The sequence below is a fragment of the Streptomyces sp. NPDC026062 genome, from assembly GCF_055568375.1.
In genome coordinates, this window is the sequence record NZ_JBVHOQ010000021.1 from 53,969 (window position 1) to 144,518 (window position 90,550).

Annotated in this window: 70 protein-coding genes and 1 pseudogene; 22 read left to right on the forward strand and 49 right to left on the reverse strand. The window is 68.7% G+C overall.

What is annotated here, in order from left to right; genetic code table 11:
- Nucleotides 1–143 precede the first annotated feature (143 nt).
- Entirely contained in the window at nt 144–821 is a 678-nt protein-coding gene (locus tag ACZ4LX_RS20350) for a potassium channel family protein (RefSeq protein ID WP_467641352.1), read from the reverse strand.
- A complete protein-coding gene (locus tag ACZ4LX_RS20355) occupies nt 821–1,489 on the reverse strand; it encodes a potassium channel family protein (RefSeq protein WP_350995919.1) in 669 nt (222 codons plus the stop codon). Before ACZ4LX_RS20355 ends, ACZ4LX_RS20350 begins: the two co-directional genes overlap by 1 nt.
- A gap of 468 nt (nt 1,490–1,957) precedes the next feature.
- Between ACZ4LX_RS20355 and ACZ4LX_RS20360 the strand changes: the two genes are divergently transcribed.
- From ACZ4LX_RS20360 to ACZ4LX_RS20375, 4 genes are all read left to right on the forward strand, one after another.
- Nucleotides 1,958–4,006 carry an APC family permease gene (locus ACZ4LX_RS20360; RefSeq protein WP_467641348.1) on the forward strand — a complete coding sequence of 683 codons (2,049 nt, stop codon included), beginning with the start codon at nt 1,958–1,960 and terminating at the stop codon, nt 4,004–4,006.
- A gap of 171 nt (nt 4,007–4,177) precedes the next feature.
- The gene (locus tag ACZ4LX_RS20365; protein WP_467641345.1) at nt 4,178–5,551 is read left to right on the forward strand and encodes a class I SAM-dependent RNA methyltransferase; all 1,374 of its coding nucleotides are present in this window, start codon (nt 4,178–4,180) and stop codon (nt 5,549–5,551) included.
- A 459-nt stretch (nt 5,552–6,010) separates the two neighbouring features.
- Nucleotides 6,011–6,850 (forward strand): endonuclease NucS domain-containing protein, encoded by an 840-nt coding sequence (locus ACZ4LX_RS20370; RefSeq protein ID WP_467641678.1) that lies wholly within the window; start codon nt 6,011–6,013, stop codon nt 6,848–6,850.
- Nucleotides 6,851–7,211: 361 nt separating this feature from the next.
- Nucleotides 7,212–7,757: a hypothetical protein gene (locus ACZ4LX_RS20375; RefSeq protein WP_467641342.1), complete on the forward strand. Its 546-nt coding sequence runs from the start codon at nt 7,212–7,214 to the stop codon at nt 7,755–7,757.
- On the opposite strand, the gene ACZ4LX_RS20380 is transcribed toward ACZ4LX_RS20375, so the two are convergent.
- Entirely contained in the window at nt 7,714–8,505 is a 792-nt protein-coding gene (locus ACZ4LX_RS20380; RefSeq protein ID WP_467641339.1) for an IS5 family transposase, read from the reverse strand. The two genes, ACZ4LX_RS20375 and ACZ4LX_RS20380, sit on opposite strands and share 44 nt — an antisense overlap.
- 206 nt (nt 8,506–8,711) lie before the next feature.
- On the reverse strand, nt 8,712–9,251 hold the full coding sequence (locus ACZ4LX_RS20385; protein ID WP_467641336.1) for a hypothetical protein: 540 nt from the start codon (nt 9,249–9,251) through the stop codon (nt 8,712–8,714).
- Between the two features lie 166 nt (nt 9,252–9,417).
- Between ACZ4LX_RS20385 and ACZ4LX_RS20390 the strand changes: the two genes are divergently transcribed.
- Nucleotides 9,418–10,257: a hypothetical protein gene (locus tag ACZ4LX_RS20390; RefSeq protein ID WP_467641333.1), complete on the forward strand. Its 840-nt coding sequence runs from the start codon at nt 9,418–9,420 to the stop codon at nt 10,255–10,257.
- Here the strand turns inward: ACZ4LX_RS20390 and ACZ4LX_RS20395 are convergent.
- From ACZ4LX_RS20395 to ACZ4LX_RS20425, 7 genes are all read right to left on the reverse strand, one after another.
- Nucleotides 10,245–10,964 carry an aldo/keto reductase gene (locus ACZ4LX_RS20395; RefSeq protein WP_467641330.1) on the reverse strand — a complete coding sequence of 240 codons (720 nt, stop codon included), beginning with the start codon at nt 10,962–10,964 and terminating at the stop codon, nt 10,245–10,247. The genes ACZ4LX_RS20390 and ACZ4LX_RS20395 overlap by 13 nt on opposite strands.
- Nucleotides 10,961–12,172, reverse strand: coding sequence for a JmjC domain-containing protein (locus ACZ4LX_RS20400; RefSeq protein WP_467641327.1), 1,212 nt, complete (start codon nt 12,170–12,172; stop codon nt 10,961–10,963). The genes ACZ4LX_RS20395 and ACZ4LX_RS20400 overlap by 4 nt, the downstream gene beginning before the upstream one ends.
- Before the next feature lie 9 nt (nt 12,173–12,181).
- Nucleotides 12,182–12,355: a hypothetical protein gene (locus ACZ4LX_RS20405; protein ID WP_467641324.1), complete on the reverse strand. Its 174-nt coding sequence runs from the start codon at nt 12,353–12,355 to the stop codon at nt 12,182–12,184.
- Between the two features lie 1,048 nt (nt 12,356–13,403).
- Nucleotides 13,404–14,231, reverse strand: coding sequence for an SDR family oxidoreductase (locus ACZ4LX_RS20410; RefSeq protein WP_467641321.1), 828 nt, complete (start codon nt 14,229–14,231; stop codon nt 13,404–13,406).
- A 39-nt stretch (nt 14,232–14,270) separates the two neighbouring features.
- A complete protein-coding gene (locus ACZ4LX_RS20415; RefSeq protein ID WP_467641675.1) occupies nt 14,271–14,831 on the reverse strand; it encodes an aldo/keto reductase in 561 nt (186 codons plus the stop codon).
- 406 nt (nt 14,832–15,237) lie between these two features.
- Nucleotides 15,238–15,693 (reverse strand): tellurite resistance TerB family protein, encoded by a 456-nt coding sequence (locus tag ACZ4LX_RS20420; RefSeq protein WP_467641318.1) that lies wholly within the window; start codon nt 15,691–15,693, stop codon nt 15,238–15,240.
- 275 nt (nt 15,694–15,968) lie between these two features.
- Nucleotides 15,969–16,544: a TerD family protein gene (locus ACZ4LX_RS20425; protein ID WP_467641315.1), complete on the reverse strand. Its 576-nt coding sequence runs from the start codon at nt 16,542–16,544 to the stop codon at nt 15,969–15,971.
- A 215-nt stretch (nt 16,545–16,759) separates the two neighbouring features.
- Here ACZ4LX_RS20425 and ACZ4LX_RS20430 point away from each other — a divergent pair, with 215 nt between their 5' ends.
- Nucleotides 16,760–17,191 carry a BlaI/MecI/CopY family transcriptional regulator gene (locus ACZ4LX_RS20430; protein ID WP_467641312.1) on the forward strand — a complete coding sequence of 144 codons (432 nt, stop codon included), beginning with the start codon at nt 16,760–16,762 and terminating at the stop codon, nt 17,189–17,191.
- 3 nt (nt 17,192–17,194) lie between these two features.
- Nucleotides 17,195–18,127 carry a M56 family metallopeptidase gene (locus tag ACZ4LX_RS20435; RefSeq protein ID WP_467641310.1) on the forward strand — a complete coding sequence of 311 codons (933 nt, stop codon included), beginning with the start codon at nt 17,195–17,197 and terminating at the stop codon, nt 18,125–18,127.
- 131 nt (nt 18,128–18,258) lie between these two features.
- Here ACZ4LX_RS20435 and ACZ4LX_RS20440 read toward each other — a convergent pair whose 3' ends face one another.
- The 4 genes from ACZ4LX_RS20440 to ACZ4LX_RS20455 form a co-directional block, all read right to left on the reverse strand.
- Nucleotides 18,259–18,483 carry a twin-arginine translocase TatA/TatE family subunit gene (locus ACZ4LX_RS20440; protein WP_467641308.1) on the reverse strand — a complete coding sequence of 75 codons (225 nt, stop codon included), beginning with the start codon at nt 18,481–18,483 and terminating at the stop codon, nt 18,259–18,261.
- 2 nt (nt 18,484–18,485) lie between these two features.
- Complete coding sequence (locus ACZ4LX_RS20445; RefSeq protein ID WP_467641305.1) at nt 18,486–19,511, reverse strand: sporulation protein; 1,026 nt, start codon at nt 19,509–19,511, stop codon at nt 18,486–18,488.
- Between the two features lie 542 nt (nt 19,512–20,053).
- The gene (locus tag ACZ4LX_RS20450) at nt 20,054–22,309 is read right to left on the reverse strand and encodes a UvrD-helicase domain-containing protein (protein WP_467641302.1); all 2,256 of its coding nucleotides are present in this window, start codon (nt 22,307–22,309) and stop codon (nt 20,054–20,056) included.
- Nucleotides 22,306–29,133: a DEAD/DEAH box helicase gene (locus tag ACZ4LX_RS20455; RefSeq protein WP_467641300.1), complete on the reverse strand. Its 6,828-nt coding sequence runs from the start codon at nt 29,131–29,133 to the stop codon at nt 22,306–22,308. Before ACZ4LX_RS20455 ends, ACZ4LX_RS20450 begins: the two co-directional genes overlap by 4 nt.
- 227 nt (nt 29,134–29,360) lie before the next feature.
- Between ACZ4LX_RS20455 and ACZ4LX_RS20460 the strand changes: the two genes are divergently transcribed.
- Nucleotides 29,361–32,660, forward strand: a complete 3,300-nt coding sequence (locus ACZ4LX_RS20460) for an AAA domain-containing protein (protein ID WP_467641297.1) — start codon at nt 29,361–29,363, stop codon at nt 32,658–32,660.
- Nucleotide 32,661: 1 nt separating this feature from the next.
- Here ACZ4LX_RS20460 and ACZ4LX_RS20465 read toward each other — a convergent pair whose 3' ends face one another.
- From ACZ4LX_RS20465 to ACZ4LX_RS20505, 9 genes are all read right to left on the reverse strand, one after another.
- Nucleotides 32,662–33,594: a hypothetical protein gene (locus tag ACZ4LX_RS20465; RefSeq protein WP_467641294.1), complete on the reverse strand. Its 933-nt coding sequence runs from the start codon at nt 33,592–33,594 to the stop codon at nt 32,662–32,664.
- A 42-nt stretch (nt 33,595–33,636) separates the two neighbouring features.
- A complete protein-coding gene (locus ACZ4LX_RS20470; RefSeq protein ID WP_467641291.1) occupies nt 33,637–34,785 on the reverse strand; it encodes an AAA family ATPase in 1,149 nt (382 codons plus the stop codon).
- Nucleotides 34,782–36,095 carry a GmrSD restriction endonuclease domain-containing protein gene (locus ACZ4LX_RS20475; protein ID WP_467641288.1) on the reverse strand — a complete coding sequence of 438 codons (1,314 nt, stop codon included), beginning with the start codon at nt 36,093–36,095 and terminating at the stop codon, nt 34,782–34,784. The genes ACZ4LX_RS20470 and ACZ4LX_RS20475 overlap by 4 nt, the downstream gene beginning before the upstream one ends.
- A 57-nt stretch (nt 36,096–36,152) precedes the next feature.
- Nucleotides 36,153–36,311, reverse strand: coding sequence for a hypothetical protein (locus ACZ4LX_RS20480; protein WP_467641285.1), 159 nt, complete (start codon nt 36,309–36,311; stop codon nt 36,153–36,155).
- Between the two features lie 6 nt (nt 36,312–36,317).
- Nucleotides 36,318–36,764: a hypothetical protein gene (locus ACZ4LX_RS20485; protein ID WP_467641283.1), complete on the reverse strand. Its 447-nt coding sequence runs from the start codon at nt 36,762–36,764 to the stop codon at nt 36,318–36,320.
- 67 nt (nt 36,765–36,831) lie between these two features.
- Complete coding sequence (locus ACZ4LX_RS20490; RefSeq protein WP_467641280.1) at nt 36,832–37,560, reverse strand: hypothetical protein; 729 nt, start codon at nt 37,558–37,560, stop codon at nt 36,832–36,834.
- Between the two features lie 216 nt (nt 37,561–37,776).
- Nucleotides 37,777–40,137 carry a proprotein convertase P-domain-containing protein gene (locus ACZ4LX_RS20495; RefSeq protein WP_467721243.1) on the reverse strand — a complete coding sequence of 787 codons (2,361 nt, stop codon included), beginning with the start codon at nt 40,135–40,137 and terminating at the stop codon, nt 37,777–37,779.
- 1,351 nt (nt 40,138–41,488) lie between these two features.
- The gene (locus ACZ4LX_RS20500) at nt 41,489–41,623 is read right to left on the reverse strand and encodes a hypothetical protein (RefSeq protein WP_467641274.1); all 135 of its coding nucleotides are present in this window, start codon (nt 41,621–41,623) and stop codon (nt 41,489–41,491) included.
- A 17-nt stretch (nt 41,624–41,640) separates the two neighbouring features.
- Complete coding sequence (locus tag ACZ4LX_RS20505; protein ID WP_467641271.1) at nt 41,641–42,135, reverse strand: ATP-binding protein; 495 nt, start codon at nt 42,133–42,135, stop codon at nt 41,641–41,643.
- Nucleotides 42,136–42,289: 154 nt separating this feature from the next.
- Between ACZ4LX_RS20505 and ACZ4LX_RS20510 the strand changes: the two genes are divergently transcribed.
- The 4 genes and pseudogenes from ACZ4LX_RS20510 (at nt 42,290) to ACZ4LX_RS20525 (ending at nt 43,834) form a co-directional block, all read left to right on the forward strand.
- Nucleotides 42,290–43,129 carry a helix-turn-helix domain-containing protein gene (locus tag ACZ4LX_RS20510; RefSeq protein ID WP_467641268.1) on the forward strand — a complete coding sequence of 280 codons (840 nt, stop codon included), beginning with the start codon at nt 42,290–42,292 and terminating at the stop codon, nt 43,127–43,129.
- Complete coding sequence (locus tag ACZ4LX_RS20515; RefSeq protein WP_467641265.1) at nt 43,126–43,329, forward strand: DUF397 domain-containing protein; 204 nt, start codon at nt 43,126–43,128, stop codon at nt 43,327–43,329. Before ACZ4LX_RS20510 ends, ACZ4LX_RS20515 begins: the two co-directional genes overlap by 4 nt.
- 40 nt (nt 43,330–43,369) lie before the next feature.
- Nucleotides 43,370–43,634, forward strand: a pseudogene (locus ACZ4LX_RS20520) (Scr1 family TA system antitoxin-like transcriptional regulator); the annotation flags it as partial.
- Nucleotides 43,631–43,834 carry a DUF397 domain-containing protein gene (locus tag ACZ4LX_RS20525; RefSeq protein ID WP_467641262.1) on the forward strand — a complete coding sequence of 68 codons (204 nt, stop codon included), beginning with the start codon at nt 43,631–43,633 and terminating at the stop codon, nt 43,832–43,834. The pseudogene ACZ4LX_RS20520 and the gene ACZ4LX_RS20525, both read left to right, overlap by 4 nt.
- A 55-nt stretch (nt 43,835–43,889) precedes the next feature.
- Here ACZ4LX_RS20525 and ACZ4LX_RS20530 read toward each other — a convergent pair whose 3' ends face one another.
- From ACZ4LX_RS20530 to ACZ4LX_RS20545, 4 genes are all read right to left on the reverse strand, one after another.
- A complete protein-coding gene (locus tag ACZ4LX_RS20530) occupies nt 43,890–45,992 on the reverse strand; it encodes a hypothetical protein (protein ID WP_467641259.1) in 2,103 nt (700 codons plus the stop codon).
- Nucleotides 45,989–48,976 (reverse strand): hypothetical protein, encoded by a 2,988-nt coding sequence (locus ACZ4LX_RS20535; RefSeq protein ID WP_467641256.1) that lies wholly within the window; start codon nt 48,974–48,976, stop codon nt 45,989–45,991. The genes ACZ4LX_RS20530 and ACZ4LX_RS20535 overlap by 4 nt, the downstream gene beginning before the upstream one ends.
- A gap of 10 nt (nt 48,977–48,986) precedes the next feature.
- The gene (locus tag ACZ4LX_RS20540) at nt 48,987–51,881 is read right to left on the reverse strand and encodes an SNF2-related protein (protein ID WP_467641253.1); all 2,895 of its coding nucleotides are present in this window, start codon (nt 51,879–51,881) and stop codon (nt 48,987–48,989) included.
- A 121-nt stretch (nt 51,882–52,002) separates the two neighbouring features.
- Nucleotides 52,003–53,226, reverse strand: a complete 1,224-nt coding sequence (locus ACZ4LX_RS20545) for a serine/threonine-protein kinase (protein ID WP_467641250.1) — start codon at nt 53,224–53,226, stop codon at nt 52,003–52,005.
- Between the two features lie 299 nt (nt 53,227–53,525).
- On the opposite strand from ACZ4LX_RS20545, the gene ACZ4LX_RS20550 reads away from it, so the two are divergent.
- A complete protein-coding gene (locus ACZ4LX_RS20550; RefSeq protein WP_467641247.1) occupies nt 53,526–53,816 on the forward strand; it encodes a DUF2399 domain-containing protein in 291 nt (96 codons plus the stop codon).
- Nucleotides 53,817–54,099: 283 nt separating this feature from the next.
- Here ACZ4LX_RS20550 and ACZ4LX_RS20555 read toward each other — a convergent pair whose 3' ends face one another.
- A complete protein-coding gene (locus ACZ4LX_RS20555; RefSeq protein WP_467641672.1) occupies nt 54,100–54,735 on the reverse strand; it encodes a ScbR family autoregulator-binding transcription factor in 636 nt (211 codons plus the stop codon).
- A gap of 572 nt (nt 54,736–55,307) precedes the next feature.
- Here ACZ4LX_RS20555 and ACZ4LX_RS20560 point away from each other — a divergent pair.
- A complete protein-coding gene (locus tag ACZ4LX_RS20560) occupies nt 55,308–55,988 on the forward strand; it encodes an HAD family hydrolase (RefSeq protein WP_467641245.1) in 681 nt (226 codons plus the stop codon).
- 33 nt (nt 55,989–56,021) lie between these two features.
- Here ACZ4LX_RS20560 and dhaL read toward each other — a convergent pair whose 3' ends face one another.
- Both dhaL and ACZ4LX_RS20570 read right to left on the reverse strand, forming a co-directional pair.
- Nucleotides 56,022–56,693, reverse strand: a complete 672-nt coding sequence (gene dhaL, locus ACZ4LX_RS20565; protein WP_467641243.1) for a dihydroxyacetone kinase subunit DhaL — start codon at nt 56,691–56,693, stop codon at nt 56,022–56,024.
- Nucleotides 56,694–56,766: 73 nt separating this feature from the next.
- Nucleotides 56,767–57,765 carry a dihydroxyacetone kinase subunit DhaK gene (locus ACZ4LX_RS20570; protein WP_467641240.1) on the reverse strand — a complete coding sequence of 333 codons (999 nt, stop codon included), beginning with the start codon at nt 57,763–57,765 and terminating at the stop codon, nt 56,767–56,769.
- A 438-nt stretch (nt 57,766–58,203) separates the two neighbouring features.
- Here ACZ4LX_RS20570 and ACZ4LX_RS20575 point away from each other — a divergent pair, with 438 nt between their 5' ends.
- Entirely contained in the window at nt 58,204–58,941 is a 738-nt protein-coding gene (locus ACZ4LX_RS20575; protein WP_467641236.1) for a TetR/AcrR family transcriptional regulator, read from the forward strand.
- A 40-nt stretch (nt 58,942–58,981) separates the two neighbouring features.
- Complete coding sequence (locus ACZ4LX_RS20580) at nt 58,982–60,196, forward strand: acyltransferase family protein (RefSeq protein ID WP_467641234.1); 1,215 nt, start codon at nt 58,982–58,984, stop codon at nt 60,194–60,196.
- 235 nt (nt 60,197–60,431) lie between these two features.
- Here ACZ4LX_RS20580 and ACZ4LX_RS20585 read toward each other — a convergent pair whose 3' ends face one another.
- Genes ACZ4LX_RS20585 through ACZ4LX_RS20595 form a run of 3 tightly spaced genes read right to left on the reverse strand, consistent with a single transcriptional unit; the run spans nt 60,432 to nt 63,731 of the window.
- Nucleotides 60,432–61,097, reverse strand: coding sequence for a hypothetical protein (locus ACZ4LX_RS20585; RefSeq protein WP_467641231.1), 666 nt, complete (start codon nt 61,095–61,097; stop codon nt 60,432–60,434).
- A 49-nt stretch (nt 61,098–61,146) separates the two neighbouring features.
- Nucleotides 61,147–62,064: a 5'-methylthioadenosine/S-adenosylhomocysteine nucleosidase family protein gene (locus ACZ4LX_RS20590; protein ID WP_467641228.1), complete on the reverse strand. Its 918-nt coding sequence runs from the start codon at nt 62,062–62,064 to the stop codon at nt 61,147–61,149.
- Nucleotides 62,061–63,731 (reverse strand): hypothetical protein, encoded by a 1,671-nt coding sequence (locus tag ACZ4LX_RS20595; protein WP_467721245.1) that lies wholly within the window; start codon nt 63,729–63,731, stop codon nt 62,061–62,063. The genes ACZ4LX_RS20590 and ACZ4LX_RS20595 overlap by 4 nt, the downstream gene beginning before the upstream one ends.
- Nucleotides 63,732–63,909: 178 nt before the next feature.
- Here ACZ4LX_RS20595 and ACZ4LX_RS20600 point away from each other — a divergent pair, with 178 nt between their 5' ends.
- Nucleotides 63,910–64,632: an NUDIX hydrolase gene (locus tag ACZ4LX_RS20600; protein WP_467641222.1), complete on the forward strand. Its 723-nt coding sequence runs from the start codon at nt 63,910–63,912 to the stop codon at nt 64,630–64,632.
- 680 nt (nt 64,633–65,312) lie between these two features.
- Here the strand turns inward: ACZ4LX_RS20600 and ACZ4LX_RS20605 are convergent.
- The 6 genes from ACZ4LX_RS20605 to ACZ4LX_RS20630 all read right to left on the reverse strand — a co-directional run bounded on the left by ACZ4LX_RS20605 (nt 65,313) and on the right by ACZ4LX_RS20630 (nt 71,848).
- Nucleotides 65,313–66,251: a hypothetical protein gene (locus tag ACZ4LX_RS20605; RefSeq protein ID WP_467641220.1), complete on the reverse strand. Its 939-nt coding sequence runs from the start codon at nt 66,249–66,251 to the stop codon at nt 65,313–65,315.
- A 16-nt stretch (nt 66,252–66,267) separates the two neighbouring features.
- Nucleotides 66,268–66,678, reverse strand: coding sequence for a peptidase inhibitor family I36 protein (locus ACZ4LX_RS20610; RefSeq protein ID WP_467641217.1), 411 nt, complete (start codon nt 66,676–66,678; stop codon nt 66,268–66,270).
- Nucleotides 66,679–67,102: 424 nt separating this feature from the next.
- Nucleotides 67,103–68,401: a BNR-4 repeat-containing protein gene (locus ACZ4LX_RS20615; RefSeq protein ID WP_467641215.1), complete on the reverse strand. Its 1,299-nt coding sequence runs from the start codon at nt 68,399–68,401 to the stop codon at nt 67,103–67,105.
- A 222-nt stretch (nt 68,402–68,623) separates the two neighbouring features.
- The gene (locus tag ACZ4LX_RS20620) at nt 68,624–69,931 is read right to left on the reverse strand and encodes a sugar ABC transporter substrate-binding protein (RefSeq protein ID WP_467641213.1); all 1,308 of its coding nucleotides are present in this window, start codon (nt 69,929–69,931) and stop codon (nt 68,624–68,626) included.
- Nucleotides 69,932–70,004: 73 nt separating this feature from the next.
- A complete protein-coding gene (locus ACZ4LX_RS20625) occupies nt 70,005–70,922 on the reverse strand; it encodes a carbohydrate ABC transporter permease (RefSeq protein WP_467641209.1) in 918 nt (305 codons plus the stop codon).
- Complete coding sequence (locus tag ACZ4LX_RS20630; protein WP_467641207.1) at nt 70,922–71,848, reverse strand: carbohydrate ABC transporter permease; 927 nt, start codon at nt 71,846–71,848, stop codon at nt 70,922–70,924. Before ACZ4LX_RS20630 ends, ACZ4LX_RS20625 begins: the two co-directional genes overlap by 1 nt.
- Before the next feature lie 432 nt (nt 71,849–72,280).
- Here ACZ4LX_RS20630 and ACZ4LX_RS20635 point away from each other — a divergent pair, with 432 nt between their 5' ends.
- Nucleotides 72,281–74,593, forward strand: a complete 2,313-nt coding sequence (locus ACZ4LX_RS20635; protein WP_467641204.1) for an FAD-dependent oxidoreductase — start codon at nt 72,281–72,283, stop codon at nt 74,591–74,593.
- A 202-nt stretch (nt 74,594–74,795) separates the two neighbouring features.
- Here the strand turns inward: ACZ4LX_RS20635 and ACZ4LX_RS20640 are convergent, their stop codons facing one another.
- Nucleotides 74,796–75,584, reverse strand: a complete 789-nt coding sequence (locus ACZ4LX_RS20640; protein WP_467641201.1) for an IclR family transcriptional regulator — start codon at nt 75,582–75,584, stop codon at nt 74,796–74,798.
- 211 nt (nt 75,585–75,795) lie between these two features.
- Here ACZ4LX_RS20640 and ACZ4LX_RS20645 point away from each other — a divergent pair, with 211 nt between their 5' ends.
- Nucleotides 75,796–76,506, forward strand: coding sequence for a hypothetical protein (locus ACZ4LX_RS20645; protein ID WP_467641198.1), 711 nt, complete (start codon nt 75,796–75,798; stop codon nt 76,504–76,506).
- 64 nt (nt 76,507–76,570) lie between these two features.
- Here the strand turns inward: ACZ4LX_RS20645 and ACZ4LX_RS20650 are convergent, their stop codons facing one another.
- The 7 genes from ACZ4LX_RS20650 to ACZ4LX_RS20680 all read right to left on the reverse strand — a co-directional run bounded on the left by ACZ4LX_RS20650 (nt 76,571) and on the right by ACZ4LX_RS20680 (nt 83,583).
- Entirely contained in the window at nt 76,571–78,100 is a 1,530-nt protein-coding gene (locus ACZ4LX_RS20650; protein ID WP_467641195.1) for a glycoside hydrolase family 43 protein, read from the reverse strand.
- A gap of 277 nt (nt 78,101–78,377) precedes the next feature.
- Nucleotides 78,378–79,610: a cytochrome P450 family protein gene (locus tag ACZ4LX_RS20655; protein ID WP_467641192.1), complete on the reverse strand. Its 1,233-nt coding sequence runs from the start codon at nt 79,608–79,610 to the stop codon at nt 78,378–78,380.
- A gap of 12 nt (nt 79,611–79,622) precedes the next feature.
- Nucleotides 79,623–80,831: a cytochrome P450 gene (locus ACZ4LX_RS20660; RefSeq protein ID WP_467641190.1), complete on the reverse strand. Its 1,209-nt coding sequence runs from the start codon at nt 80,829–80,831 to the stop codon at nt 79,623–79,625.
- Complete coding sequence (locus tag ACZ4LX_RS20665; RefSeq protein WP_467641187.1) at nt 80,828–81,454, reverse strand: GTP-binding protein; 627 nt, start codon at nt 81,452–81,454, stop codon at nt 80,828–80,830. Before ACZ4LX_RS20665 ends, ACZ4LX_RS20660 begins: the two co-directional genes overlap by 4 nt.
- Nucleotides 81,432–81,785: a DUF742 domain-containing protein gene (locus ACZ4LX_RS20670; RefSeq protein ID WP_467641184.1), complete on the reverse strand. Its 354-nt coding sequence runs from the start codon at nt 81,783–81,785 to the stop codon at nt 81,432–81,434. The genes ACZ4LX_RS20665 and ACZ4LX_RS20670 overlap by 23 nt, the downstream gene beginning before the upstream one ends.
- Nucleotides 81,782–82,210 (reverse strand): roadblock/LC7 domain-containing protein, encoded by a 429-nt coding sequence (locus tag ACZ4LX_RS20675; RefSeq protein WP_385288594.1) that lies wholly within the window; start codon nt 82,208–82,210, stop codon nt 81,782–81,784. The genes ACZ4LX_RS20670 and ACZ4LX_RS20675 overlap by 4 nt, the downstream gene beginning before the upstream one ends.
- Nucleotides 82,211–82,212: 2 nt before the next feature.
- Nucleotides 82,213–83,583, reverse strand: coding sequence for an ATP-binding protein (locus ACZ4LX_RS20680; protein WP_467641181.1), 1,371 nt, complete (start codon nt 83,581–83,583; stop codon nt 82,213–82,215).
- A gap of 1,012 nt (nt 83,584–84,595) precedes the next feature.
- Between ACZ4LX_RS20680 and ACZ4LX_RS20685 the strand changes: the two genes are divergently transcribed.
- From ACZ4LX_RS20685 to ACZ4LX_RS20695, 3 genes are all read left to right on the forward strand, one after another.
- Nucleotides 84,596–85,990, forward strand: coding sequence for a lipase family protein (locus ACZ4LX_RS20685; RefSeq protein WP_467641178.1), 1,395 nt, complete (start codon nt 84,596–84,598; stop codon nt 85,988–85,990).
- Between the two features lie 237 nt (nt 85,991–86,227).
- Nucleotides 86,228–86,869, forward strand: a complete 642-nt coding sequence (locus tag ACZ4LX_RS20690) for a CatB-related O-acetyltransferase (protein WP_467641175.1) — start codon at nt 86,228–86,230, stop codon at nt 86,867–86,869.
- Between the two features lie 229 nt (nt 86,870–87,098).
- Entirely contained in the window at nt 87,099–88,274 is a 1,176-nt protein-coding gene (locus ACZ4LX_RS20695; protein WP_467641172.1) for a macrolide family glycosyltransferase, read from the forward strand.
- A gap of 102 nt (nt 88,275–88,376) precedes the next feature.
- On the opposite strand, the gene ACZ4LX_RS20700 is transcribed toward ACZ4LX_RS20695, so the two are convergent.
- A complete protein-coding gene (locus ACZ4LX_RS20700; protein ID WP_467641169.1) occupies nt 88,377–90,281 on the reverse strand; it encodes an alkyl/aryl-sulfatase in 1,905 nt (634 codons plus the stop codon).
- Nucleotides 90,282–90,550 lie beyond the last annotated feature (269 nt).

Sequence of the window (90,550 nt, forward strand, 5' to 3'; positions counted from 1 at the left end):
GCGCCGCCCGACACGCCCCGAACGGCGGGGGCCGCCCCCGCGCCCCCCGCCCCGGCGCCTGCCCCCACAGCCCCCGCGAGGGGGGCGTGTCCCCCCCCCGGGCGGACACAGGCCCCTCTCGTCGTGTGCGGATGTGCGGCCGCTCAGCTCTCCGGGTCGCCCCGGCGCACCGACAGCAGGTCCTCCAGCTGTTCCTCACGCGCCTGGGCGGCCACGAACAGCAGCTCGTCCCCGGCCTCCAGGGTCTCCTCCGTGCTCGGCGTCAGGACCCGCTGCCCGCGGATGATCGTGACCAGTGAGGTGTCCTGCGGCCAGGCGACCTCCCCGACCTGGGTACCCGCCAGTGCCGACTCCGGCGGCAGCGTCAGCTCGACCAGGTTCGCGTCGCCGTGGCTGAAGCGCAGCAGCCGGACCAGATCGCCGACACTCACCGCCTCCTCGACCAGCGCCGACATCAGACGCGGTGTGGACACCGCCACATCGACGCCCCAGGACTCGTTGAACAGCCACTCGTTCTTCGGGTTGTTCACCCGGGCGACCACGCGCGGCACGCCGTACTCCGTCTTGGCGAGCAGCGAGACGACCAGGTTCACCTTGTCGTCACCGGTCGCCGCGATCACGACGTTGCAGCGCTGCAACGCAGCCTCGTCCAGCGAGGTGATCTCGCAGGCGTCCGCCAGCAGCCATTCGGCCATCGGCACCCGTTCGACCGAGATGGCGGTCGGCGCCTTGTCGACGAGCAGCACCTCGTGCCCGTTCTCCAGCAGCTCGCCCGCGATGGAACGTCCCACCGCGCCGGCCCCGGCAATCGCGACACGCATCAGTGACCGCCCTCCTCGGGGCCCTCGGCGAAGGCCGCCTCGACCTTCGCGATCTCGTCCGTACGCATCATCACGTGGACGAGGTCGCCCTCCTGCAGCACCGTCTGCGACGACGGCAGTATCGCTTCGCCCAACCGGGTGAGGAAGGCCACGCGCACGCCCGTCTCCTCCTGGAGGGTGCTGATCTTGTGACCGATCCAGGACGGCGTGGTGTGCACCTCGGCGAGCTGCACACCGCCGCTCGGATCGCGCCACAGCGGCTCGGCGCCCGAAGGCAGCAGCCGGCGCAGCATCTGGTCCGCGGTCCAGCGCACGGTGGCGACCGTGGGGATGCCGAGGCGCTGGTACACCTCAGCACGCCGGGGGTCGTAGATCCTGGCCGCGACGTTCTCGATGCCGAACATCTCGCGTGCCACACGGGCCGCGATGATGTTGGAGTTGTCACCGCTGCTCACCGCGGCGAACGCGCCGGCCTCTTCGATACCCGCCTCGCGCAGGGTGTCCTGGTCGAAACCGACCCCCGTGACGCGACGGCCGCCGAAGCCGGATCCGAGGCGCCGGAACGCCGTAGGGTCCTGGTCGATGACGGCGACCGTGTGCCCCTGCTGCTCCAGGTTCTGCGCGAGAGCGGCTCCCACTCGCCCGCAGCCCATGATGACGATGTGCACCTTGCGCCTACCTCGCAGTCCTGGTCGTCCGGCTGACCTGCGAAAACACCCTGCTCACACTCATTTCTCGGCTGGCCGGGCAAACAATGGGGCAACGGTTCGTCCCGTTGCCCAGGACGAGCTTAAGCCGCGCCGGGTGCGCCGCCTCATTCGAGTGTGCTCATCGCGGGGGCACTGTGGCAAAGGCGACGACCCCCGAACTGTTCGAACGACTTACCGAATGGTGTTCGGGGAGTGTTCGGAGGGCGGCCGGGGCTGCGTACGGAGGGATGTTCCGAGACGCGTTCGCGGGCGTGGTTCGGGGGTGTTCATGTGGGCGCCCGGAGAGGTGTTCGACCGGCTTCTGGGTGCCGCGGTGCAAGGATTCCGTTAAGGATTTCGTGGCCTTTCCTGGCGAGTGCAGGAGATTGCGGGGCCATGGGGGTGGTGTGTGGGCCGCCCCCATACGGAACCCTTACGATCCTCAGCGTGTCCAAACTGACCGACGTGCCCAAACGGATCCTGATCGGCCGGGCCCTGCGCAGCGACAAACTGGGGGAGACGCTCCTCCCGAAGCGCATCGCTCTCCCCGTCTTCGCGTCCGACCCGCTGTCCTCGGTGGCGTACGCACCCGGGGAAGTCCTCCTGGTGCTGTCCATCGCGGGCGTGTCGGCCTACCACTTCAGCCCGTGGATCGCGGTCGCCGTCGTGGTCCTGATGTTCACGGTCGTCGCCTCGTACCGGCAGAACGTGCACGCGTACCCGAGCGGCGGCGGCGACTACGAGGTCGCCACCACCAACCTCGGCCCGAAGGCCGGACTGACCGTGGCCAGCGCGCTGCTGGTCGACTACGTGCTGACCGTCGCGGTGTCCATCGCCTCCGGGGTGGAGAACCTCGGCTCGGCGATCCCGTTCGTCGTCGAGCACAAGACGGCCTGCGCCGTCGCCGCCATCGTGCTGCTGACGCTGATGAACCTGCGGGGCGTCAAGGAGTCCGGGAAGCTCTTCGCCATCCCGACGTACCTTTTCGTGGCCGGCGTGTTCATCATGATCATCTGGGGTGCCTTCCGCGGACTCGTCCTCGGCGACACCATGCACGCCCCCACCTCGGACTACACGATCAAGCCGGAACACCAGGGCCTGGCGGGCTTCGCCCTGGTCTTCCTGCTGCTGCGTGCCTTCTCCTCCGGCTGTGCGGCCCTCACCGGCGTCGAAGCGATCAGCAACGGCGTCCCGGCCTTCCGCAAGCCGAAGAGCAAGAACGCCGCCACCACCCTCGCGATGATGGGCCTGCTGGCCGTCACCATGTTCTGCGGCATCATCGGCCTGGCCATGGCCACCGACGTCAAGATGGCGGAGAACCCGGCGGAGGACCTGATCAACAACGGTTCCCCGGTCGGCTCGTCCTTCGTCCAGGACCCGGTGATCTCGCAGGTCGCGGCCGCGGTCTTCGGCGACGGCACGTTCTTCTTCGTGATCCTCGCCGCGGCGACGGCCCTCGTCCTCTTCCTGGCCGCCAACACCGCGTACAACGGCTTCCCGCTCCTCGGCTCGATCCTGGCCCAGGACCGCTATCTGCCGCGCCAGCTGCACACCCGCGGCGACCGGCTCGCCTTCTCCAACGGCATCGTGCTGCTGGCCGGTGCCGCGATCCTGCTGGTCGTCATCTACGGGGCCGACTCGACGCGGCTGATCCAGCTCTACATCGTCGGCGTGTTCGTCTCCTTCACGCTCAGCCAGACCGGCATGGTCCGGCACTGGAACCGGCACCTGCGCGCCGAGAAGGACCAGGCCAAGCGCCGCCACATGATCCGCTCCCGCGCGATCAACACCTTCGGCGCCTTCTTCACCGGCCTGGTGCTCGTCGTCGTCCTCGCCACCAAGTTCACCCACGGCGCCTGGGTCGCGCTGCTCGGCATGGTGATCTTCTACGGCACGATGACCGCCATCCGCAGGCACTACGACCGGGTCGCGGCGGAGATCGCCGCCGACGAGACGCCGAGCGACGAGAGCGTCCGTCCCTCCCGGGTCCACTCGATCGTCCTGGTCTCCAAGCTGCACCGCCCCACCCTGCGCGCACTCGCGTACGCGAAGCTGATCCGCTCGGACAACCTGGAGGCGCTCTCCATCAGCGTCGACCCGGCCGAGACGAAGGCGCTCAAGGAGGACTGGGAGCGGCGCGGCATCAACGTCCCGCTGAAGATCCTCGACTCCCCGTACCGCGAGGTGACCCGCCCGGTCATCGAGTACGTCAAGAGCCTGCGCCGGGAGAGCCCGCGCGACGTCGTGAGCGTCTACATCCCGGAGTACGTCGTCGGCCACTGGTACGAGCACCTGCTGCACAACCAGAGCGCCCTACGGCTCAAGGGCCGACTGCTCTTCACCCCGGGAGTCATGGTCACCTCCGTCCCGTACCAGCTGGAATCCTCCGAGGCGGCCAAGAAGCGGGCCCGCAAGCGCGCGGACTGGAGCGCCCCGGGTTCGGTGCGACGCGGCCCGGTGGAGCGCAGACAGAAGGAACCGACGAACAAGAGCTGACGCTCCGTAGCGGCTCTTGGCCACTGGTTCTTGGTCCGCTTTGGGCACCGGCTCGCGGCCGGCGGCTCTCGGTCACCGGCTCTTGGTCGGCGGCCGGACGACACCCACGTAGACTCGTAGGTTGTTGTCAGGCCGTTCGCGGTCCCCCTTGATCTCTGGAGTCCTCCCCTCATGCAGAACGAATCCACTTCGCCGCAGACCGGGGAATCGCAGTCCGGAGGATCACAGTCCGGGGAATCGCTCGTGGGGCAGGAGTACGAGGTCGAGGTCGGCCCGGTCGCCCACGGCGGCCACTGCATCGCCCGCACCGCCGAGGGCCAGGTCCTGTTCGTACGCCACACGCTGCCCGGCGAGAAGGTCGTCGCCAAAGTCACCGACGGCGCCACCGACTCCCGTTTCCTGCGCGCCGACGCGGTGCGGATCATCGAGGAGTCCAAGGACCGGGTGAAGGCCCCCTGCCCGTTCGCCGGCCCCGGCAAGTGCGGCGGCTGCGACTGGCAGCATGCCAAGCCGGGCGCCCAGCGGCGGCTCAAGGGTGAAGTGATCGCCGAGCAGCTCCTGCGCCTCGCGGGCCTCACCCCCGAGGAGGCGGGCTGGGACGGCACCGTCATGCCGGCCGAGGGCGACAAGCTCCCGGCGGGCGAGGTACCCGCCTGGCGCACCCGCGTCCAGTACGCGATCGACGAGGACGGCCGCGTCGGCCTGCGCAAGCACCGCTCGCACGACATCGAGATCATCGACCACTGCATGATCGCCGCGCCCGGGGTCACCGAGCTCGGCATCGAGAAGCAGGACTGGCCCCAGATGGCCACCGTCGAGGCCATCTCCGCCACCGGCTCCCACGACCGCCAGGTCATCCTCACCCCGCGTGAGGGCGGCCGCCTCCCGCTGGTCGAGCTGGACAAGCCCGTCTCCGTGCTCCGCGTCGAGGAGAAGGACGGCGGCGTCCACCGTGTCCACGGCCGCGCCTTCGTCCGCGAGCGCGCCGACGACCGCACCTACCGCGTTGGCTCGGGCGGCTTCTGGCAGGTCCACCCGCAGGCGGCCGACACCCTGGTCCGCGCCGTCATGCAGGGCCTGCTGCCCCGCAAGAACGACACCGCGCTCGACCTCTACTGCGGCGTCGGCCTCTTCGCCGGCGCCATCGGCCAGCGCATCGGCGAGAAGGGCGCGGTGCTCGGCATCGAGTCCGGCAAGCGCGCGGTCGAGGACGCCCGCCACAACCTCAAGGACCTCGACCGGGTCCGCATCGAGCACGGCAAGGTCGACCAGGTGCTGCCCCGTACCGGCATCACGGAGTGCGACCTGATCGTCCTGGACCCGCCGCGCGCGGGAGCCGGGAAGCAGGTCGTCAAGCGCCTCTCGACCCTTGGCGCGCGCCGTATCGCGTATGTGGCGTGCGACCCGGCAGCGCTGGCGCGGGACCTGGCGTACTTCGCCGAGGGCGGCTACAAGGTGCGGACGCTGCGGGCGTTCGACCTGTTTCCGATGACGCATCATGTGGAGTGCGTCGCGATCCTTGAGCCTGCTGAAAAGGGTGCCTGACCTGCCGTTTTTTCGAGTGTGCATTATGTGCGCTGTGGGCGTTACGGGCGATATCTTGACGCATATTCGACGCACGACGGGCCCTTCTGACGCACGTTTGACGCATGGGCTGACGGCTCGTCAGGCAATGGCCTCTACTTATGATGGCGTGTCAGGTGTGGTCGGTGGGCGCTCAATCTTGATCACCCACTGTGACGGAGTCGACGCCGTGTAGAGGCTTCGGAGGGGCGGGGTAGGGCTTGGTCGCCGTTGGTCAGCGTTTGCCCGTCGTGACGTGGTGGAGTGCCGCCCAGCGCGTCGGGCGAGCAGGGGCGGGACGTATCTACACGCTCTCTTCACGGCCCCGTGGTCTCGTGTGGAAACAAATCTGCCCCTGCTCGACGTTGTCGATTTCCTAGCCGAGGGGGGAAGTCGGGCGTGAAGCTGTTCCATACAACGAGAGGCGGCGTGACTGAGGTCATGCCGCTTCTTGCCGACGTTGAGGCGGATGTGCAGAGCCTTATCGAGGCGCACATGGAGGCGATGCTCGGGGTGCGATTCCTGGCGAGTGAGTACGTGATTGGATGCGCCGATGGCGGACGTATCGACTCGCTGGGTCTCGATGAGAACGGCGCACCCGTGATCGTTGAGTACAAGCGCGGCACAGACGCCGGCGTTATCAACCAGGGCCTCTACTACATGGCCTGGCTGGTGAATCATAAGGACGTCTTCCGGAACCTGGTTCGCGACCGGCTCGGGGTCACGGCCGCGTCCCAAATACTGTGGAGCGCACCTCGGCTGATCTGTGTGGCCGGCGACTTCACCCGCTATGACGCGCACGCCGTACGCGAGCACCGGCGCAGCATCGACCTGGTCCGTTACCGCTACTTCGGCAGTGACCACATCGGACTGGAGACCGTGGCGTCGGTCACTGGGCAGTCGACCGCTGTCCCACGGCGTCCACGGCGTGGGTCCGACCTGACGGCTGTCCGACGCCACGACGGTGCGATGACGGAGCTGGCCAGTGCGGTCGACGAGGCTCTGACCGGTCTCGGGGCTGGCGTCACCCGGGTGCAGCGCAAGCAATACGCGGCCTACCAGCGGCTGCGGAACTTCGCCTGCGTGCTCGCGCCGCAGCAGACCAAGATCCTCGTCTACCTCAAGGGCGACCTGAAGGAGGTCGACCTCGTTCCGGACTTCACCCGGGACGTGACGGGACTAGGTCACCACGGCACGGGTGACTTGGAGTTGCAGCTGCGGTCGGAGCGGGATCTGGAGCGTGCCCAGGACCTGTTCCGCCTCAGCTATGCCGCGGCATAGCAGACCGAGTGCCGGCGCGGTCGTACCCGCTCGGAGTGATGGTGCCGTGATGGTGCCTTTCGACGCAGCGGTCAGGGAGTGGCGGTGGAGGTACAAGTATTCGGCGGATCTCCGGTTTCGGTAGCCGGGGATCCGCGGCTATATTGCTGCGCACCTGTTGCCTGAGTGACTGCGGGCAGTGGCGATATCGACCGGGTCGCCAGCGGGTCAGGCGTCGGCAGCTTCCGGCGTTGCGATGGGCGCTTCTGAGACGCTGTTGTCTTTCCGAGTCTGACGACTGTGTTTTCGCTGGTCAGGGGTAGGGGCGGCGTCGGTGTGGGAGTGATGGGGTGCCGTTTCGTCGCTCTCGTGGAGGCCGTGGATGCCGTCGGTTGTCGGACTGCTGGAACAGCACGAGCTTGCCGCTCGTCGTCGTGTGGACGGGCTGCGTGAGGAAGCGGACCGCATCCAGGCCGAGCTCGCGGTGGCCGAGCAGGAGTGGTCGGAGTGGACGATCGCCCGCGAGCGTGTCGGTGCGGTGCTGTCCGCGCCGGGCGGTGACTCAGCCGGCGTGGTCACCGAGGTGCCAGAGGGTGTTGTGACGGGAACCGAGGTGGAGGCGGCTGCACCTCTGGTGGTGAAGGCGAGGTCGCAGGTTCCGATGTGGCGCGAGGGGCTGGCCGGGACGGCACTGTCGGTGGACTACCGGCGCATCCTGGCCGCGATCGAGGATCGGGGCCGTCTCGGTCAAGGGCCGCTGACCTGTCAGGAGATGGCCACTGCGTTCGGCCTGGACGTGGTGCCTGCCAAGGTGGAGGGGCTGCGGTCGAAGGCGAAACGCCTGGTCGCGCGGGGCTGGCTGGCCGAGCCGGCACCGGGCCGGTTCACCCTCGCGCGGAGCGTGAGCGGGCCAGGCGGCGGGTCATGATCATGGTCATCGACCAGTAGATCATCGCCTCGGCGCTGCTGGTGGATCGTTCGAAATCACGCACCAGACGGCGGCTTCGCATCAGGTGGGCGAAGAGCCGCTCGACGATCCACCGCTTGGGCAGCACCACGAAGCCGCGCATGTCGTTGCTCCGCTTGACGATCGCCAGGACCAGCGCGAGCGCGGCCAGGCAGTGCTTGACGAGGCTGCCGGTGTAGCCGCCGTCGGCCCAGACGAGTTCCAGCCGGTGGTGAGCGTCGGTCACCCGCTCAAGCAGCACCTTCGCGGCGGCGCGGTCGCCGATGTCCGCCGCGGTGACCATCACGCCCAGCAGCAGGCCGAGGGTGTCGACCACCACGTGCCGTTTGCGGCCGTTGATCAGCTTGCCGCCGTCGAAGCCGCGGCTGTCGGCGCCGACGACGGCGTCTGCCTTGACGGACTGCGAGTCGATCACGCCGGCCGTCGGTTCCGCATCTCGCCCCGACTCCTCGCGGACCCGGCCGCGCAGCCGGTCGTGGAACTCTCTGACCAGCGCGTGGTCGCGCCAGCGGCGGAAGAACGCATAGACCCGGTCCCACGGCGGGAAGTCGGCCGGCATGGCCCGCCAATTGATTCCGTTGTCGACCAGATAGCGGATCGCATCCAGTATCACCCGGTGGCAGTACGCCTCCGGCTGCCCGCCCCGGCCCCTCATCCAGCCCGGCACCGGCAGCAGCGGCCGGACCACCGACCACTCCGCGCCCGTCATGTCCGAGGGATACCGCCGAACACGCTCCGGATGATCGGCCGCATTCCCGAACCGGTGAGCGACACAATCACACGACAGAGCAGCCGAGTTGAACTCCACCGGCGCGAGCACGTACAACTGCGGCAACAGGGTCTCCTGGATCTCGGTTGGCTTCGCAACCCCGAGCTACCAAGAGGCCCTGCCTTCATGCCCGCAGCCGGCCACGGTCACCCGATCGAGACTCCCGTTCGACGCCCACCCCGCACGATCGGAACGACAACAGCTACTGAGGCTTCCATCGCCAACCGGACCAAGACTGCGGTGGGCGTGCCGTCGTCCTCCAACAGACGCTCGTCGTAGATCTGCGACCAGGACCCCGGACCGGGCAACAGTTCTCCGACCGGGGCGTGCCGTAGTCGATCCAGGAATCTGGGGAATGACACGGCGTCGCCGAAGTTCCCGCACGCACGCATATACCGGCCATGGCACTCCATCAACAGTCGCACGCGTGCGCGCACATCGCCCTCGGGAGCGCACCACGTCATGGCGGCGATGACACAGGCGTCCAGGGCTTCACGTTGCTCCTGATCCAATTTGTCGATCTCGCCAGAAACCACGTCGGCGGCAGCAAACACAGGAGAAGTCCTCGTCATCCATGGGGCCGTCAGATCGCCATCACGGCTGAGTATCACGAAGATGATCGCCCCGAAAGTTGGTGACGTGAGCGGTGAGTAGAGGGGGCATCCCATGACTTGTGTCTCGAACACGCGGAGGCGGGGCGTACTTGCCGGACTTCGCCCGAACGCAGCCTGCGCTGCGCGACTGAGGTAATTCACCCCCAGGGGTGAGGCTGTCAACGTACAGCTCGTTGACGCACTCCCACGGCATCTGACGGGCGCACTGCTGCGGCTGGGAGTTGGTACGTTCTGGCGTATGACGCTGCGTTCGGTGGATCTGCGCAAGGACCCTGTAGAGGCCGTACTAGATCGTGCGGAGCGAATGCTGGGGGTGCGACTCGATCACGAGACACTGGTGCGCAAGCGGCGGTCTGCGGGGGCGCGTACGGACCGCGGTACGTGGGTGCGCATCGAGCGGCGCGGACTTGACCGGATTGGAGTCCACGGCGGGGACGGCATCGCGTCTGCAGAGGCCCTGTACGGGATCGCTAAGCCGGAGTGGTTTGCGGGTGTCGCGTGGCGGGATGAGGTGGACCCGGTGATGTGGCGGGCGGATGAGACAGGACTCCTGCCGGGTGCGCCGGTGGGCAGCGCCGTCGCGGCCGAAGCGCCGAAGGCGTCCGAGGGGTGGTGGGCTTCGCTGAACGCCTCACTGGATGCCCTCGCCGCGCAGAATACGAATCGGATCGCGACACCGGATACCGAGACCCTTACGCAGGAACTGGTCACAGAGACGATCCACAGCGTCTTCCCCGGCGTCGATACGGCCGTGGCCGACTGGCGGCCGGCCCATGCGGACCTCAACTGGGCAAACATGACGGCCCCGGTGTTCTGCCTGTTCGACTGGGAGGACTGGGGTATGGCTCCGCGCGGCCTGGACGCGGCAAATCTGTGGGCGGCCTCCCTCGCCGTCTCGGCTCTGGCCGATCGCGTCCGCAGTGAACGGCGCGATGATCTGGCGAGCCGGGACGGCAAACTGATGACGCTCTTCGTCGCCGCGAAGATCCTTGGCCCCTACGCCGATCCCGGCGACCCCCGCCTCATCCCCGCGCGGAAGATGGCCGCGCAGATGGTGCAGGAACTTCAGGAGAGCTGACGGGCCTTGAGGAGTTGCCGGTACTCCCGGATTACCTGGTCGTCCACCTCGTACGTCAGCGTTTCGGTGAGCTCCCGCAAGTGGTCGACGTTGTCTGTGCCGACGGCGACCGCGTCGACCCGGGGCAGGCCGAAGGAGGAACGGAACGCGGCCTGGGTCTTCGTGATCGAGGTGGAATCGCGGAGGAAGATCCTGGGATCGAAGCGCTCCCACACCTCCTGGGCTGCATTTCCGCTGAATGGGCTCATGCCCCAGACCTGCGGCGGGTGCCACCTCCTCACCATGGCTTCTGTCGCTTCGAGGACATCGATCCCGACCAGCAGCCCCGCCCGGACCATGAGGACATCAGGGCACGGCGCGACGAGGCCCAGGAGCGGGCGTGGATCCCAGGTCGAGATGCCCCAGGAACGGCAGAGCCCCGCTCGGACCGTGTCGGCCAGGGTCGCGCACGCCTGCGTCAGCGTCTCGGCATCAGATGCCGAGTGCTCCGGATTGTGGAGGAACACCACATCCGGCTCCCGCCCGAGGTCCTTCATCGCCCGCTCGACGGCGGCGCGTAGCCGTGCGGGATCGAGGCTGTGCCCCTCGGGGAAGTATCCGACCTTGGTAGAGATCGAGAATTTCGGCAGCAGGTCGCCGGCCGTCGACTTAAGGACCTCGTGGGAGCGATGTCCAAGGTAGTTGGACGCAGTGTCGAGGCGTGTCACGCCGAAGTCGGCGGCTGCTTCGAGTAGGTCACGGGCGTGACCAGACCGGTGTAGCCCGAGGACGACATCTCCGTCAGCGGTTCGCACAGCCCCTCCGTGATCAGTAGGTCGGCCAGTGTGGTGATGTCCTCGGATGCCCCGTTGAGATGGACCGGGTGGCCTGACAGGAGTGTTCTGAGGCCCGGTTCTGCGCGTTCGTGGAAGGTCAGCCGCTTGCCGCCGCCGCAGACTTGGACTGCTTCCCCGGAGTGGACGATGGATGGCGCGAACTCGGTGACGGCCGCGACTCCATCTGGCTGGCCGAAGGCGGCCACGTATGGCATGTGGCGTGCGGGCGGGGTGCTGGACCTCAGTTCGTTCAGGTAGCGCTCGGGCCTGTAATCGGCGGCCAGGGCGCTCAGCTTGTCCGCCAGGACCTTGTGCGCGGTTCCTTCCGCGCTTTCTAGGTTCTGACGGAATGCCTCGTCGGTGCGGGCTGCGTCGGAGAGGAAGTTGGCCCATGTGACGCCGGTCCGTCGGGTGAACCCGAACGTCAGATGCAGCGAGTGGCCGCTGCTGCCAGAGCCGAGGCGGGTGGCGGTGTGCCAGAAACCGCGGGGGATGTGTATGACGTCTCCGGCCCGCATGGTGCCCTTCCACAGCACTTCGTCCGAGGGTGTGCGGTTGCGTTCGGCGTCGCGGTACATCGGTGCCGGCCGAGACGGGCCGCGCACCTCCCAGGACTTCTCGCCCGAGATCTGTAGGGCGATGACCTCGTGATCATCCCAGTGGAGATGGAATCCGTCGGTTTCGCCGACCGCGAGGTATGCGTTCGCGGAGGTCAGTTCGCCTGACCACCAGCCCAGGGCTCGGCAGGCGACTTCCAGTGTTGGGTCGAAGAAGTCAACATGGTCCAGGACGATGGTGCCGCCCGCGTTGAGGACCCGTCCGAGGGCCGCCATGTCGGCCTGACTTACGGCCTGCCTGCGCCGGTTGACGTTGGTCGACAGGAACGTGGACGGGTGTACTTCGTCGCCCTGGGCGTAGCAGCGCAGCTGTGGATTGGCCAAGTGGCGACGCTTGACCAGGTCTAGCAGCTTGTGTGGGGTTAACAGCCGTGCGGGTAGCTCCGGGTCCGTGAGACGGCCGCGTGCGAACGCGGCCCCCACGGAACCCGGCCCGTACCAGCCGAGGGCTTTCTCGATGTGGGTGACGAGCCGGTGCTCCATGGGTTCCTCCTACTCCTTCGGGAGGTTCAGGTCGCGGTTGTCGCCGTCATCGCCCGCACTATTCTGCGAGCTGGTCACGTCGGACCTCTCGGACTCACTGCGGTCGTGAGCAGTCGTCAGCTCCTCCACAGCGATGAGAAGCGCGGGACTGGTTCCCGCTTGCGAGGTTGTCCTGTCTGCCATCTGTGCTCTCCTCTCGCTTTCTCCCGGCCAGCTCCGGGCGAAAGGTCTGAGTAAACCCACGTCTGTGGCATGACAGTAGAGCGAGATTCGGACACGCGTGCGATTGCGTGTCTCTGTCTAGAGAGGTTGGCTTCCTGGACCGCTGCCCCACGGTTCGATTGCAGCAGGAGCGACCGGCAGGCCATCCCAGGACTGGACGTGCCAGGTGGCTTCTACGCTGCGGTGGGCGATCACGATGCCGGTGTTGTCCAATTCCCTTTGCTGTACGTCCTCGACGGTGACGCTGTTCTGCGGGGAGACGGTCGAGCACGTCCGGCGCGGGATGCGGTGAGGACCGGCATCCTGCGGTGGCAAGTAGCCGGAGTCGTCACGGTGCTGCGGTTCAAGGCCGGGGCGGTCACGGCGTTTGTGCTTCCGCCTCTGCGCATCAGGTCATTGTCAGTGGCTGCAAGTAGGTTGGCGGTCTGCAGGTTGTTTGCGGAAGCCCTGTCTGCTGTGAGGCATTGGGCAAAAATAGACTGACCAGCGCGATCATGACGGCCCTCGGACCGTCACCCATTGACGAGCAAGGACACCCCGACTGATGGCAGCGACCCACCATGTTGAGTGCGTCGCGATCCTTGAGCCTGCTGAAAAGGGCCTCTGACCTGCTGTTTTGGTGAGTGTGCGTTGTGTGCGTCACGGGCGATTCCTTGACGCACGTGACGCACGTTTGACGCATGAACTGATGGTGCGTCGGGTATTCGTGCGCATAGGTGACGATCCGTCAGGTGTGCTCTGAGGGGCTCTGACTGTGCTGACTTCCGGGCCGAGGTTGAGTTCGGTTCGCGGACGGCTTCACGGTGGCGAGGTGCGACTCAAGATCTGTGCGGCTGGGGTGCGGCAGCGTGGGTGGCTTCGGTGTCGGGGCGGCTCTGGCGAGTTGCTGAAGGTGGGCGTCTGCGAACGCGAGCTACTCCAGCATCAATCACGTAGCCGAGGCGATCGTGCCGGAGCAGAAGATTCTCTCCGCTCCTACCTCCGGTTGCGTACGGGGCTGACTCTCTTGTCAGCTCGTCCCCAGGAACTCTCGTGCTCCGCGCAGCCGGGTGCTCAGCCGCTGTTGAGTGGCGCAGCTGTCGAGACGCACGTCGAGGGCGCCGGGCAGGTGGCTGTCCGCCCGACGGCCAGCAGGCAGCAGTGCGGGGTCTATCCCGTCGCGTCGGGCGATGAGCACGCCCATGGCGTAGCGGCTGAGGGCATCCGCGCCGGCCACGTGGAAGATGCCGGCGGCGTTGGACTCCACGAGCTCCCAGAGGGCGGCTGCCAGATCGGCGACATACACAGGGCAGCGCACGGCATCGGTGAAGAGCGCACTCTTCCGTGCCCCGGCTGCCAGCGCGTGCACCATGCGTTCGTGTTCGGACTGTCCGTGTCCGATGATCAGTGAGGTGCGGACGACCGCCGCATCCGGGCAGAGGAGCCGGACAGCCGTCTCGGCGGCAGCTTTTGCGGCCCCGTAGGGTGTGAGCGGGTCCGGGGTGCAGGACTCGTCGTATTGGGCGCGGCCGATGCCGGAGAACACTGCATCGCTCGAGACGTGCACCAGGCTGATGCCCAGCTTCGCGGTGGCCATGGCGACATGGATTGAGCCGTCCGCGGTGACTGCCCAGTCGGACCCGCCGCTCGTCACATCGAGCACCGTCTGTGGGGCCACCGTGTTCAGCAGCGCCTCGATGCGTCCGGGGTCGCGAATGTCGAGCTGGTGCCAGGTAGTGACAGCAGGGTCGCCGGGGCGTGAGTGAAAGGTCGCGGCCGTGCTCCAGCCCTTCACGTGGGCCTGACGTAGCAGCTCCGTCCCCAAGAACCCGCTGCCACCGATGATCAAAGCAGTCATGCCGTAACACGCTAGGGCACGCCTGCCGTGGCCCGAGGGCTAATCGAGAGCATGGTGCGAGACCAGGCTGGTTCGGCGCGAGCATCCTTCTGAGAACGGAGCATCGGCTGTTCGCTCAGCCGGGTGCGGGCTGGGCGCGCTGAGGCAAGGGCTTGGTGAAATCCGTGGGTCGAACGTCTCCCACACCGCCTCGGTCGTGCTGCCGCCGAACGGGCTCATGCCCCACACCTGCGATGGCCGCCACCGTGTCACCAGGTCCTCGGCTGCTTCGAGGATGTCGACGCCGACCAGTAGCCCTGTCCGGACCATGAGGACGTCAGGGCGGGGCGCATCGAGGTCCACGAGTGGGCGTGGGTCCCAGGTCGATATGCCCCATCCCGTGCATAATCCCGCCCTCGTGGCGTCGGTCAAGACCGCGCACGCGCGCGTGAGCGTTTCGGAGTCGGGGAGGGAGCCCTCAGGGTTGTGGAGGAGTACGGTGTCCGGCTCCCGGCCCAGGTCTTTTGCGGCCCGCTGGACTGCGGCGCGCAGCCGGGCAGGGGCGAGGGAGTGCTCCCCGGGGAAGTATCCGACCTTGGTGGAGACGGAGAACCCCGGCAGGGTGTCCTCGGTGGCGCCGTCGAGGTAGACCTGGGTGACCCCGACAGGAGCGCACGGAGGCCCGGCTCCGCGCGCTCGTGGAACGGCAGCCGCTTGACTACTTGGACCGTGTCGCCGGAGCGGACGAGGGAGGGGCTAACTCGGTGGCGGGCGTGCCGCGTCTGCATGGCGCGCACCGCCCCTCTGGGAAACCGGTGCCGGGGCAGGCAACGCCTGCCCCGGCACGATGCCCGGCACGCCCCTCGCGTTACCGGCCGAAAGTCCGAGTACGTCCGGTGCGAGGACTTCCGGCCGGCACGCCGAGAGCACGCACCGGACGCCGCTCTTTCACGGGCTGACGCCGCTCCTTCACCGGCAAACGCTGCCCGCCCGGGGTACTGGCGGTACTACCGGGTTACTAGCGGTACTAAAGGTCGAATTCGTTCGGCGAGATGCCGACCGCGAAGCAGGCTTCGCGGACCACTGCGCGCTCGGTGTCGTCGAAGTTGCCGTCGGCGCCGCCGATGACGATGCCGATCTGGATGACCGCGCGGGCCTCGGTGGGCTTCTTGGCGACCTTGCCGATGGTCTGCAGCATGCCGACCTTCCCGAACTCGAAGTCGGACGTCAGCTGCTGGCAGTTGTCGTTGAACCGGCGCTGCAGATCGTCGGGGGGGAAGTTCTGCAGTACGTCGTTCCCCGCGATCAGTGAGGCGACCCGCTGCCGTTCGGCGGGATCGATGGAACCGTCGGCGGCGGCGACCAGGGCGCACATGGCCATGCTGGCGTCGCGGAAACCACCGCTCTTGAGGTCGTTCTTCTTGGCGTTGAGCTGCGTCTGCATCGTCGACGCCGATTCCTTGATGCGGTCCCACAGTGCCATGCGAATGCTCCAGGGTCGGTCGGAGGGTGAGTGCTGTGCGAGTGGTGTGAGAAGACAGGTCTGTAGGGGGGCCGGGACGCGCCGCGGGCCGGTCTCGCGGGCGGTCAGGCGGGCCGGGAAGCCTCGGCGAGACGTCGAATGCCGGTCAAGTCCCCTGTGTATGCCCGGCAGTTCGTCGCCCGCGGACCTGGTGAGGCTGATCTGCTGGCCTTTGGACAGGCCGGCGGTCATGGCTCCGCTCTCGGCGGGGTGCGGTACGGGGGAGGTGCGTCCCGTCAGAGGGTGATGCCGAAGTCCGCGACGATGCCGCTGAGTCCGGAGGCGTACCCCTGGCCGACAGCGCGGAACTTCCACTCGGCGCCGTTGCGGTACAGCTCGCCGAAGACCATGGCGGTCTCGGTGGAGGCGTCCTCGCTGAGGTCGTAGCGGGCGATCTCGGCTCCGCCGGCCTGGTTGACCACGCGGATGTAGGCATTGCGGACCTGGCCGAAGCTCTGGCCCCGGCTCTCCGCGTCGTGAATGGAGACCGGGAACACGATCTTGTCGACGTCGGCCGGCACGGCGGCTAGATCGACCTTGACGATCTCGTCGTCGCCCTCGCCCTCGCCCGTGAGGTTGTCGCCGGTGTGCTCGACCGAACCGTCGGGGCTCTTCAGGTTGTTGTAGAAGACGAAGTTCTCGTTGGACAGCGCCTTGCCCGCCGCGTCGCACAGCAGGGCGCTGGCGTCCAGGTCGTAGTCCGTACCGGTGGTCGTACGGACATCCCAGCCCAGGCCCACCAGAACTGCGGTCAGCCCGGGGGCCTCCTTGCTCAGCGAGACATTTCCGCCCTTGGCGAGGCTCACGCCCATGTTCCATCTCCTTCTACGTTCATCCGTGTGCCCGCGCGTGACCGTGCGGGCACCGAGCGACAGCAAGTGAAATCTACAGCACTGTAGAGTTCGTGTGCGCACGTGCGAGCAACAGGCCCGTCGAGTCCATGAGTCGCCCGCGAGGCTCGGTACTATGCCCCGGCGCTTGTCAGTTGAAGAGCGGAATCGGGCCGTCGTGCGAGAGGGGTGGCGTCGTGGGTGCGGAGGAAGAAGGCCGGCCCGGGCAACCGCGCCCGCGTCGGCGCGGGCAGGGTGAGTTGGAGGCCCAGGTGCTGTCCGTACTGGGAGAGGCGACCGAGCCCGTCCCCGCGACCTGGGTGCAGGATCGCCTCGACGCCGGCCTGTCGTACAGCACGGTGATCACGATCCTGACCCGTCTGCTCGACAAGAAGGCGGTCACGCGGTCCGGTTCGGGGCGTCCGGTTCTCTGGCAGCCGATGGCGAACGAGGCAAGTCTCACGGCCTTTCGCATGCGGCGCCTCCTCGACCAGCGGGACGACCGGGATGCCGTGCTGTCCAGCTTCGTCTCCGCGCTGTCGCCGGAGGACGAGGATCTGCTGCGGTCGCTGCTCAACGAGAGCGGCCCGGAATTCCGCGACTCGCCCACGGACGCATCGGAGAGCTGACCGATGGGCGTCTTCGTCTATCTGCCCCTCGTCCTTCCGCTCACGGCGCTGCCCATGGCGCGCCTGGCCGAACAGCACCTGCATCCGCGCAGCGCCGCCCGGCTGCTCACCGCCATAGCCGTGATCCTGGCGGGGTGCAGCACTCTCTGCCTCGGCCTGCTGGTCGTGGTCGGGACGGCCCAGCTCCCCGGGAACCCGCTTCCGGACGGCTGGTCCGACGACGAGGTCCGGGAGGCCGTCCCGCACGATCGGATCGCCGGCAAGGCGGCGATAGTCGCCCTTGCGGCCGTGGCCCTGGTCTGCACGTCGACGCTGTGGGCCCACTGTCGTTTTCGTTCCCGCGCGCACAGAACGCTCGCCTCGCTGTCCACGACGGGCGAGGTGGCTCTGCTGCCCGACGAGATGCCCTACGCCTACGCCTTACCCGGTTCGCCGGGAAGGATCATGGTCTCCTCCGCCATGCTCGCTTCTCTGACCGCGGCGGAGCAGCAGGCACTCCTTGCGCACGAGCGGGCGCACCTGGCCGGCCGACACCACCGCCTGCTGCTGGCCGCCCAGTTGGCCGGCAACGCGAATCCACTGCTGCGGCCTCTCCGCGCGGCCATCTCGTACAGCACCGAACGTTGGGCGGACGAGGAGGCCGCCCTCCACACCGGTGACCGGCGGCTCACTGCCCGCGCCGTCGGGAAGGCGGCACTCGTCTCGCACCGGGCCACCGCCCCGGCGTTCGCGGCCTTCGCCGCGGCCGGGCCCGTCCCGCGACGTGTGGCGGCGTTGCTGGGTCCGGTGCCTCCGGAGCGCGGCTGGCCCCCGGCGCTCACCCCGACGGGGGTCGCGGCACTCGTCGCCGCCATGGGAACGGCCGTGTCCACCCTCTCGTCGCTGAACGCGGCCTTCGCGCTCTTCGTCGTACTCGAAGCGGCGACACCGCTGTAGGGCGACGGGTTCGAGTCCTGGAACCCGACGGAAACCCGGTATCCGGCGCGGTGTGCCGGTGGCTCCGAAGCCGACGGGGCCCGGGGCGGCGGCAACACCACCCCGGGCGTGCGGTCGTCAGGAGGAAGGCGTCACTGGCGCCGGTCCCCCTGGTCGTCGTCCCGTGGCGGGGCCGTCTCTCCACGGATGACGCGGGGCGCCGGGGCGGCGGCGTCCTGATCTTTGAAGGCCCTGGATTCGGCCTTGAGGATGCGTGCCGACTTGCCCGCGCTGCGCACCAGTTCGGGCAGCTTCTTCACGCAGAGCACCGCAACGACCACGATCAGGATGACGCCGATCTCGCTGATCCCGAACATGGTCAGTCCTCGCCGCCCTCGTCGTCTCCGCCCTCGTCGTCCCCCTCGAAGAAGTCCCCGATCTCGTCGACGACTTCGGCGGCCACCATGCCGCCGACCACGCCGACGGCGATCCCGGCCGCACCCGCCGCGACGACCGTGCCCATGCCGGGCCCGGAGCGGTGTCCGCTGTCGTGGTGACGGTGATCCTCGTGGTGGCCGTAGTCGTGCCCCTGGCCGTGGTCCTGGCCGTACGCGGCGTGCGTGCCATACGCCGTCCGGTGCTCGACGAGCTGCCGCATCCAGCCGTCGACCAGGGAGTTCCAGTCCTGATGGTGGACGCCGCCCTGGCCGACGGTGAAGCGGGTGACCGTGTCGTGCCCTTCGGAGAACAGCCCGCCGCGCTTGTCGGCTTCCAGGATCACCTCCATCTCACCCGGCGTGGCGAGGAAGGTCACCTCGATCTCATTGACGCTGTGTGCGTACTGCGGCGACGGGGAAAGCTCGATCTCCTGGTAGAAGGGCAGCTGCTGGCCGGAGCCCGCGATGCGGCCGTATTCGAGGTCGGCGGACCGGAAGCCGAAGCCGAGCTGCCCGAAGGCTTCGAGAATCGCCTCCTGTACGGGGAGCGGGCCGACGACGAGCGGGTCGAGGTCGCCCTTGTCCTTGGCGCCGGCCACGGAGAGCTCGGTGCGCACGCCCAGGACGATGCCGAGACCTTGCCCGTACAGCTCGGTGACCGGAGTCTCCCAGGGCAGTGCCGCCGCGAACGGCACGGTGTGCTCCGCGCCCGCCGGCAGCCGGAAACCGCCACCGACCACGAATCGTTCGAAGACGACGGCGCCGTGGGTCTCGCCGTCCTCGTGTTCGGCCTCGACCCGGGCGACCAGCTCCAGCGTGATGTGTTCGATGTCGAAGTCAGCGGTTCCGCCCAGGAGATGGACCTGGCCGGACAGGGAACCACCGGGGGCGACGGCCCCCGGGGTGAGGACGGTATCGACGGTCGGGCCGCCCACGCCGAGTGAGCCGAGCAGTCGTTTGAACACCATCGAGGCGTTCACTCCCTTTGTGCGTACGAAAATCATGAGGGACCAGTGACGGCTTCCCTCGTTCTACGGGCGGGTAGAAGCATATGGGTGGCGGGGGAGTCACTGCGGGCTCCTGACGAGGTGGCGGCCTGAACGTCCGAAAAGGATCGGCCGACGGCCTGAGCAGGCGCTTGACGAGCAGGTTTTGCTGTGCCTTTACTGTTGCCGCAGATGCCCGAGGCGGCGGCGCGGCGGGCCGGCCGAGCGGCAGCGAGCGGGGCGCTGGTAGCCGGCCTGTGCCGGGCGTCGACGGCGGACTTGACCGCCCCGCCGCGGAGGAGAGGGAGTTGAAGCTGCTGCTGTCCGGTCTGACGTCGGGATCGTGACCGTCCGGCCGGGCAGGCGCAGTGGGGGAGAGAGCGCGTCCGCGTATCGCGGCGCCATCGACCTGGGGTGGATCAACTCGGCGAGCACGGCTGCCGACGTGATCGCTCCCGAACAGCTCGACGGCGGGCCGGAGCCGTGGCCCGCCTTATCGTCGACGGGCCACGGGACAAGGCCTCCTATGAAGCGGGCTCACGCATGAGCGGTTCGAGGAACGGGCTGGGCCGGCCGTGCCAGAAGATGGCGAGGCTGTCCCGGGAACGGGTGGCCGCGACGAAGAGCAGCGAGCGGGCCCGCTGCAGCTCACGCCGGTGGCGGACGGCATCGTCGCTCCGCAGGCGGGCGACGGCCTCCCTCGGTACGAGCCCGTCCCGCACGCCCGCGATGACCATGCGCTGGTACTCAAGTCCCTTGAAGCGGAACATCGTGCCGATGTGGACGCCTTCGTCTCCGCGGGGGCCCTCGGGACCGATCTCGACGGCCTTGATCCCCTTGTGGGCGAGCAGGGTGTAGGCAAGCTCGCTCGCCATGGCGTTGGTCGGAACGCAGACAGCGATCTGACCAGGGGGTGTCGGCAGGGCGATCCAGTCGGCGAGGAGTGCGGCGATCGACTTCCGCTCGGACTCCCAGTCGTCGCAACCGTGCAACTCCGGAAGACTTCCGGTCAGGACGGACCTGTACCCGGCCAGGTCCTCGGCGCTGCCGTCCAGGTCGTCGAAGCTCTCACCGCTGAGTACACCGAGAGCGGAGCCGAGGATCTGCCGGGTCGTCCGGTAGCTCAACGTCAGCTTGGCCGACCGCCCGCGGATATGGACCCCGAGGCTGCCCAGCGTGACCTGGTTGCCGTAGATGCGCTGGTGCGTGTCACCCACGAGGAAGATGTCGTTGGCGGCACGCGGCGCCATCGCCCGCAGCAGCTTCCAGTGCGCGGCCCGCAGGTCCTGCGCCTCGTCGACGACGATGTGCTGGAAGCGGTGGTGCAGCCAGCCCGCGGAGCCGGCCTGGAGATGGATGTTGTCGAGACCACCCGCCTCCTCCCGCTGACGCTCGACGGCCTGGATCCGCCGCTCGCGGTCCATCTCCAGCCGCGCCGCACGCTCCGCGACCTGTTCCCAGGTCTGCCGCCCGAGGCGGTCCAGCCGCTGGGTGAACCGCTCGGCGAGCTGCCAGATCTCGGCGCGCTCGGCCCGTGCGATGTTCTTGCCCCGGCCGGCTCGCCGCGCACGGAAGTACTCGGTCCGGGACACGACGGCCTGGCCCAGGATGACCTGCGACCACTCGTCGTGCAGGAACTGGGCGTCCCACCCGGTCTCGCCCAGCTCGTCGAGCATGGCACGCCACTCCCGGAGAGCCTGGCTCTCGTCGAGTGTCTGCTTGGCGCTCCCGGGCTCGGCCTCGCGTACGACGCGCAGCGCGAGCTGATCGACGTGGCTGATCTCCACGCGCGCCAGCAGCTCCTCGCCGCCCAGCTGGAGCAGCCGTGACCTGAGGTCGGCGGCGAGATTCTTGTTGTACGTGGTGAGGAGGACGGGCTTGTTGCGTCCGGGAGGGAGCCGGTCCACCAGGTGCTTGACCCGGTGCAGGGCCACGATGGTCTTGCCCGTGCCCGGCCCGCCACCCACCCGGGCGGGACCCGAGTACTCGCGTTCGACGAGCCGGGACTGGGCCGGGTGGAGGAACACCTTCCACCGGCCGAAGTCGCCGCCCTCCAGGGCTTCGCGCAGCGCCTCGTCCGTCGTCGTGACCATGGTGGCCGGCCGCTCGGCGGCGGCCCGGAAGTCGTCGGTGTCGACGGGGTCAGGTGCGGAGACGGGACTGGTGATCTGCTCCAGCACCGCGTCGTACGAGGCGCCGTCGTGAAGTGCGAGCAGGACTTCGGAAGTGAGCTGCGGGGCGTACTCCGCCAGGCCGAGGAGCTGATCCTCCGTGGTCAGGGTCCGGACGACCGGTACGAGCGGTCCCGCGACTCCGAGGTCGGTGAGCTGCTCGTCGGAGAACGCGGCGAACAGCGGTACGGGAACGGGCGCCGGGACAGGCTCGACGGGTGCGGTGGCGGGCCCGGGAGCCGCCGCTCGACGGAGGACGCTCTCCTCGACGATCTCGAGGTCGACGTACTCGATGCCGCCGGTGATCCGGTTGATGCCGTACGAGAGCCGGTCGAGCTTCTCGTACACGTCCTTGCGGTGTTTGACGGAGACGATGAGCCAGTCGGTCTCCGCCAGGCGCAGCAGCAGGGCCCGGTACTCGTCGTTGACACGGGCCGACCAGAGCCGGTCGTGACCCTCCAGTTGTTTCAACCGCAGACCCCGGAGCTGCGGGTTCTCCTTGAACTTGTGCTGGAAGTCGTAGATCGCGCCCTTGACCGCACGAGGCAGCCTCAGGATCTCCCTGTCCGCCTTGTCGAGCAGACGCAGGGTCACGCCCGTGGTCGTCATCGCTGCTGGTCTCCGTCGTTCGTGTCCGTGTCTTCGCCCTCCGCCGCGGCGAGGAGGTCCTTGATGTCCCGGGGGGTGCAGGAGACCGCTGTGCTGATCCACCAGCCTGCCGAGACGAAGGCCCTGTCCCGGTCCTCCGCGTCGTGGTCACGCTCCCCGTCGGCCGGCCGGTGGGCCGTCACCACGGCGATCCGGGCGGAGGGCCAGGCGAGTTCGGCCATCCAGCCGTGCTCGTCCAGCTCGTATCCGGCTTCCGGCGGCACCACGTCCAGAGCGCGCAGCCCCTGGCTGAGGGGGAGCAGACCGGGTTCATCGGGGTCGAGGAACTCCAGCACCTGTTCCCAGCCCGTGTCATGAGCCGCGCCGGAGGGCGGGGCCGGCCGGGAGGCGGGGACGACCGGGGCGGGCTCTTCCGCCAGGTCTCCGGCGGGGCTCGCCGTGACGGCGGCGGCCGGCCGCTCGGCCCGCTGCGATTCGAGCCAGCCCGAGCCTCCGGCGACGGTCAGGCCGTCGATGGCGAAGCCTTCCAGGAGGCTGGTCGTCAACTGGACGCTGTCACCGCCTCCGTGCTCCAGGAACTGCAGCACATTGCTCCAGTAGAGCCAGCCCTGCCAGCGCCGCTTGTGCCCTGCCTCGTCCGCCACAGCCCGGTCGCTGTCGTCGAGCAGGGTCAGCGCGGTCCACATCGGCGGCCGGTGGCGACCGTCCGCGGCGGCCGTGACCACACATCCTGCGGCGTCGACCGCGGTCAGCAGCTGCACCGGTCCCTTGGGCCCCTGCGGGGCGCCGCCCCGCAGCGCGGCGAGGAACTGTTCGCCGACGGCCTGAGGGTGCAGTGCGGCGATCCGGGCTCCGGCGCCCAGCAGCCCCGCGACAGCTGCCTCGGCGCGCTGCTGCCACGAGGAAGCGTCCGGAGCACGCAGATGAGCGATCAGCAGGTCCGCCGGATTCACCCAGAGGTTCGCCGACAGCTCGCCCGGCAGGCCGCCGTGCACGCCCGCGTAGTAGTCACGGGCACGCTTCTGGCCCTGCTCGCCGTACGGCACCCAGACCGGGTTCTCCGGCCCGGCGCTCGCGTACCCCGTGTCACGGACCCGGGTCCGCCAGTCCTTCACGTCGTAGTAGGTGAGCTGGAAGACCCGTATCCCGTCGGCGCGCAGCCGGGTGCGCTTGACGGCGTCGTCGGCCAGCCTGTCCTTGTGCTTCGGCCCGGCGTGGAACTCGTATCCGTCGAGGTAGAGCGCGGTCCGCGGACCGGGCGCGTCCGTACGTTCGAAGAGGACATCGGGGCGGGTGCCGTCGAGGACCCGCTGCTGGGAGACCCGCCAGCTGACGGTGTCCCCGTCCACGCCGGTCAGCCGCAGGTCCAGCGAGTACGTCCCGGCCGTGGTCGTGTAGGCGTCCGCGCTGGCCTTGGCCGAGGGCTGCTTCGCCCATTCGCCCAAGGTCTCCAGGAACATGACCTCAAGATCGCTCTCGGCCTGCCGCTCCAGCGGGATCTGGTGGGTGGCCGCGACCGGTGAGGTGGCCCAGTCGCCGCCGTCGGCACCCAGCAGCTCGTCGAACATCTGCCGGACCTCGTTGCGGCTGACCTTGTCGTAGTCGCCGGCGGGTACACGGCGCAGCAGACAGCGATGGCAGCCGTCGAGGCCCTTCTCGATGCACGGGCAGCTGTCGATCACCTCGCGGGCCCTCAGCAGCACGTCGCGGAAGCCGTCGGAGGTGGCGAGCCGGTGCAGATAGCCGGTGCCGCCCGGCAGACGGTCGTAGACGACGAGGAAACGGCGAGGCCATTCCGGGGCGTTGCCGTCGGGCATGGACGCGGCGGTGATCTCGATGTGGTCCGGGTCGCCGCCGTAGCGTGCGGCGATGCCCACGAACAGCGCGGCGGTGAAGGACGCGAGACGTTCCTTGACGCGGGTGACCGACGCGGGAAGCAGGATACGGACGGCCTCGGTGGTCAGCTCGTGAGCCAGGAGCAGAGGGACGTCCTCTCCCTTCCCCTGGCCTTCCTGGGCGCTCGTACGGACTTTGCGGCGCGGGCACCACAGCTGGTGGTGGGCGCTGGCCCTGGTCGCCGCGGCAAGGGATTCGGAGAGCGCGTCCTGATGGTGGTCCACCACCGGACGCCCTTCGGAGGTGGCGCCGCCGCAGCTCGTGCAGACGTAGAACGGGTTGATCCGTACGTCGGCCCCGGCGAGAGGCACGGTGCTGCTGCCGTCCTGGCGGTCGAGGCCCAGGTTCAGCGTGCGCACCACGGCCCGGCGGGTGAAGTCCACGCCGAACACCGCGGTGTTGTGGCGCCAGGAGCCCGCAGCCAGGTGTATGGGATCGACGTCCACAGTGGTGAGGACGGCGTACCTTCTGCTGTCGCGCTCGTCCTTGTCGTCCCGGAGCCGGGCGTCGTCCCGCTTGTCGCGCGACATGACCCGCTTCGGTTCGAGAACGCGCTGGACACAGCCCGCGTCGGCGATCTCCCGGCCGCCGCACCGAGGACAGGGCGAGGCATCGGCCTGGGCGTTCTCCGTACGGACGTAGCCGCAGGCGGGGCACATCCGCCAGACCGACCAGGCACGACGCTCCGGACTGCCGATGTCCAGGGCCCGGACGACGTGCTTGTAGCCGTTGACGTAGAAGCTGTTTCCCGGCGCCAGTTCGGACAGCGCGGACCGGCGGGAGCGCTCGTAGTCCCGGACCTCGCTGTGGTAGGTCTTCTTGGCCCCTTCGGCCTCGGGCTGCTCGGTCCAGGAGAGGGTGGCCTCCAGCTGCGTGGTGGTGTCCGAGAGGGTGTAGTTGGGCAGGAGACCGAGCTCGACGAGAGCCCCGTGGGCACTGGTCTGGTTCAGGTCGCGCAGCAGGTTGCCCGTCGCGTAGCGCTCGGCGCGCAACTCACGCCATTCGCGTTCCTGCTCGGGATCGCTGCGCACGAGCTGGTCCATCGCCGTGTCGATGGCGTGGAGCCGGCGCCGGAGTTCCTCGCCGCGGCCGGTCCACTCCTCCTCGGCTTCCTGGAGCGCGCGCACGATGCCACCGCGCGCGTACGCGCGCAGTTCGTCGGCGGCCTGGCCGGAGACCCCGGTGTCCGGCCGGCCCGGAAGGGAGGGGAAGAGGTCCAGGAACGATTCGACGAGCACGGCGCCATGGGCGAGGGCCGCGTCCGCGAGATCCTGGCACCACGCGGTGCTGCCGAACAGCGCCGACACCAGGCGCGGCGCGGGTTGCAGCGGCTCACCGTCGCTCGTCGTGAGCCGGCCCCGCGCCGCGAGGTCCAGCAGATGCGCCGTGTACTGGCGGCGCAGGATCTCCACCGCGGAGAGGTAGCAGCCGGGCGGCACGATGTCCCCGGCGATCATCTCCCGAGGCTCGTCGAGGTAGTACAGATCGCGGGCCCGGCGACCACCGAAGGCCACCACCAGGGCGTTGCCCGTCCTGCGGCCCGCACGGCCCGCCCGCTGCACGTAGTTGGCAGGGCCCTTCGGAAGCGATCCCAGCAGGACCGCGGACAGGTCCCCGATGTCGATGCCGAGCTCCAGCGTCGGAGTGCACGAGAGCACGTTCGGGTCGGTGTAGTGGGTGCCGTCGCGGAAGGCCCGCTCCACGCGCTCCCGCTGGGGCCGGGTGAGCATGCCGGTGTGCTCGGCCGTGACGACCCGGAAGGTGCCACCCGTCCGGTAGAGGTGCCGGTAGTAGTCGTCGCGGTAGTCGCGCGGCCGCGGGCCGCCGAAGCTGGTGGAACCGGAGGACGGCACCGTGGCCCGGCCCGGCTGCGGCGCGGTGATCTGTCCCCGGCACCGGTACCGGGGACAGGGATGGCCGTACCAGCGGGTCCGCCGGGAGGGATGGACGACCTGCTGCCAGCCGCACGCCTCACAGGTGACGAAGGCCTTGTTGACGATGCCGTCCTCAAGGAGCCGCACCTCGACGTGGCCGGGCTGCAGGCCGTAGACCTTCGTCGTCCGGTCCTGTGCCGTCCGCACCGCGAGGAGCCCCTCGTCGACGAGGACCGGCAGCAGCCTGCGGAGATACTCCGCCGCCCCGGGGGCGTCGAGACCCAGGCACCGGCGCGCCCAGTCCTGGTACCAGCCGGTGCGGGCCGTCGTCGAGTCGAAGTCGGACCTGCCCTTGTCACCGTCGAGCAGGAAGCGCGGCGCGGCCACACTGTCGGGGAACGCCGGCATGCCGTCAGGCCTGCCGCCCCAGATCTTGAACCGGGTCACCCCGGCGTCCTTCATCCACGGCTCCAGCCACCGGTGCCGGACCCCGCCGCGTTGCCGGACCCGCTCCAGCAGCCCGCGGACGAAGGCCAGATAGCGCTCGGCCGTCGGCAGGCCGGTGCCGAGCAGCTGACCGGGCAGCGCCATGTGCAGGTCGCGGGCGAGCACGGTGATCCGGTGCTGGTCCCCGATGACGACCTCGGCGGCCGCCGTTCGGGTCAGCTCCAGGGTGCGGCCCTGCCGGGAACGGAGCCCGAACTCCATGACGGTGGCGAAGGCGAGCCGTTCTCCGATGAGCTTCCAGGTCCGCAGATCGCCCGTGCCCCGACCCGAGAGCAGCCGGTCCACGCCCGGCTCGTCGTACAGATCGGGCGGGACCACAGCCGCGAGGGCCTGCGGATCCTCGACGGAGTCGAGCACGTTCCCGATCAGGTCGTTGAGAGCCGAAGGCTCGCCGGACTCGTCCAGATTGCGCGCGAGGAGTGAGCGAAGCGAGAACGTGAACGACCGGTTCGCCACGTACCCCGCACGGTGGGCCGCGTCCTGGGTCGAGTCGTTGAACAGGAGGGTCTTGCGCTCCTCCGCTTCGAGCGCGACCTCCTGACCGGTGAACAGCTGGGTCACCGTCGCGGCCGCCAGGGCGGCCGGCCGGGTGCCGAGGAAGCGCATCGCGTTGTCGGTGTCGCAGGCGGGGCAGCGCTGATCGACGGCGGCCCGGTCGGCGGTCTTCTTCTCGGTGATCGCCAGGACGAAGCAGGCGTCCTGCAGATTCCCGGCGTCCTGGGCGACCGGCAGCCGGTACGTCCCCTGAGCACCGTCCAGGATCAGCGCCGGTGGCTGTCCGCCTCCCGTCGCGGGGCGGGACTGGCTGACCGCCGCCAGCGTGTCCTCCTGCTCCGCGGCCGTGGCGGCGATGAAATAGCGGACCCGCCGCTTCTCCCGCCCCACGCTGGCGCGCCAGATCTTGTCGTGGGCCATCACGAGCTGCTGGGGATCGGCTTCCGGGGAGACGGCCGCCCAGCCGGACCGGCCACAGTGGCGGCAGTACACGGCAGGCAGCCTTGTGCTCGCCTGCCGTACGGCGGTGTCCGCGCCGATCGCCGACTGTGCGCGATGAGAACGCGTCACGTGCCCGATCCGGCCGGCTTCGGGTTCCTCGTCGCCCTCGGGGGGTGTCGCGAGCAGGGCGGAACGCCGAGCGCGATCGTCCTCGTACCAGTGGAACTCGGGCTTGCCCGGGCCGACTCCACGCACGATCCGGCCGACCGGCCGGACCCACAGATGGGTCTCGACGTGCAGCAGGGGGCGCGGGCGGCGCTCGTCCGATTCCGGATCGCGGGCGGCCGACAGCAGGGCGACGAAGCGAGCGAGCGCGGCGAGGGCGAGGCGGGGGTTCTCCCGGGCGGTCCGGCCCCAGGTGTACCCGAACCGGCCGAGGCGGTCACGGAGTTCCCATTCGCTCAGCGGGTCACCGTCGAGGAGGGACAGCACCCCCTGGGTGAAGTCGTGCTGCTTGAGCAGCCGCCCGACCTCGAAGGCGGACAGGCCCTGCTGCCCGAGCATCCGATCCGCCAGGGCATTGAGATCGAGCAGGTCCGGACGCGACACCACATCGGGGCCGCCCGAGCAGGCGATGACCTCCTCGGGCGAAGGCGGTTCGGGCAGACCGTAGTTCACCGGCCCGGTGAACTGCTCGGGCGTCATCCGCTCCTCGCCCACCAGCGCGTCCGCGGTGAACGGCATCCCGAAGACCTGAGCGGCCACCTCCAGGATGGAGCCGGGACCGGTCCCGGGACCGCCCTCACCGAGCGTCGCCGAGGTCGCCACCGGGCAGATCGAACCGAGGGGACGCCCGGGCTCGCTCTGCCCCGTGGTCATCGCCAGGCGGCGCAGCAGCATGGCGACGTCCGTGCCCTGCGCCCCGTCATACGTATGGAACTCGTCCAGCACCACGTACCGGATCCCGGAGTCCTGCCACAGCGCGCGGTCCTCGGTCCGCTGGAGCAGCAGATCGAGCATCTTGTAGTTCGTGATGAGCAGGTCGGGCGGCGACTGCCGCATCTCCTCGCGCCGCGTCATCACCCGGCGGAAGTCGGTGTCCGGCCGGTCGCCGATGTAGAGCCCCGCGGTCACCTGGGCCAGTTCCGGCTGCGCGAGGTACTCGCCGACGCGGCCGGCCTGATCGGTGGCGAGCGCGTTCATCGGATAGAGGAGCACGGCCTTGACCCCGCGCCGGCCGAGTGCCTTCTCACGTCGGCAGTGGTCGAGGACGGGAACGAGGAACGACTCGGTCTTCCCGGAACCCGTCCCCGTCGTGACCAGCGTCGGCAGGGCGGGCCCGTGGAGCGTGCTCAGCCGCTCGTACGCCTTCGCCTGATGCCGGTACGGAGTGAATCCCGGGTTCCACTCCAGGTGCTTCTCCCAGCCGTCAACGGCCTTGTGGAAGGGGGTCCTGATCCGCAGATAGGGGCCGCGGAACATCCCGGTCTCGGGATGTTCGAGGAACCGCTCCAGTGCCCGGCGGGTGTCCTCGTCGGTGAGCGCGTACGTCGTCGTGAGGTACTGGGTGAGACTGCCCCGCAGCTGCGCGGCGGCCAGCGTGGGCCTCACGACGTTCTCCTTCGCCTCGTGCCAGGTCGGTGAGCTGCGTCAACGGTATATGTCGCCTCGGACAGACCGTTCCGCAGTCCGGTTGACGAAGACCGGGACATGGCCGAATAGCGACCGATCCGAGTCTCGAACCTTCCATTCCCGCTGTGGAGGCCACGGCTTTCACCTAACGGGAGGTGCCGGAGCCTCCGCAAGATCTACCATTCGCGAGCCGATAAGGGGGAGCTTTGGGCTGGCGCGAGGAAATCACCACGGCGGTCGACGAATGGATCGCCGTGGAAGGAGGAGCAGGTCAGCGCCCGCGATGGCGAAGGATCGGCCGTGCGGCCCGGGCCGGCGAGCCGGGTCGCTATGCGGTGGATCTTCGCGGCACCGAACTCAACCCCGACCAGCTCGAAAGCCTGCGCCTCTCCGGGCCCGAGGAATCGGGTGTGGAAGCCGGCTTCGCCGTCACCGAAACCACGCAGAGCGGTTCGGCGCTGACCGTCAAAGTCGCCGAGTTCGCGGACCCGGTCGACCCCTTCCTCTGGGTTCTGCAACAGCCCCCCACCTTTCTGCTGGAATCCCTGAGGGACGGCATCGCCGGGTTGGGGGAGACTCCCCTCGGCAGCCTGCTTGCTTCGGGCAGCCCCGCCGGAGAGCCTGCCCGGACCGAGGCGCCGGCCGGCCTCTTTCCCGAGCAGAAGGAGGCGTACCGGGCCTGCCTGGGGACCGGCGTACGCCTCGTGTGGGGGCCACCCGGCACAGGCAAGACGATGGTGCTCACACTGGCCATCGGCGATCTGATCACCGCAGGCAAGAAGATTCTGCTTGTCTCCGCGACCAACATCGCTGTGGACAACGCCCTGAAGGGGGTCCTGAGGGGACACCGCCACAACAGCGGAGACATCGTCCGCGTGGGACCGCCCCAGCTGAAGGAGATCGCCGACGACCCGCACGTGTCCCTTCCTCTCATGGTCCGGGCCCGGCTGGCCGACGTCGAGGGCCGGCGTGCCCGGGTGTCAGTGGAACTGCTGGACATCCGAAGCCGCGCGGAGGATCTGGCGGAGCTGGAGGCGGGCCTTGTACGGTTCGACGCGGAGGCCTATGCGCAGGCCAGGGGCTTGCTGACCGAGCCGTTCGGTGATGCGGCATCGCGCGATGTACGGGTATCGGAACTGAAGAAGGCCGCCCGGGAGGTCGGCCAGAGCCTGGCGGCGGCCGAGCAGGAGCTGAACAGGGCGCTGAAGGACCGGGACGACACCGAGGACTCCCGCCACCTCTGGAAGCAGGTCGATGCCCTCCTCAACGAGGCCGACGGGGTGGAACACGCTGCCACGGCAGCCGAGTCCGCCGCTCTGCAGAGCCAGGAGCGGCTGCGCGAGACGCAGCGCGCCCTGCGCGAGGTCGAGAACCGGACAGGGTTCGCCAAGCTGCGTTCACGAGCTGAGCGAACCGACGCCCAGGCCGCGTGCGGTGAGGCGGGAGTCCAATTCCGAGAGGCACACGACCATGCCCTCAAGGCCCGCGACATCGCGGATCGCCGCCGGGCCCAGATCGCGGTCCAGGCCGACGAGATGACTCGGGCGATCCCCTTCTCCGACACCGAGATCGACCGACGTGACAAGGCGGCGCGCGCCACCGCCGCCCGCCACCGCACCCTGACCCGGTCGCTGGGCGAATTTCGTACGGCTCTCGCCACGGCCGAGGACGAAGCCGGGCGCGCGCACCTCGCCGAGGCACTCATCGCCACAGCCGATGAACAGGGCTGGCCGGCCCGGCACGAGAAGGCTGAGGCTCTGCGTCCCGTCGTTGCCGCCGAAGCGGCTCGGAAGGGCTCGCTGGAGGAGCGGTACAAGAAGATCCAGGAGGAGTACGAGCGCCTCGCCCGCGACGCGCAGGGCGAGATCATCAAGAACGCCCGTCTCGTCGCCACGACCCTGGCCCGTTTCCGTACCAACCGGCATGTCTTCTCCGGCAACTACGACGTGGTCCTCATCGACGAGGTTGGCGCCGCCTCCCTGCCCGAGGTCCTGCTCGCCGTCTCCCACGCCCAGCAGGCGGCCGTGCTCCTCGGCGACTTCATGCAGCTGGGCCCGGTCGTCCCCCGAGCGCTGAAGGACAAAAGGCGCCCTGATATCCAGCGCTGGCTGGTTCCGGACGTGTTCCAGCACTGCGGTATCACCGACCCGGCGGCAGCGCGGGCACATCCCGCCTGTACGACTCTGGTGACCCAGAACCGGTTCGGCCATGCCGTGATGGGTCTCGTGAACGGCCTGGCCTACGGCGGTGTGCTCCAGGCCGGCCCCGTCGTACGGAGTTCCAGGAGCCCCGAGGACCCGGAGATCGTCCTCATCGACACCGACGGGCTCCACGAACTCGCCCATGTCCATCTCACGGGCCCCAGCAAGGGCTGGTGGCCCGCGGGCCCGCTCATCGCCCGGGCCCTGGTCGATCTGCACGGCGGGGACGGTGAGACCACGGGCGTCGTGACCCCGTACGGAGACCAGGCCGAGGCCACGCTGGAGGCGCTGCGCGACATCGAACGGGATGGTGGTCCGAGCGCCGAGGTCGGCACCGCGCACCGGTTCCAGGGACGGGAGTTCCCCATCGTCGTCTTCGACACCGTCGAGGGCGAGCACAGCCGGCCGCTGTGGATGGCGAAGGCATCGCGCGCACCGGAGGCGAGCGACTGGATGCGCAGCGGGATCAGGCTGTTCAACGTGGCTGTGACCCGTGTACAGACTCGTGTGTACGTCATCGCGAGCGGCACACGCATCCGGGAGGTGGCACGGAGGGCGCCGGACTCACCGTTCGGACGGCTGCACGCCCTCATCGGCTCGCCCGGAGTGCGGGTCCTCCCCGCCAACTCTCTGATCACGCCACCCGAACTGGACGTTCCACGCGGGGAGTTCGGCGACCGTCTGGCGGAGGTCCTCTCACGGCACGTGGAGGTCAGTGATGTCGACGACGAGACGACGTTCTACGCATCCTTCGTCGCCGCCATCAGAAGCGCGCGGACATCCCTGTGGCTGTGGACCCCCTGGGTGGCCAGGCGCGTCCGGATGATCCTCCCGGAGCTGCGCGCGGCGGTCGACCGGGGGGTACGGGTGACCGTTTTCGTCCGCGACCCCAGTGACCAGCTCCAGAAGAAGCCGGCGAACCTGTCTCTTGTCGAGGACCTGCGTGCGGTCGTCCACAAGGTCGTTCCGATGAACGTCATGCATCAGAAGATCGTGGTCGTGGACGAAAGGACCGTGATGCTCGGCAGCCTCAACGCCCTGTCGCAGAGCTGGACCCGCGAGGTGATGGTCACCATGCGCGGCGCCTACTTCGCCCGCAAGATCCTCACTCACGAGCATGCCGAGATCTTCGCCCGTCCACCGAAGTGCCCCCGGTGCGGGCAGGACGACATCGAGATCAGGCGCGGTGCGAAGGAGAACTGGTACTGGCGCTGCTACAACAGCCGGTGCCCGACGGGCGGCGGCAACAAGGCATGGAAGAAGGACATCGAGCTCTGGCGCCGCCCGGGCAGCGCAAAGCGGTAGCTCACCGCGAGCTGCGTGGAACGTCCTCCTCCAGACGCTTCCGGCCGATGTAGCCGATACGTACGCGGCCCTCCTCGGTGACGACGCGCAGGTGGATGCGGCCGGGCCTCGGCCGGAACCGGGTGTGGAGGCTGAACAGCCGCTTCTCCCCGTCCGCGTCGGGGAAGTCGCACAGCCCGAGTCTGATCCGCGTGTCACTCTCGGGGACCACCTTGATGGGCCAGACAGGTTCCGAGTCGCCGGGCTTCCATGCCTCGGCCGCCGCGTTGAGCGAGAGTAGCGCCGCCCGGACCGAGGTCACGGAGATACCCGGGAGGCTTCTCAGGTTGTCCTCCACCCCAGGGGCGAACTGGAGCGAGGCGAAAAGAATCTCGCGTTCCTCCCACAGCTGCGTGCCGGAGGTGACGGCGTTCGCGGCGCTCTCGCGTATCCAGTCCGTGTGTTCCGCGACGTGCTCGGGTGTCGAGGCGTGCCGGACCTCCGCGCTGTCCTCCTGGACGTCGTCCTCGTCGACGCGTACGTACTCGACGCTCAGCCAGGAGGCTTCCCAGGGCCGGGCGGTAAGGAGGCTGACGGCCAGCGTCTCCATGAGATGGGCGGCGGCGAGCCCGAGAACCCGGTCACCGTCGTGACGGTATTCGACGTCCTGATCCTCGGGAGGGGCCGGTAGCACAGTGGAGTGCGGGGACTTGCGGTTGAGTAGCCGCATGAACCGCCAGTGGTCCCGGTTCCGGCTCTCGTTCCGCCACTGGGCGAGGTAGTAGCCGGGAGCGATCTCCAGGTCCTCCAGTCGGACCTCGCTGACGAGGCTCGCTCCGTTGTCCACCCGCCTGACCGCCTGGCAGACCTTCACGAAGTCGCGCATGGCCTGCCCGGCCTCGTCCTGCGAGCAGTCGGAGACGCAGGATTTCTCGTTGAAGAACATGAGCACCATGAAGCGCCCCCCTTGTGGCTTCCGGAACTGACAGGCGGGCGGTCAGCCCAACAGCTGGTCGAGCGTGTTCTCCGACTCGTCGAAGAAGCCCTCCGGCCATTCGGAGAGCGATCCGTCCTCGGCCACCGTCGGGGTGATGATCTCTACTCCGGCCCCGTTGCCCCGGAAGAAGTGCACCGCGGTGTCCCCGGCCGCGAGCCGCCCCTGCTTGACCGCGAGCCGGGTCCCGTCGAGTACGTGGTCGCTGTGGGTCTCGACGACGAGCTGTGCACCGGCTGACGCCGCGGCGGCGATGAGGGAGGCCATACGGGACTGGCCGCGCGGGTGGAGGTGGGCCTCGGGGTTCTCCAGCAGGATGAGGCTGCCGGGCCCGGCGGTGAGACACGCCACGACGATGGGAAGGGCGTACGTGAGGCCGAAGCCGACGTTCGTCGGGCGCCGGCGCCGGGTGGAGTCCAGGCCGGCGGTGCCGCCGAACCCGAAGCTGAGACTCACCGAGTCGATGCCGGGAATCTCCGAGGCTTCGAGGTTGACTCCGGGGCACAGCTCCTGCATCCACGCGACGACCTGGTCGAGCAGGGTGTGCCCGCCGGCTGCCGGGTGCCGGAGCGGGTGACCGTCCGGCACGACGTCCTGCGCGTGGTGCCGGATGAAGTTCACGGCGTGCTCACCGCGCGCGCCGAGGAAGCCGCGGCCGATCGCCTGGTGGTGCGAGCGGGGGTAGGTCGTGGCGGGCGTGATTCGATCGGCTTGGAGGTACTGGAAGCGCCGGGAGAAGAGAGGAGTGTCCCTCCAGTCGTTCGGTCCGATGGCGAGGTTGAGCGGCAGAACGTCCTGCTCGGGTACGTATTGGGCGGTCCAACCGTACTGCTGCCCGTCGGTGGTGGTGAACGCGATGGAGATCCTCGGGTCCGCGCCCGGCGGTTTGGAGACGAAGTCCTCGTGCAGAAGGTCCTGACCGGTGCCCAGTTCGACGAGATCGCCGTCGAGGAGGAGACCTCCGTAGCTGTCGGTGTCCCCGTCGATGGACATGAGGATGCCCGAGTCGTACGACTGGCGCAGGAGCGCCAGCGACTGCAGAACGGTGCTCTTCCCCGAGGAGTTGAGACCTGTGAGGAGCGTGACCGGGGCCAGCCGGATACCGGCGGACCGGAACGCCTTGAAGTTGTTCAGAAACAGCTGATCGATCACTGCGTGCTGCCCCCGTTGTTCTCCAGGACGGTGCGGAAGAGTGCGCGGACCTTGGCAAAGCGGTCGACCACTTTGACCCGGTCGCCGGTGCCCACGGACACGGCCCGCTCGAAGTCCCGGTCGGTCATGAGCTGCTGGAAACCCTCGACCACCTGTTCCCGGGACGTTACCAGCGCAGATCGTTCACGGTCCGAGAGAGCGGCCAGATTCACCGAAACCGTCTCGAAGATGGCTTTGTTGACCGGGGAGCGCCGAGTCTGACCAGGGAACTGCTTGCGGAAGGCATGGCTTTCGAAGATCTTCTCAGCCGTGACCATGGCCCGCCGGAAGTCGTGGCCGTGCCCTTCTCGCTCGTCCTCGGTGAGCCGGTTGACCTGGCGCATGGTGAGAGCGAGGAACTGGTCGAAGTCCTGGCTCCGGAACAGGTTGGGATCGGTGAGTCGGAAGGCAAGATAGCGCAGCACCATCTCGCGGTCCGCCATCCGCTCGCTGTAGACGCCGTGACTGGTGGCCGAGGCGAACTCCGGCGATTCGGCGAGAGTGGACAGGAGCTGCCGTGCCGGCCCGGGGACGAGCGCGTGCCGGATCTCCTGACGGGTCAGCGGGAGGCCGCCGGTGTTGATGCGGGCGAAGATGTTGAACTTGACCTCGTCGGGAGTCCCCGGCCGGATGAGGTGGACGACGACCTGGCTCTCGTTGAGACGGATCTGCATGCGCCCCGACAGATCGTCGTACCCCTTGCCCTCGAAGTCGTCCTTGAGGTACTCCAGGCCGCGCAACTTCAGCGGTCCGGACTGTATCCCGGCCTTCGCCAGAGCCTCGGGGGCAATGAATCGCGCGATCGCGGTGAGGCGCTGGATGCCGTCGACGATGGCCCAGGAACTGTCCTGGGCCCAGGAGCTGTCGGTGAGTTCGGAGGCGTAGAAGGAGGGGATGGGGATGCGCAGGAGCAGGGACTCGATCAGACGGCTCTGCTGCTCGTCCGACCAGATGCCCGCCTTGCGCTGAAAGTCCGGGGCGAGGTCGATCATCCCGTTGACCAGCCGGGAGATCAGTAGGTTGATCGTCGGGTTGAGGGTCTGGATCTCGATCTTGGACGGGTCGTACGGTGCCGTGATCCGCTCATCCGCGATGTCCGACTCCTCGTCGGGCCGCTCCAGCTCGACATCGGTGCTCCGACCGCCCGCCCCGATCTCCACCAGGAAGCCCCCGCTGTCCTCGGCGGACACATCGTCCAGATAGCGGCCGTACAGGGACAGCTGGTCCTTCGGCTGGGGTGCGCGGTTGGTGCCGCTGTCCTCCGGTGACATGTCTCGCGTCCGTTCCCTCGCAGGAGTGGCTTCCTATCGACCCGCATTGATTCTGCCTCACAGGTGTGCGGCCGGATCGATGGCTCTCCACCGGGCGTGGAGGGAGCCGGCCTGCCCCAGGACCACGGACACGCCGAGGGCGCCGAGCAGCGTTCCCTCGGGGCGCAGCTCCCAGCGATTACGCCCGGCCAGGACACCTTCGCGCAACCCGCTCACCAGGTTTTACGATGCGAGTTTTTGCTTGCCGTCCAAAATGGCGAGCGCCCATGAGGTCTTCTCGTCATCGGGTGAAACTTTCAATTTCTGCTCGTCCCCCTTGTCGATGAAGACGTTGCCGATGGTCACCGGGCCTCCGCACTTGATTTTCACCGGGTCCGATGACTCACTCCGAAGGAAAAGCTTCCCCTTTCCGGCGCATCGCACGTGAACGGTGTAGACGTCCTTTTCCGGCACGAAGGAATCGATATCCCGAGTGCCTTTTCCGGCAGTTTCCGGGATCAAATAATCGGCCTTTTCCGGCAGTCTCAGATCCAGGGGCTCAACGACGGCCGAAGGCGGGGACGCCGGCTTTGCTTCCGCCTCCTTCGTGGGCTCACCACCCTCGGATGAGCATGCCGAGAGAAATAGGGCGAGCAGCGCCGGGGCGACGAATGCAACTTTGCGCATCATTGATCTCCTCAAGTGGGTGCCCCGGAGGCCCTGAGGCCTCCGGGGCACCTCTCGTGTACGGGCCTGGTCAGCCGCTGATGACCCAGCCCTCACGGTACGGGGCCCAGACGGTCATGTACTGCTTGTTGCTGATAGTGCAGTTGCTGTTGGCGCGGGCTATGTAGCCGTACACCTTCTCCCTCTTGATGCCGTAGTCGCCGTACACGGTCTTGTGTGCCTTGACCTTGCCGTATGCCTCGACTCCCAGCTCGGAGGTCCAGGACTTCTTGGCCGACGCGGTGACCTCGGTCTTGATCTTCCCCAGCCACAGGACCTTGGCCTCGCCGCCGATGCTGACGGAAGCGCCGATCTCGGTCGTGCCGGACTTCTTCGTCGTGAACTTGAAGTCCATGGTGCTGCTGCGGTTGTTCTGCACGAACGTGCTGTACTTGACGGCCATCGTGTTCTTCAGGTTCTTGGAGATGTGCACGAAGTTGTAGGGGCTGCCGCAGTACAGCCCGGTGGGCGAGGAGAGGTCTTCCGTGCCGGTGATGGGCTCATCGGGAAGGTCCGGCCCATCCACCTGGCTGGGCAGGTCGAGCTCCTCGTTCAGCTCGTCGATGGACTCGATACCGCTGAGGACCTCTCCTCCTCCGGACGGTGCGTCGCCGAGCTCGTCCGGCACGATCGTCGAGCCCTCTGCGATCACTGGTGCGTCGACCGGAACGTCCGTGTCCGCGAGCGCCGGCGAAGCCGCACCGCCAAGGATCAGGATGCTGCTGACTGCGCCGACCGCAACTCTGGTACGAACGGACATTGTGCCCCCACAATTAGTACGCGCTCCCCATTGGAACTACGCCTTGAAATGAATTCTTGCACGACGTCCGGCCCGTTGTGAAGAAATCGCAATTGATTGAGCTAGATCTGAGCTTGCATGTCCCGACAACGTTGCCATTCTGAAGAATGAAAGGACGGCTCGTCCGGATTACCGGATCGAGCCGTCCTTCTCATCTCATTGTGCAGGTGAAAGCGGTCAGAAAGTCAGAGACCAACCGTTCAGTGTGCCGGTGGAACCCGTGTCCGTGTCATCTATGCTGAGGTTCCAGGTGCCGGATGCCGGTGCTGTACTGACATCCACCGTGTAAATGTGCTGAAGAGTGCCGCCCGACTCCGATGAAGAATCCGGCTTGAGCAAATGCAGCTCGCCGTTCGGGTCGACCAGGCGGATTGCCAGATCGCCGATCCATCCATGGGTGATTTCGACGTACACCTTGAGTTCCTTGGGAGCGCTGCCCGTGAGTCCGCTGACCGTCATCGGCGAACGTACGTAGTCGGCGTCGGGCAGGGCGACAGGGGTCTGGCTCTCGTGCGACGGGAAGTCGAGCGACCAGCCCTTCAGCGAGCCGACGGCGCCGGCCGATGTGTCCTGGACCCGCAGCGTCCAGGTCCCATTCGCGGGAGAGGTGTGGGCGTCTACCGTGTAGGTGCCGCTGACCGGTGAGTCAGTGGCGGAGGTGGACTTGACCCCGTAGGACTTCCCGTCAGGAGCGATCAGGTCGACCTTGAGGTCCCCGGACCACTCGTGGACGGCGTCCACCTGCACCTGCAGTGTCCCGGAGGCCGCGCCGGGCAGGCCGGCTACGGCAATGGTCGAGTCGAGTGTGCCGGCATCCGGGATCGCGACGGTTCCCTTCTGCGCGAACGAATTCGGGATCAGGGTCCAGCTCTGGAGCGTGCCGACACCGCCCGCGGAGCGGTCCTCCACCTGAAGCTTCCAAGTGCCGCCGGCGGGGGATGCACTGGCGTCGACGGAGTACGTCGCGCTCAGTGCACCTTGGGTCTGGCTTCCGCCAGTTGCCTTGAGCGGGTAGGACTTGCCGTCCGGGGCGATCAGGTCGATCTTGACCTCGGGGTGCCAGTCGTGCGTCAGGTTCACATGCACCTGGAGCGACTTGGACGCCTTGCCCGTCACCCCGGAGACGGTCACCGGTGACTGCACGATTCCCGGATCGGGGATGGTGTAGGCCTTGCCGTTGCTGATGTGTGACGCCAGCGGCTTGGCGTCTGGCGTAGGCGGTGGTGTCGGCTCGCTCTCCCCCAGAGCCTTGCCTATGTCCAGACGGGGGGTGGTCACCGTCCCGTCGACGATGGGCTTGCCGGTCGACTTGAGCAGCTGCTCGAGTTCGGCGATGGTCTTGGTGGGATACGTCTGACGCATGACGGCAAGTGCGCCGGCCACGTGAGGCGCCGACATCGAGGTTCCGCTCTCGGCCGCGTAGGCACCCTTGCGCACCGAGGAGACGATCCCTTCGCCCGGCGCGAACAGGTCGAGCAGGGCGCCGCGGTTGGAGAACTCCGAGACTGTGTCGCTGTAGGTCGAGGAACCGACGCTGACTGCGCTGTCGACACAGGCGGGGCTGTTGACCCTGTTGCTGAAACCGTTGTTGCCTGCTGCGACGACGGTGGCGACTCCGGCTCCGAGCAGCGCGTCGATCATGGGCTTGCGTATGTCGGAGCCGCAGGGAGAGCTGTACTGCCCACCGCCGAGGCTGAGGTTCGCGGCGATGATCGGAGTTCCGGCCTGCTGAAGTTGCAGAACCTTCTCCAGCGCGGCGACTTGAGCGCTGCTGAAGCTCTTCACGCAGGGCGTGTTGCCCTCACCGCAGTAGTCGGGGGAATCCAGCTTGCTGTACACCTGAATGGCGATCACGGCGGCATCCGGCGCAACGCCCGAGAGGGGAGCTCCGACGATGCCGGTTCCGTCGCCGGCCGCGATGCCCGCGACATGTGTTCCGTGCTCGCACTCGGTGATGGTGGCACAGGGGCCGACCTCGGAGTCGGCCGTCCCCGGCCCTTCCTCGGCCTCTGTTCCTCCGGGGCACAGGCTCGTGGCGGAGTACGCGGGGTCGATCGGCGAGAAGCACGCCTCGGAGATCACACGTCCCTGGAGGAACGGGTGCTTTACCGCCACTCCCGTGTCGATGATGGCAATTGCGCTGCCTTTGCCGGTTTTGCCATTCTTGATGGCCTGATCGCCACCGATGAAGGGCACGCTGGTGTCCAGGGTGGGCTCCGAGAGGGTGTCCTCCGTCACGCTCACCACGCCGGCCTTGGTGGCGAGGGCGTCGAGGCCGCTCTTGTCGACCTGGAGCGTGACCATCGGCAGCTTCTGGAACTTCTGCATCGTCCTGCCCGCAGCGGATGCGCTGGAGAGGTCCGCTCGCTCTTCCGTCACGACATTGACGCGAGCCGTGCCCCGCTTGGCCGCAAGCTCGTACAACTGCGGATCAATCGGTCCGTTCGCCGCGGGAGCTGACGGAGCATCGGGGGAGGGTGTGCCGGCCACCGCCGGCGCCGCCCCCATGGCCAAGGCCATCACCGCGGCAGCCACCACGGTCCATATCGGTCTGTTCATATCGCTCTCGTGGAAGTGGGCAGGCGCAGCCCGCCAGTTGAAGTTGCGCCCCAGTTGCGAGAGCCCAGCGCGAACCGCTGTGCGCGGGCTCGGTCAAGTAGCAAGTAGGGCTGCGTGAACGCCGCAACTGCCGCACAGAAAAGGAGACGGCCTCGCCTCTCGCATGGCCGAGACGCGGAGCTCCCCAGGCTCCGCCAGCAACGGGTGTCGAAGTGCCGCACGCCCCCTCGTGTCGATCACCTCTGGATTGGCACGGACCTTAGAGCGAGTTGTGAATGTCTTGCAAGGTGTCATGTAACTGGAAAATCGCGTTCAATTCGTTGCTGGCGCAAATTTCTTGATGCAATCCGGTCGCCCGGCTGGTCAGCATCAGTCGAAGACAGGCGCCTGATCAACTTGAGTCGGCCGAGTCTCGACAGCAAACCGGAACGTGGCATCCCGGTTGTGTGAGATCGGAGTGCGCAAGGTCACGTGGGGATCGGTATGCTTCCCGTGAAGGTGACATGTACATTCGGCCGGTGCAGATCACAAGGCAGGGCAACCCACGCTTCGCCGAACCGTCAGGATCACGCGGAAGGTCACTCGTGGTCAGGAGCCTCCTATGGCTCACCGCCGCCATTCCCGCTCTCGTGGCCGTTTGGATCCTGTGGGCGATCCTCATGGCCGGCGGCGGGCTCACCACCGCCAGTTTCTGCACCCTCCTGGTTGCACCGGGAGCGGTCTTCTGCCTTGTCGGTAAGACACGGGCGAAGCGTCGTGCTCGCACCCGCGATGGGGGAGTGAACGCCGTGAGCGTGCTGCGAGGCGACGAGATACCGGCGTCTCGCCGCTGACCCCGCGTACGAGGGTTCTCAGCCTGTTCCCTGCCGCGAGCCACAGGTACGGTTCGGCGCCCCGGGCGGGGCGTACGGCGTGACGGGGCGCGGTCGACTCGTCGGCCGGGGGCTCTTCGTGTGGAGTGCGCCCGCACGGTCGTGTCGTCGCCCGTTCCCCAACTGCGGAAGGTGCCGCAGGACACCTCGGCGGTGGCCATCGGGAACCGTCCCCTTCCAGCCCCTTCCAGCCCCTTCCGGTTCTGCCCGTGTTCGGCGCCGAGCATGACTCTTCGGGACCCGGGTGACGGTAGGTCACACACACCAGTGTGGGGTGCGGGCGGAGGGCCGACCAGTGGGGTGAGCGTGTCGGCCCGGAGTGCCCTGGCGAACAGCGCGCGAGGGCTCGCGCCTCCGCCGAGGGAGGGGCGACGACTTCGGCGTGCCGGGTCGCGGCGTCCTCGGCCGGGGCCGTCAGGGGCTGGTCCTTACAGGAGAGGACCTGCTCGCCGTGCACGTCACGGATGGCGTTGCAGGTGGTCCGGCCCCACTCCGGAGTCGTGCCCGGCTCCCGGCTCCCGGCTCCCGATGCCGTGCACGAAGAGGTATCCGACGCGCCGGCGGGTGGCATTGCGCTGCTTGCGCTTGGCCAAGGAGAAGAACCTCCAGGTCAGTTGGGGACTCTGGAAACAGTCTGTACCTCATTACGGACAACGAGTTTCGCCCAGACGATCTTGCCGGGGGCGGTCACGCGGGGTGTGGTGCCCCAGTGGGTCGCGAGGGCCGCCACGAGGAGCAGGCCTCGGCCGGCTTCGGCGTCCGGTGAAGGGGTGGTGAGTGCGGGCATCCGCTCGGTGCGGGTGTCGGTGACCTCGATGCGGATGGTCGTGGCGTCGTCGACAGTGCTGGTGGCAAGGCGTAGACGGAAGTCCCGGCCGGGGATGTGGCCGTGGCGCACGGCGTTCGCGGCAAGCTCGGCGGCGATGAGGGTGACGGTGTCGTTGGTGGTCGTGTTGTACGGGTGGCCCCACTCGTGGAGCCGGTGCGAGACGAGACGCCGGGCGAGCCGGGCGCCGCGCGGGGTGGACGTGAAGCGCATGTCGAACTCCTGCGCGGCGGGGTTGATTTCGGCCCCCGGCTGGATGGGGTGAGTTGTGGACTTCATGCCGCCAACGGTGGCGTTGCGTGAGTACCGTCGACCAGGAGTGACGCGCGGACGGGTGCGGGCTGTATGCGTCGGTGCGGAGGGTGTGGGCGGTACGGGGCGTGACTGGCGGGACAGCCGGTGCGTTGGGCGTTGGGCGTGGGAGGCGCGGATCATGGACGATCGGGAAGTGGAAGCCGGTTACGAGGCCGAGCAGGGGGCGACAGGCATCCTCCAGGTGTTCGGCAGGCAGTTGAAGCGGTTCCGGGAGTGGGCTGGGCTGGACCGGGCGGAGTTCGGGGCGAGGACGGGGTACTCGGCAGCGACCATCGCGGCGTACGAGCAGGGGCGGCGGATCCCGCCACCGAAGTTCATCGATCAGGCGGATGAGCTGCTTGGGGCGCGCGGCATCTTGAAGGAGATGAAGGAGGAGGTCGCGCGGGCGCAGTACCCGGCGTTCTTCCGGGGTGCGGCGAAGCTGGAGAGGGAGGCCGTTGAGTTGCATGTGTATGCGACGAAGGCTGTTCCGGGGCTGTTGCAGACCGAGGAGTACGCACGGGCTGTCTGTGCCATGTGGCGACCGTTGCTGTCCGAGGAGACCGCCGAGCAACGAGTCTCGGCGCGTCTGGCCCGACAAGCTATCTTCGCGCGAACGCCGCTGCCCACCATCAGCTTCGTCATTGAGGAGTCGCTCTTGCGCCGCCCGTTCGGGGGACGGGCCGTCATGCGCGGTCAGCTGGAGCAGCTCATCCTCTGCGGGCAGCGGCGCAATGTCGAAATCCAGATGATGCCGACCGAGGTGGAGGAGCACGCTGGACTCGAAGGCCCCTTCACCTTGATCGAAACGCGAGAGGGGCGGAGGATCGCCTACGTGGAGGGGTACAAGGACAGTCGTCTGTACACAGAGCGAAAGCCGGTCCGAGAACTTGAGGAGCAGTACGGCATCCTCAGGGCTCAGGCGCTCACTCCGCGCGAGACGCTGACCCTCATTGAGAAGCTGCTGGGAGATGCATGAACACCGAAGAGCCTGCCGGAACCGTGCCTGAGTCGGCGTGGTTCAAGAGCAGTTACAGCACCGGATCGGGTGGCGAGTGCGTAGAGGTGGCGAACGCCGCCCGTTCGACGCATGTCCGTGACTCGAAGAACAAGGCCGGGGCCATGCTGAGCTTCGGCGCGGAGCAGTGGGTGGCGTTCGTCGCCTTCGCGTCGCACTGACCTGTACGACAACACGGGCCGCGCCAACCTCGGTTGGTGCGGCCCGTTCGAGCAGATCCTGCTGGCTGCCCAGCGGCACAATGTTTCGATCCAGGTGATGCCGACCCGCCTTGAGGAACATGCAGGGCTTGGCGTTTCGTTCACCTTGATCGAGACAAAGGAAGCGCGGAGGATGGCTTACGTGGAAGCGCACCAGGACAGCCGTCTGTACACCGCGCGCAAGTCAGTACGGGCTCCTCAGGGCTCAGGCGCTCACCCCACGTGAGTCGTTGAACGTCATCGAGAAGGCGCTGGGAGAGGTATGAACACGACAGAGCCTGTGCGGCCTGTGCCGGAATCGGCCTGGTTCAAGAGCAGCTACAGCAGTGGCGCAGGCGGCGAGTGCGTAGAGGTGGCGAACGCCGCCCGTTCGACGCATGTCCGTGACTCGAAGAACAAGGCCGGGGCCATGCTGAGCTTCGGCGCGGAGCAGTGGGTGGCGTTCGTCGCCTTCGCGTCGCACTGACCTGTACGACAACACGGGCCGCGCCAAACTCGGTTGGTGCGGCCCGTCCGCGTTCCTACGCGTCGGCCTTCACCGGCGGTGTCCACCGTCCGGCCGCGATCTCCGCGTCGAGCCGAGCGGAGAAGTGCGCGTGCGCGGCCCGCATCTCGGTCTCGCGATTGGCCTTGTAGAAGGGCGCTGTGTATCCCTCGGGCGGCGGGGTGGTGGCCGGGTTGCCCAGGTGGTCGAGGAGCGCCGGGTAGGTCGCCTTGGTCTGGCCGTGCCCGAACGCATAAGGGTCAGCAGCAATCTTGCGGCCATGCGAGTCGAAGTACATGGCTGCTTCGCGCTCTGCGAGGATTGGGTAGCGAGACTTGTAGATCGCCAAGAACTGATCTGCGGTGATGCCCAACCACACGCATGTGAGTGCATCCAACTCGACTAGCGAAGCCCGGCGCTCATATTCCGTACGAAGCGGTGTGCTGCTGTCCCACGCTTGGGTGATGTGGGCGGTTAGGGGCCGGAGTTGCGGCCATTTGTGCGCCCAATCTTCGTAACCCGGCCACGTGGGATGGAACAGCTCTTGCCACAGGGGGGCGTAGGCGTTAGTCAGACAGTTTAGGCGCAGTGTCCGCAGGAGTAGGGCGTCAGCCAATGGGTGGTTGGTGCCTCCCATCGGCATCTTACGGGCCTCGCCAGCGTCAAGGTGGCCCCTGCCGGTGATCCTGAGTAGGTAGTCAATGGGGAGGCTGGCCCAGAATCCTGAAGCTAGAGCAGTGAGCCTGTTAGACCCGAGTGCCATGCTGCGTACGGCGTGGACATGTGTGGGACCTGGTGGAATTAGGGTGGCGAAGAGGCTGCGTTCGTTGGAGGGGGGGACCATTTCCCGCCAGGCCATTCGGAAATATTGCGAATATGGGCGCCCATTCCATTCGTCCTGGGCGTCAATGAAGCGGTCGTCACTACATGATCGAATGTAGTTTGTTGTCGGAATTGCATTGCTGGGGAGGGTGGTGATATCCCACGCCGAGTAATCCAGGTTGCTGCGGCAAGGGATATTAGGCTGCTTGTTAAATGGAGTGGCGATGGAGAAATGTGGGCCTTGCAGTACGACGTCGCTCAGCGTGTTGGGGGTTGTCGTTTCCCACCGGATGATGCCGTCTTGCCTATCACTTGCCTCGTGGAACCCACCACTAATCTGTGGGTTGAATTCGAGCAGGCGTGACTCGGTTGCTGATAGAGCCTGAATCGCTTCTTGTTCGTCGAGGGTGACGGGATAAAGTAGGGGGGCCTGGGAAGCGGGGGTTTCATCGCCATTTCCGGCAAGCCTGTTCCAATCCTCCAAGACCTTGCTATCAACCTTAATGACGCGTGCTTGGTGGGGTCGGGCATCCCAGTCGTCATTGAATCTGATGCCCGGGACAGGACCCTGGGAAGGGTGTCGAAGCGATTCCGCAAGTGTTGTGGGATCAACCAGCCAACTAAGGTGGGCAAAGTTAGGGGTTCTGGCGCCACCGTAGATGTGCATGCCGAAGTGCTTGTTTCGGTGTACGGGCGGAGGGAAGAAACGATTGCCTCTGTTGACGAAGTCGGCGTGGATTCTGAGGTGCTGGTATGAGGCCGCCCGCAGGGCCCCTTCCTTTGCGCCGCTGAAGTGTGTGTCAGGGTGAATCATTCCGGCCGCGCCGAGCGGCCCCAAGTTGTTCCAGACTCGACACATGAACGTTCGGTAGAGGTCGGGCTGTGTGCCCTGGAGCAAGGGGTAGGTTGTTGGTGATCCGAGTACTGCGGTCGTGGCGGCGTTCAGTGCGAGTTCTTCGAGGAAGAACTCCAGGGATGAAGTCCGCAACATCTCGTCTTTGCGCAGTCTCCAATCGCTCGCTGTCGGCTTATTGGCCAGCGTGAACCACGGGTCCAACTCTGCTAGAACCAAAGGTTCCTGCCATGTTGGCCGAACCCAAGGCGGATTCCCCACCTGCAAGTCGTACCCGCCCCGCTCGAAGACCTGCGCGTACTCCAACTCCCAGTGGAAGAACCCCTGCTGAGTGGCGATGTCCTTCGACCGGGCCGCCCAAGGGAACCGGGACTCCAGCCAGTACGACCGGTCCATCCCCATCAGATCCGGCAGCGCATCCTCGTACGGCGTCAGCTCCGTAAGCGACTCGAACTCCGCGATCAACGACTCCGCAGGCACATCCTGCGTCCCAGCAGCGACTCCGCGAAGTCCAGCCAGTCGTCCAGGTTCGCCAGCGGGATCACCTCGCGGCGCCGTTCAGTAATCGACTCCTTGCGGCGGCCCATCCGGCGCTTGGCCACGGCCTCCTGGGTCAAGGAGAGCTGCTTGGCCTCCGTGTCGAAACCGGGGAGTGCATCCTCCTCCCAGGACATCAGGACACCGGCGCTGTCGTCCTCGTCCTCCGCCTCGGCCTCCGTCTCCGCCCCCGAGACGGCCACCTCGTACGCGGCCGACTGCTCCGCCAGCTCCGCCGCCTGCCGGTAACGGGGGTTCGTGCCATTCAGCAGCGACGCCTCCTGAACCGGCCAGAACCACAGTGCGCACCACGCGTCCATCAGTGTCTTCAGCCGCCAGTACGGGGTGTCCACCGCCTCAAGGTCCGCCAGAACCTCTTCTCGCTGCACCGCCTCCACCGGCTGCCGCAGCCACTTCGGCTCCGCACCCCAGACGTCGATCTTGCGGCTGATGTCGCGCTCGGAGATCTCCAGACGGCGCACCACCAGCTGCCACAGGTACTCCGCCCGACGTGCGAGCCCCTGGAGCCGGGCCGTCTGCTTCGTGCTCGGCGACTTCGTGATCGCCTTGCGCCAGGCGCCGAGGGCCTTCGCCTCCTCCGGGGCCAGGGCCTTCGCCTCCTTCTCGGCGGCGACCGCGCCCCACTCCTTCGCCGGGAGCAGGAAGTGGTGGACGGAACCCGAGGGAAGCCCGGTCGAGGCCTCCGCAAGAGGGAAGCGTTCCGGCGTCGCGCCCAGCCAGCCGCCCTTCTTCAGGCGGTCCGCGGAGTAGATCTCCCGACGGCCGCCGATCAGCGAGTTGCCCCGCCGAAGATGGAGGCCGAACCAAGGCGCCTCCATGCCCGGGTGCATCGTGTTCAGCCACAGCGAGACCTCGGCCAGTTCGACGGCCGTCGAGTTGAGGTCCACGCCGTACGAGTTGTGCAGCGCGATGTATGCCTTGGCCTTCTGGAGCTCCACCGGGTACTGCTCGGTGTCGATCGCCGTGCCGGTCTCGTCCTGGCGGCGGCGCAGGTACTCCGACGCGACCTGGTTGATGGCCTCGTTGAGGAACGCGCCCGATCCGAGGGCCGGCTCGCAGATCTTCCAGTCCAGGAGTTCCCGGGCCTTCGTGACCGTGTCGTCCTGGTCCAGGCGGTGCTGCAGGGCCAGCTGGACGGTGACCTTCGTCAGGGATTCCGGCGTGTAGTACGAGGCCGAGGTCTGGCGGTCGCGGCCGGAGAGGCGGTAGACGAACGAATCCGGTCGGTACCGGACCCGGACATCGGCGCCCGTCTCCTCGTCCCGGCGGCGTACGAAGACGGAATCCGCGTACTCGTCGGCCTTCGAGGACGGGATCAGCCAGGAACCGTCCTTCGGGTCGCCGTTCTTCGCGACCTCGTACAGTTCTTCGCCCGCGATGAAGCCCGCGTACGACATCAGCCCCTCGTACACCGCGCCCAGCTGGTTGATGCCGAGCTGCGCGTACGAGATGAAGCCGCCGCGCTCGCCCTTCCTGCCCCGGGTGAGCATCAGCTTCCGCAGGACCTTGTACAGGGTGGCGTTGCGGAGGCGGGTGTCCAGGTAGCGCGGGCCGTCGTCCGAGTCGTCGTCGTGGCGGGGGTCCTTGACCGACTCCGCGCCGATCAGGCGGATCGACTCCGGTTCGAAGAGCTTCGAGTGAAGGGGCTCGAAGCGGAGGCCGACGCCTTCGGAGTCCTTGGCACCCACCCCGTGCGTGCGGCGCGGCCGGTAGCCCTCCTGGACCTTGCTGAAGAGCAGGTCCAGGGACTCGTACAGGTAGACACCCTCGCGGGCCTTCTCGCCCACCAGATCCCGCTCCGCGACGAGTTCGCCCAGGCGGCCGAGGCCGTACCCCTGGTGGTACTCCGGGTAGTCGGACGGCAGGATGCCCAGCTCCGGGCGGGCCTCCGCGTACAGGAGGAACAGGATGCGGTACAGGTAGCGAAGCGACTCGCGGGTCAACTGCCGCGAAAGTTCCGGGAGTTCCTTCACGTCCTCCAGGCGGACGCCGTCATGGCCGGTGATCCGTGCCAGGACCTCGTTCGCGATGAGTTCCACCGACTCGCGCAGGCCGTCCCGGAGTTCGGACGAGACGCCCACGGCATGCTTCGTGGACTTGTCGACGAGCCCTGAGAGGGGGTTCTCGCCGCCTTCCTCCGGAGTGCGCAGCGAGTCCGCGCCGAACAGGGCTGCCAGGGTGTCGAGTTCCTGGCCGTCCTTGGTGTTGTTGCGGTCCAGGGCCGTGTCCAGGGAGGCCGCCAGGTAGCGGCCCTCGCCCCACGCCGCCCGGTCCGCGAGGACGATCACGCCGCCGGCGAGCAGCAGCACGTAACGGGGCGCGTCCTCGCTCGCGAAGAGGAACGAGGCGAGCTTCGAGCCCGTGCGGAGGGAGGTGGACGCGTCCAGCTGTACGGGGGTGAGGAGGCGGCCGGAGCCGTCCGCGTCCAGGGCCGCGTCCGGCTCGGCGGCCCAGCCGCAGTCGACGGCCACCAGCCCCGGTTCGGCGTGCGCGACGGGGATCTCGTACGTGTGGTCCGCACGGGAAACCGGCAGAGTCCGGGGCTTGGCGTCATAACCGAGGGCGCGGAGGACGGAGGCGTTGAGAGCGGTCGCGCGTTCGCGCCACTCGGGTGCGTCGTACGTCGTCGCGTCATCGTGCGTGACCGCTGCCTCCGCGAAGAAGGCGCGGGTGCGGAAGTACGGGCGGCGCAGGGCGCGCAGACCCAGACGAGGGGTCACCGGGAGGGCGTCCGGGTCCGGTTCGTGATCTGCGGAGTCCGCGGACTTGGCCTCCTCCTCGCGGGTCTTCCAGGCCGCGAGGAGCCCGGACTTGAGGTCCTTCGGGAAGACCTCGGCCAGGTAGTGCGCGGAGAAGTAGTCACCGCGGTTGACCAGGGAGTCGTACGTCATGGGGATTCTCCTAGGCGTGCGCGGCGGAGCCGTGGGCGGAGTCGAGGACGGCCAGGACACGCAGCATGGGCCGGCCCGTCGTCAGCAGGGAGTCGGCGAGGCGGGAGAGGTCGTCCTTGGTCTCCTCGCCCGCGAGGGTGGGTTGTTCCCACTGGCCCAGGCGCTGCCGGTACTCCTCGATCGGGGCGAGGAGTGCCTTGTCCCACTCCGAGCTGTGGCGCGAGAGGAAGGCCTCGGCTGCCTCCAGGGCGGCCGGGATGCCGGCCCGCAGGCTGTCGGAGTCGTGGGACCGCAGCGGGTTGGCCATCGTGGGGCCGATGCCTGCCTCGCGCAGTGTCCCCACCATGTCGTCCGTGACGTGCTCGCCGGTGACGGCCATCCACTTCACGACCGTCGGGCGGCCGAGGGCGTTGGAGTAGATGCCCTGCACGAGATATACGGGAGCGTCGACGTCGGCCGTGACGACGGGGGCCTCCTGGCGGCCCAGCTTCACGAGGACCTTGTCGGTCAGCCACTCCACCACGGGGTGGAGGTCGGTGAGCAGGGAGATCTCCGGCCAGCTGGAGGTGCCCGACTCGCGGGCCCGTACGAGGGCGCGGTCGGCCAGCTTGCGGTTGAGGGTGACGAGCAGTCGCTCGCTCAGGCGCTGTTCGCGGCGGTAGTCGGGCGGCAGCGCCTTCAGCCGGTGCACCAGGTCGGCCGGGGGTTTGAAGGAGATCAGGCCGTTCTCCGGGTCGCGGTCCATCCCGAGGGACTGCTGGGCGTCCGGGAAGACCTCCCGTACGGCCTCGTCGACGAACTCGCGGGTGGTCGTGAAGAGGCGGGGCACGTGGGCCTTCGGCGGGGCGGCCGAGGAACCGTCCGGCGCGGGGGACGCGACGGCGGGCTCGGCGGACACGTCGTCGACCTGGGCGAAGAAGCCGGCCAGGAAATCGTCCGCGCCGCCCGCCTCGTCGGCGGTGTGCTGGAGCGACTCGTCGACCGTCCGGCCCTTGAGCAGGTCCTGGATCAGCGACTTCTCCTCGGCCTCCGCGCGGTACAGGCCGGAGACCGCCTCCGCCGTGCCGAGCGAGCGGTGTGCCTCGTCCTCCCGTTCGAGGAGTCGCTCGGCGACCGTGCGGTCGTCCTTCGCGCCGTCCACCTCGCTGGTCAGGATCAGGGCGCGGAACTGCGGCTTGTGGACCTGCCCGTAACGGTCGATACGGCCGTTGCGCTGCTCGATGCGGATCAGCGACCACGGAACGTCGTAGTGGATGAGCTGATGGCACTGCCGGTGGAGGTTGACACCCTCGGACGCCACATCGCCGGTGAAGAGGATGCGTACGGGTGCGTCGGCGAGGCCGAAGTCCTCGATGCACTGCATCTGCTGCTCGTCGGAGAGGCCGCCGTGCATCACGCGGGCCGCTTCCTCCAGGGCCTTGCCCTTGAAACCGAGCGCGGCCGGCACGGCGGACCGCAGCCACTCCAGGGTCTGGACACGCTCGGAGAAGACCACCACGCGTGTCTCGCTGCGCGGTCCGACGCCGATCGCCTTCAACTGCTCGACGAGAGCGGTGAACTTGCCGGAATCCTGAGCGGTCAGATCGGCCGCCAGCTCACGCAGACGCTGGAGGGCGGCCAGTTCGGCGCCCGTCGCGTCCGGGTCGTTCTTCTTCTCCAGCGTCCTGATCCGGGTCTCGACCGTGGAGCTCAGGGCGGCGTGCGAGGAGAGGAAGGACTTGAGCAGGGTGTACGGGAAGAGCGGGACGTCGCTCACCGAGCGGCCCTCGGCGGGCAGCCAGACCCGGGCCAGCTCGTCGAAGATCTTCTCCTCGGCCGGGGTCGCCGGGCAGTGCACCGACTCGGACGGGCCCCGGTCGGCCCACTGGCCGGACATCTTCTCCCGTACCTCGGCGCTGACCTTGGTACGGCGGATGAACAGGTGCTTGATGTCCTCGGCCGAGTACCGCTCCGGGTCACGGATCGCCGCCGGGTCGAGCAGGGCGATCAGCTCGGCGAACGAGCGGGCGTTGCCGTTGTGCGGGGTGGCGCTGGCGAGGATGAGGGCGTCCGTCTGCGGGGCGAGGAGCTGCGCGAGCTGGTTGCGCAGCGAACCGCGGTTGATCAGGTTGTGCGACTCGTCGATGACGACGGCGTCCCACCGGATGTGCTCCAGGTGGTGCTTGTACTGATCGGTGTTCTTGAGGGTGTCGATCGAGACGATCACGCGCTTGAAGAACGTGAAGGGGTTGCGGCCGGCCGGGATCTCCCGCTGGATCCGCTCGATGCCCGCGGAGTCGAGGCGGATCAGCGGAATGGCGAACCGTGTCCACAGCTCGTGCTGGAACTGCTCCAGGACGTGCTGCGGGGTCACGACGAGGATCCGCTCGCCGCGGCCGCGGCGGATGAGCTCCGCGAGAGTGAGTCCGATCTCCAGGGTCTTGCCGAGGCCGACGACGTCCGCGATCAGCATGCGGGGGCGCAGGTTCCGCCCCGAGAGAGCGAGCTGCGCGGGCCGCTGCTGGTAGGGGAGCGGGTCGAGGAGGAAGCTGTCGGCGAGGGCCAGGCCACGCTCGGACTGGGGCAGCGGGGTCTTGCGCAGGATCGCTTCGAGGAAGAGCCGGCTGCGTCGGAAGTTCGGTGAGTCGTCGCTGATCAGGGTGGTCCTGGCGGGGTCCATCAACTCGATGCCGGGCGCGCCGTCGCGGGTGCGCTCCAGGCCCGTGAAGAAGACGGCCTCCTGATCGCGGACGAACTCGGAGATCCCGACGGCCTCGATGCGGTCGCCGTCGTGATCGGTCCGGGTGACGTTCTTGACCAGCCATTCCTCGTCGCGGACGACGATCTGGGCGCCGGGCGGGAGACTCGTACCGGTGCTCGGGGCGGGCTGCCCACCGGACGGCCGACTGGACTGCTGGGCGGTCACCCGCGGTACCTCCTGATAGCTGCTGAACTGTGTAGATCTTCGTGCGGGCCACGGCCCCGGACAAGGGGCGAGGATCACCTCCGTCCCGCGCGCCACGGAGCCTCGCGCCCTGACGCCCCGCTCAGAACGGCGCCGTGGACGCGTACGTCTCCCGCAACTGTGCCGCGATCCGGAGCGCGGCGGCGGAACGGCGGGGGCGAGGATGAGGCGCCGACGTGGGCGGGGGCTCGGCCTCGGCCGTGGGCCCGGCCTCCGGGGCGGTCACCGCTACCGTCGGGGTGTAGCCCGGCGGGTGCGCGGGAGCGGCGGACGACTGCGGCAGCGGGGTGGCTGACGGCTGCGGCAGTGGGACGGTCGGTGCCGTGGCCGCCGGGTCCGGGGCCACGAGAGTCGGCACTTCGGAGAAGATCTCGGCGTCGGTGGGCGGAGCCGGAGCCGGTACGGGGGAGGGCTCCGGCGGTGCGTACGCGACCTTGGCCAGGGAGGCCAGTTGCCGCCGGGCCTGGGCCACGGTCGCCCCGTGTGCCTTGATGATCGCCACGCACTGGGTGACGACCTCGTCCATCGTCGGACGGTCGTGGTGCGCGTACCGGAGCATGGAGGAGAGGAGACCGACCAGTTCCCCGGGGGCTCCCGACAGGTCGGGGGCCTTCTCGGGGTTGATGATGTGGCTGAACAGCACCTGCACGTTGTCGGCCTGGTACGGGTAGTGGCCCGTGCTCATGAAGAGCAGTACCGCCCCGAGCGCGTACACGTCCACCGGGGCCGTCAGCGGCTTCTCGCCGTTCGCCTGCTCCGGAGACATGCAGGCAGGGGTGCCCATCACCATGTTCGGTGCGGTGAGGGAGGCGCTGGACTCGGCGAAGACGGCGAGGCCGAAGTCGATGATCTTGGGGCCGTTGGGGCCGAGCAGGATGTTCGCCGGCTTCAGGTCCCTGTGCAGCAGCCCTTGGCTGTGGACTCCGGCCAGCGCCTCGGCAAGGGTCGCTCCGAGCGAAGCGGCAGCCAGAGGCGACAGCACACCCCGGGTGTCGAGGAGCCGACGCAGGTCGGGTCCCTCCACGTACTCGGTCGCGAGCCACGGCTGCTCCGACTCCGTGTCGGCCTTCACGAACGCGGCGACGCGCGGTCCCCAGACCGTCTTGAGAACCTCGATCTCCTGGGCGAACCGCTGCCGGGTCTCCGAATCGACGACCGTGGGTTTGATCACCTTCACCGCGACGGCCTCACCGGCGGCGGACTCGCCGAGGTAGACCTGGCCCATGCCGCCGTGGCCGATCCGTCCCAGCAGCGTGAACCCGCCCAGCTCGGCCGGATCGTCCGGGCTCAGCGGCGTTGCGTTCACTCTCGTCCCCACCTCGAAGGTCTGCCGAAGGTCGTGCGACGGCCGCGCGCGTACGGTCGGATGGTCGCGCGCCTACGGCCAAGGGTATCGGCGGTGTCCGACAGCAGGTCCCGTTCGGGTCAGGCCGCCCCTGCCCCGAACGGATACAGCCCGCAGACGGCCGGGGGACGCCCGTCTCACGGTGCCGGACACCCCGCTCCACCGCCACGTGACGCGGGCGTTCCGGACGGCCGTCGGCACCGCGGAACGGTTCGCGGTCCACCTGCGGCCCGAGGGCGTGCACACCGCACTGCCGGCGGATGTCCGTCCCGCCGGGCCGGAGGCCGTCGCCCGCGCGCTCGACAGGCTCGTCGGCCGGGGGTCTCCGGATCGCCGGCGTCCTTCGCCGGCGCGTCCCGTGGCAGCCCTGGCGCTGCACGGCGGACTGCCGCGCCGCCGTGTCCCGCTGCGCCTCAGCTCCGTCGTCACCGCTCGTCAGCGCCCCGACGGAGACCCCCTGGGAGCCCGCACCCGCTGCGGCCGTCGCTGAACTCGCTGTTCGGGTCGAGGGGGAGAGGGGGCAGGAGCTGTTGTTGTCCGATCTCACGTGAGGATCGTGACTGTCCGGCGGGGCAGGTGCGGTGGGTGGAGAGCGCGTCCGCGCGGGACATGTTCCCCGGACATGGGTGAATCGATGTTGACCAGGCACGGCGAGACGGCCTGGGGCCGCACCGGCCGGATGCCGACGGCACTGTCCTGCCGCTGACCGGAGCGGGGGAGGACGCGCGCTGACCGGAGCGGGGGAGGACGCGCGCTGACCGGAGCAGGGGAGGACGCGGCACGTGCGCGCACATCCCGACTGGCCGAACGGACTCCGGTGGGCCGGGTCCTCCCTTACGGCAGAGCGGGGCCCCATGCCCGCGCACGGGCGAGCAGACCGTCCGGATCCGGCTCCGCCTGAAGGGACTTGAGCGTCAGCAGCCACCACTGGTCGAACTGCTCCCCCCAGTCCCGCCCGCCCGGCAGGTCGTCGGTCAGTGTGCAGAGTCCGAAGAACGCGCACACGAGGGTCACGGCCGCGGCCGACGGCTTCACGCCTGCCGCGAGCTCACCCCGCACTCGGGCCTGGGCGAGAAGCCGGGTGGCAGCCAGGGACCATACGCCGAACGGCGTGGGTACGACTGCGTCGATACCCCGGCGCTCCGCCCACAGCCGGGCGCCCGCGCGTGCCATGACGTCCTCGCTGAGGGAGCGCGCGACACCGAGGCTCAGGACGACCAGCTTCTCCAGTGGGGGGATTCCGGGTTCGGCGTAGGGGGCGGCGAGCTGTGGCCAGGTGGCGAACTGTTCCCGGGCCACCGCCAGGGCCAGCTTCTCCTTGCTTGAGTAATGGAAATAGATAGCACCGCTGGTTTTCCCCGAGTGATCACTTATTTTATTGACACTCGTTCCCTCGTATCCCTTTTCGGCAAATAGGTGTGCTGCTGATTCCAGCAGTACTTTGCGGGTTGCTCTGGCCCTGTCCTGCATATGCGTTCCACTTTCGATCAAACGTTCTGTCAATGCGGCCAGGGAATGCGGTCAGGGGGTGCGGACCCTCGCCCCGGGGGTGTAGTCGCATCGCGCGAAGATCCTATTATTCGTCAGTCCTCTGTGGGTGCGTGTTCAAGAAATCCGCTACCGGGCGAGGGGGGCGCTTCGCGCGAGGGGGTCACTGTGCCCCCGTGGTGGCGCGGGCTGCCGGGGGCGCCACTCACCAGGCATGTTGCTGGGTCTCCGGGGGGCGCGGTTCCTTTCACCGGTGGTTTCGCGCACCCCTGGCCGCCAGTGCCCGCGGCGATTTCATGCACTCGAATTGGTGATTGCGGAAACCGGAGGCGCGAAATAACGTAGCTGTCACGATGTTTTCGGCTCAACGTCGAAAGCGTCGATCCACGCCCGCCACGACGCGCTCAGCAACGTGCACGCGGTCGCAGCAACCGTGCCCACTCACGCGGTTCCCCCATTGCTGCGCATTCGTGACCCGCATCCCGGCACCTCTCTGCCGCCCCGTGCACCCATGCACCGAAACGGTCGGCGCAGTCTCCGAGAACGGCAGTTACATGACAGCTCATCACATCCTTGCCTGGTCCCCGTCAGCCATCGTCTTCGACTGCGACGGAACCCTGATGGACACGGAACGACACTGGCAGGAGGCCCGGAACGCCACCTTCCGGGTCTTCGGCCTCAAGCCTCCGGCCGGATTCGCCGACCGTGCCAAGGGCGTGCACTACACCGAGTGCGGTGCGCTCATGGCCGATGAGACGGGAAAGCCGGACCTCGCGGGCGACATGGCGGACACGCTCCTCACCACGTTCACGGCGCTGGTCGACGAGGACCCCGTCACCATTGACGGGGCTGCCGCCCTGGTCCAGCTGGCCGCTCGGCATCTCCCCCTGGCGGTGGCGAGCAACTGCCCCCGCACGATGGTGGAATCGTGCCTCGACCGGGCCGGACTCCTCGGCTTCTTCAAGCACGTCGTGGTGGCCGGTGAGGACCTGAGGCCGAAGCCCGAGCCCGATCTCTACAGCACGGCCGCCCGCCTCTGCGGTGTTCCGCCCAAGGAAGCCCTGGCCGTGGAGGACTCCCTCACGGGTATGGAATCCGCTCGCAGAGCAGGACTCCGGGTCATCGGGATCGGTGCCTGCCCGCCAGGTCCCGACGCGGAGCAGGCGGACCTGTGGGTCGAGAGTCTCGCCGACCGGAATCTGGTGCGCTGGGCTCGCGGCCACATCGGGGAGTAGAGCCGCCTCCTTCCCTCTTCGGCGGGTGCGTGGTCAGCCTGCGGGCCGAAGAAGTGGCCCGAGGGCGGGCACGGCACCGGCCGCGGAGGTGAAGAAGAGGGCGATGCCCACCGCTCCGGGGTCGGGAATGCCTGTCGCCCGTTCACCGAGATAGCTGGCCCGGCCCATGCGTGCCGACAGGGAAGCGGTGTCCCGTACGCCCTGCCAGGCACCGTCCGCCGCCGCGGCCAGGGCGGTCGCGGCCGGCGATTCCCCTGCCGCCCGTAGCGCGGACACGGCCGGATCCAGCGCGTCGACCAGGGTCTTGTCGCCGGGGGACGCGTCACCCACACGGCGGATCGCGGCGAGGCCCTGGGCGGTGCCATCGGCGAGCGCGACCGTCGTCAGATACGAACCCGAGCCCGCGGCGACCCTGCTCATCGACTGGAACAGCAGGCCGAACAGGGGGCCGCTGGTCCCGCCGATCTCGTCGAGGAAGGAGGTGGCCATGATGCCAAGGGCCTCCGCGGGGCCGGCCGACTCGTCCATACGGTCGAGCAGCTCCCCGGCGGCCCGGACTCCGGCCGCGAGATTGGTCCCGAAGTCGCCGTCCCCCGCCTGCTGGTCGAGCGCGGTCAGCTCGGCCTCGGTGGCGTACACCGAAGCGCTGAAGCGGCGCATCCAATCGCGGGTCTGTGGTCCGTCGAAAGCGGCAGCGGCCGTCATGAGACCGTCCTCCTGCTCCTGATCCTGATCCTGCTCCTGTCACGGGCCGCCGGGGCGGCGGCCCGTGAGCCGCTCACCATCGCAACGCCGGAGTGCGGACCGGCGCATCGTAGAAGCCCAGGGTGTCGTGGTCGGCGATCATGAGGGTCAGGGAGAAGCCCCGCATGTCGAGCGCGGTGACGTAGTCGCCGACGAGGTGCCGCGCGAGCGGCACGCGGCGGCCGTCGAGGACCCGGCCCAGTTCGCCGAAGATGCCGTACAGCTCCAGGGAGGTGACCGACCCGAGACCGTTGACCAGTGCCACGACCGGCTCGTCGGGCCCGGGGCGCAAGGCGTCCAGCAGGGCGTCGGCCATGTCCTCCACCAACGCGCCCACGCTGTCCTGGCTCCTGGTGTGGTCGGCGCGCTCGCCGTGGATCCCGACGCCGTATTCGAGTTCCCCCGGCGGCAGCCCGAACGCCGGCTCACCGGTGGCCGGTGCGGTGTGGGCGGCAGAGGCGGTGGCGAGCGTCCGGCACCGTCCCGCGAGGGCGGTGCCCAGTTCCACCAGCCCTTCGAGCCCCATCCCGGTGTCCGCGGCCCCGCCCAGGACCTTCTCGACCAGCATGGTGGCGCCCGTGCCCCGGCGGCCTGCGGCGATCCCTTCGGATTCGGAGGCCAGGTCGTCGTCGACGAGGACCCGCGCGCAGGCGATGCCCGCAGCGGAGAGCCGTTCGGCCGCGATACCGAAGTTGATCCGGTCGCCGGTGTAGTTCTTGACGATGTGCAGGACACCTTCCGGCCCCGCGACCGCGCGCGACGCCCGGAAGATCTGCCGGTTGTGCGGAGAGGCGAAGACTCTCCCGGGGCAGGCGGCATCGAGCATGCCCGCGCCGACGTATCCGGCGTGCAGGGGTTCGTGCCCCGAGCCGCCACCCGACAGGAGTCCCACCCGGCGGGCCGGTGAGGAGTGCCGGGCGGTGAAGAACCCGTCATCGGCGTCGTACGCCACGAGGTCCGCGTGCGCGCGGGCGAAGCCGGACAGCGCGTCGGGGACGAGCTCACCGGCAGTGTTCTCGAAATACCTGGCCACGTGCCGAACCCCTCCTGTCCACCGGTCGGACCGGCCTTCGGGCGAGACCTCCATGGTGGAGTGACCGCACGCATGTGGCAACTCGCGGAACGTAGCCGCGGCAGCCGCGCGGAGCGCGGTGTCCTGAGTTCCGGGTGGTCGTGCGAGGGGCTTCGAGCCGAAGAGCAGGCTTGGGCCCGGCATTTTCCGGGACGGTTTCAGGGTGAAGCCGTTCCGATGACGCACCCGGTGGAGTGCGTCGCGATTCTGGAGCCTTCCGGCGAGCGGTCCGGCCACCTCCGACCTTGTGGGCGCGGCCCGGCCGGCACCACGGCATCGACCGGATCGGACCGGTCGTCCGGGTCGCCTCGCCAAAGGCGCGGCGGGCCCGGAACGGCTCGTGTGCCGCCGGTGCACAGCGAGGGCCGTGGCCGTTCCGTCGTTACGTACGCTGCGCTCATGAACGGTGTGGACAGAAGCGATCTGACGGGACGGGCGCGACTGCGGGAAGCGGCCCTCGAACTCTTCGCCGAGCGAGGCTTCGAGGCAACCTCGACCCGCGCCGTGGCGGCCGCTGCCGGGCTCTCCCCGGCCCTGGTCACCCGGCACTTCGGATCCAAACAGGGCCTGCGGGCGGCCGTCGACGCGCATGTTCTGGAACGCGTCGCCGAGCAGCTGCGGCAACTCGACCCGTCCGTCGGCCTGATGGCCTCCCTCGGCTCCGCGTCGGCGAACGTCTTCGGTGCCGACCCGGTTCTGCGTGGCTATCTGCGCCACGTCCTCCTGGAGGACAGCGGAGCCAGTGCCGAACTCTTCGGCCGCCTGCTGACCGGCGCGCGGGCCGAGGTCGAGCGCCTCACCGCCGCCCACGGGAACGAGCACGAGAGCGGTAGCGGGAACGGGAACGAGCACGAAAGCGGCAGCGGGAACGGGAACGAGCGCAGGAGCGGGTACAGGAGCGGGTACGAGCGCGAGAGCGGTGGCGGTAGCGGGAACGGGGAAGGCCCGGATCCGGAATGGGCGGCGTTCCAGATGCTCTGCCTGGTCCTCGGTCCGCTTCTTCTGGAGCGTGTCATGCAGCCCCAGCTCCGCGAGCCGATGTTCGCCCCGGACGTCCTGGCTCGCCGCAGCGCGGCCAATCAACGGCTGCTGCTGCGCGGTTACTACGGGCACCTGGAAGGGACGGGCGGGGGCTAGCACCAGTGCGGTGTGTGCATATGTTCACCATCCTGTACGCATGAACACTTGCCCCGTCGGAGCCCCACCCGGCACACCTCCCGCGGATCGCCGGAACCAGGCGCACCGGCTGGCCTGGCTCGACAACCTCCGCGTCGCCCTGACCGTCCTCGTGGTCATCCACCACGCGGCACAGCCCTACGGCCCCTCCGACTGGTGGTACGTCCGGAACCAGCCCCGCACACCCGCCCTGGCGACGCTCTCCGCGGTCGACGGTGCGTTCTTCATGAGCCTGTTCTTCTTCGTCTCCGCAGTCCTCGTCCCCGGCTCGTACGAACGCCGCGGCGTCCGCCGGTTCCTCACCGGCCGACTGCTGCGCCTCGGCATACCCGTCCTCGTGGGCGCGCTGACGATCGTCCCCGGCCTGCTGTACACCTACTACGTCCACTACCGGGGCTACGGGCCGATCTCCTACCCGCACTACTTCGCCGACGTCTACCTCGGCTTCGGCGACAAGCCCGTCGGCTGGACCGGACCCTCCTGGCCCGACCTGCAGTTCGCCCATCTGTGGTTCATCCAGAACCTGCTCGCCTACAGCGTCCTGTACGTGGTGTGCCGCCGGGCCGCACGCCTGGTGCCCCGCCGTCGAAAGCCCGCAGGTCCCCGTCAAGTGCCGGGCAGTCCTGCCCTGCTGCTTCTCGTGGTGGTACTCGCCGCCGCCACGTTCGCCGTACGTCTGAAGTACCCCCTCGACACCTGGATCCCGGTGCTCGACTTCCTTCAGGTCGAACCCGCGCGCCTCCCCCAGTACGCGGCCTTCTTCGCCCTCGGTGTCCTCGCCCACCGCCACGACTGGCTGAACCGCTTCGACGCCCGCACCGGGTGGCTCTGGCTGACCGGTGGCCTGCTCGGCGTCGCGCTGCTGTTCGCGGTCGGACAGGACGCGCCGGCGTTCGGGCCGGGCGGTCCCAACGGACCCTCCGCACTCTGGTCGGCGTACGAGAGCTTCCTGTGCGTGGCGCTCTGCGTCGGGTTGCTGACCTTGTTCCGGGAGGCTGTGGCCGGAGCGAACCGTGTCACCCGTGAACTGTCCTCGGACGCCTACGCGGTCTACCTCGTGCACCTGCCCTTCGTGGTGGGCGCGCAGCTCCTGCTGGCGGATCGCGGCCTCACGGCCGGTGGGGCCTGGCTCACGGTCTCCCTCGCCGCCACGGGCCTTGCCTTCGTGGTGGCGGCGGGGATGCGCAGGCTGCCGGGAGTGCGGAGGATTCTGTGACCGGCGCCATGGGCGGGCCGGCCGTGCGGCACTCTGTCGTTGGGTGTGCGTGGAGCCGGCCTCGCTGCCCGTCGTTGGGCAGGCGTCGCAGCTGCCTGACGCGCGCCGTCTCCGCCACGGCCGACCGTGGCTGGGGTGCCGGAAATCCTGGGGTGTCAGTGGGTCAGGCTCCTGCTGTGTGCGGCTGCGGGGCCATGGCTCGTGAGTCTGCGGCAGGCATTTCTTTCCCGGTCCGTCAGAGGAGAGGGTTCGGGACTGGCGGCGCGGCGTGTGTCCAGGTCGTGTCGAACTGGCGCAGCGCGGCGGCGTAGAGGGTGCCGGGCGCCCGGGCATACAGGCACGGAGAGTTTCTGCCGTGGGCCGAAGCGTCGTAGAACGTGAGGTAGGCGGCACGGTCCGTCGCGATCACACGGCAGTTGTTCGGCAAGTTGAAAGTGCGGAGCTCGATTCCGTCTCGCGCCCGCGCTATACGGGCCAGGTAGTCGATATTGGTTCGCACCTGGCTTCGGAGCAGACCCCGTGTGAAGCCGGGGTCGAACCGGGAAACCTCCTGCGAGCGCCGATCGAGCCAGGAGTCCTCTCGGGGATCCGGGTCGGGTAACAGGACCTGGACGGACTGCGGAGACGGCTCTGCCGACCACAAGGGTGAGAAGACCTCACGGGTGAGCACGTTTCCTCGGCCCGCCAGGACCTTTACCCAGCGGGCTTGCCGCAGGTCGCGAGCGAGGTCCTGTTCGGCGGAGGACTGGTGACGGTATACACGCCCGAGACCTGTGCCCGTGTATCGGGAGCAGGCTGCGACCAGCCACCACATGGGACGGGCGCCGCGCAGCAACCCGAGGACGAGGAGGATCGCGCTGGCCGTCAGAGAGCCGATGATTCCCAACAGAAGGTCGGTCATGTGGAGCCTCTTTCGGTGTCAGGCCGAATGTGGCGGATCATCCATCGCGTCAGCAAAGGAAGGGCAGCAGGAGCCGTAGGACGTGGGCGGCGTTCCGGGCCGCGAGTTCGTGGTGGGCGTGGCCCTTCTCTTCGTCTGCGTTGTCCGAAACACCTCGGATGACGATCCAGCCGGGGTTCGCCTCGCCGTGGACGGAGTTCTCCTGCCAGTACTGGCTCAAGCCACCTGCTTCCATGTCCACCGCCAGGACCTTCTCGTTGTAGTGCGCGAGATATCGGCGGATGTCGCTGTCGCGGTCGGCAACAACGGCCTCCCCGGACCCGATCAGCCCCGGATGCACCTGGAATTCCTGTGAGGACTGCGAGGTGAGTTGTCCGTGAATACGGGCAGGAGTGCCGTGCTCGGTGAAGAATGCGTTCACGGCGTGCACCACGTGGGCCGGGGCCTGTCGGTGTTCTCCACGCCTGCGAACATCACCGAGCGGATTGATCTTTCGATTCTCGTAGTAGACGACCTCGGTCGAGACGATGACGTTCCCGATGTGGGCGTACTCGTCGTGAATGCCTCCCCCCACGCCGACGAGTGCCCACAGTCGGGGCGCGTAGTGACGTCGCAGATTTTCCAGAGCGGCCATGGCAGACCGCTGCCCCTGGCTCTGAGTCTGAGTGGCGACTATGCGGACGGTCGAGTCCGAGGTGGTGTGTTCTCCGCGGTAGAAGTAGAGGCCGCCTGGCTCTTTGTGCCGTTCGAGCTTCAACTCGTCACACAGCGAGCGTAGTTCCTCGCTTAGGATGGTGACGATTCCGATGTCCCATGTGTCTCGGCCCGTTGGTGCTTCGCTCCCGGTGACCGAAGTGCCGATTCGTTCGGCTGGAGGCGTCGCGATGACCTGGGCGTTTTTGCCCACGGCGTTGTTGCTGATGGTGTTGTCGTTTCCGTAGGAGCTGATGCCTCGGTCGGTGTTCACGGAGTTCCTCCGTCGCTGGGGGTGCCGGTCCCCGTGGTGGGGTGCGCAGGGGCGCCGACTTGGGCCGCGTCGCCCACGGCGTTGTTGCTGATGGTGTTGTTGTCGCCGAAGTTGAAGATCCCGCTGTTGATGATCTTGAGCGCTCGATTGTTGAACTCTGACGCGTCCACGCCCTTGGCCACTAGGAAGTCGCCTGCTGCCCGAAGCAGACGTTGTTCGATCGTCTTCATCCGGCCGAGGATGTCGGTCTTTTCCAGCTGCACCTTGGACCACGCCTGGGCCGGTTGCTCCCGAATGCTCACGCGACTGCCGATGAGGACGTTGCGTATAGGCGTGGACGTGAGATCCGAGGGGAGGACGGCAGACTTGATCAGGGCGCGGAGGTATCGGACGATCCGCCACGAGTGCTGGACTTGCCGGGGCAGGGCGGATAGTTCGCGGAGAGCGGCCCACACGACTGCGATGGCACCGTGCTGGCCGAACTCGGACGTCCGTTGGAAGGACCTCGGCGTGTGCGCCAGCACGCACGCAGCTGTGGAGATGATCAGGTTCCGTCCCCGTACGCTGACGTGGAGCAGGACGGTCGCGACGTACTCCGCGCCTTCCAGTGGTGTCGTGATTTCGAGGAAATGATGCCCCCTCGATCCTGGCGTGTTGATGATCTCCCGAAGATCCGCGTCGGTGAGTTTCCGGGGAAGCAGGGCTCGGTTGGTTGCCACGTCGGTCTCGGACACATAGACGCGGTCCCTGACGTGGGTGGGTAGCCGGACATCGTGGCTGTCGGTGTTCAGCAGGCGAACCGCATCGCGCAGATGCTCGACGAGCTCGTGGGCTTGGAACGGGGGTACCGGGTGCTCCCGTTCGTGCAGGGGGACGTCGTCATCCTCAACGGGGCGCAGGAGCTGGACGCTCATGGGCGGGTTCCACTGGTAGACGATCTCTCCTGCGCCGATGAATGGCGACTCCTTGCCGAAGAGGGTGAACACGGTCAGGTCGTCCTCGGCCTCTCCTTTGTCCTGGCTGTGGTGGGGACGGCGGTACACGGTGTGTACATCTTGCTGCTGAACGTCGGCCACCCGTTGCCGCGAGGACAGGCGGCCGGGGCGCAGGGTCTGCGCCCGAAGGAGCCGGTTGAGCTGCAGCTGACGCGTCGCTCCGAAGGTGAAGCACGCAAGCACGATGCTCACCCCCAGGTGAAGGGCTGTGGTGGCCTGGCGTGGGTGGGTGAGCCCGATCGCCAGGCCGGTCATTGTCAGGCCGAGTGCGATGCCTCCGACGCGTCGCAGTGCCTGTGACTTCTCCGATCTCCTTTTCGGGAGAATCCGTTGGAGACGGCGCCGATGGCGGTAGCGCCGCTCCTGGCTGCGGAGCCCGGGCTTTCGATCGGTCCTGGGCTCGCGGTCGCCCCGGTGTATGAGTAGGGCCAGGCGGAGCAGCCACAGGAGGGCGAGTCCGCACGCCACGAGAACGCTCGCGGGCAAGGCGCCGGCGCAAGCTGGCGCGATCACTGATCCGAGTAGCGTGACGCGCAACATGGCGGTGAGGGTGGCGGCCCGCCATGCATGCCGCATGACCGGGACCACGTCGAAGCCGTAGGACGGGGCGACCCTGCGGTGCGGTGACGTACAGACCTTGTCGATCACGAGGTCGCGAAAGCGTTCGTCCACGTATGCCCCTGCGCATAAGTGGCGCGTTGCGGCCGTGGGTTCGCCGCCGAATTCCTTTGCGGGTGGTGTGGGTGGTGCGGGGGGAGTGGCCATGTCCTGCCCTCGCCTCTTAGAGTTAAGGTCCGTGCGACCTTAAGTCGCAAGGGTATTCAAGTCAATGTGACCTTTAGGGGATTTCGTGGATGACTGGCTGAAAGACTCCGATGACGTGGAGGCCTCGTGGGTCACGGTGGATCTGGCGATCTTCACGCTGCGGGACGCTCGCCTGATGGTGCTTCTGATCGACCGGGGGCTGGAGCCCTTCCTGGGCCGCCCCGCGCTACCCGGCGGGTATGTCCAGAAGAACGAGACCCTGCGTGAGGGAGCGCTGCGGGAGTTGTGGGAGGAAGCGGGCATCGACGGTGGTCCATTGCACCTGGAGCAGCTGGGTACTTATGGTGATCCCGGACGAGATCCGAGAGGCCGAGTAGTCACCGTTGCGTACCTGGCCCTGGGGCCCAACCTGCCCGTGCCCGTGGGGGGGACCGATGCGGAACACGCCTACTGGGCGCCTGCGGAAGACCAGGAGGGGTGCCGGCCGAGGCTGGCGTTCGATCATTCCGACATCCTCGCAGAGGCGGTGGAGGAGGTTCGCCGTAAGCTTGAGTACACGTCTGTTGCCACGGCTTTCTGCGCCTCTGAGTTCACTCTCAGTGAGTTGCGTACGGTCTATGAAGTGGTCTGGGGGCAGACGTTGGACCCGAGCAACTTCCGGCGCAAGGTACTGAAGACCGCAGGGTTCGTGGAACCCACGGGCGAGCAGAGGATGCCCTTGACAGGCAGGCCGGCCGCGCTCTACCGGCGAGGGAGTGCATGGGTGCTGAGTCCACCACTTCTGCGTGCCGTCGGACAGCCTGCGTAGTTGGCTGAATCTTGTGTCTCCACATCAAGGCACGGGCGCGGGGCTGCTTCAGGAGCGAGGAGGCTCTGCGGTCGTGGACAGGCGAGCGGGTGGGGCCCTGCTTCGGTTCCGAGGCCCGCGACGTTGTACGGAAAGCGGGGGCGGGCCGAACCCACGCTGGTCCCGGAGGCGGGTGGGCGGTGAAGAGGCCGTCGCTGACTCGGGCGTGGAGCAAGGACGTGGTTCCGTGGCGCGTCCGATGGCGGACAGGATGGACAGGGGGTGTCGGCGCCTGCTGGTGGCGCTCTCTGCGCGCCATGCGGAGAAGCAAGAAGCCGGTCGCCGGGTTCGGGCGGCCGTGACTGTTGCCGAGGCCGTCGCACCGTTCGGATCGGTACTCGGGGTCGCTCGCGTGCCGCGCTCCGGTCCGGGATCCGGTGGATCCCGGGAAGGTCGGGGCGGTAGTCGTGCGGCGAGGCGTCAGTGAAGCCGATGCCGTCTGCTCAGGTCCGCGTCGCGTCTGCCCCGGCGCGCAGCGGATCACGGGCCGCCCCCTGGTTCAGGGGCGGTCCGCGATCAGGTCCAGCCGTCCGTCCCGGCGGCTGCGGGCGCTTCGGGCCCGCCGGATCCACCGCGTACGCGATCCGCCGTGGGGACGTTCGTTGTTCCGGTGGTGCTGCCCAAGTACCGGGCGGACGGGATCAGTTGCCGGCAAGCACCGTCGCGGCGTTGCCGAGGGCGGTCAGCTTGGTCTCCTTCATGGGGGCCAGCTCGGTGTGCCGGTCCTCGATGAGTGACGCCTGGATGTCGGCTTCGGCCTGGAACCAGGTGTCCACGAGCCGAGTGGAGTTCTTGCAGGCGACATCGGCGGTGGCCGTGGCGATCTCCGCCGCTGTGGCGGTGCTGCCGCTGAACGCGGGGTCGTCGTTGGCCTGCATCGGGTCGCTGTAGTCGAACCCCTTGCCCGTCATACACGTCGACCAGGCGGCGAACACCTCCCGTACGCGGGGTGCCTCCTTCGCCTTGAGGTAGCTCTGGCCGTTGATGTCCTGCGGGAGGTCGGCGTACAGCTCATCCGATCCGCCGGTCAGCCGGCGGGTGGACTCACCGATGCAGCCGCCGGCCGGGATCGCCATCCCCTTGAACGACCGCGGTGCCGTCCTGAGGGCGGCGGTGTCACTCTGTTCGGCGGGCAGACCCGTCATCACGAGCTCCTGATCGGCCGGGAGTTCGGGCTCGGGGGCGGCCTTGGCGAAGGCGGCGAGGGCGGGTGACGGGTGGTATCCGTACTTCGCGGCCTCGGCGGCGTCCTCGATGCCGTAACGGTCCGCGGTGAAGCTGTCCCTCGGGTCCGTCTGCGGCACGCTCAGCGCTTCGAAGCCGGTGAAACCGAAGTCGCGCATGCACTGTTCGTCGAGCCGCACACGGGCTTTCGTGATCTTCACGTACTCGGCCGACGAGGGGAGGTAGTCCTCGATCGGCAGGGTGCGTATCTTCACCTCGTCGGATGCGGGGTGGATGGCGCTGTCCTTGACGGTATGGCCGGCCTGGTCACTGCTTGAACAGCCGGTGATCACCAGCAGGCCCGCGGCGAGGGCGGTGCTGATTCCAATAAACCTTTGGCGACGCGTTGAGTTCATTGAATGGCCTCGATACTCAGGAAGGGTTGGGGTGGTAGTTCCACGAAGCGTTGTTGTTGTAAGTGACGCTGAGATTCCGCTTCGATTGCGCCGCCACCACGTCGTACGGCCCCTTGTACCAACTGTTGTAGTGCACGCGCACGGCCTGGGTCAGGTAACGGCTGTCCGCTGAGGCGGCGTTGTTCTTGACCGTCACCCCCGCCCCGTTCCCGGTGCCCGCATTGAAGACGTAGCCGAAGTCCCAGGACGGCACGCCGTCCATGTGGGCCATGGCCGCTATCGCACCGGCCTGGTTCGAGTTGTAGTACACGCACGCCAGGCCGGGGTAGCACCTGGCGGTGGGCGCGGCGGAGGCCGGTGTCGGCAGGAACGCCACGGTCAGACCGAAGGCAGCGGCTCCGAGCGCCGCACCTCGCATGAATCTCATTCTGAATTCTCCCGACTAAGAATTTCTAGAAACGAGCACAACGGGCGGAGGGCTGAATATGGAAAAGGAAATCAGCCCCTTGCCTTTTACATGCAGGCGCCATTAAAGCACCCCGGTAACAGCCCCAGGCGAACACATTGAGTCGAAACTGGCTGGTTTCCTCCTTACTTGTGCGGCGAGCATGCCGCACGCCGAAGCGGTCGCCGGGCGAGCGGTTCGCGGCGGAACACGGCTTCGGCGGACGGGCTTCGAGCCGGGCGCGGGGTCGGCGTTCCTGGAATGCGCCAGGGGCCGGCCCGTGGTCCTGCGACCGCGGGCCGGCCCCTGGCGAGGTCCCCTCCGGGCCGGCCCGGAGACGGGCAGGTCACCGGCAGATGAAGCGCCCCGCGGTGCCGTTGCCGGCGGCACCGGGGGGCGCGGTGGGTCAACGAATCCCGTAGTAGAGCGAGTTGTTCGGGGTGTCCGGGAGGTACAGCACGTCGTTCCCGTCCGAGTCCCGTCGCACCGCGAGCCGGTCCGCGCTCACGCCCGGCGCGGCGGACTGGGAGGTCCATGTGCTGCCCGGCCGGGTCGCGGCGAAGACGCGGTCGGTGCCGGAGCCGGTCACGTAGTAGACCCGGCCGGCCTCCGTCTCGTCCCAGGTGATGCCGAGGGCCGCGGCGGTCGGGCCGCCGGTGTACACGGTCTGGCGGATCCAGTCGCTGCCGCTCGGATACGCGTAGTACACGCCGAAGTTGCCGCTGTCGGCGGAGCGGTAGCGGTAGGCGACCTTCGGGTCGGAGCCGTCGAGGGTGAGCTTGGCGGTCTGCACCGCCGGGCCCGTGTACGCGTTGTCGTTGCTCCATTCCTCACCCGTGGTGAGCTCCTGGATCACATCGGAGGTGGCGGGTGTCACCGGCGTGCTGACGGCCGCCCCCGTGCTGTCCGCGAAGGCCCCGGTCGCCGGGTCGTAGCGCAGATAGGACAGCTGGTGCCGGAAGGCGGTCGCCGGGGCCTTGGCCCACTCGTACAGGAGGTGCACACGCCCGGCGGCGTCCACCGTCAGGTCGTCGGGGTACACGGACCGGTTCAGCGCGCCGGCGAAGGTGGCGACCACGCTCCAGCGTGATGCGGCGTTGTCCCAGCGGTACAGCTTGCCGGGCCGCTGATCGGAGCCCGCGCCGACGCGGGCGGCCAGGTACAGATCGCCGTTGGGCGCCGTGGTCACGACCGGATAGGTGATGGCCTGGCCCTGGTCGGGCAGTTCGGCCGAGTGGTCCGTGACGTCCCCGCCGGGGGCCTCGGTGCGGAAGTAGCGCCAGGGGTCGGCGTGCATGGAGGTGAAGACGTGCAGACGGCCGCTGCCGTCGCGGGCGACGGACGGCTGGTTGTGGCCGTTGTCGTCGGGGAACTCGGCCTGCTGTCCGCCGGTGGCGAGCAGCGGCAGACGGCTCCACACGCCGTCCGGGTCGCGCCGCGCGATGGCCGGGCGGTGCGTGGCGGCCGTCGAGCCGGGTTCGTTGAACGCGAAGTACGTGTACTGGCCGCGGCCCTTGTAGGTGGCGGCGGGCGTCCACCAGGCGGCCTGGTTCGACGAGTCCATCGCGTACGGAACCTTCTCGATCACGGTCGCCGCTGCCGCTGTGCGGTCCGTGGTGTCGGCCTGGGCTGCCTGGCCGGGCGTGATCAGGGCGGCCAGGGCCGCGGCCGATGCGGCATACGCGCGTGCCTGAGGGCGTCGCAAGTTGAGCTCCTTCGCGGGCGTGTTGGTGGAGGTGCGGGAGTGGCTCGGGGTGCCGGACCGTCCCTCCGCTGCGCCGGAAATTTACAGCAGATCCCACATCGTGAATAGGGATTGCACAATGAGGATTCGAGATACTTCGAGGACAAGGCGTATGCGGGCATGGCGAAGGGCCCGGTGAAGGCTGATCCGCCTTTACCGGGCCCCGGTTCCGCCGTGCGCGGGTCAGCGCTTGATGAGCGCGGAGACCTCCTCGCCGGCCTTCTTCATCGCGTCCTTCGGCTTCGACTTGCCGACCAGGACGGCCTGGACCTGCTTGGCCACGGCCTCCTCGATCTGCGCGTTCTGCGCGAACTGCCAGAACGGGCTGCCGGTCGCCGTCTTGGTGATCTTCTCGGTCCACTCGGTGGTGAAGGTGTCCTTGGCGACCTTCGGGTCGGCCAGACCGGCCGTGGTGGACGGCGGCAGGGCCCGCGTCTCGAAGTACTCGGACGTGGTGGCCAGGTCGGAGGTGGTGTGCAGCGCGAACTGCGTGGCCGCGTCCTGTCCCTTGCCGTTGACGATCGCGATCACACCGCCCCACAGCAGGGCCTGCGGAGTGTCGCCGGAGTGCAGCACCGGGCGCTGCATCGGCTGCATCGCGTCGGCCAGCGTCTTGTCCTTGGACTGGGCCGAGGTCACGCCCTTGCCGATGACGGCGTCGTCGTAGAAGGCCGCCTTGCCCTGGCCGAACAGGGCGCGCGCGTCGAAGCGGTCCACGTCGGCGGCGATCAGCTTCTCGTCGTGCAGCTTCTTGTACCAGGCGACCGCGTCGACGGAGGCGTCGTCGCCGATGGTGACCTTCTCACCGTCCATGAGCGTGCAGCCGAAGGTCTGCATCCACGGGAAGATGTCCTTGAGTTGCGCGACCTTGGTGGCCGCGGCGTAGGGCACGATCCCGTTGCCGAGACCCTTCAGCGCCCGCAGCGCGTCCTCGAACTCCTCGATGGTGGTGGGGTGCTTCTTGATGCCGGCCTTGTCCAGGAGCTTGGAGTTGGCGATCACACCGATCGAGCCGGTGTTCCACGGCAGGCCGTACTGCTTGCCGTCGTACACACCGCTCTTCAGCGCCACATCGGTGTAGCCGCCCTTCGGGGCCACGGAACCGAGGTCGGCGAGCTTGCCCATCTGCGCCACCGCGGCGAGCCACGCGATGTCGAGGTGCACCGCGCCGGTCGTCTCCCCGCCGCCGAGCTTGAGGGTCAGCTGGCTCAGGTACTCGTTGTACGGGTACGAGACCGCGCGGACCTTGGAGTTCTGGGCCTTCTCCCACGCGGCGATGATCTTCTCGATCGAGGGCCGGGCGGCCTCTTCGTTGAGCGACCAGGAGGTGAAGGCGAAGTCCTTGGACTTCGTGTCGCCTCCGTTGGAGGAGCTGCCGGAGTTGGACGGGGACGGCGCACAGGCACCGAGCGCGCCGACACCGGCCACACCGAGGGCGCCAACACCGAACATGCGCAGCGCGCCGCGGCGGCTGATCCCAGAGGTGGTCATGGTTTCTCCATGGGGGATTGGGCGGAAGGGGAGGAGCGTGGGGGAAGGCGCGGGAGGATCCCGTGCGGACCGGCTACTTGACCGAACCGGCGGTCATGCCGCCGACCAGGTAGCGCTGCAGGAACATGAAGGCGACGACCACCGGGATGGACACCACGAGCGAGGCGGCCATCAGCTCGGGCCAGGCGGCCTGGAACTCGCCGATGTAGGTGGAGACGAGACCGGGGGGCAGGGTCTGCTTCTCCTTGTCGGCCAGCGTCACGGCGAAGATGAAGTCGTTCCAGCCCCGGACGAAGGCGAACAGCCCGGCCGCGATCATTCCGGGTGCGGCCAGCGGCGCCACGATGGAGTGCAGTGTCCGCCACCGCGACGCGCCGTCGATGGACGCGGCCTCCAGAAGGGCGTCCGGGATGGTGTCGAAGATGCCCTTCAGCATCCAGACGCACAACGGCATCGTGAAGGTGGTGAAGGACAGCACCAGCGCGGTGTACGTGTTCAGCAGGCCGAAGCTGGAGAAGACGGCGTACAGCGTCACCAGCAGAAGAGCCTGGGGGAACATCTGGGAGGCCAGCACCATGTGCATCAGCGAGCGCCGGCCGCGGTAGCGGAACTTGGAGAACGAGTACCCCATGTAGGTGGCGACGACCACGCTGAGCACGGCGGTGATCGTGGCCACGATGAGAGAGTTCAGCAGGTACTTGATCAGCTGGTCGTTCTCGGCGAGGGCGGTGAAGTTGCTGAAGGTGATGTGCGTGGGTATCAGCTTCGGCGGGAACTGGAAGGCGTCCTCGGGGCTGCTCAGGGCGGTGGCCAGCAGCCAGTACACCGGCAGCAGGCCGAACGCGCCGATCACCAGGATCGCGGTCCAGGCGGCGATCCGGGAGCGGAGCAGATCCTTGCGCATGCGGCGCCGCGAGGTGTTCCCGGCGGATGCGGTGGTCTGCTTCAGCCGGCCGGTGCCGGACAGCGGGGTGGAGGTCGTGGAGGTCATCAGGCGTCGCCCTTCCGCTCGGTGATCCTGAGGTAGACGGCGACCAGGAGGAGCAGGAGGAGCATCCACAGGCCGCCGAGCGCGGTCGCCCGGCCGATGTCGAAGCCCTTGAAGGCGGTCTGGTACACCGCGGTGGCGAAGGTCTCGGTGGCGCCGGCCGGCCCGCCGCCGGTCAGCACGTAGATGGTGTCGAAGTGCTGGAAGTTCCAGATGAACTCCAGGAGCAGCACGATCGAGGCGACCCCGCGCACCTGCGGCCAGGTGACGGCGAAGAAGCGCCGGATCGAACCGGCCCCGTCGATCGAGGCGGCCTCGTGCAGTTCCTTGGGCACGGTCTGCAGACCGGCCAGGAGCATCACCATCATCCAGGGGAAGCTCGCCCAGGTCTTGGTGACGATGACGGCGAGCATCGCGGTGCCCGGCTGCCCCAGCCAGGAGACGGACTCGTCGATGATCCCGGTGTCCATGAGGATGCCGTTCAGCACGCCGTAGTTCGCGTTGAAGATCCACATCCACAGGAAGGAGACCACCACACCCGGGATCACCCACGGGAACAGGAACAGGCCGCGCATGAAGCCGCTGCCCTTCAGGCCCGAGTTCAGTGCGAGTGCGAGGGCGAACCCGAGGACGAAGGGGACGAGCGTCGCGCCGACGGTGAAGACCAGGGTCTGCTTGAGGATGGTGAGGAAGTCGCCGTCGAGCCAGTAGGTGAAGTTGTCGAGACCGACGAATTCCCGTCCCGGCAGCCGCAGGTCCTGCTTGAAGAAGCCCGTGAACAGGGCCGATACCAGCGGATAGATGATGATCGTCGCGAAGAGCGCGATCCCCGGTGCTGTCAGCAGCAGTGCGAACGCGCCGTTGGAGAGTCGTCCACCGGTCCGCTCACGACGTGGAGCGGCCTTCCGTGGAGGTGCGGCCGTACTCATGGATCAGTCCTCTCGAACGGGGCGGGGCGGTGGTGCAGGGCATGCCACGGTGGCTGCGCTCCGCAGGGCGGAGGAGATGCGGCCGGACGTGAGCCGTGAGCCGCGCCGTCCCGTGCGCCGGCCGAGGCCCTGTGTGAAGGTCAAGCTGCCGCACTGAATACAAGTTGCAGCATGCGGGATCGTTCTCCATATCGTGCGAAGACGTCAACCCTTTTGGTCGGTGAATCGTCGGTTCTGTGCAGAACCTACGAGGTCGATGACCTGCCGCGCACACGAGTGGTGGCTCTTGCCGACGGCGTCGTTGGCTGCGCCGAAAACTTACAACAGATCCCACTGACTGAACAGTAGTTGCACAATATGGATGTGATGTACGTTCATGGTCGCTCCGCTACCGCGGAGAGAGTCCGTGCTTCACACCGAGGAGGCCGCCCCGTGCGGGAAGAAGAGGTCCATTACGACATCGCCGTCATCGGCGGTGGCCTGGCGGGGACCTGCGCGGCCATCGCCGCGGCCCGGCTCGGCCGACGCGTCGCCCTGGTCCAGAACCGCCCGGTGCTGGGCGGCAACGCCAGCAGCGAGGTCCGGGTCTGGGTCTGCGGGGCCTCCGCCCACGGCGTCCACCGCTGGGCCCGGGAGACCGGCATCATGGGCGAGCTGTACACCGAGAACCAGTATCGCAACCCCGAGGGGAACCCGTACTACTGGGACCAGGTGGTCCTCGACGCGGTCCGGGCGGAACCCGGCATCGACCTCTACCTCAACACCGACGTACGCGAAGTCGACGCGACCGGTCCCGGCGACGCGCGCGAGGTGCGCTCCTGCACCGGCTGGATGATGGGCTCCGAGCGGCGCATCACCTTCCACGCCCGTCAGTTCCTCGACTGCACCGGCGACGGCCTGCTCGGCCATCTCGCGGGCGCCCGGTACCGCATCGGCCGCGAGGCCCGTTCGGAGTTCGGCGAGCCCTGGGCGCCCGAGGAGAGCGACGAGGCGCTGCTCGGGTCGACCATCCTGTTCCACACCAAGGACACCGGCCGGCCGGTGAAGTTCGTGGCGCCCGACTCCGCCCGCGACCTCGCCACCACACCCATCCTGCGCAACCGGGTGCTGCGCACCGGCGACAACGGATGCGACTACTGGTGGGTCGAGTGGGGCGGCGAACTCGACACCGTTCACGACAACGAGCGGATCCGTGACGAACTACAGGCCGTGGTCATGGGCATCTGGGACCACATCAAGAACTCCGGAGAGTTCCCGGACGCCGAGAACCTGACGCTGGAGTGGGTCGGCAGCCTCCCGGGCAAGCGCGAGTACCGCCGCTTCCTGGGCGATCACATGCTGAGCCAGCAGGACGTGCTGGAGCAGCGCCAGTTCGCCGACCGTGTCGCCTTCGGCGGCTGGTCCGTCGACCTCCACCCGGTGCAGGGGATGTACGCCGACGAGCCCGGCGCCCGCCAGCGCTACGCGGACGGCATCTTCCACATCCCGCTGCGCTCCCTGTACTCGGTGAACGTCACGAACCTCCTGTTCGCCGGGCGCAACATATCCGCCACCCACATCGCGTTCGGCGCCACCCGTGTGATGGCCACCTGCGCCACGCTCGGCGAGGCCGCAGGCACCGCCGCGGCGCTCTGCGTCGCCGAGGGCCTCACCCCGCGCGAGCTCGCCACCGAGCGCCCCGAGCTGGTGCGCCGCACTCTGCTGCGGCAGGACGCCTCGGTGATCGGCCTGTCCGACGACGACCCCGACAACCTGGCCCGCGAGGCCCGGGTGAGCGCCTCCTCGTACCTGGGCCGGCTGGCCGCGGAGCCCGTGGAGGCCGCACCCGGCGAGCCGTACCCCCTCACCCGCGACCTCGGGCTGCTGCTGCCGGCCGACCCCGCGCTCGACACCGTCGACCTGCTGGTCCACGGTGCCCCCGGCGAGCGGCCGAGCGAGCTCACCGTGGAGCTGTGGAGCACGGGCAGCCCCGAGAACGCGGTCCCCGCCGACCACCTGCTCACCACCACGGTGACCGTGCCGGCCGGGGGGCCCCACTGGGTCACGGCCCGCCTGGGCCACCGTCCGGAGGCCCCGGAGAACGTCGTCCTGATCGTGCGCGCCTGTCCGGGCGCGGCCCTGGTCCTTCTGCCCGCGCGCACCGACGGGGTGCTCGCGCTGCGCAGCAGGGCCGAGGGCGACGTGGCGGTCGACCACGACATTCCCGAGGAGGACGGCCAGCTGGTCCTGGAGTGGCAGGCCCGCGGCCTGCGCCGCCGGACCTTCGGCTTCCGCGCCACCCCGGAGACCGCTGCGTTCCGGCCCGAGCGGGCGGTCGGCGGATTCCAGCGCCCCTACGGCGGACCGCAGATGTGGTCGTCCGAGCCGCTGGCGGACCCGGAACAGGCCGGCCAGTGGCTGCGCCTGGACTGGGACGCGGAGCGGCAGCTGACCGAGACGCGCGTGGTGTTCGACGACGACGTCGACGAGTACCTCAACAACCTGCACCGTCACCGCACCCCGTTCCAGGTCATGCCGGAACTGGTCCGTGACTACCGGATCCAGAGCCGTGAGCCCGACGGCACCTGGAACACCCTGCTGACGGTGACGGACAACCGCCGCCGCCACCGGGTGCACGATCTGCGCGGTGCGGACGGCGGACCCGTGAGCACCGACGCCCTGCGTCTCGTGGTGGACGCGACGCACGGGGCGCCCCACGCGCACGTGCTGGCGTTCAAGGCGTACGGCGCCCAGGGCGCGTTCTGAAGGTCCCGCCCGCCCGGTGGCGGCCGGAGCGTGCGATCGCACGCACCGGCCGCCACCGGGCCGTCCTTCGGGCGGACGGCGCCACTGCCGGAACACGCCCTGCGCGCACGGCGAAAGGGGCCCGTCGCAGGTCGTCCGACCTGCGACGGGCCCCTTTTCGGGCGTCCGGCCACCGGAGGCGCCCGGCGCCCGGCCGGTGGCCTCAGAGAGCGCCGAGCGCCTGGCTGATGGCGTCGGCGGCTTCGATGACCTCGCGGGTCAGGGCGAGGCGCTGCCCCTCCGTCTCGGCGTGGCTGCCGAGGAGGGAGGTGGGGCCCCACAGGGAGATGGCGGCCACGACGTCCCCCGAGGCGTCGCGGACCGGGGCGGCGAGGGAGGCGCGGCCCAGGGCGCGTTCTTCGGCCTCGACGGCGTAACCGGTACGGCGCACGGTGTCGATCTCGGCGTCGAGCAGGTCGTGGCTGGTGGTCGTGTAGTCGGTGTGTGCCACGAGCGGTTCGGGAAGCAGCGTGCGGCGTTCCTTGGGCGTGAGGCCGGTGAGGAGGCATTTGCCGATGCTGGTGGCGTGCAGCGGGGCGCTGTGTCCGGCCTGTGTGTAGGACTTCGGGGCGCGCGTCCCCTCGAAGTTGCACAGGAACATCAGCTCGGTACCGCGGCGGACGGCCACGTTCGCTCCCAGCCCGGTGCGGGTGGCGAGGTCCTGGAGCACCATGCGGGCGGCACGGTGGACGGGGTGACGGTTGGTGGCGGTCGCGGCCAGGGGGAGGATGCCGAGGCTGAGACGGTAGAGGTTGCTGACAGGGTCGCGTTCGACCATGTCGAGCCGTTCGAGGGTGGACAGCAGGCGGGACGTGGTGGATGAGCCGAGACCGGTGAGATCGGCGACGTCGGAGACGCGCAGTTCGGCGCGGCCGGAATCGAGTGCGCGCAGCACCGAGACTGCTCGTTCGACGCTCTGGTTCGTCCCGGCGTCGGTCGACCGAGTAGCCATGCCCCTCCTCATTTTGCAATCCACTTGCACTATCTGCATCAGCATATCGCGTCGACCCCCGGCGTGGCGGCGGAATCCACCGTCCTCACAGACGCGGAATCCGCGTCCGTCCGGCAGATCCGGGACAGGCCGGACATCGTGGCCGGGCCCTTCGCCGGCCGGAGGCGCCGGACCTGGATCAACTGTCGGAGGACGGCCCTAGGGTGAGCGGATGGACGGACAGGATCTTACGAATGCGTGGGCCGCGCGGCCCGCCCACACCATCGAGGTCGGAGCCGATCCGCTGGAGCGGCCGGCGCGTGACTCCGCCGGTGGCTGGCCCTTCCTCGACGCCGGACAGGAGTGGCCCAGGTGTTTCTGCGGGGAGAGGCTGGCTCTGCTGTTCCAGCTCGATGTGCCCGCGGACCAGGGGCCGTTCGCCGGTGACCATCTGCTGGTGTTCCACTGCCGTGCGCACAACGACGCGTCCGAGCCCGAGTTCGCCGGAGATCTGCTCGTGCCCCGGTTCTGGGACGCTCCGCAGCCGCCCTACCCCGGGCCCTTCTGGCGCGTCCTGCTCCAGCGGCAGGCGGATCATGCGACCGCGGAGCCCGAACCAGCCGTATGCGCACTGCCGTTGACGCTGCGGCCCCTCGTCGACACCCCCGACTCACTCGGGATCGGAGCCCAGTCCTTCAAGGTGGGCGGCACTCCGTCCTGGGCGCAGGAACCCGAGTACTTCACGTGCGCCTGCGGCACCGGTCTGGAGTATCTCTGCCAGGTGCCGGAAGGCATGGAATTCGCGGTCCGCCCCGGTCTGCCGGAGCAGCCCTACAGCGTGCGGCCCGACACCTACGGAATGTTCCTCGGCAACGAGGTCTACCTGCTGGCGTGTCCGGCCCACTGCGACCCGGCGGCCGTCTGGCCGGTCAACCAGAACTGAGCGTCGGCCCCCGGCGGCGGGCTGACCGCGCGCCCCTTCCTGGGCGCGCGCCCGGCCCCCGGTGTCAGGCCGGGCCCAGGCCGAACCAGTCGAAGGCGGCGCTGCCCCGGGTCGCGTACATGCCGACGACCCGGCCGGTGAAGCCTCCCGTCACCTCCGTGGTGAGATAGCGGCCGTCGAGCGCGGCCAGGATCTCGAAGCCGCCGTCGGCCGTCTCGTACCCCAGGTGCAGGGTGTCGGGGCCGCCGACGCGGAGGCCGGGCGGTGCCGTTTCCCCCGGGGCCGTGACGGAGGGAGGCAGGACCACGTCGGTGGTCACGTCGATCCGCAGGGTCAAAGGGCCCGGCGGCACGGTGAGTTCCGCGACGGTGTGGCACAGCGGGCCGATCCGGGCGACGACCTGGACGGTGCCGGAGCCGTCCGTCTCCACCCGGTAGTGGTGCGCCTCGTCGATCCGTACGGCGAGCCCGCCCAGGCCGCCGGGGGACACGTCGACGCGCGTACGGGCGGTGCAGTCGGGGTCCTGCTGGCGGCGTCCCACGAAGAGCGCGCCGGGCAGGTCGAGGCTCTCCGCACGCGCGTGCAGCACCACGTGCCCCGGCCGCTCGTCGAGGCGGACGGCGTCGGGGTCCTGCCGCCTCGGCGACACCCAGTACGGGGCGAGCGCGGGGGAGTCGAAGTCGTCCACCACCGCCGCGTCCGGCCACGGGTGCGGTGTCAGGGCCGGGGCCTCGGCCCGCAGTTGCACCGGTCCCGGCAGCGGCCACCCGTCCTCCCAGCGGACCGGCGCGAGGAACGTCTCCCTGCCCAGACCGTGGTACTTCGGTGTGTCACCGCGGGGCCGGGTGCCGAGCAGCACCATCCACCAGGTGTCGTCGTGCGCCTGTACGAGATCCCCGTGGCCGATGTTCTGTACGGGGTGGCCGGTGCTGCGGTGGGAGAGCACGGGATTGTCCGGGTGCGGTTCGAACGGGCCGGGCAGGCTGCGGGCCCTGGCGACCGACATCGCGTGGCCGCGTTCGGTGCCGCCCTCCGACAGCAGCAGATACCACCAGTCGCCGATCCGGTACAGGTGCGGTCCCTCGGGGTACTGGAGCCCGCTGCCCGACCACAACGCCACGGGCTCACTCAGCACTTCACCCGTCTCCGGGTCGAGGCGCACGCCGCGGATGCCGTCGTTCGAGTACACGCACCAGCAGGTGCCGTCCTCGTCCCAGGCCAGATCGGGGTCGATGCCGGGGATGCCGACCGGAACCGGCTGCGACCACGGCCCGGCGGGGTCCTCCGCGGTCACCAGGAGGTTGCCCACGCCGTCGACCACGGTCGTGATCATCCAGAACCTGCCGTCGTGGTGGCGCAGCGTGGGCGCGTACACACCGCACGAGGCCGGGGCTGAATCCGCCAGCTCCAACTGGTCGGGACGGCCCAGCGCGTGCCCGATCAGCCGCCAGTTCACCAGGTCGCGGCTGTGCCACAGGGGCACCCCGGGCACGTACTCGAAGCTGGAGGTCGCCACGTAGTAGTCGTCGCCCACCCGGCAGATGCTCGGGTCCGGACTGAAGCCGGGTATCACGGGGTTGTCGAAGAGTGCCATGTCCGTCCCAGGGTGTGGCCGGGTGGCGGGACGGCTGCTTGCCGGACCGCCACGATCGTCGAAGCGCTTCGAAAGGTGGCACGGGGGCAGTGCGCTGTCAACGGTCGACGCGCGGGCCACCGCTCCGGGCCGGCGCCCCACGCGCGAATTCCGGGCCAGACGCCCACGTCCGGACACCGCATCGGGCGCCGGGACGGGGAGGGCCCCCACCACGGTGTGGTGGGGGCCCGTCGCATTCCGGCGCCCGATGCGGTGAAGCGCTTCCTTCGCTGTGGGGTCAGCCTGCGGCCGGGCGCAGACGCACCGGAAGGGTCTGGTGCCCGTTGCTGATCAGGGAGGGCAGCGGCAGCAGTTCGGTTGCGGGAACCGCGAGTTCGGCCTCCGGGAACCGCTCGAACAACTGCTGGAGCGCGGTCGCGATCTCCAGACGGGCGAGCGGGGCACCGAGGCAGAAGTGGACGCCGTGGCCGAAGGCCAGGTGCTCCTTCGACGGCCGGGTGACGTCGAAGAGTTCCGCGGACTCACCGTGCGTGCCGGGGTGCCGGTTGGCGGCGGCGTAGGAGGCGAGGATCGCCTCGCCCTTGGCGATCCGCTGTCCGTCGGGCAGCGGGATGTCCGCCAGTGCGAAGCGCATCGGAAGGTGCTTGACGGCGGGCTCGTGCCGGAGGGTCTCCTCGACGACGCCGTTCCAGTCGGCGCGGCCCGCCCGCAGATGGGCCAGTTGCGCGGGATCGGCCAGCAGGGCGGTGATGGCCTGGTCGATCACGTTGACGGTGGTGTCGTATCCGGCGGAGATCATCAGCAGGAGTGTGTCGCGCAGTTCGTCGTCGGTGAGGCCGCCGCCGTCCCCCTCGTCGTCGCGGGAGGCGATGAGGAGCGAGGTCATGTCGTCGCCGGGAGCCTCGCGCTTGGCCGCGATCAGTCCGTTGAGGGCCTCGTACAGCGCCGCCGTGTTCGCCGTGGCCTGCTCGATGGTGAGGGTGGTGTCGAAGACGCCGTCGACCAGGGCGCGGAAGCCGTCGAGCTGGTACTCGGGGACCCCCATGAGCTGGCCGATCACCGCGATCGGCAGCGGGTAGGCGAGCTCCTTGCGCAGATCGGCCACCTCACCGGCCGGCCGGGCGTCGAGACCGTCGAGAAGTGTGACGACAGCCTTCTCCACCGACGAACGCAGGTCCTGGATGCGGCGGGCGCTGAACGCCGGAGCCACCATACGGCGGAGCCGGCGGTGGTCGCCTCCGTAGGCGGTGAACATGTTGCTGACGGCGACCCAGAGGGCGAGGGGCCAGGTGGCCACGGTCTCTTCGAAGGCCGGCCAGTGGGCGCGGGCGTCCTTGGAGACCTCCGGGCTGGTGAGGAGCTCCTTCAGGAGCGCCGGGTCGGTGACCGACCACGCGGTCACACCGAGGACGTCCACCCGGGTTGCCGGACCCCGGTCGCGCAGGGCCTGGTACTCGGCATGGCGGTCGGATCCGGTGGGATCGAGGACGAGCAGGGGCTGATCGGGCATGGTGTCTCTCTTTCAGCGAGCGGTGGAGAAACGGACGGGGAGCGATTCCAGGGCACGGTGGAAGGGACCGGGACGCCAGCGGAGTTCGGCGGCGGGGACGGCGAGGTCCATCTCCGGCAGGGCGTCGAGCAGATAGGTGACCGCGGTCTCGGCGATGAGATAGGCGTGCGAGCGGGCCGGGCAGGTGTGCGGGCCGATGCTCCAGGCCAGATGGGCGCGGTTGCCCGAGATCCCGGCCGGCCCCTGGGTGAGTTCGGGGTCGTTGTTGCAGGCCGCCATGGAGATGACGACGGGCTGATGGGCCGGGAGCAGGAATCCGTCGATGTCCGCGGGATAGGGCGGATAGGTGATGCAGTAGTTCGCCATCGGCGGGTCGGTGTACAGGACGGTGTCGAGCGCGTCGCGCACCGTGGACTGGCCCGCGTGCAGTCCGGCGGAGAAGTCCTCGTCGGTGAGGATCTTCAGCTGGGTGTTGGCGATGAGGTTGGTCAGGGGCTCGATACCGGCGCCGTAGAGAGTGACGAGCTGGTGGCTCATCTCCTCGTCGGTCAGTCCCGCCGGGTGGGCCAGGAGGCGCGTGGTGATGTCGTCGGAGGGATCGCTCCGGCGCAGGGCGACGAGGTCGGCGAGTGCCTGGCCGAGGATCTGGTTGCCCTGATGGGCGTCGGTGGTGTCGAAGATGCGCGCCATTCCGTCGGCGATACGGGCTCCGATCTCGTCGGGGCAGCCCAGCAGCGCGCTCAGGACCCGGAAGGCGATCGGCCAGGCGTACTGCGTGAGCAGATCGGCGCTGCCGGTGGTGAGGAATTCCCCCACGGACTCCGCGGCGATCTTCTCCACCTGGACGCGCAGCCGGTGCTGGTCGACGGCGTTGATGCCGGCGGTGTTGGCCGCCCGGTAACGGGCGTGCTCCGCACCGCCGTTGCGCAGGGCGTTGGGCCGCCACTCCATCATCGGCCGCACCGGGCACGAGGCCGGCACCTGCTGCTCCCAGACGCGTGGGTCCGGCGGGAAGTACATGGGGTCGTTGAGGATGCGGCGGGCCTGGAGGTAGCCGATCACCAGCGTGGCCGGGATACCGGGCGACAACTCGACCGGTACCAGAGGGCCGTAGGTCCTGCGCATCCGCTCGTAGGCGGCGTGCGGGTCGGCGGCGAAGCCCGGATCGTACAGAGAGACCCTGCCCGGTGCGACCGTGGGCACGGAGCTGGTGAAGGTCATGACGTGGGCTCCAGGGAGAGGGCTTCACGGTGCGAGATCAGGTACTCCGTGAGCGTGATCAGGGCATGGAGGGAGGAGGTGCGGTCACGTGCGTCGCAGGTGGTCAGCGGCGTGTGAGGCTCCAGGGCGAGTGCCTGGCGCAGTTCGTCGAGGTCGTAGACGGGCGCCTCGGGGAAGGCGTTGATCGCGACGGCGTACGGGATGCCCTCGCCCTCCAGCAGGCTCAGCGCCCCGTGGCTGGCGTCGAGGTCCCGGGTGTCGGCCAGGACCAGACAGCCGAGAGCGCCCTGTGCGAGGTCCTCCCACAGGGGCTGGAAGCGGACCTGTCCGGGGAGTCCGAACAGGTACAGCGCAAGGGCGCCGCCGGCCAGGTGGATACGGCCGAAGTCCATGCCCACGGTCGTCGTGGTCTTCTTCGGAGTACCGCGCAGATCGTCGATCCCGACGCTGTCCTCGGTGATCGGCTCCTCCATCCGCAGCGGCCGCACCTCGGACACGCTGCCGATGAAGGTCGTCTTGCCGACGCCGAATCCGCCGGCGATCACGATCTTGGCGGACCGGGTCACCGTGGCCGGCACGTACGAGACGGCGTCGGACGTGTCAGACCAGTTCTCGCAGTCCATCAAGCACCTTCTGCAGGAGGTCGTTTTCGGGCTGGTCGTTCGCAGCGGCCACCGGGCTGGCCAGATGGCCGCTGTCCATGAGCGAGGAGACGAGGATCCGGATGGTGGAGGGCGGCAGCTGGAGCGCGGCGGCGATGTCCGCGACGGCCAGCCCTCCGTGGCCCACGGAGAACAGGCTCATCACCCGACGGGTATCGGGCCCCAGCTCGCCGGTGGGGCTGGACGCGGCGATGACCACGCTCTCCAGAAGGACGTTCTGGCGCGGGCGGACCCGTCCGCCCGTGCGGATATAGGGCCTCACCATGTCCGGGTCGTGCCGCGGCCCGGTCATGCCGCGGTCCCTCCGTCCGGCTGGAGGACCGGCCTGCGTTCCGTGGTGCCGAGCTGCTCGCCCAGACGCACCACGAGCAGGGCCATGTGGTGGCTGATCAGACCGACATCGGCGTGGGGTCCCGTGGTGACGACCGAGAGCATCGTGTTCTGACCTGCCGCCGTCGTCAGGCCGATCCGCTCGACGCTCTCGATCAGCTGCTGGCGCACGCCCTGCCCACCGGTGAAGTCGTCCCACGCCCTGCCCGAGGCCCGAAGCGATGCGGTCAGGGCGGCCAGCTTCTCGCCGTCCTCCTGTCCGATGGTCTCGGTCCGGGCCTTGAGCAGGCCGTCGCCGCTCATCAGCACGGCGTACCGGACGCCCTCCACGGATCCCAGCTGCTCGTCAAGCAGCCAGCCCAGGGCGTTCGAGTGGGTGTCCGACATGATCAACGTCCTTCGTCAGTGCTGGCGGTGTTCTGGTTGTCCCGGCTGCGGCGGCTGCCTGCCATCCACGCGGCGGCCACGGCGGGGGTGCCCGGATCCACGGCGGCGGGGGCCGGACGTGTCCCGGCGGCGGGGCCCGTCTCGTGGGCGGGGCGCGGGGTACGCCGGCGGACGGTGAGGCCGCTTGCCGTGGTGGACGTGGCCGACGGCGCCGGCACGGGCTCGGCCTCCGGCGCGGGGACCTGACGGGGGGCCGGCACGCTGTGCACGGACGAAGGCCGCGGGGGCTGGGGCGTCGTCAGCAGGGCCTGCGGGAGCACGATGATCGCGCGGGTGCCGCCGTACATGTTGGGCGCCGTCAGTTCGACGCGGAAGCCGTACTGGTCGGCGAGGACGGACGCGACCCGCAGTCCGGTCTGCGGATAGGCCCCGAGCTGCGTGATGTCGTCCCGCTGCTTGCCGGACATCACCTCGCGCGCCCAGTTCAGCCGCTCGTCCTCGATGCGCAGTCCGGCATCGTCCACGACGAGGAAGGCCGCGTTCGCCCCGTGCTCCAGCGAGACGTGCACCCGGGCGTTCGGCGGCGAGTACCGGAGCGCGTTGTCCAGCAGCACCGCCAGGGTGTGGACGACGGCTTCCACGGCCCGGCTCTGGACAGCGAAGGACTCCAGGTCCGTGTGCTGGATGCGCTGATAACCCTCGACCCGGCCCATGGCCGTGCGGACGATGTCGGTGAGCGTGGTCGCCGGCCAGCGCCGCGAAAGCTTGTCACCGGCCAGGACGCCGTACCCGGACGCGGTGAGCAGCATCTGCTGGGCCAGGTGATCCATCTCGACCAGCGTGGCGTACGCCTCGTCCGAGACATGGCGGCGCACGCCGGCGCTGATCGCGCTGCTCAGCTTCGCGGCCCGCTGGACCGTGCTGGAGGCGAAGGCGCGTACCGCGGCCCGTGCCACGTCCACCGACTCCTGCCGCGCCTGGGCGATGCGCTGCTCGGCTTCCGTCCAGACCTGAGCGAGCTGGTCCTGCGCGGCGTTCTGCGCCACTTGCCGGGTCCGGCCGATGGCCGAGCAGGCTTCTCCCGCGACCGTGGAGAGAGCGCTCGCCATCTGGGTGTGCGCCAGCTGGGGCGGCACGGCCAGGTCGGGCTGGTACGTCTGTCCGGCCCGGGTGTGTGCCGCGGCGGCCGGAATGACGGTCTGCGCGATGTACGCGGCGAACTGCTCGGCCGCGCGTGCTTGCTGTCCGAGCTGTTCCACGTGCTGCTGGAGCCCGTCCGCACGGCGCCGCTGGGCGCGGGCCTTGCGATGGAAGTAGAGCGTCGCACCGGCACCGGCCGCCAACGCGGCCACGATCAGTATCAGTTCGGTCATCAGGCCCTCACGGGAATCGGAGAGACGGTGCCGGTGCGTATGCCGCCGGTGGGGCCGGACTGCTCGTTGCGGGGGTGGGGTTCCATCGTTTCTGTACTCCGTAGTGCCCGGGTTTCGGGGTCTGTTGACTGCCGGGGCCGGCCGTGGGGGAGGGGAGGACCGGCACCGGACGAGGGATGAGAAGTCCGCCGAGTGCCCTGCCGCCGTCCACGCGGGAGGGGAAGGGAATCAGGGGGATCGGCGAGATGGCGGAATTCGGCGCGCGCGCCGGTTTGCGCCGAGGTCTGCCCGGGGTCGACTCCTCGTGGCCGGGGTCGAGGACGCCTGTGCGCACAGGGGCCTTCGGGGAGTTCACACGAGGCCGTGCGCCGCCGTTTCCGGCTGGAACAGAGGTGTCCTGCGGGGCAGGAAAGCAGGAGTCGGCCGACTGCCGGCGATCCGAGCGTAAGGCCGGCGAGGTGGGCATGACAGGACTCTAGTTGGAGTGGGCCGTGTTGCGCACGGGCCCCAGTGCCTGATGGGGGGCATTGTGATGAAGTCGTAGGCCTTGTGACTGTGTTGAGGGATCATCGAATTTCCGGGCCGCCGGTAATGGAGGCATTCCCGTTGCTTGTACGTCAGTGGCCGGACCTTCCAAGTCTGTTGTGCTGCAAGGGTGTTCGTCGGATCGACGGTTGCTTGTGGGGGGCCGCACCTCGGGCGGATCCTCCATCTCGCTTTTATGCGCGTGGTGTTGACGGTCCATGTGATCCGAGGACGGTTCATATTCGGCCATGGCCTGATGGTGGCGTGTTGAGCCATTGCTGCGGACGTGGGGCGGGATTCGGAGTTCCGGCCGGTGTGTCTGGGGGTGGCTGCGTGGTTACGGGGGGCCCGGGACGAGGTGTGCCGTCGTCGTTGACCAGCCCGGATCCGGCAGTTACCACAGCGTAACTTACTGACGGGTTACCTTCGGTAAGAGTCGCTGCTAGCTTGCGTTCACCCGCATTCCGAGCAGAGCGAGGAGTGAGCTGTGAGCCGCAAGAGCGCCCGTTCGCTGTCCACCTTCCCCACGACGTCCCGCACCCGCGGGCCACGCCCCGGTGCCATGCGCGCGGCAGCCGTCGCCGTGACCGCGGCGGCCTGTGTGGCCGCGTACGCCGCACCCGCGTCCGCCACCGACGGGTCGCAGCCCGTGGTGTCCCGCGGGGTCACCATCCCCGACTTCTACAACCCGCCGGCCGAACTGCCCGCCGCCAACGGCACGGTGATCCGCCACGAGCCACTGCCGCTCGGGCTGAGCCTGCCGGGCCTGGACGGGCGCCCGATGCCGGGCACCGCGACCCGGCTGATGTACCGCTCCACCGACTCGGCCGGACAGGCCGTCGCGGTGACCGGCGCCTACATCGAACCGTCGGCCGCCTGGAAGGGCTCCGGCCCGCGTCCGCTGGTGGCGCTGGCCTCGGGAACCGTGGGCCAGGGCGACCAGTGCGCGCCCTCCATGACCCTCCAGTACCCGCTGAACCTGAGCGGTGAGACCGTGTCGGTCGGCTACGAGACCCTGGCGATCTACCGGCTGCTCTCGGCCGGCGTCGCCGTCGTGGTCACCGACTACGTCGGCCTCGGCACGACCGACCGGCTCCACACCTACGTCAACCGGCTCGACCAGGGCCACGCCCTGCTGGACGCGGCCCGCGCCGCGCACCAGCTGCCCGGCACCTCGATCACGCCCGACTCGCGCACCGGTCTGTACGGCTACAGCCAGGGCGGCGGAGCCAGCGCGGCAGCGGCCGAACTCCAGCCGGTCTACGCACCCGACGTCAAGCTCTCCGGCACCTACGCCGGTGCGCCGCCCGCCGACCTGACCGCGACCATGAAGGGCATCGACGGCAGCGCGCTCGCCGGCGCCCTCGCCTGGTCGATCAACGGCTTCGCCCAGGCCGACCCCGATGTGCGGGACGTCGTCGAGGCCAATGTCAACGACGCGGGCCGGGCCGCGCTGAAGGACGCCTCGACCATGTGCGTCGGCGATGCGATCTTCGGCTTCGGTTTCACCAAGAGCACCAAGTGGACCACCAGCGGCAAGTCCCTCGGTGATGTCATCGCCGCCGAGCCCAAGGCGCAGGCAGCCCTCGACAGGCAGCGCATCGGCACGCTGAAGCCCACCGGTCCGGTGCGCCTGGCCACCGGTGTGCAGGACGACATCGTGCCTCACGCCCAGGCGCGCCAACTGGCCGTGGACTGGTGCCGCAAGGGCGCCGACGTCACCTACGACGCCATCGTGCTGCCGAACCTCGGCGACAAGCTCCTGACCAACCACCTGGTCCCGCTGATCACCGACCAGGGTGACGCGATCTCCTGGATGACCGACCGTCTCTCGGGCAAGAGCACCAACTCCAACTGCTGGACGATGCCGATCCAGCCGTGACGTTTTGACGTCCTGACCTTCCGGCGTCCCGATGCCGTGGTGTCCCGACGTCTTGACGTCCCGGCGCCCTGACGGTTCCGGCCCCCGGGGCCGGGCCCGGACTGCCGGGCGGACTCCGGTCCGCCCCGGCAGCCGTGGTTCCGGATCCCGGTCACGGCAAACCGGTGTCGTGACGGACGCGGTGGCGCGATCATGGGACGCGGTCCCCGTCCGCCACCCGTGAAGGAACCCGCGCACATGCCCGTACCGGCCGACCCGACCGTGCTCCACCCGATGCCCGAGCAGCCCAGGGTGGTGCAGCTCGGACCCCTGGTGAAGTCCCCGCTGATCGAGGTCGGGGAGTACTCGTACTACGACGACCCGGACGACGCCACCGCGTTCGAGACGCGCAACGTCCTCTACCACTACGGTCCGGAGAAGCTGGTCATCGGCAGATTCTGCGCCCTGGGCACGGGGGTGCGGTTCATCATGAACGGCGCCAACCACCGTATGGACGGTCCCTCGACCTTTCCCTTTCCCACCCTGGGCGGCTCGTGGGCCGATCACTTCGACCTCCTCACCGGGCTGCCGAACCGGGGCGACACCGTCGTCGGCCACGACGTCTGGTTCGGCCACGGTGTCACCGTGCTGCCCGGGGTGCGGATCGGGAACGGAGCGATCATCGGCACCGGCTCGGTGGTCACCGGGGACGTGCCCGACTACGGGATCGTCGGCGGCAACCCGGCCCGCCTTCTGCGCACCCGCTACGACGACGACGACATCGCCCGGCTGCTGGCCGTTGCCTGGTGGGACTGGCCGGCGGAACACATCACCACCCACGTCCGCACGATCATGTCGGGCACCATCGACGCGCTCGAAGCAGCCGCCCCTTCCGAGTGACGGCGGCCGTGCCATGACCGGCCGAAACCCATGTGCGGCGGGGCCCGGCAGCGGTTAACGTCGTCCGCATGGAATTCAAGCAGCTCTACGGCTGACGCGGGACGGGGCAGCGCCCCGTCTCCGTCCGGCATGCCCCGCGCGCGCCCACGACCCGCCATCCCCGGCGGAGCGGCCGACGCGCGGGTCCGCCGTGTCCTTTTCGCCGCAGACCTGAATCGAGTGATCTTCCATGTCACGTCGCCGTTCCCACATCGCCATGGTCGGCATTCCCGCCGTCAGCCATGTCCTGCCGAGCCTTGAGGTCATCCGTGAACTGGTGGCCCGCGGCCACCGGGTGACGTACGCCAACGACCCGGCGGTGGCCGACCGGATCGAGGCCACCGGCGCCGAGTTCGTCCCCTACGGCTCCGTCCTGCCGGTCGCCGACAACAGCTGGCCCGACGACGCCATCGGCGCGATGGGCCTCTTCCTCGACGACGCCGTGCAGGCCCTCCCGCAACTGCGGGCCTTCTACGACGAGGACCCCGCCGACCTCTACCTGTACGACATCGGCGCGTACGCGGCGCGTGCGCTGGCCGAGTCGCAGAAGCGCCCGCTCATGCAGCTGTCCCCCGCCCTCGTCGCCTGGAAGGGGTACGAGCAGGACGTGGCAGCGCACCTGTGGGCGATGCCGGGCGCCGACGCGTACCGGGCGAGGTTCACCCAGTGGCTCGCCGGCTGCGGCGCGTCCACCACCGACATGGACACCTTCTGCGGGCGGCCCGCGCACACCCTCGCCCTGATCCCCCGGGCGATGCAGCCGCACGGCGAGGACGTCGACACGGACACGGTGACGTTCGTCGGCCCCTGCTTCGCCGGACGGGCCGCCGAGCAGACCTGGACCCGGCCCGATGACGCGGAGCGCGTGCTGCTGATCTCGCTGGGCTCGGCGTACACCGACCGGCCCGAGTTCTACCGCCGGTGCCTGGCCGCGTACGGCGACCTGCCCGGCTGGCACGTCGTGCTCCAGATCGGCAGGCACACCGACCGGGCGGAACTGGGAACGATCCCGGGCAACGTCGAAGTGCACTCCTGGGTACCGCAGTTCGCGATCCTGGAGCAGGCCGACGCCTTCGTCACCCACGCCGGCATGGGCGGCAGCGCCGAAGGGCTGTACACCGGAGTGCCGATGATCGCCGTCCCGCAGGCCGCCGACCAGTTCATGAACGCCGACCGGCTCGTGGAACTGGGTGTCGCCCGCCGCATCGACACCGAGGACGCCACGGCCGAGGCCCTGCGCACCGCGCTGACCGGGCTCGTCACCGATCCCCGGGTCGCCCGCCGCTCGGCACGGCTGCGGGCCGGGACGCGTGCCGAGGGCGGCACCTCTCGGGCCGCCGACCTCGTCGAGGAGCTGCTGGGCTGATCCCCCGACGGGGACGGATCCGGCCGTACCGGTGACCGGGTGACCGCCGGGGCCCGCCGCGTCGCGGGTCCCGGCAGCCGTGTCAGGACGTGAGTCCGGCTCTCACGGTGTGACCACGGGGAAGTCCGGATCGAACGTGTCGAGGAGACCGGCGAGAGTCCGCAGCGCGGCATCGTCACCGTCGAGCGTGATCTGCCCGCCGGCCGCCATGTCCGGCGCGGCCGCCGGCTTCAGCAGCGCGGCGACCAGCGCGGCCTTGGGACCGGAGACGGTGAGCAGGGTGTCGGGATGCGCTCCCCGGCGGGCGTTCAGGACACCGCGGGCGACCCACATGGTCCAGGTCTCGTCGAGGTCGGTGAAGCGGAAGTCGATGCGCAGCTCGGCCGCCGCGGCCTTCTCGCCGATGAGGTGCACGGCGGCGTAGTCGAAGAGGATGTCGATGGGCATGGCCAGGATCGTGTCCGGACTGGCGGTGGCGAACGTGGCCGGCTGGATTCCCTGGCGCAGCTCCATGGCGGCGGTGAGGAAGATGCCGCGCCACTGCGGCCCCTCGGCCTGGTAGCCCATCTGCTCGTAGGCGTCGGCCTGGAGTTCACGGGCGGCCCGGTTCTCCGGCTGGGCGAAGACCAGGGTGTGCAGGATCTGCGCGGCCCAGCGGTAGTCGGCACCTGCCAGGGCGCGCCGCCCCTCATCCATGATCTTCTCGGCACCGATCAGGCCGACGAAGCGGCGGGCGGCCTCGACCGGCGGGTGGGGGTGCAGGGAGACCGGGTCGCCGTCCCACATGCCGAGCTCCTTGGTGAACACCGCGCGCACGTCGTGGTGCAGGGTGCCGTGGTAGCCGCGGTTGAACCACTTGCGCCCCAGCTCCTCGGGCAGTTCGATCTCCTCCGCCGCCTCAAGAGGTGTGTAGCCCTTGTTGGCCAGCCGCAGCGCCTGGTCGTGGAGATACTTGTACGTGTCGCGCTGCGACTCCAGGAAGGCCGTCACCTGCCGGTTCTCCCAGACCGGCCAGGTGTGGGGACCGTAGTGCACCCGCACGTCGTCGCCCCAGCGCTCCAGCGTCTCGTCGAGGTAGCGGGCGAAGTTGCGCGCGTCGCGGGTCCGCGCACCGCGCAGCGTCTGGATGTTGTGGAGCGAGTGGTTCGCGTTCTCCGCGCAGGTCAGCGCACCGAGTTGCGGGATCCAGATGTGCATCTCCTCGGGCGCCTCCGTGTCGGGGGCGTACAGGAACTCGAACTCGAGTCCGCCGAGATCCCGCTTTGTGCCGGTCTCGGTGACGGGGTCGGTCGGTGAGAGGTACGAGACCGTCACACCGGGCACGGTGGCGATCCCGATGCCGCAGGTGACGCAACCGTCAGGACCTGGGTCGAGGAGACTGTTGAACGCGTACGAGGCCCGCCTGGACATGGCGTTGCCGGCGATCACGTTCTCACCGATCGCGTGTTTGTCGAACGAGGAGATCGTGCCCGGAGCGATGATGGGGACCTTGCCGGAGGCCACGTCCTCGGCGCTCACCACACCCTTGACGCCGCCGTAGTGGTCGATGTGGGTGTGGGTGTAGATCACGGCTGCGACGGGTTTGTCGCTGACATGCTCGCGGATCATGCCCATGCCCTGGCGCGCGGCCTCGACCGAGGCCATGCAGTCGACGACCACCAGACCGGTGTCCCCCTCGATGACCGTGAGGTTGGCGATGTCGTTGTTGCGCACCTGGTGGACACCGTCCACGACCTTGTACAGGCCGCCCTCGCGGATCAGCTGCGACTGCCGCCACAGACTCGGATGCACGGTGTCCGGCGCGGGCGCGTCGTCGGCGAGGTAGTCGTACCGGGAGGAATCGAAGATCACCCGTCCGTCCGCCGCGTACAGCTTGTCGGGGAAGGGCGCGACGAAGCCCCGGTCGCGGTCGGTGAAGTCCTGCCGGTCGTCCATGTCGTACCCGGTCACTGCTGCGCGGTTCGCCGCGGCGGTGGCGGGCGTGGCGCCCTTGGGCGTGTAGGTCATGGCGAACAGCTCCCGTCCGTCGCGGCCACCGGCCGCGCACGCGGAACCGGAACGGCTGCGAACATCGTCGATTCGCCCTCAGCCTTGTTCGGCTCCTCTCACCCGACTAAGGGCTGGGCCGAACGGGTGAAAGGTGACGGCTGAGAAGGTGACGGACAGGGGGTACGGCCGGACAACGGCCCGGGGCCGCGCGGTGGGATTCACCGTGCGGCCCCGGGCCGTCGAGCGTGTGCGCCGCCCGGACGGGTCAGCCCTTGCGGGCGGTGATC

Bases quoted from the DNA above. Each gene is read 5' to 3' on its own strand.
- ACZ4LX_RS20670 (WP_467641184.1), bottom strand. From the start codon at position 81,785: ATGACCGGGCCGCGGCACGACCCGGACATGGTGAGGCCCTATATCCGC.
- ACZ4LX_RS20675 (WP_385288594.1), bottom strand. From the start codon at position 82,210: ATGTCGGACACCCACTCGAACGCCCTGGGCTGGCTGCTTGACGAGCAG.
- ACZ4LX_RS20580 (WP_467641234.1), top strand. From the start codon at position 58,982: ATGAACACTTGCCCCGTCGGAGCCCCACCCGGCACACCTCCCGCGGAT.
- ACZ4LX_RS20410 (WP_467641321.1), bottom strand. From the start codon at position 14,231: ATGACTGCTTTGATCATCGGTGGCAGCGGGTTCTTGGGGACGGAGCTG.
- ACZ4LX_RS20550 (WP_467641247.1), top strand. From the start codon at position 53,526: ATGTCCGTCCCGCCGGGCCGGAGGCCGTCGCCCGCGCGCTCGACAGGC.
- ACZ4LX_RS20465 (WP_467641294.1), bottom strand. From the start codon at position 33,594: ATGGTGCTCATGTTCTTCAACGAGAAATCCTGCGTCTCCGACTGCTCG.
- ACZ4LX_RS20485 (WP_467641283.1), bottom strand. From the start codon at position 36,764: ATGATGCGCAAAGTTGCATTCGTCGCCCCGGCGCTGCTCGCCCTATTT.
- ACZ4LX_RS20680 (WP_467641181.1), bottom strand. From the start codon at position 83,583: ATGACCGAACTGATACTGATCGTGGCCGCGTTGGCGGCCGGTGCCGGT.
- ACZ4LX_RS20655 (WP_467641192.1), bottom strand. From the start codon at position 79,610: ATGCCCGATCAGCCCCTGCTCGTCCTCGATCCCACCGGATCCGACCGC.
- ACZ4LX_RS20560 (WP_467641245.1), top strand. From the start codon at position 55,308: ATGACAGCTCATCACATCCTTGCCTGGTCCCCGTCAGCCATCGTCTTC.
- ACZ4LX_RS20350 (WP_467641352.1), bottom strand. From the start codon at position 821: ATGCGTGTCGCGATTGCCGGGGCCGGCGCGGTGGGACGTTCCATCGCG.
- ACZ4LX_RS20390 (WP_467641333.1), top strand. From the start codon at position 9,418: ATGACGCTGCGTTCGGTGGATCTGCGCAAGGACCCTGTAGAGGCCGTA.
- ACZ4LX_RS20400 (WP_467641327.1), bottom strand. From the start codon at position 12,172: ATGGAGCACCGGCTCGTCACCCACATCGAGAAAGCCCTCGGCTGGTAC.
- ACZ4LX_RS20695 (WP_467641172.1), top strand. From the start codon at position 87,099: ATGTCACGTCGCCGTTCCCACATCGCCATGGTCGGCATTCCCGCCGTC.
- ACZ4LX_RS20440 (WP_467641308.1), bottom strand. From the start codon at position 18,483: ATGTTCGGGATCAGCGAGATCGGCGTCATCCTGATCGTGGTCGTTGCG.
- ACZ4LX_RS20630 (WP_467641207.1), bottom strand. From the start codon at position 71,848: ATGAGTACGGCCGCACCTCCACGGAAGGCCGCTCCACGTCGTGAGCGG.
- ACZ4LX_RS20605 (WP_467641220.1), bottom strand. From the start codon at position 66,251: ATGAACTCAACGCGTCGCCAAAGGTTTATTGGAATCAGCACCGCCCTC.
- ACZ4LX_RS20525 (WP_467641262.1), top strand. From the start codon at position 43,631: ATGAACACGACAGAGCCTGTGCGGCCTGTGCCGGAATCGGCCTGGTTC.
- ACZ4LX_RS20555 (WP_467641672.1), bottom strand. From the start codon at position 54,735: ATGCAGGACAGGGCCAGAGCAACCCGCAAAGTACTGCTGGAATCAGCA.
- ACZ4LX_RS20585 (WP_467641231.1), bottom strand. From the start codon at position 61,097: ATGACCGACCTTCTGTTGGGAATCATCGGCTCTCTGACGGCCAGCGCG.
- ACZ4LX_RS20380 (WP_467641339.1), bottom strand. From the start codon at position 8,505: ATGACGGGCGCGGAGTGGTCGGTGGTCCGGCCGCTGCTGCCGGTGCCG.
- ACZ4LX_RS20690 (WP_467641175.1), top strand. From the start codon at position 86,228: ATGCCCGTACCGGCCGACCCGACCGTGCTCCACCCGATGCCCGAGCAG.
- ACZ4LX_RS20700 (WP_467641169.1), bottom strand. From the start codon at position 90,281: ATGACCTACACGCCCAAGGGCGCCACGCCCGCCACCGCCGCGGCGAAC.
- ACZ4LX_RS20375 (WP_467641342.1), top strand. From the start codon at position 7,212: ATGCCGTCGGTTGTCGGACTGCTGGAACAGCACGAGCTTGCCGCTCGT.
- ACZ4LX_RS20450 (WP_467641302.1), bottom strand. From the start codon at position 22,309: ATGACGACCACGGGCGTGACCCTGCGTCTGCTCGACAAGGCGGACAGG.
- ACZ4LX_RS20535 (WP_467641256.1), bottom strand. From the start codon at position 48,976: ATGACGTACGACTCCCTGGTCAACCGCGGTGACTACTTCTCCGCGCAC.
- ACZ4LX_RS20650 (WP_467641195.1), bottom strand. From the start codon at position 78,100: ATGGCACTCTTCGACAACCCCGTGATACCCGGCTTCAGTCCGGACCCG.
- ACZ4LX_RS20640 (WP_467641201.1), bottom strand. From the start codon at position 75,584: ATGGCTACTCGGTCGACCGACGCCGGGACGAACCAGAGCGTCGAACGA.
- ACZ4LX_RS20435 (WP_467641310.1), top strand. From the start codon at position 17,195: ATGGGCGTCTTCGTCTATCTGCCCCTCGTCCTTCCGCTCACGGCGCTG.
- ACZ4LX_RS20405 (WP_467641324.1), bottom strand. From the start codon at position 12,355: ATGGCAGACAGGACAACCTCGCAAGCGGGAACCAGTCCCGCGCTTCTC.
- ACZ4LX_RS20505 (WP_467641271.1), bottom strand. From the start codon at position 42,135: ATGAAGTCCACAACTCACCCCATCCAGCCGGGGGCCGAAATCAACCCC.
- ACZ4LX_RS20420 (WP_467641318.1), bottom strand. From the start codon at position 15,693: ATGGCACTGTGGGACCGCATCAAGGAATCGGCGTCGACGATGCAGACG.
- ACZ4LX_RS20625 (WP_467641209.1), bottom strand. From the start codon at position 70,922: ATGACCTCCACGACCTCCACCCCGCTGTCCGGCACCGGCCGGCTGAAG.
- ACZ4LX_RS20620 (WP_467641213.1), bottom strand. From the start codon at position 69,931: ATGACCACCTCTGGGATCAGCCGCCGCGGCGCGCTGCGCATGTTCGGT.
- ACZ4LX_RS20610 (WP_467641217.1), bottom strand. From the start codon at position 66,678: ATGAGATTCATGCGAGGTGCGGCGCTCGGAGCCGCTGCCTTCGGTCTG.
- ACZ4LX_RS20665 (WP_467641187.1), bottom strand. From the start codon at position 81,454: ATGGACTGCGAGAACTGGTCTGACACGTCCGACGCCGTCTCGTACGTG.
- ACZ4LX_RS20575 (WP_467641236.1), top strand. From the start codon at position 58,204: ATGAACGGTGTGGACAGAAGCGATCTGACGGGACGGGCGCGACTGCGG.
- ACZ4LX_RS20660 (WP_467641190.1), bottom strand. From the start codon at position 80,831: ATGACCTTCACCAGCTCCGTGCCCACGGTCGCACCGGGCAGGGTCTCT.
- ACZ4LX_RS20445 (WP_467641305.1), bottom strand. From the start codon at position 19,511: ATGGTGTTCAAACGACTGCTCGGCTCACTCGGCGTGGGCGGCCCGACC.
- ACZ4LX_RS20365 (WP_467641345.1), top strand. From the start codon at position 4,178: ATGCAGAACGAATCCACTTCGCCGCAGACCGGGGAATCGCAGTCCGGA.
- ACZ4LX_RS20515 (WP_467641265.1), top strand. From the start codon at position 43,126: ATGAACACCGAAGAGCCTGCCGGAACCGTGCCTGAGTCGGCGTGGTTC.
- ACZ4LX_RS20370 (WP_467641678.1), top strand. From the start codon at position 6,011: ATGCCGCTTCTTGCCGACGTTGAGGCGGATGTGCAGAGCCTTATCGAG.
- ACZ4LX_RS20425 (WP_467641315.1), bottom strand. From the start codon at position 16,544: ATGGGCGTGAGCCTCGCCAAGGGCGGAAATGTCTCGCTGAGCAAGGAG.
- dhaL (WP_467641243.1), bottom strand. From the start codon at position 56,693: ATGACGGCCGCTGCCGCTTTCGACGGACCACAGACCCGCGATTGGATG.
- ACZ4LX_RS20490 (WP_467641280.1), bottom strand. From the start codon at position 37,560: ATGTCCGTTCGTACCAGAGTTGCGGTCGGCGCAGTCAGCAGCATCCTG.
- ACZ4LX_RS20645 (WP_467641198.1), top strand. From the start codon at position 75,796: ATGGACGGACAGGATCTTACGAATGCGTGGGCCGCGCGGCCCGCCCAC.
- ACZ4LX_RS20510 (WP_467641268.1), top strand. From the start codon at position 42,290: ATGGACGATCGGGAAGTGGAAGCCGGTTACGAGGCCGAGCAGGGGGCG.
- ACZ4LX_RS20475 (WP_467641288.1), bottom strand. From the start codon at position 36,095: ATGTCACCGGAGGACAGCGGCACCAACCGCGCACCCCAGCCGAAGGAC.